Source organism: Vibrio sp. 10N.261.51.C6, assembly GCF_041471785.1.
Classification (GTDB): domain Bacteria; phylum Pseudomonadota; class Gammaproteobacteria; order Enterobacterales; family Vibrionaceae; genus Vibrio; species Vibrio crassostreae_C.
In genome coordinates this window covers 1-115,343 of sequence record NZ_JBFRPB010000055.1, presented here as the reverse complement: position 1 = coordinate 115,343, position 115,343 = coordinate 1, and the positions used below count along the sequence as shown (strand labels likewise).

The 115,343-nt window shown below is 44.8% G+C and carries 98 protein-coding genes, 5 tRNA genes and 1 other annotated feature (1 of these 104 running past the window's edge); of the genes, 41 read left to right on the top strand and 62 right to left on the bottom strand.

Annotated elements, in window-relative coordinates; translation table 11 throughout:
• From trxB to azu, 4 genes are all read left to right on the top strand, one after another.
• Positions 1 to 925, top strand: partial view of a thioredoxin-disulfide reductase gene (gene trxB, locus AB4375_RS15340; RefSeq protein WP_008223323.1) — the 3' portion only. The gene continues 35 nt to the left of window position 1, outside the view; only the last 925 of its 960 coding nucleotides appear in the window; the start codon falls outside the window, past its left edge; the stop codon is at positions 923 to 925.
• A 161-nt stretch (positions 926 to 1,086) separates the two neighbouring features.
• Positions 1,087 to 2,871 carry a heme ABC transporter permease/ATP-binding protein CydD gene (gene cydD / locus AB4375_RS15335; RefSeq protein ID WP_372051928.1) on the top strand — a complete coding sequence of 595 codons (1,785 nt, stop codon included), beginning with the start codon at positions 1,087 to 1,089 and terminating at the stop codon, positions 2,869 to 2,871.
• Positions 2,864 to 4,585, top strand: a complete 1,722-nt coding sequence (gene cydC / locus AB4375_RS15330; RefSeq protein ID WP_372051927.1) for a heme ABC transporter ATP-binding protein/permease CydC — start codon at positions 2,864 to 2,866, stop codon at positions 4,583 to 4,585. Before cydD ends, cydC begins: the two co-directional genes overlap by 8 nt.
• Positions 4,586 to 4,860: 275 nt before the next feature.
• Complete coding sequence (azu, locus tag AB4375_RS15325; RefSeq protein WP_017063577.1) at positions 4,861 to 5,313, top strand: azurin; 453 nt, start codon at positions 4,861 to 4,863, stop codon at positions 5,311 to 5,313.
• Between the two features lie 71 nt (positions 5,314 to 5,384).
• Here the strand turns inward: azu and AB4375_RS15320 are convergent, their stop codons facing one another.
• The 9 genes from AB4375_RS15320 to AB4375_RS15280 form a co-directional block, all read right to left on the bottom strand.
• Positions 5,385 to 7,268: a methyl-accepting chemotaxis protein gene (locus AB4375_RS15320; RefSeq protein ID WP_017070254.1), complete on the bottom strand. Its 1,884-nt coding sequence runs from the start codon at positions 7,266 to 7,268 to the stop codon at positions 5,385 to 5,387.
• 266 nt (positions 7,269 to 7,534) lie between these two features.
• A complete protein-coding gene (locus AB4375_RS15315; RefSeq protein WP_017060963.1) occupies positions 7,535 to 9,106 on the bottom strand; it encodes a BCCT family transporter in 1,572 nt (523 codons plus the stop codon).
• A gap of 271 nt (positions 9,107 to 9,377) precedes the next feature.
• Positions 9,378 to 10,976, bottom strand: a complete 1,599-nt coding sequence (locus AB4375_RS15310) for a BCCT family transporter (RefSeq protein ID WP_372051926.1) — start codon at positions 10,974 to 10,976, stop codon at positions 9,378 to 9,380.
• A 149-nt stretch (positions 10,977 to 11,125) separates the two neighbouring features.
• Entirely contained in the window at positions 11,126 to 11,764 is a 639-nt protein-coding gene (locus AB4375_RS15305) for a response regulator transcription factor (RefSeq protein ID WP_017060961.1), read from the bottom strand.
• Complete coding sequence (locus AB4375_RS15300; RefSeq protein WP_019821218.1) at positions 11,757 to 13,112, bottom strand: cache domain-containing protein; 1,356 nt, start codon at positions 13,110 to 13,112, stop codon at positions 11,757 to 11,759. Before AB4375_RS15300 ends, AB4375_RS15305 begins: the two co-directional genes overlap by 8 nt.
• 104 nt (positions 13,113 to 13,216) lie before the next feature.
• Complete coding sequence (locus AB4375_RS15295) at positions 13,217 to 14,500, bottom strand: TRAP transporter large permease subunit (protein ID WP_029235146.1); 1,284 nt, start codon at positions 14,498 to 14,500, stop codon at positions 13,217 to 13,219.
• 9 nt (positions 14,501 to 14,509) lie between these two features.
• Entirely contained in the window at positions 14,510 to 15,055 is a 546-nt protein-coding gene (locus AB4375_RS15290) for a TRAP transporter small permease subunit (protein WP_372051923.1), read from the bottom strand.
• A 197-nt stretch (positions 15,056 to 15,252) separates the two neighbouring features.
• Entirely contained in the window at positions 15,253 to 16,347 is a 1,095-nt protein-coding gene (locus AB4375_RS15285) for a TRAP transporter substrate-binding protein (RefSeq protein ID WP_017060957.1), read from the bottom strand.
• Positions 16,348 to 16,900: 553 nt separating this feature from the next.
• A complete protein-coding gene (locus AB4375_RS15280) occupies positions 16,901 to 17,293 on the bottom strand; it encodes a hypothetical protein (RefSeq protein WP_017060956.1) in 393 nt (130 codons plus the stop codon).
• A gap of 220 nt (positions 17,294 to 17,513) precedes the next feature.
• On the opposite strand from AB4375_RS15280, the gene AB4375_RS15275 reads away from it, so the two are divergent.
• Positions 17,514 to 18,314, top strand: a complete 801-nt coding sequence (locus AB4375_RS15275) for a DUF2982 domain-containing protein (RefSeq protein WP_017060955.1) — start codon at positions 17,514 to 17,516, stop codon at positions 18,312 to 18,314.
• A gap of 111 nt (positions 18,315 to 18,425) precedes the next feature.
• Here the strand turns inward: AB4375_RS15275 and AB4375_RS15270 are convergent, their stop codons facing one another.
• From AB4375_RS15270 to nrfB, 15 genes are all read right to left on the bottom strand, one after another.
• Positions 18,426 to 19,079 carry an MBL fold metallo-hydrolase gene (locus tag AB4375_RS15270; RefSeq protein WP_017060954.1) on the bottom strand — a complete coding sequence of 218 codons (654 nt, stop codon included), beginning with the start codon at positions 19,077 to 19,079 and terminating at the stop codon, positions 18,426 to 18,428.
• Positions 19,080 to 19,284: 205 nt separating this feature from the next.
• On the bottom strand, positions 19,285 to 19,833 hold the full coding sequence (locus AB4375_RS15265; protein ID WP_017060953.1) for a YcbK family protein: 549 nt from the start codon (positions 19,831 to 19,833) through the stop codon (positions 19,285 to 19,287).
• Positions 19,834 to 20,031: 198 nt separating this feature from the next.
• Positions 20,032 to 21,570 carry a murein L,D-transpeptidase gene (locus AB4375_RS15260; protein WP_017066831.1) on the bottom strand — a complete coding sequence of 513 codons (1,539 nt, stop codon included), beginning with the start codon at positions 21,568 to 21,570 and terminating at the stop codon, positions 20,032 to 20,034.
• Positions 21,571 to 21,650: 80 nt separating this feature from the next.
• Entirely contained in the window at positions 21,651 to 22,739 is a 1,089-nt protein-coding gene (locus AB4375_RS15255) for a DUF1513 domain-containing protein (RefSeq protein ID WP_372051922.1), read from the bottom strand.
• The gene (locus tag AB4375_RS15250) at positions 22,729 to 23,790 is read right to left on the bottom strand and encodes an imelysin family protein (protein ID WP_372051921.1); all 1,062 of its coding nucleotides are present in this window, start codon (positions 23,788 to 23,790) and stop codon (positions 22,729 to 22,731) included. Before AB4375_RS15250 ends, AB4375_RS15255 begins: the two co-directional genes overlap by 11 nt.
• A 158-nt stretch (positions 23,791 to 23,948) precedes the next feature.
• The gene (locus AB4375_RS15245; RefSeq protein ID WP_372051920.1) at positions 23,949 to 25,337 is read right to left on the bottom strand and encodes a di-heme oxidoredictase family protein; all 1,389 of its coding nucleotides are present in this window, start codon (positions 25,335 to 25,337) and stop codon (positions 23,949 to 23,951) included.
• Between the two features lie 111 nt (positions 25,338 to 25,448).
• Entirely contained in the window at positions 25,449 to 26,708 is a 1,260-nt protein-coding gene (locus AB4375_RS15240; RefSeq protein ID WP_372051919.1) for an imelysin family protein, read from the bottom strand.
• A gap of 175 nt (positions 26,709 to 26,883) precedes the next feature.
• Positions 26,884 to 27,480, bottom strand: a complete 597-nt coding sequence (gene ribA / locus AB4375_RS15235; protein WP_004733379.1) for a GTP cyclohydrolase II — start codon at positions 27,478 to 27,480, stop codon at positions 26,884 to 26,886.
• A 249-nt stretch (positions 27,481 to 27,729) separates the two neighbouring features.
• Positions 27,730 to 27,906, bottom strand: a complete 177-nt coding sequence (locus tag AB4375_RS15230) for a hypothetical protein (protein WP_017063565.1) — start codon at positions 27,904 to 27,906, stop codon at positions 27,730 to 27,732.
• Positions 27,907 to 27,995: 89 nt separating this feature from the next.
• Complete coding sequence (gene nrfF, locus AB4375_RS15225; RefSeq protein ID WP_017066836.1) at positions 27,996 to 28,436, bottom strand: heme lyase NrfEFG subunit NrfF; 441 nt, start codon at positions 28,434 to 28,436, stop codon at positions 27,996 to 27,998.
• Positions 28,433 to 28,987 (bottom strand): DsbE family thiol:disulfide interchange protein, encoded by a 555-nt coding sequence (locus AB4375_RS15220; RefSeq protein WP_017063563.1) that lies wholly within the window; start codon positions 28,985 to 28,987, stop codon positions 28,433 to 28,435. The genes nrfF and AB4375_RS15220 overlap by 4 nt, the downstream gene beginning before the upstream one ends.
• Complete coding sequence (locus AB4375_RS15215) at positions 28,968 to 30,884, bottom strand: heme lyase CcmF/NrfE family subunit (RefSeq protein ID WP_017066838.1); 1,917 nt, start codon at positions 30,882 to 30,884, stop codon at positions 28,968 to 28,970. Before AB4375_RS15215 ends, AB4375_RS15220 begins: the two co-directional genes overlap by 20 nt.
• Positions 30,885 to 31,051: 167 nt before the next feature.
• On the bottom strand, positions 31,052 to 32,026 hold the full coding sequence (nrfD, locus tag AB4375_RS15210) for a cytochrome c nitrite reductase subunit NrfD (RefSeq protein ID WP_017063561.1): 975 nt from the start codon (positions 32,024 to 32,026) through the stop codon (positions 31,052 to 31,054).
• A gap of 2 nt (positions 32,027 to 32,028) precedes the next feature.
• Positions 32,029 to 32,715, bottom strand: coding sequence for a cytochrome c nitrite reductase Fe-S protein (gene nrfC / locus AB4375_RS15205; RefSeq protein WP_017060985.1), 687 nt, complete (start codon positions 32,713 to 32,715; stop codon positions 32,029 to 32,031).
• A 3-nt stretch (positions 32,716 to 32,718) separates the two neighbouring features.
• Positions 32,719 to 33,303 carry a cytochrome c nitrite reductase pentaheme subunit gene (nrfB, locus tag AB4375_RS15200; protein WP_372051916.1) on the bottom strand — a complete coding sequence of 195 codons (585 nt, stop codon included), beginning with the start codon at positions 33,301 to 33,303 and terminating at the stop codon, positions 32,719 to 32,721.
• Between the two features lie 482 nt (positions 33,304 to 33,785).
• Between nrfB and nrfA the strand changes: the two genes are divergently transcribed.
• Positions 33,786 to 35,216, top strand: coding sequence for an ammonia-forming nitrite reductase cytochrome c552 subunit (gene nrfA / locus AB4375_RS15195; protein WP_372051914.1), 1,431 nt, complete (start codon positions 33,786 to 33,788; stop codon positions 35,214 to 35,216).
• Positions 35,217 to 35,341: 125 nt separating this feature from the next.
• Positions 35,342 to 35,686 carry a rhodanese-like domain-containing protein gene (locus AB4375_RS15190; protein WP_017063559.1) on the top strand — a complete coding sequence of 115 codons (345 nt, stop codon included), beginning with the start codon at positions 35,342 to 35,344 and terminating at the stop codon, positions 35,684 to 35,686.
• A 25-nt stretch (positions 35,687 to 35,711) separates the two neighbouring features.
• Here AB4375_RS15190 and AB4375_RS15185 read toward each other — a convergent pair whose 3' ends face one another.
• Positions 35,712 to 36,341, bottom strand: coding sequence for a tetratricopeptide repeat protein (locus tag AB4375_RS15185; RefSeq protein ID WP_017066842.1), 630 nt, complete (start codon positions 36,339 to 36,341; stop codon positions 35,712 to 35,714).
• Between the two features lie 169 nt (positions 36,342 to 36,510).
• Positions 36,511 to 39,153, bottom strand: a complete 2,643-nt coding sequence (gene gyrA / locus AB4375_RS15180) for a DNA topoisomerase (ATP-hydrolyzing) subunit A (RefSeq protein WP_017072500.1) — start codon at positions 39,151 to 39,153, stop codon at positions 36,511 to 36,513.
• 258 nt (positions 39,154 to 39,411) lie between these two features.
• Between gyrA and ubiG the strand changes: the two genes are divergently transcribed.
• From ubiG to yfaE, 4 genes are all read left to right on the top strand, one after another.
• On the top strand, positions 39,412 to 40,155 hold the full coding sequence (ubiG, locus tag AB4375_RS15175) for a bifunctional 2-polyprenyl-6-hydroxyphenol methylase/3-demethylubiquinol 3-O-methyltransferase UbiG (RefSeq protein WP_372051912.1): 744 nt from the start codon (positions 39,412 to 39,414) through the stop codon (positions 40,153 to 40,155).
• Between the two features lie 508 nt (positions 40,156 to 40,663).
• The gene (gene nrdA / locus AB4375_RS15170; protein WP_372051911.1) at positions 40,664 to 42,946 is read left to right on the top strand and encodes a class 1a ribonucleoside-diphosphate reductase subunit alpha; all 2,283 of its coding nucleotides are present in this window, start codon (positions 40,664 to 40,666) and stop codon (positions 42,944 to 42,946) included.
• Between the two features lie 101 nt (positions 42,947 to 43,047).
• The gene (gene nrdB / locus AB4375_RS15165) at positions 43,048 to 44,181 is read left to right on the top strand and encodes a class Ia ribonucleoside-diphosphate reductase subunit beta (protein WP_372051910.1); all 1,134 of its coding nucleotides are present in this window, start codon (positions 43,048 to 43,050) and stop codon (positions 44,179 to 44,181) included.
• On the top strand, positions 44,181 to 44,459 hold the full coding sequence (yfaE, locus tag AB4375_RS15160) for a class I ribonucleotide reductase maintenance protein YfaE (RefSeq protein WP_010438115.1): 279 nt from the start codon (positions 44,181 to 44,183) through the stop codon (positions 44,457 to 44,459). The genes nrdB and yfaE overlap by 1 nt, the downstream gene beginning before the upstream one ends.
• 172 nt (positions 44,460 to 44,631) lie before the next feature.
• Here yfaE and napF read toward each other — a convergent pair whose 3' ends face one another.
• Positions 44,632 to 45,147 carry a ferredoxin-type protein NapF gene (napF, locus tag AB4375_RS15155; RefSeq protein ID WP_017060994.1) on the bottom strand — a complete coding sequence of 172 codons (516 nt, stop codon included), beginning with the start codon at positions 45,145 to 45,147 and terminating at the stop codon, positions 44,632 to 44,634.
• A complete protein-coding gene (locus AB4375_RS15150; protein WP_017060995.1) occupies positions 45,147 to 45,713 on the bottom strand; it encodes a molecular chaperone in 567 nt (188 codons plus the stop codon). The genes napF and AB4375_RS15150 overlap by 1 nt, the downstream gene beginning before the upstream one ends.
• 198 nt (positions 45,714 to 45,911) lie before the next feature.
• On the opposite strand from AB4375_RS15150, the gene AB4375_RS15145 reads away from it, so the two are divergent.
• The 3 genes from AB4375_RS15145 to AB4375_RS15135 are packed head-to-tail and all read left to right on the top strand — an operon-like array spanning position 45,912 to position 49,829.
• On the top strand, positions 45,912 to 48,350 hold the full coding sequence (locus AB4375_RS15145; RefSeq protein ID WP_017069171.1) for a DmsA/YnfE/YnfF family dimethyl sulfoxide reductase: 2,439 nt from the start codon (positions 45,912 to 45,914) through the stop codon (positions 48,348 to 48,350).
• A gap of 11 nt (positions 48,351 to 48,361) precedes the next feature.
• Positions 48,362 to 48,982 carry a DMSO/selenate family reductase complex B subunit gene (locus AB4375_RS15140; RefSeq protein ID WP_004733360.1) on the top strand — a complete coding sequence of 207 codons (621 nt, stop codon included), beginning with the start codon at positions 48,362 to 48,364 and terminating at the stop codon, positions 48,980 to 48,982.
• A 1-nt stretch (position 48,983) separates the two neighbouring features.
• Positions 48,984 to 49,829: a DmsC/YnfH family molybdoenzyme membrane anchor subunit gene (locus AB4375_RS15135; RefSeq protein WP_017060997.1), complete on the top strand. Its 846-nt coding sequence runs from the start codon at positions 48,984 to 48,986 to the stop codon at positions 49,827 to 49,829.
• 174 nt (positions 49,830 to 50,003) lie between these two features.
• Here AB4375_RS15135 and AB4375_RS15130 read toward each other — a convergent pair whose 3' ends face one another.
• On the bottom strand, positions 50,004 to 51,242 hold the full coding sequence (locus AB4375_RS15130) for a CinA family nicotinamide mononucleotide deamidase-related protein (protein WP_372051908.1): 1,239 nt from the start codon (positions 51,240 to 51,242) through the stop codon (positions 50,004 to 50,006).
• Between the two features lie 210 nt (positions 51,243 to 51,452).
• Between AB4375_RS15130 and AB4375_RS15125 the strand changes: the two genes are divergently transcribed.
• Both AB4375_RS15125 and AB4375_RS15120 read left to right on the top strand, forming a co-directional pair.
• On the top strand, positions 51,453 to 52,361 hold the full coding sequence (locus AB4375_RS15125) for a DUF3943 domain-containing protein (RefSeq protein ID WP_017069173.1): 909 nt from the start codon (positions 51,453 to 51,455) through the stop codon (positions 52,359 to 52,361).
• Between the two features lie 267 nt (positions 52,362 to 52,628).
• Entirely contained in the window at positions 52,629 to 53,141 is a 513-nt protein-coding gene (locus AB4375_RS15120; RefSeq protein WP_372051906.1) for a glycine cleavage system protein R, read from the top strand.
• 73 nt (positions 53,142 to 53,214) lie between these two features.
• Here the strand turns inward: AB4375_RS15120 and nspC are convergent, their stop codons facing one another.
• From nspC to uvrY, 10 genes are all read right to left on the bottom strand, one after another.
• Positions 53,215 to 54,354: a carboxynorspermidine decarboxylase gene (gene nspC, locus AB4375_RS15115; protein WP_017063550.1), complete on the bottom strand. Its 1,140-nt coding sequence runs from the start codon at positions 54,352 to 54,354 to the stop codon at positions 53,215 to 53,217.
• A 199-nt stretch (positions 54,355 to 54,553) separates the two neighbouring features.
• Positions 54,554 to 55,807, bottom strand: coding sequence for a carboxynorspermidine synthase (locus tag AB4375_RS15110; protein ID WP_017061002.1), 1,254 nt, complete (start codon positions 55,805 to 55,807; stop codon positions 54,554 to 54,556).
• An 8-nt stretch (positions 55,808 to 55,815) separates the two neighbouring features.
• The gene (locus AB4375_RS15105) at positions 55,816 to 58,755 is read right to left on the bottom strand and encodes a pyridoxal phosphate-dependent class III aminotransferase (RefSeq protein WP_372051904.1); all 2,940 of its coding nucleotides are present in this window, start codon (positions 58,753 to 58,755) and stop codon (positions 55,816 to 55,818) included.
• An 859-nt stretch (positions 58,756 to 59,614) separates the two neighbouring features.
• Positions 59,615 to 59,690, bottom strand: a tRNA-Gly gene (locus AB4375_RS15100).
• 32 nt (positions 59,691 to 59,722) lie between these two features.
• Positions 59,723 to 59,809 (bottom strand) — tRNA-Leu (locus tag AB4375_RS15095).
• Positions 59,810 to 59,889: 80 nt separating this feature from the next.
• Positions 59,890 to 59,965, bottom strand: a tRNA-Gly gene (locus AB4375_RS15090).
• A gap of 36 nt (positions 59,966 to 60,001) precedes the next feature.
• Positions 60,002 to 60,075 (bottom strand) — tRNA-Cys (locus AB4375_RS15085).
• A gap of 266 nt (positions 60,076 to 60,341) precedes the next feature.
• Positions 60,342 to 60,899 carry a CDP-diacylglycerol--glycerol-3-phosphate 3-phosphatidyltransferase gene (gene pgsA, locus AB4375_RS15080; protein WP_017061490.1) on the bottom strand — a complete coding sequence of 186 codons (558 nt, stop codon included), beginning with the start codon at positions 60,897 to 60,899 and terminating at the stop codon, positions 60,342 to 60,344.
• Positions 60,900 to 60,945: 46 nt separating this feature from the next.
• The gene (gene uvrC, locus AB4375_RS15075) at positions 60,946 to 62,778 is read right to left on the bottom strand and encodes an excinuclease ABC subunit UvrC (RefSeq protein ID WP_029235668.1); all 1,833 of its coding nucleotides are present in this window, start codon (positions 62,776 to 62,778) and stop codon (positions 60,946 to 60,948) included.
• Positions 62,779 to 62,793: 15 nt separating this feature from the next.
• Positions 62,794 to 63,438, bottom strand: a complete 645-nt coding sequence (gene uvrY / locus AB4375_RS15070; protein WP_004729778.1) for a UvrY/SirA/GacA family response regulator transcription factor — start codon at positions 63,436 to 63,438, stop codon at positions 62,794 to 62,796.
• A gap of 426 nt (positions 63,439 to 63,864) precedes the next feature.
• Between uvrY and AB4375_RS15065 the strand changes: the two genes are divergently transcribed.
• Positions 63,865 to 66,228: a DNA polymerase II gene (locus AB4375_RS15065; protein WP_372051902.1), complete on the top strand. Its 2,364-nt coding sequence runs from the start codon at positions 63,865 to 63,867 to the stop codon at positions 66,226 to 66,228.
• A 93-nt stretch (positions 66,229 to 66,321) separates the two neighbouring features.
• On the opposite strand, the gene AB4375_RS15060 is transcribed toward AB4375_RS15065, so the two are convergent.
• Entirely contained in the window at positions 66,322 to 67,089 is a 768-nt protein-coding gene (locus AB4375_RS15060) for a nucleotidyltransferase domain-containing protein (RefSeq protein ID WP_372051901.1), read from the bottom strand.
• A gap of 137 nt (positions 67,090 to 67,226) precedes the next feature.
• On the opposite strand from AB4375_RS15060, the gene yeiP reads away from it, so the two are divergent.
• From yeiP to AB4375_RS15045, 3 genes are all read left to right on the top strand, one after another.
• On the top strand, positions 67,227 to 67,796 hold the full coding sequence (gene yeiP / locus AB4375_RS15055; RefSeq protein ID WP_017055115.1) for an elongation factor P-like protein YeiP: 570 nt from the start codon (positions 67,227 to 67,229) through the stop codon (positions 67,794 to 67,796).
• A gap of 10 nt (positions 67,797 to 67,806) precedes the next feature.
• Positions 67,807 to 68,136, top strand: coding sequence for an HI1450 family dsDNA-mimic protein (locus AB4375_RS15050; protein ID WP_004741258.1), 330 nt, complete (start codon positions 67,807 to 67,809; stop codon positions 68,134 to 68,136).
• Between the two features lie 147 nt (positions 68,137 to 68,283).
• Complete coding sequence (locus AB4375_RS15045) at positions 68,284 to 68,766, top strand: RNA methyltransferase (protein ID WP_017061495.1); 483 nt, start codon at positions 68,284 to 68,286, stop codon at positions 68,764 to 68,766.
• Positions 68,767 to 68,991: 225 nt separating this feature from the next.
• Here AB4375_RS15045 and rluB read toward each other — a convergent pair whose 3' ends face one another.
• The 3 genes from rluB to rnm all read right to left on the bottom strand — a co-directional run bounded on the left by rluB (position 68,992) and on the right by rnm (position 71,723).
• Positions 68,992 to 70,026 carry a 23S rRNA pseudouridine(2605) synthase RluB gene (gene rluB, locus AB4375_RS15040; RefSeq protein ID WP_136982007.1) on the bottom strand — a complete coding sequence of 345 codons (1,035 nt, stop codon included), beginning with the start codon at positions 70,024 to 70,026 and terminating at the stop codon, positions 68,992 to 68,994.
• A gap of 159 nt (positions 70,027 to 70,185) precedes the next feature.
• On the bottom strand, positions 70,186 to 70,806 hold the full coding sequence (locus AB4375_RS15035) for an L-threonylcarbamoyladenylate synthase (protein WP_009848751.1): 621 nt from the start codon (positions 70,804 to 70,806) through the stop codon (positions 70,186 to 70,188).
• Positions 70,807 to 70,868: 62 nt separating this feature from the next.
• Positions 70,869 to 71,723 carry an RNase RNM gene (gene rnm, locus AB4375_RS15030; RefSeq protein WP_017063546.1) on the bottom strand — a complete coding sequence of 285 codons (855 nt, stop codon included), beginning with the start codon at positions 71,721 to 71,723 and terminating at the stop codon, positions 70,869 to 70,871.
• Between the two features lie 120 nt (positions 71,724 to 71,843).
• On the opposite strand from rnm, the gene AB4375_RS15025 reads away from it, so the two are divergent.
• The 8 genes from AB4375_RS15025 (at position 71,844) to AB4375_RS14990 (ending at position 80,602) form a co-directional block, all read left to right on the top strand.
• Positions 71,844 to 71,969, top strand: a complete 126-nt coding sequence (locus AB4375_RS15025; RefSeq protein WP_009848753.1) for a trp operon leader peptide — start codon at positions 71,844 to 71,846, stop codon at positions 71,967 to 71,969.
• Positions 71,916 to 72,030: a sequence feature (Trp leader region), on the top strand. It overlaps the preceding gene by 54 nt.
• A 125-nt stretch (positions 72,031 to 72,155) precedes the next feature.
• A complete protein-coding gene (locus AB4375_RS15020; RefSeq protein ID WP_372051898.1) occupies positions 72,156 to 73,763 on the top strand; it encodes an anthranilate synthase component 1 in 1,608 nt (535 codons plus the stop codon).
• Positions 73,764 to 73,765: 2 nt separating this feature from the next.
• A complete protein-coding gene (locus AB4375_RS15015; RefSeq protein WP_017063544.1) occupies positions 73,766 to 74,374 on the top strand; it encodes an aminodeoxychorismate/anthranilate synthase component II in 609 nt (202 codons plus the stop codon).
• 9 nt (positions 74,375 to 74,383) lie between these two features.
• Entirely contained in the window at positions 74,384 to 75,379 is a 996-nt protein-coding gene (trpD, locus tag AB4375_RS15010) for an anthranilate phosphoribosyltransferase (protein WP_372051897.1), read from the top strand.
• A gap of 25 nt (positions 75,380 to 75,404) precedes the next feature.
• Complete coding sequence (gene trpCF, locus AB4375_RS15005) at positions 75,405 to 76,844, top strand: bifunctional indole-3-glycerol-phosphate synthase TrpC/phosphoribosylanthranilate isomerase TrpF (protein ID WP_017067403.1); 1,440 nt, start codon at positions 75,405 to 75,407, stop codon at positions 76,842 to 76,844.
• Positions 76,845 to 76,975: 131 nt separating this feature from the next.
• On the top strand, positions 76,976 to 78,166 hold the full coding sequence (gene trpB / locus AB4375_RS15000) for a tryptophan synthase subunit beta (RefSeq protein ID WP_017063541.1): 1,191 nt from the start codon (positions 76,976 to 76,978) through the stop codon (positions 78,164 to 78,166).
• On the top strand, positions 78,166 to 78,972 hold the full coding sequence (trpA, locus tag AB4375_RS14995; protein WP_372051894.1) for a tryptophan synthase subunit alpha: 807 nt from the start codon (positions 78,166 to 78,168) through the stop codon (positions 78,970 to 78,972). Before trpB ends, trpA begins: the two co-directional genes overlap by 1 nt.
• Before the next feature lie 310 nt (positions 78,973 to 79,282).
• Positions 79,283 to 80,602, top strand: coding sequence for a dicarboxylate/amino acid:cation symporter (locus AB4375_RS14990; RefSeq protein WP_321163247.1), 1,320 nt, complete (start codon positions 79,283 to 79,285; stop codon positions 80,600 to 80,602).
• Between the two features lie 102 nt (positions 80,603 to 80,704).
• Here the strand turns inward: AB4375_RS14990 and AB4375_RS14985 are convergent, their stop codons facing one another.
• The 5 genes from AB4375_RS14985 to hisC form a co-directional block, all read right to left on the bottom strand.
• Entirely contained in the window at positions 80,705 to 82,012 is a 1,308-nt protein-coding gene (locus AB4375_RS14985; protein WP_010438025.1) for a TRAP transporter large permease, read from the bottom strand.
• Between the two features lie 21 nt (positions 82,013 to 82,033).
• Complete coding sequence (locus tag AB4375_RS14980; RefSeq protein ID WP_017061503.1) at positions 82,034 to 82,513, bottom strand: TRAP transporter small permease; 480 nt, start codon at positions 82,511 to 82,513, stop codon at positions 82,034 to 82,036.
• 67 nt (positions 82,514 to 82,580) lie between these two features.
• A complete protein-coding gene (locus tag AB4375_RS14975) occupies positions 82,581 to 83,540 on the bottom strand; it encodes a TRAP transporter substrate-binding protein (protein WP_102320474.1) in 960 nt (319 codons plus the stop codon).
• 580 nt (positions 83,541 to 84,120) lie between these two features.
• The gene (locus tag AB4375_RS14970; RefSeq protein ID WP_102393430.1) at positions 84,121 to 84,894 is read right to left on the bottom strand and encodes an ABC transporter substrate-binding protein; all 774 of its coding nucleotides are present in this window, start codon (positions 84,892 to 84,894) and stop codon (positions 84,121 to 84,123) included.
• Positions 84,895 to 84,904: 10 nt separating this feature from the next.
• Positions 84,905 to 86,047 carry a histidinol-phosphate transaminase gene (hisC, locus tag AB4375_RS14965; protein ID WP_372051893.1) on the bottom strand — a complete coding sequence of 381 codons (1,143 nt, stop codon included), beginning with the start codon at positions 86,045 to 86,047 and terminating at the stop codon, positions 84,905 to 84,907.
• A gap of 181 nt (positions 86,048 to 86,228) precedes the next feature.
• Between hisC and AB4375_RS14960 the strand changes: the two genes are divergently transcribed.
• The 6 genes from AB4375_RS14960 (at position 86,229) to AB4375_RS14935 (ending at position 89,827) form a co-directional block, all read left to right on the top strand.
• Complete coding sequence (locus AB4375_RS14960) at positions 86,229 to 87,116, top strand: LysR substrate-binding domain-containing protein (protein ID WP_372051891.1); 888 nt, start codon at positions 86,229 to 86,231, stop codon at positions 87,114 to 87,116.
• 286 nt (positions 87,117 to 87,402) lie between these two features.
• Positions 87,403 to 87,651, top strand: coding sequence for a hypothetical protein (locus AB4375_RS14955; RefSeq protein WP_017069991.1), 249 nt, complete (start codon positions 87,403 to 87,405; stop codon positions 87,649 to 87,651).
• 133 nt (positions 87,652 to 87,784) lie between these two features.
• Complete coding sequence (locus tag AB4375_RS14950) at positions 87,785 to 88,351, top strand: septation protein A (protein WP_017061509.1); 567 nt, start codon at positions 87,785 to 87,787, stop codon at positions 88,349 to 88,351.
• Between the two features lie 188 nt (positions 88,352 to 88,539).
• Positions 88,540 to 88,938: an acyl-CoA thioester hydrolase YciA gene (gene yciA, locus AB4375_RS14945; protein WP_010438001.1), complete on the top strand. Its 399-nt coding sequence runs from the start codon at positions 88,540 to 88,542 to the stop codon at positions 88,936 to 88,938.
• A gap of 195 nt (positions 88,939 to 89,133) precedes the next feature.
• On the top strand, positions 89,134 to 89,430 hold the full coding sequence (locus tag AB4375_RS14940; RefSeq protein ID WP_010437999.1) for a YciI family protein: 297 nt from the start codon (positions 89,134 to 89,136) through the stop codon (positions 89,428 to 89,430).
• 1 nt (position 89,431) lies between these two features.
• Positions 89,432 to 89,827, top strand: a complete 396-nt coding sequence (locus AB4375_RS14935; RefSeq protein WP_017062026.1) for a GspS/AspS pilotin family protein — start codon at positions 89,432 to 89,434, stop codon at positions 89,825 to 89,827.
• A 92-nt stretch (positions 89,828 to 89,919) separates the two neighbouring features.
• Here the strand turns inward: AB4375_RS14935 and metE are convergent, their stop codons facing one another.
• Positions 89,920 to 92,283, bottom strand: a complete 2,364-nt coding sequence (metE, locus tag AB4375_RS14930; protein ID WP_372051890.1) for a 5-methyltetrahydropteroyltriglutamate--homocysteine S-methyltransferase — start codon at positions 92,281 to 92,283, stop codon at positions 89,920 to 89,922.
• A gap of 280 nt (positions 92,284 to 92,563) precedes the next feature.
• Between metE and AB4375_RS14925 the strand changes: the two genes are divergently transcribed.
• Positions 92,564 to 93,475, top strand: coding sequence for a LysR substrate-binding domain-containing protein (locus tag AB4375_RS14925; RefSeq protein ID WP_372051889.1), 912 nt, complete (start codon positions 92,564 to 92,566; stop codon positions 93,473 to 93,475).
• Positions 93,476 to 93,614: 139 nt separating this feature from the next.
• Here AB4375_RS14925 and AB4375_RS14920 read toward each other — a convergent pair whose 3' ends face one another.
• Positions 93,615 to 93,815, bottom strand: coding sequence for a DUF4250 domain-containing protein (locus tag AB4375_RS14920; RefSeq protein ID WP_004736508.1), 201 nt, complete (start codon positions 93,813 to 93,815; stop codon positions 93,615 to 93,617).
• Between the two features lie 132 nt (positions 93,816 to 93,947).
• A complete protein-coding gene (locus AB4375_RS14915; RefSeq protein WP_017069996.1) occupies positions 93,948 to 94,628 on the bottom strand; it encodes a hypothetical protein in 681 nt (226 codons plus the stop codon).
• Between the two features lie 330 nt (positions 94,629 to 94,958).
• Here AB4375_RS14915 and AB4375_RS14910 point away from each other — a divergent pair, with 330 nt between their 5' ends.
• Entirely contained in the window at positions 94,959 to 97,256 is a 2,298-nt protein-coding gene (locus AB4375_RS14910) for a YgiQ family radical SAM protein (protein ID WP_408063645.1), read from the top strand.
• An 85-nt stretch (positions 97,257 to 97,341) separates the two neighbouring features.
• On the opposite strand, the gene AB4375_RS14905 is transcribed toward AB4375_RS14910, so the two are convergent.
• From AB4375_RS14905 to AB4375_RS14895, 3 genes are read right to left on the bottom strand one after another with little or no spacing between them, the layout of a single operon-like run.
• On the bottom strand, positions 97,342 to 97,806 hold the full coding sequence (locus AB4375_RS14905) for a GtrA family protein (protein WP_017062031.1): 465 nt from the start codon (positions 97,804 to 97,806) through the stop codon (positions 97,342 to 97,344).
• Positions 97,793 to 99,280, bottom strand: coding sequence for an ArnT family glycosyltransferase (locus AB4375_RS14900; protein WP_372051886.1), 1,488 nt, complete (start codon positions 99,278 to 99,280; stop codon positions 97,793 to 97,795). Before AB4375_RS14900 ends, AB4375_RS14905 begins: the two co-directional genes overlap by 14 nt.
• Positions 99,277 to 100,296: a glycosyltransferase family 2 protein gene (locus tag AB4375_RS14895; RefSeq protein ID WP_017062033.1), complete on the bottom strand. Its 1,020-nt coding sequence runs from the start codon at positions 100,294 to 100,296 to the stop codon at positions 99,277 to 99,279. Before AB4375_RS14895 ends, AB4375_RS14900 begins: the two co-directional genes overlap by 4 nt.
• Before the next feature lie 125 nt (positions 100,297 to 100,421).
• On the opposite strand from AB4375_RS14895, the gene AB4375_RS14890 reads away from it, so the two are divergent.
• The 4 genes from AB4375_RS14890 (at position 100,422) to AB4375_RS14875 (ending at position 104,417) form a co-directional block, all read left to right on the top strand.
• The gene (locus tag AB4375_RS14890) at positions 100,422 to 101,099 is read left to right on the top strand and encodes a response regulator transcription factor (protein WP_017062034.1); all 678 of its coding nucleotides are present in this window, start codon (positions 100,422 to 100,424) and stop codon (positions 101,097 to 101,099) included.
• On the top strand, positions 101,096 to 102,394 hold the full coding sequence (locus tag AB4375_RS14885) for a sensor histidine kinase (RefSeq protein ID WP_372051885.1): 1,299 nt from the start codon (positions 101,096 to 101,098) through the stop codon (positions 102,392 to 102,394). The genes AB4375_RS14890 and AB4375_RS14885 overlap by 4 nt, the downstream gene beginning before the upstream one ends.
• A gap of 127 nt (positions 102,395 to 102,521) precedes the next feature.
• Complete coding sequence (locus AB4375_RS14880) at positions 102,522 to 103,457, top strand: pyridoxal-phosphate dependent enzyme (RefSeq protein ID WP_372051884.1); 936 nt, start codon at positions 102,522 to 102,524, stop codon at positions 103,455 to 103,457.
• A 222-nt stretch (positions 103,458 to 103,679) separates the two neighbouring features.
• Positions 103,680 to 104,417 (top strand): dienelactone hydrolase family protein, encoded by a 738-nt coding sequence (locus AB4375_RS14875; RefSeq protein WP_372051883.1) that lies wholly within the window; start codon positions 103,680 to 103,682, stop codon positions 104,415 to 104,417.
• A 75-nt stretch (positions 104,418 to 104,492) separates the two neighbouring features.
• Here the strand turns inward: AB4375_RS14875 and AB4375_RS14870 are convergent, their stop codons facing one another.
• The 6 genes from AB4375_RS14870 to AB4375_RS14845 all read right to left on the bottom strand — a co-directional run bounded on the left by AB4375_RS14870 (position 104,493) and on the right by AB4375_RS14845 (position 112,041).
• Positions 104,493 to 105,746, bottom strand: a complete 1,254-nt coding sequence (locus AB4375_RS14870; RefSeq protein WP_102332479.1) for a D-amino acid dehydrogenase — start codon at positions 105,744 to 105,746, stop codon at positions 104,493 to 104,495.
• Positions 105,747 to 105,971: 225 nt separating this feature from the next.
• Complete coding sequence (locus AB4375_RS14865; RefSeq protein WP_372051881.1) at positions 105,972 to 106,898, bottom strand: LysR family transcriptional regulator; 927 nt, start codon at positions 106,896 to 106,898, stop codon at positions 105,972 to 105,974.
• Between the two features lie 251 nt (positions 106,899 to 107,149).
• On the bottom strand, positions 107,150 to 108,364 hold the full coding sequence (gene gltS / locus AB4375_RS14860; protein WP_017070004.1) for a sodium/glutamate symporter: 1,215 nt from the start codon (positions 108,362 to 108,364) through the stop codon (positions 107,150 to 107,152).
• 254 nt (positions 108,365 to 108,618) lie between these two features.
• Positions 108,619 to 108,709, bottom strand: a tRNA-Ser gene (locus AB4375_RS14855).
• 180 nt (positions 108,710 to 108,889) lie between these two features.
• Positions 108,890 to 109,339 (bottom strand): L-alanine exporter AlaE, encoded by a 450-nt coding sequence (locus AB4375_RS14850; protein WP_017062062.1) that lies wholly within the window; start codon positions 109,337 to 109,339, stop codon positions 108,890 to 108,892.
• 248 nt (positions 109,340 to 109,587) lie between these two features.
• Positions 109,588 to 112,041 carry an ATP-binding protein gene (locus AB4375_RS14845; protein WP_372051880.1) on the bottom strand — a complete coding sequence of 818 codons (2,454 nt, stop codon included), beginning with the start codon at positions 112,039 to 112,041 and terminating at the stop codon, positions 109,588 to 109,590.
• Positions 112,042 to 112,212: 171 nt separating this feature from the next.
• On the opposite strand from AB4375_RS14845, the gene AB4375_RS14840 reads away from it, so the two are divergent.
• On the top strand, positions 112,213 to 112,782 hold the full coding sequence (locus AB4375_RS14840) for a UPF0149 family protein (RefSeq protein ID WP_017062064.1): 570 nt from the start codon (positions 112,213 to 112,215) through the stop codon (positions 112,780 to 112,782).
• Positions 112,783 to 112,857: 75 nt separating this feature from the next.
• Here AB4375_RS14840 and AB4375_RS14835 read toward each other — a convergent pair whose 3' ends face one another.
• Both AB4375_RS14835 and nadA read right to left on the bottom strand, forming a co-directional pair.
• Positions 112,858 to 113,889 carry a potassium channel family protein gene (locus AB4375_RS14835; RefSeq protein WP_017063519.1) on the bottom strand — a complete coding sequence of 344 codons (1,032 nt, stop codon included), beginning with the start codon at positions 113,887 to 113,889 and terminating at the stop codon, positions 112,858 to 112,860.
• A gap of 175 nt (positions 113,890 to 114,064) precedes the next feature.
• Positions 114,065 to 115,126 (bottom strand): quinolinate synthase NadA, encoded by a 1,062-nt coding sequence (gene nadA / locus AB4375_RS14830; RefSeq protein WP_017062067.1) that lies wholly within the window; start codon positions 115,124 to 115,126, stop codon positions 114,065 to 114,067.
• Positions 115,127 to 115,343: the final 217 nt, after the last annotated feature.

The following is a 115,343-nucleotide window of genomic DNA, read 5'->3' as shown; positions in this document are numbered from 1 at the left end:
TGGTTCTGGCCCTGCTGGCTATACAGCTGCAGTTTACGCTGCTCGTGCAAACCTAAACCCAGTACTTGTTACGGGTATGCAGCAAGGTGGTCAGCTTACAACCACGACAGAAGTGGAAAACTGGCCGGGTGATGCTGAAGGTTTAACGGGTCCAGCTCTAATGGATCGCATGAAAGAGCACGCAGAGCGCTTTGAAACAGAGATCCTGTTCGACCACATTAACGAAGTAGACCTTTCTAACCGCCCTTTCCGTCTTAAAGGCGATTCTGGCGAGTACACGTGTGATGCATTGATCATCTCAACAGGTGCATCAGCTAAGTACCTAGGTTTAGAGTCTGAAGAAGCATTCAAAGGCCGCGGCGTTTCTGCTTGTGCTACGTGTGATGGTTTCTTCTACCGCAACCAAAAAGTTGCAGTTGTTGGTGGTGGTAACACAGCGGTTGAAGAAGCACTTTACCTATCTAACATCGCGTCTGAAGTTCACCTGATTCACCGTCGTGACACGTTCCGCGCTGAAAAGATTCTTGTTAAGCGTTTAATGGACAAAGTAGAGAATGGCAACATTGTTCTTCACACAGACCGCACGCTAGACGAAGTTCTTGGCGACGATATGGGCGTAACTGGCGTTCGTATTAAAGATACTCAGTCTGACAAGACAGAAGACATCGACGTAATGGGCGCGTTCATCGCTATCGGTCACCAGCCGAACACTGAAATCTTCAAAGGCCAAGTAGATATGAAGGATGACTACATCATCGTTCAGTCTGGTCTGGAAGGTAACGCGACACAAACCAGCATCCCAGGCGTGTTCGCGGCAGGCGATGTTATGGACCACAACTACCGCCAAGCGATCACTTCTGCTGGTACAGGTTGTATGGCTGCACTGGATGCTGAACGCTTCCTAGATGGCCTTAACGATAAGTAAATCTGAGATTGCAGATTTGATTATCGGTGCTCTCGCCTCAGTAGATGCAGGGCGTCATCACATTTTGTTGTAAATCCCTAGAGCCCAGTGGTATATCCACTGGGCTTTCTTTTGTATACTAGCCGCCCTCAACAAATAATAATTATCATTAAGCCTTCATAATGGATAAGAAAAAACAACGCAGCTTGAACAAGTGGCTTAAGCAACAGAGTAAGTTAGCGAAACGCTGGCTTATGATTGCGATTAGCCTTGGCGTACTTTCAAGCGTGTTCTTAATTGCTCAAGCAGCGCTTCTCGCCTCTATTCTTCACCAGCTGATCATCGAAAATGTCGATAAATCTGAACTAGTTGGTCATTTCGCAGGCTTGGCATTATCGGTCGTTGGCCGTGCTGGCTGTACATGGGGACGTGAGATCGCAGGTTATCGCTGTGGTGAACAGATCCGTGTCTACATCAGGCAACTCATCCTTGATAAGTTACGTGAGTTGGGCCCTGCTTATATCAAAGGCAAGCCTGCCGGTGGGTGGGCAACGCTGTTGTTAGAGCAAGTAGAAGACATGCAAGACTTCTTCTCTCGTTACTTACCTCAGATGTCTTTATCGGTAATGATTCCGTTCATTATTTTGGTCGTGGTATTCCCAGTCAACTGGGCGGCTGGCCTTATCTTCTTGCTGACTGCGCCACTGGTGCCGATGTTCATGGCATTGGTTGGTATGAAAGCGGCCGATGCAAACCGTAAAAACTTCAAAGCGCTCCAGCGTCTTTCAGGTCACTTTTACGACCGTTTACAATCCATGACAACCATTCGTCTTTTTGACCGCACTAGCGCTGAAACCGAAGTATTGAAAGGTGCATCAGAGGTGTTCAGAACGCGCACTATGGATGTATTGAAGATCGCTTTCTTGTCTTCTGCTGTGCTTGAGTTCTTCACATCTATCTCGATTGCGATGACGGCGGTTTACTTCGGTTTCACTTACATCGGCGAGCTTAACTTCGGTCACTACGGCGTTGGCATTACTCTATTCGCTGGTTTGTTTATCCTTATCTTGGCTCCTGAGTTTTACCAACCTCTGCGCGACTTAGGTACGTTCTACCACGCGAAGCAACAAGCGGTGGGTGCTGCCGAGAGTATTGTTGAGTTCCTAGAAACCGACATCACTAAGGTTAAATCAGGTGACACTCAACTAGACCCAGCTCAAGGCATCAATATTGAAGCTCAAGATCTGAAAGTGTTGAGCCCTGAAGGTGTTCAACTGGTTGGCCCTATCTCGTTCGCACTGAATACTCGCCAATCGACTGCGTTAGTTGGCCCAAGTGGTGCAGGTAAAACAAGTTTGATCAACGCTATTCTTGGTTTCATGCCTTATGAAGGAAGCTTGAAAATCAATGGCATTGAACTGCGTGACCTAGACTTAGCCTCTTGGCGTAAAACCATTAGCTGGGTTGGTCAAAACCCGTTGCTACTGCACGGCACAATTCGTGACAACGTCACTCTAGGTAAGCACGATATCACTGACCAAGTTGTCGAGAATGCACTTGAGCAGTCTTTTGCTAACGAATTCGTAAATGAGCACGGCTTGGATTACATGATTTCTGATCGCTCTGGCGGTCTGTCTGTGGGTCAGTCTCAGCGTTTGGCTCTAGCTCGCGCAATGATTCAAGACGGTCAGTTCTGGTTGCTCGATGAACCCACTGCCAGCCTAGATACTCGTAGCGAACAGTTGGTAATGAAAGGCATCAATAGCAACATCGAAAGCCGCACTGCCCTACTTGTGACGCACCAACTTGCCCCGCTTCAATCGGTCGATAACATTCTGGTTATGCGCGATGGTGGTCTGGTTGAACAAGGTCATTACTCTCAGCTTTCGACTGCGGGTGGTTTATTCGAAGAGATGCTTAACGCGAACTTAGCTCAACAAGATAATAAGGGTAATTTAGATGCGTGATTTACTGCCTTACCTGAAACTCTATAAAAAGCATTGGTTTGGCCTATCGCTAGGCATGCTATTGGCTTTTGCTACTCTATCGGCTTCTATCGGCTTGTTAACGCTATCAGGCTGGTTTATTTCAGCTTCTGCGGTTGCTGGCCTTACGATTGCACGTGAAACCTTCAACTACATGCTACCAGGTGGTGGTGTACGTGGTTTAGCAATGAGCCGAACAGCGGGTCGTTGGGGTGAGCGTGTTGTGAGCCACAATGCGACATTCAAACTACTGACTGATCTGCGTATCTTCTTCTTTAAGAAGCTGGCTCCGCTGATCCCAGGTCGTATTTCAAACCTTCGTGATGCTGACCTACTGAACCGTTTGGTTGCTGATGTCGATGCAATGGACCACGTTTACTTGCGCTTAGTAAGCCCAGTGACGGTGGGTGTGTTTGGGATCTTCTTCCTGACTCTGTTCTTGATGTGGTTTGATAGCTCACTAGGTTTAATCTTAGGTTCTATCCTTCTTATCATGCTGTTGGTTTGGCCAATCTTGTTCTACAAGCTGGGTAAACGTAACGGTGGTGAGCTGACACAAAACAAAGCGGATCTTCGTGTAACGACGCTTGATTGGATTGAAGGCTACAGCGAGCTAACTCTGTTCGGTGCTGAGGAGCGTTACCGTAATGCGATTCTAGAAACGCAACGCAAGCTGATGGCGAATCAGTTTGTGAACGCTAACCTAACCGGTATGGCTTCAGCAGCGCTAATGCTGTTCAACGGTTTGACGCTGGTTCTTATGCTTTGGCTTGCGGCTGACGGCGTGGGTGGTAATGCACCAGACCCGTTCATCGCGCTAATGGCATTCGCAACCATGGCAAGCTTCGAGCTATTAATGCCAATTGCAGGTGCATTCCAGCATTTAGGTCAAACTCTGTCTTCAGCTCGTCGCTTGAACGAAGTGATTCTGTCAGAGCCTGAAGTTCAGTTTGCTGAAGAGAAGCTCGACATCAACAAGCCACTTGATATTACGTTCTCAAACGTGACGTTCAACTACCCTGACTCTGAGCGCAGTGTTCTGAACGCTGTCGACCTAACCATCCCTGCTACCAACAAGGTTGCGATTGTGGGTCAAACGGGTTCTGGTAAATCGACACTGATTCAGCTTCTAACTCGCTACTGGGACCCGAAAAAGGGTTATATCTCTATCGCGGGGATTGAGCTGACACAATGGAACGAGTCACAGCTTCGTGAATCAATCAGTGTGGTAAGCCAACGTGTCGACATTCTAAATGGTACTTTGCGTGACAACTTGTTGATTGCAAGACCAGAAGCGACCGATGATCACTTAGCGAATATCCTAAAAGATGTTGGTCTAGAAAAGCTGCTGGAGAATAACGCGCTTGATAGCTGGTTGGGTGACGGTGGTCGTCAACTGTCTGGTGGTGAGAAGCGCCGTATTGGTATCGCACGCGCGATTCTTCATGATGCCCCTATCCTGCTTCTTGATGAGCCAACAGAAGGCTTAGATAAGCAAACAGAGCAAAGCATCATGACGCTGTTCGAGAAGCACTTCGAAGGCAAGACGGTTATCTTCATTACACACCGTTTGATTGGTCTGGAATCGATGGATTCTATCGTTCTGATTGAACAAGGCGAGATTGTTGAAAACGGCTCTCACGAGAAGCTGTTAAACGAAGAAGGACGTTATTTCCAACTTCGTCAGGCAATCTAGCTTCCCCTTAAGCTATAAAGAAAACTATTCAAGGCCCGAGTTTATGCTCGGGCTTTTTGTTGTCTGCGATTCTAGTCTCGAGCAACCATCCCCCCCCTAAACGGTTGTTCATGCGCTGATTAGTTTTGCCCTTTCCTACAAAAACTTACCATTTACAAAGCAACGAGTTGCACACAATTCAAGTCGTAGCACATTACTATGATCATCTTTCTAGGATAATACGTATCAATCAACCTCATGGAATAACCTCCCCCTAAAATAATGGAGAACAGTGTATGTCTTTACGATTAATCGCAACAACGATAGCGCTTGTAGGTGCTAGCTTTACCGCTCAAGCGAGCTCGGAATGTGAAGTATCGATTGATGCTAGTGATCAAATGAAATTTTCAACTGACACATTAAGCGTTCCAGCGAGCTGTAAAGAAGTGAAGCTGACGCTAAACCATACTGGTTCTATGCCAGCCCAATCAATGGGTCACAACGTCGTTATAACAGACACTGCGTCGCTACAAGCAGTAGGCATCGATGGTATGTCGGCAGGTATCGACAATAACTACGTAAAACCTGACGACAGCCGCGTTTACGCCTTCACTCGTGTTATCGGTGGTGGCGAGTCAACCTCAATCACTTTCAGCACAGAGAAAATGACAGCCGGTGGCGACTACTCTTTCCTATGTTCATTCCCGGGCCACTGGGCAATCATGAAGGGCAAGTTTGAGTTTAAATAACTCGTTAGTCTAGATGGTACAGATACATCAAAGCCCCAACCTAAGTCGGGGCTTTGTTATATTGGCTTCGATTACAGCTTGAAGCGGCTGATTTCGCTTTCTAGCTCGTGAGACAGTTCAGAAAGTTGAGCGGCTTGCTCTGCAGCTTGGTGTGCTTCGTCTGCTAGCTCGTTAGATACGTCACGGATTCCTTCAGTGTTACGAGTAATCTCAGACGTTACTGACGCTTGCTCTTCTGCAGCAGAAGCAATCTGTGTTGCCATGTCACTGATGCGTTCAACAGCAGCATGGATTTGCGTTAGGCTTGCAGCTGCTGAGTTCGCGTCATCAACACTGGTTTCAGCAAGTGTACGGCTATCGTTCATGATGTTAACCGCTTTGCCTGTTGTACCTTGCAGCAACTCAATCGTTTGTTGAATTTCTTGCGTTGAACCGTGTGTACGTTGGCTCAGAACTCGAACTTCATCCGCTACTACTGCGAAACCACGACCTTGCTCACCGGCACGTGCTGCTTCAATAGCGGCGTTAAGTGCAAGTAGGTTCGTTTGTTCTGCAATACCTTGAATGTTAGACAAGATAGCGTTGATGCTGTTGCCGTGCTCTTCAAGCTCGAGAATCACGTTAGTTGCGATTTGAACTTCTTGAGCAAGGTTTTGGATAGAGCTTTGAGTCTGTGTCACTTGACCAGTACCGTGCTCACACGCGCCAACCGCTTCAGATGAGTTCTGTGCAGTGTGGTCTGCGTTACCTGCGATCTCTTGTGTTGCTGCAGCCATTTCGTTAACGGCTGTTGCTACCATGTTGATCTCGTCTTGTTGCATTTGGATACGAGCACTACGTTCTTCAGCTTGAGAAGCCGTTTGACGTGCTTGGTTGCCTAGCGCAGCAGATACTTCGCTTAGCTTGATCACCATGGTGTGCATGTTACCCACAAAGCGGTTGAAGTTTGCTGCAAGCTGACCAATTTCGTCGTCGCTCTTAGGCTCAAGGCGTTGAGTAAGATCGCCCTCACCTGAAGCAATTTCTTCAAGTGCTGCTGAAACGCGGTTTAGGTCGCGGAATAGGAAGCTTACTAACCAAGACACGAGTACGATTACGATGAGCGTAATAACGACAGCAGTGATGATCAGCTGAGTAAGTAGCGTTGAGTGGTTCGCTTCTTCTGTTGCTTTGTCCATCTGAACCGCGAAGATCCAGTTAGTGTTAGGCACCTTCGTGAAGTAAAGCAGCTTGTCTGCGCCGCGCTCTTTGATGATCTCGATGCTACCCGTACGCACTGCGTTTTCGATGATAGGCATAGAGATATCGTTTGAAAGCTGGCTTACCGGCTTCAAGCTTAGTGCTGAATCTGGGTGTGCTAGGAATGTGCCGTCAGAGGCATCAATTAGCATTGCGTAAGCGTTGTCACCAACATCAAGGCTGATTACATCGTTAACCAACTGGTCGATCAGTACGTCTGCACCAACAACACCAACAAGTTGGCCGTTGTGGCGAACAGGTTCTGCGATCGTTACTAGAAGTGCTTTGGTGATTGCATCTTGGTAAGCCGTAGTAATGATTTGCTTACCTGCAGCGTTTGCTTCTTGGTACCAAGGACGTTGACGAGGATCGTAATCTGCACGATTACGTTCAGGATGTGAACGGTACATTCCACCTTCTGGAGTACCTAAAAAGATATCGTCAAAGCCACCCGCTACACGAGCTTGTCTAAGGAAAGGAACAACATCATCCTCTCGTGAAAAGTCATTAAATGCTGATGCGATATCAGTACGGATATCAATCCAGTTTTTAATACCTTCAGATGCTGCTTCAGATACGCTTTCAGCTCGTAGGTATACGCCATTACGAGTCTGTTCAAATAATTGGTTTGCTGATAACCAAGTTAACGCTGTTGCCATAACGACAACAGCAGATAGGCTAGCACCTATTAACTTCTGCTTAAGTGTTAGTTTCATGTCAAAGTTTCACGAGTAGTGGGAAATCTCGCGCATACTACCCAATATCAGTATTAAATTCGAGCGATTTTATAATTTAATAACGTAATATAATTTTAAGCAAACCATAAGCTTAAGTAATGTCAAATCCTTGGCTTATCGCCAAATTTAAGGCGGCATTATCTCTACGGTTATTAGTATTTTTATCGCACTTCACATGTTAAAAAGAGACAAGAAAACACGGTAAAGAAGAAACAAAAAAGGCAGTAGATTTCAGCTTACAAAGCCTAGCGTTTTTCTGTACGCATACCCATTAGCAAGCTCACACACATCAGTAATAGAATGATGGTAAATGGTAATGCCGTCGAGATTGCACCCGCTTGTAGAGCTTGTACTGCTTCAGTACCACCAACCCACAATAGAGCCACAGCAATCGCACCTTCAAGGAACGCCCAGAACACACGTTGAGGCACAGGCGTATCAACTTTACCACCCGCGGTGATGCTGTCGATTACTAGAGAGCCTGAGTCAGACGATGTAATGAAGAATACTAGAACCAATACAACCGCAATGATTGAAAGCAGAGTCCCGAACGGCAGTGCATCAAACATTTGGAACATTGCTAGTGATACATCTGTTAGGCCGTCTTGACCAAGAATACCAACGTTATTCACGATTTGGTCAATCGCCATGCCACCGAATACTGACATCCAAATGATAGTCACTGTAGTCGGTACAATCAGTACTGCTGTGATGAACTCACGAACGGTACGACCTTTAGAAACACGTGCGATAAACATACCTACGAATGGAGACCATGAGATCCACCAAGCCCAGTAGAATACAGTCCAACCGTGCATCCACGTTTCATCTTCACGACCGTGAGGGTTACTCAACGGAATGATGTTTTCAATGTATGCCATCAATGTCGTTGGGATAGAACCTAAAGTCACCGCGTAGCCGATTAGAGCCACTAAGATAAGCAGTAGGAAAGCCACCAACATGTTGATGTTACTGATAACTTTAACGCCACCATCAATACCACGAAGTACTGATACTACCGCCAATAAAGTCACCGCTGTAATCACAATAACTTGCAGACCTAAGCCCGCTTCAATGCCGAATACATGCTGAATACCACTTGCCGCTTGTTGTGCACCAAGACCTAACGATGTCGCCAGACCAAATAGCGTTGCAAGTACAGCAAGAATATCAACAATGTGACCTGCCCAGCCCCAAGCTCTATCACCTAAAATTGGGTAAAAGATAGAACGGATAGAAAGAGGCAATCCCTTGTTGTAAGAGAAAAACGCAAGTGACAGTGCTACTACGCCATAAATCGCCCAAGGGTGTAGACCCCAGTGATACATGGTTGCGCCCAATGCCAGTTTTGCAGCTTCTGGTGTGTTTGGTTCAACACCTAACGGAGTTTCAAACCAACCCGTGAAGTAAGCCGCTGGCTCTGCCACACTCCAGAACATCAAGCCGATACCCATACCTGCGGCAAACAGCATCGATAGCCAAGAGAAGAATGAGTAATCTGCCGTCGCATCAACACCACCAAGGCGGATTTTGCCGTACGGAGAAACAATCAAACCTAAGCAGAAAATTACGAAAATATTACCCGACCAGATGAAAAGCCAATCAAACGAATTGATAATCTGGCCTTTAACGCCATCTAGCGCAGCCTTTGCTGAAGCGGTATCTGTAATAAGAACACCGATCAGGAACAAAGCGATAAGTCCCGCACTAATACCAAATACTGGGTTATGAACATCAAAACCCCATTTTTGGACGTTATCTTGACCGACAGTGTAATCCGTACTGTCGATACTGTATTTATCTATACCTTTAGTCATTATCCCTCTCTACGGAATTCTATTAGGGTCTATTGACCTGGTATTCCTTACTTACCTGCGACTTAATTACAAACTCGAACCTACGATCCAAGTAGTACAAGCTGTTGTCACAATAATTCAAATACTTGGACGTCTGAAGTTTAGCAGGTTAACTTGTTGTTTTCAGTAAACTAGAATCGGTTCGATGGAATTTCAAACAATATTCACGTAATCACTCAAGTTTATGACGAAAAAAAGGTCGACCCTGTCGACCTTTTTATCAAAAATACTTTTAACTCAAAGCATTTTGGTGCTTAACCAATTGATTTTCAGTTCGTAAACCTAGCAATAAGCTTAGGCACATAAGCAATAATATGAAGGCAAATGGTAGCGCCATCGATACCGTTCCAGCTTGCAGTGCTTGAATAGATTCCGTACCACCAACCCATAGTAGAACCGCTGCAATCGCGCCGCCCATCAACGCCCAAAATACACGTTGTGGAACCGGTGCATCCACTTTACCGCCAGAGGTAATGCTATCGATAACCAATGAGCCTGAATCAGAAGAGGTGATAAAGAACACCATAATCAAACCAATCGATACCACTGAAAGCACAGAGCTCATTGGCAGAGCATCGTAAGTATGGAAAAGAGAAAATGTAATATCTTGCAGACCATTCACACCAATCTCGCCCACCTTGTTCGCCACTTGATCAATCGCGATGCCACCGAAAATAGCCATCCAGATGATGATTACTGTCGTTGGGATGAACAATACAGCAACGATGAATTCACGAATCGTTCGACCTTTAGAGATACGAGCGATGAACATGCCTACGAATGGTGACCAAGACATCCACCACGCCCAGTAGAATACCGTCCAACCTTGCATCCACGTTTCGTCATCACGACCGTGAGGATTGCTTAAGGGAATGAAGTTTTCAATGTAGCCCATTAGCGCGGTTGGGATTGCTTTAATACCCGCCATGCCACCAGCGATGGTAACGAAGATAAGTAAGCCCAAAGCAACCAGCATGTTCACATTACTCAGAAGCTTTACACCACCGTTGATGCCACGAACCACGGACATTGTCGCTAAGAAAGTAACCACTGCGATAACAATCAGCTGCATGCCAATACCGCCATCGGTACCAAATACATGGTTAATACCACTGGTCGCTTGTTGAGCACCTAAGCCCAATGAAGTTGCAAGGCCAAATAGCGTTGCAAGCACAGCGACGATATCAACAATATAACCAAACCAACCCCAAGTTCTATCACCCAAGATAGGGTAGAAAATAGAGCGGATTGATAGAGGTAAACCTTTATTGAAGGTGAAGAAGGCAAGCGCTAGAGCAACAACCGCGTAAATCGCCCAACCGTGCAGACCCCAGTTGTAGATGGTTGCACCAAGAGCCAACTTCGCCGCTTCAGGAGAGTAAGCTTCAACACCTAGTGGTGTTTCATACCAGCCAGTGAAATAAGCTACTGGCTCAGCAACACCCCAGAACATTAAGCCAATACCCATTCCTGCGGCGAATAACATCGACATCCAAGATAGGTTTGAGTGCTCTGCTTTGGCATCATTGCCACCAATACGTATCTTGCCATACGGGGAGACAATGAGGGCAAAACAGAAAATTACGAAGATGTTTGCTGCCCACATGAAGAAACCATCGAAGTTACCAATGACTTTCCATTTGATTCCATCAAGCGCCGCTTTTGCGGTTTCAGGGTCTGCGACTAGAAGTGCCAACAGGAAGATAATGATCGCCCCTGCACTGATTCCAAATACTGGGTTATGAACATCAAAACCCCATTTCTGAACGTTATCTTGTCCTACTGTATAATCGGTATTTTCAATACTATACCTATCTTTTACAGGCTCCATGCTTCCTCTCTAATTTGCAGCGCACAGTTTGCAACATTGCATTCGGCGCTTAAATTTCGAAAAGAAGAATATCAACCTGTCGCAAAAATACTAAAAAAACCTCCATAAAGGAGGCGTAAATTACACATTTAACGTTATTTAGCGTAAGATCAGTCCACAAGCCCGGAGCTGACCGCATATTTAGCAAGCTCTGCCGTAGAGTGAATATCGAGCTTATGCTTAATATTTTGCCTATGGGTTTCTACCGTTCGATAGCTGATATTCAGCGCCTTTGCGACCTCTTTACTGCTCTCCCCTTTTGCGACTAATTTCAGCACAGCCTCTTCACGTCTGCTCAATGGATTCTTGACAGATGGCGTGGGAGTAATCGGCTGAGTAAACAAATTCTGCGTGACTTTTTCACAGAAATAGGTCGATCCTTGATTGACCGTTTTGATTGCCTGTACCATTTTTTCAGCCGAAATCTCTTTCAACATGTAACCGACAGCACCCGACTGCATCACCTTCATGATGTATTCACGGTTGTTATGCATGGTCAGCATCAGGACCTTGGCTTCTGGGTCTTCTTCTTTAATCAGATGGGTGGCATCAATGCCATTCATGATAGGCATGCTGATATCCATCAACACCACATCAGGGCGCAGAGACTTAACCACCTCTACCGCTTCTAGTCCATTGCTGGCGGTACCTATCACGCTAATATCTGGCTCGAGTTCCAATCTCGCCATAAAGCCATCCAGTACCACTTGGTGATCGTCAGCAATCACAACTCGAATAACTTCACTCATTCATTAATCCCTCTAGTGTCAGTAACACTGTAATTTCCGTTCCGAGGCCAATCTCACTCATCAATTCAAAGTCACCACCGATGAACTCCACTCGCTCTCTCATGTTACGCAGCCCGATCCCTCGTTTTTCCATCGCTTTATAGGTGTTGAAACCGACACCGTTATCTTGAATCAGTAGTTGCAACACATTACCAATTTGCTGAGCGATAACCGTTACTTTGGTCGCTTGCGCGTGTTTCTCGATATTATTCAGCGACTCTTGCACCACTCGATACAAGGTTGTCGCAGCCTCAGATTTCAACTTACCCTGTTGAGTGCTAAACAAGGTTTCTACTTCAATACCCGAATGCGCCTGAAAATCTAACAACAATGAAGACAATGCCGCCTCTAAACCAATATCATCCAACGAACTTGGACGAAGTTGATGCGAGATGTGCCTCACTTCTTCGATTGCTCGCATCAGTGAATGCTGCGACTTATTCAAATGTGCTTTAAGGTCTTCATTTTGTAGCTTATTACCGAGCAGTTCCAAATGGCAACGACTCGACACTAATAATTGGTTAATACCATCATGCAACTCACGCGCTAGATGCTTCTTCTCGTCTTCTTGGAACATCACCGTCTTATGCGCCAGCTCCTTTAAGTTGTTATCAGCAATCCGATGTTCATGCATGTTAATAGCCAAGGTCAGCACGATGATGACCGCGACCGTTACGCTCAAAATCACCACAATCGAAAAGAACGTGGTTTCAATATTCTTATTTATCGCAGCCTGCATCGAAGCCACTTCTTGGTGTACGTCTTCAATATACAAGCCGGTGCCAATCATCCAGTCCCAACGCTCTAACCAAGCGGCGTAGCTCAGCTTAGACACCACCTCACCCGTCGACGGTTTTTGCCACAAATACTGGTGAAACCCGCCTCCGGTTTGCGCTTCTCTTAACAGAGCCTCTATCAGAAAATCGCCATCTTCATCTTGCAGTTGGAGTAGGTTTTGGCCTATCAATTCTGGCTGAATTGGATGAACCAAGTTGGTCCCGTGGCGATCGTATGCGAAGAAGTACCCATCAGAGCCATATCTAAGTTTAGACAATATGGTTCGAACTTTTTTTTTGGCTTGGGCTTCTTGGATATTTGGATCGTTATAGACGTGTTCTATGGCGTCGAACGCGAGATCAACCGTGTCTTTGAGGGCGTTTTCACGCGACTTGATTAGGCTGTCTCTAAAGATCTCGACTTCTTTAGCGCCTAACGTCTTAGTCTGGTGCAGCGAGATCCAACTAATACTCGCCGTTACCAGCAGCAACGGGAGCAACGTCAGCAAAATCAGCTTGGCTTTTAGAGGCATTCCTTTCCCTCACAAAAAACGGCTTACTGAACATCAATAAGCCGTTTTACTTTAGCAATTTATAGATAGCCGTTGAAACATATCATTCACATTCTTGGCTTCACTCACATTCCATAGAAAGATGGGAAAGCGAGAAGTGATCCAAGTACGAGGATTTGAATCAGAATGAACGGCATCACACCTCGGTAGATGTCCTTAGTCGTCACGCCTTTCGGTGCTACGCCTTTTAAATAGAACAAACTAAAACCAAATGGCGGCGTTAAGAAGGAAGTTTGTAGGTTCATCGCAATAAGGATAGCGAACCATGTCATGTTGATGCCCATCAGTTCAGCAACTGGCGCAATGATCGGCACGATGATGAAACAGATCTCTACGAAGTCGATGAAGAAACCCAGAATCAGAATCACCAGCATGGTAATGATCAGGAAGCCCCATTTTTCACCTGGCAGTTGTAGCATCCACTCTTCAACCAGATAGTCGCCACCAGTGTAGGTAAACGCCATTGAGAATGCCGTTGCACCCAACAAGATAGCAAATACCATCGCCGTTACTTTCACCGTCTCTTTCGACGCCTCGTACACCATCGACCAACTAAATTGACCGTAAAGCAGTGCAAGTATCATCGCACCCGCGCCACCTAATGCGGCTGACTCTGTTGGCGTAGCAACACCTGCGAAGATAGAGCCCAGCACAACAATGATTAACGCTAGAGGCGGAAGAATCGCTTTCAGTGCATTAAACACTTCCTGCTTACGGCTGATGGAGTCATCACGTTCAATAGGTTGAGCCGCTTCAGGGTGTAGCTTTGCGTATATCAAGATATAAACGATGTACGCGCCGACCAGCATCACGCCCGGCCAAATCGCCGCTTGGAACAAGTCGCCTACAGGAACACCTAGAACATCACCCAATAGAATCAATACGATGGAGGGTGGAATGATCTGCCCTAGCGTACCAGACGCACAAATAGTGCCGCAGGCTAAGCCTTTGTCGTAATTGTACTTGAGCATTACAGGTAGGGAGATAAGTCCCATAGCAACAACAGAAGCACCAACCACGCCAGTAGAAGCCGCAAGTAGTGAACCTACTAATACGGTTGAAATCGCGATACCACCACGAACGCCGCCAAACAGTCGCCCCATAGACTCAAGCAACTGCTCAGCAAGCTTGGTCTTTTGTAGAACGAGCCCCATAAAAACAAACAATGGAACGGCCATCAGAACCGTGTTTTCCATAATGGATTGAATTCGATATGGCATGAAGGCAAACATTTCGATGCCCTCAGCCCAAACACCAAAGATTAACGCGATACCACCAAAGGTAAACGCCACTGGGAAGCCAAGTAAAAGCGCAAACAAGGCTACGAAAAACATTACTATTCCAATCATGTTCAGCCTCTACTTGTTTTTTTTATGAATATTGTTTGCATGGATAAGATGCGGATTAAAAATCTTATTCAGTGAATGCAGGATCAAACCTACGCCACTGAGTGCCATCAAAAAGAATGACAGCGGGATCATAGCTTTGATGATCCAGCGATACGGCAGGCCACCGGGATCGCCTGAGGTTTCACCCAGTTCATAACTCTCTTTGGCAACATCGATACCAAACCAAGCCACCAGCAGGCAAAACGGAAGTAGAAAGATAAGCGTGCCAAGCAGGTCAATAATCGCTTGTGCCTTGAAGCTCAGTTGCTCGTAGAACACATCCACTCGCACATGACCACCAGCCTTGATGGCATAAGGAACACCTAATAGGAAAACGGCTGAGAAGAGGTGCCACTCCATCTCTTGGAAAGCGATAGAGACATCGTTGAAGGCATATCTCATGACAACGTCATACACAACGTTGGCGATAAGTAGAATAAACAACATACTGGAAAGCCATCCCAGTGCGTCACCGATACGATTAAACAGGCGTTCAATATAAATTAGACTTCGCATTCCCGACTCCATGGAATTTGAAAAGACATCGCGCAGCTGAGGTAACGAGCTGTAGGACGTAGAAAAGGTTCTTGAGCGTAATACAGGATTTATCCTGCTTAGTTATTATGTTTTAAATGAACCCTCGGCTTATTCACTCTTAAATACTCAATAAGAAAAGCTTCGGGTTCATTTAGATTCAGTTCAACAACTGTCGATTATTTCGCTTGGCTATTTAGATAAGCTCTATGTGAAATATCCGTCCATGAACGTACTTGCTCTAGGTAGCTTGCTTGTGAAGCTTGAATCTCTTTTGCTAGCTCATCTTTCTCAGCATGTGCAGCCAGTAGGCGATCGTTCGCTTCTTTCAGAGCAGACATAACCTCTGGTGGGAAATCTTTCACTTGTACATCTGGGTATTCTGTCTTCATTGAAACCCAGTTCTTACCACTTTCGTGCGTTGCTTGTGTGTACATGTCGTAAGCCGCAGTACGCATTGCAACACGTAAGATTTCTTGTAGGTCTTCAGGCAGCTTGTTCCATGTACGCTTGTTCACTAGGAATTGAAGCTCTGAACCCGGCTCGTGCCAACCTGTGTAGTAGTAAGGCGCGATTTTGTGGAAGCCCATTCGTAAATCCAGCGATGGACCTACCCACTCTAGTGCATCAATCGTGCGACGCTCTAGAGACGTGTAAAGTTCACCTGGGGCAATGTTCGTCGGTTTAGCACCTAGCTCAGCAAGAATCTCGCCTGCAAAGCCCGGGATTCGCATTTTCAGACCTTGTAGATCTTCAACGCTGTTGATCTCTTTTTGAAACCAACCCCCCATCTGGATATCCGTGTTACCACCAGGGAAAGACATCAAGTTATGTGGAGAGTAAACCTGCTCCATTAACTCCATACCACCACCGTGATAGAACCACGCGTATTGTTCTGCTGGCGTCATACCGAAAGGCATAGAAGTGAAGTAAAGAGTGTTTGGAACTTTACCTTTCCAGTAGTAAGAGCCTGAGTGACCCATGTCGTATTGACCAGACTTAACCATGTCAAAAACACCAAGAGGTGCTTTGTGTTTGTTTGCTGAATCGATTCTGATTTGCAGTCGACCATTCGACATCTTCTCAGCCATCGCCGCCATGTTTTTGGTTGCATCACCGAAAACTGGGAAGTTTGGTCCCCAAGTTTCCGCAAGTTTTAAACGGTAAACCTTATCAGCGGCTGTAGCACCAGTAGCGACCAAAGCTAAACAAGCCGCAGCAGTTACTGCAACGTTTTTAAAAACTCGTGTGAGGGAGTTAGAAATGAGACTCATGTTCACGTCCTTTGTTGGGTTAACACTCTTTCTATGAGCATTTTTTATGATTCAACATAAGAGTGCACCGTGATGAGGCAACAAGATATCAGGGAGAGCACGCACGCATGGCGTTAACAAAGTTACGTATTAGACCAAAGGATTAAGTAGAACTACGTAGGAGATGATTGAATAGTGTCGATTTCAAAGGAGTTTGGATATTCACCAAGGCAATGCGTATTGATAAATACCTAAGTATTAATAATTAAATACTCTTAACAATTGATTGCCATTTCGTGATGAAGCTCTATTCATTGCTGTATTTTAGGGAAAAAAATCAAGGCTTTGCTCTCTTGATCTACCTAGCTAACGCCCTAATTTAGTGCTTGCTGATTCGAAGCTCTGACACGAGACAACACTAATCAGTTAAGCCGTATATCGAATTGGAATTGAGATTATAGAGCCTAGGTTTAGGCTTGGATTTGGGCTCGGACTTGGCATAATGTGCCAGATACAAAAAAGCCTCGAAAATCGAGGCTTAAAAACTTAACGAAGCGAATGTAATCCCACAGGATTAGATAGCTTTGTAGATAACCTTGTTACCTGCTAGCTGCTCTTTCGCTACTAGGTTTTCTTCAAGAAGTTTTTTCAATGCGCCTGTTGCCCATGAAGCTGCTTTCGCGTCTTCTTGACCAGCTTCTAGGCCGATACCTTTAGGGTTAATGCCTTCAGCATTGCTAACAACGATGTCTAGAACTTGTTGTTGCTTAGGAGTCAGTGCTACTGCAACTTCTTTAGTTGCTGCTACTGCTTTCTCTACCGCTGGTTTTGCTGCTACAGTTTTTTCTGCTACAACTTTCTCTGCGACAGGCTTCGCTTTTTTCGGCGTTGCCACTGCTTTAACTACAGCCGCTTTAGTGCGTTTCTGCAGTTTAGCCTGCACCTTACGCTTATGAGCAAGTCTCATTGAATATTTCTCCAGTTCACTGCTCTTTTCGCAGTGGTGAAAATTTGAAGCGCGATTTATACCAAAAAACAGGAGCTATTTGTAGAGTGAAGCATCGAAAGTCGACGAAAAATACCGATATTGTCTACTAGCGTCTATTATTTAAACATCGACTTATCAATTCAGGGTCATATACACTGGTTATCCATCCAGACAAAAATATGAAAACTTGGTGTTACCTATGGACACTCGTCACCTTAGTAATTTCTCTTTGCCTTCATTCACTCGCTCGTACCGTATCCTCGCCATTATTTTAGGCTTCATTTGCTTGATCGTTTCGCTCTACAGTGACAATCCAAAGTTACTGATCGTGGGTGCTTTTTGCAGTATTGCGCTTCTGGGAACTGGCTACTATTTGATGCTGCGCAGCCGAGTGATGTTCACACTTACCCCGACTCATTTTCAGCAGCACTTTTACAAAGGGGGTTGGGTTTTAAAATGGAGTAACATCCAAAAAATTGGTCTTTGCACTTATGAACAAGATGGTTGGCATCAACCTCTGCCCTGGGTCGGAATTAAAGTAAAAGATTACTCGCCCTACCTCGATTCGATTTGCCCTAAAATAACTTGTGAATTATTGCTCAGCCAACGAGCACTTTTGTACTTAGGAGCCAAACAAGCAGGCAAAGAGTCCAACTTTGAGGATATGGTTCTCGACTCATCGCATTACCATGCGCGTTGTACTGAAAGTGGCTGTGTCGAACTAAGCCAATACAAAGAGTCGCAGAATACCGACAACGTAAATTTCAACGATAACCAATCACAGGACAACCTTGATTCACCGAATGAGACAAACAGTCCAAACGCGGTGATTAAAAACTATTCTGGATTGCAGGCGATGCTTGCCAACAGAATGAAATATCAAAGGGGCTTCCACGGTTATGACATTTTCATATCAACCCATGATTTGAATATGAGTGGAGAAGAGTTTGTGGGGCTGGCTCGACGCTACTTGGCTGCCGCTGAACGTCTTTCTGATTAAGGTTTACCAGTAAGTTCACACACAATAAAAAAGCTTAGCTTTCAGGACAAAAGCTAAGCTTCATTTTCAATCAATCGACACAAATAATCGGTTGGAAAATCAAAGATTTAATTAGTACAGAGGCATTTCATCTGCGACGAACGGGTTTGATGCACGCTCGCGACCGAATGTCGATTCAGGACCATGGCCCGGAACGAATGTTACGTCACTGCCTAGTGGCCAAAGCTTAGTCTTGATTGAAGCGATAAGCGTATTGAAGTCACCTTGTGGGAAGTCAGTACGGCCAATTGCGCCGTTAAACAACACATCACCCACAAACGCTAAACGAGCTTGCTCACTGAACAGTACAACGTGACCTGGCGTGTGGCCCGGCGTGTGAATCACATCAATCACTTGATTACCAAAAGTGACTTTGTCGCCCTCTTCTAACCAAGTGTTTGGTTCAAAAGCTTTACACAGTGGGAAACCAAACATCTGACTTTGATTCTCTAGACCTTGTAGCCAGAAGTTGTCTGCCTTATGCGGGCCCACAATTTCAACCTTCAAGATCTCAGCAAGTGGTACCGTACCGCCAACATGATCTAAGTGACCGTGCGTCAGTACCAAGTTCACAACCTTAACACCGAGTTCTTCAATGATAGCCGCGAGTTGTTGAACATCACCGCCCGGATCGACAACGATGCCTTCCATGGTTTCATCACACCACACAATCGAGCAGTTCTGAGAAAAAGAGGTAACAGGTACAACTTGATACTTAAGAGACATATACAAACCTTAAAGAGCGAATCTGGTGAACAACTCGAATATCGCTATGTTATTGGCAACAAACCCAACAATAACAAACTAAACAGCAACAAACTGAGCAGCAATAAACCGAATTATTAGAACAAACTGAAATTTGGGCAAACTATGACATTGGATGTCTACTTTGACAAGTGCCTACCGTATCACTCAATAACTCAGCTTAGCTCTACCAGCTGCGAACTGGACCAGTATCAATGTGGATGAAGTTACTACGAGCGTAATAACCAACACCACCTGCTTGCAGACTTTTAGCTACGTCTCTCAGTTCCTTTAAATCAACACCATCGATACGAAAATCGATCGCTTTACCAAGCATGTGATAGCTCTTTTTAGCGACACCACTCGACTTAGAGCGCAACGCTTCGTTGGTTGCTGGAGAGCGGTAGCCAGAGATGATTTGAACTTCTTTTTGAATACCCAGTACATTTTGAATCTGAGTGATCTGATCAAACAGGTTCTTATCCATTGGATGAATCTCATTGCGGCGGAAGTCACGGCACAGTTTGCTAAGGCGTGCCATCTCGTCACCAACATAGTTAGTGCCATCGAAATAACAAGTCTCTAATCGTTCACCAGTGTGAAGATTGTTCATGCTAATCGTTCTTGGTTGATCCGGGTATGAAGCGAAAGCGATAGAAGGAGTAAGAGAGGCGACTACAGCAGTACCACCAGCGTAAGTCAGAAACTGACGGCGTGAAAATAAACTTTGAGACATACAGCAAAAAAACCAATTAGATCGAACGAAAAATGCACGATACATAATGGAATTTGCTGCGTCAACGTACAAAAACCGTGCAAAACGTTAGTATTTGTAACCTTTGCACGGTTAGTTATTGATACTCATTATAATTTTATCAATAGAAGCTTGGTTGTCATTTTTCAGTCAAGATCACCTTTCTTGACCATATTTCAATCAACCGCCCTCTTTATCATATTGGTAGATATCACCGCGGTATTGTATGCCTCCTTCTTCAAACAACACGGTTTGATAAATGATATGCACTGGAATTCGCTTCTTGAGACGAACCTTAGTATTGGGCGCAAGTTCATCATCCTGATTCGGCACTTTCTTTACCTTAGTCGCAAATAACAACTCCGCGAGTTCCTCGGCATGCTCAACACGAATACAACCAGAGCTATAGGCGCGGAAGTCATCGTTAAACAAGCTTTTACTTGGGGTGTCATGGAGATAGATGGCTCGCTTGTTGGGCGTATTGAACTTATACAAACCCAATGCGTTACTAGAGCCTGCTTGCTGGCGCATTCGATAAGGAAAAGAGTTAAAGTTAATCGTTTGCCAATCTATCTCGGTAGTATCGACAGTTTCCATCGAACGCCAACCATCGATCACTTGAAAATTGTGTGTTTCAAGATAACTCTCGTCGGCTTTTACTTTAGGTAAGATATCTTTAACCATGATTTTCCATGGCACGTTCCAAGTCGGATTTAAGATAACCGAATCAAGCTTTATCTCTAAGAGTGGTGTTTTTCTCGATTTTCTCCCAACCACAACTTTAGATTCAAAAACCTCTTCCCCATCTTCCCAATACTTCATATCAAAACTAGGTACATTCACCACAATCAGTGAGTCTCTATTTCTTGGCCATAAGCGGGCACGCTCGGCGTTCAATGCTAGGGAAGTAAGTCGATCATCAAAGCCCATATTGATCCATTTGATCGTGTCTGGCCCGATGATCCCATCATCCGTAAGACCGTGCATGCGTTGGAAAGATTTAATCGCCTTTTGCAGATCTCGATCGAACTTGGGAAAATCGACCGCGATCATCGAGGTATCAACACCAACCAAAGCAATGCGCTCAACAAGAACCGTCTTGTCTGAAAGCTCGTCACCCAAGCGCTTCAAACCTTTCTGTCTATATCGTTCAATATTGAGTTCAGAGGCGGTTTCTAACACCGAATAGGTTGCTTTGAATTGGTCAAAATCCCCAACAGGCGGCGCGTAAGACAACACCATCTCCAATAAGTAATCATTGGCAACGCTGCTTTTTAAGCTCATCAGAATATGCGGAGAAGGCGCAGGTAATTTGGAATGCAACTTGCCCGAGAAGTACCAATCTTTACCGGCAAGCGGCGCATTTTCAACGTAGCTCAGGTAGTAGATAAAAGTATCGGTAAGTAATATGTCCAACTCTTGCCATTGAGCATGGGATTGATAGTGACGGATTTGCTTGAGTTGTCGCTCGAAGAGTGGTGCCATTTGCGCTTGTTCAAGAAGCGACAATTGGAACTCAAACGCTTTAACCAGCTCAGGAGAATCCCAAAGGATAGGCAGAGAAGTGTCTTGATAGATACTCTGTGTGAGCTCTGGATATATAAGCATGAAAGAGAGTTCTGATTCCGCCGGAATGAAACGGCTCTCGTCAGAACTCGCATAGCTCCATGCATGCACGGAAACTAACACCAATAATCCACAGAAGTATTTTGCTAACATGCTTAACTCCGTCACCAACAATTCCATAAGTATGGCAAAGAAACGGGAGTAAGCATGTTATTTTTTAAGGGATTTATGAATCAAATTGCACTCCAGTGATTATCCCACTGGACCGATGATTGCTGAGTTGATTTCTCATAAGGCTTGCGCTGGCTAACCACACTGCCCGCCCCAGAGCTTAATCGAAACTCACCATCAAACAGCACAGCACCAGAAGCGTCAGATAATGCAGACAGTTCTACTAATTCTTTGGTCTCTTTCGACCAAATACCGTAGCAATTGCCTCTTGGCGAAGTCGCAATAATCCAATCGTCTGACGCCGCAATACTGGCGATATAGTGATTGAACCTTGCCCATTGCTCAGGCTCTGCGTTCAGTGATTCAAACTGGCCGCCTTTAGTATGCATCGCCAATAGCGAAGGATACTCATCTGGTTCACCACGATATTGCTGGCCACAAAGTACCGTTTCAGCACCATCATGGGCTAAATGTCGAATGCTCAGCTTCTTATCCAACAATTCAACCTGATCAAGTAACACACCTTCAGGAGAAACATAACTCAAGCTCGGCAGCATCGAATCGAGGTTTTTCGGTGTTCTACCATCAGTATGAACGCCACCAACGCCGATCGCGAGATTACCATCCGGCATGATGATCACTTCATGTGGGCCGATACCGAAACCAGTGAACTCTTCGACCTTACGATAGCCTTGCGCGACATCGTAAACGCCAATCACGCCTTGACTGGTGTCGATTTTCCCTTCAGTGGCATACAATAGTGTGCCATCTAATGAGTAAACGCCATGACCATAGAAGTGGCGGTTATTACCTTTCACCACCATTTTGATCTGCTGACCGTTTTTGTAGTCAAACACCATAAAATAGTCACCAGGACGACGGGCAAAAACCACCGCATGTGATGAGGTTGGGCAGATTGCGACGCCATGACCACGCTCAGGGATAGGTAGCTGGCTCAGTGGCATGCCAAATTCGTCAGCCACAACTGCAGAATATTGACCACGACCATTAAGCGTACAGCCAATCAGTTGGGGATCGTTCGACGCACTCACCCCATCCTTTCGAGTCGCACACCCAAACGGAAGCAATGGAACAGCTGCACAACCCAGTGCAGCCTTGAGTAACGATCTTCTCGTATTATCAGTCACCATCGGTAGCATTAAATCCTATTACCACGCCAAGCTCTATCGCTACTTCTTCATGAATCAGGTACTTCAAACGTTCTAGTTTGTTGTATTGAGTCAGCACCTCTCGGTAGCCCTCTTTGCTCTGTAATAGAGTAAACAAGCTAGAGTCTGTAGGCCAAGTATCTAAGGTTAGCGTGAACTGGGCAGCTACACGATCGGCAAGGTCATTTAAGCCCTTTTCTCTCAATAAACCATCAAGACCATTACCATCTGCTAAGTACAATTTCTCTAGCGCCGCTACGTTCGATTTCAGCTGAGTCATTGAGGTTTGAGCGCGCCATGATTCCGAGAAGTAAGGGCGTGGATGACCAATTTTAGCCATCGGACGACTCAGTTTTTTCATGCTGTAATCAAGTTGATTGGTCAACAAAGCGATGTACTCCGATTCCCAACGCATCTCGTCCAGTGCTAACCACGGGTTAACCTGCCAAGCTTCAGCAATAGAGGCCGATTTCATCGCCAGGTTTTGTGCGATAGCTTGTGAAGATAGACAACCTGAAGCTTTGTCTTGAAGCAATGGAGATTGCTCGTCGTACAGAGACCACTCCAACGCACCTAGCCCTTGAACCGTCACACTCTGCTGCGCGATTTCGTCTTGAGTCCAAGCTTTGTTCTGCTGAGTTAACTGACGCATCTTAAGACCCGTCGTGTTCTTTTTGTCTGGCCAGAATTGAACATTCCAGCTCTGTTCCAATGCCGATGTTGGGCCTCTTTCTTGTCCTTGCAGTGCCATCCAGCTGTTCATGGTGAGCTGCCACTGATTTTCCAACGCATCCAGCTCAATATTGTTGGTTTCACAGTAACCCTGCATCAAGACTTCCAGCTCACCGGCTTGCTTAGCGAATAGCACGGCTGAATCAAACTCTTGTTGATACACGCTACGGCTGATATGAGCAGTCGTGTCTGCTTGATAAGAGACACCGTTAACCTCAGATGAAGCCGTTTGCTCACCCGATGACTGGCAGCCTGCCATAATTAATGCCGACAAAGGCATTAACAAAAATTTATGTGTCATGCTGTTACCTTACTTCCTAATTTTTCTTTTAATTATATGAGTTCATTAAATGCGAAACGACCGCTGGCCTCGTATTGCTACAAGTTCAGCGGCGCTAAGTGGTTTAATAGCGGCTTTCTTAAGTCATTAGCCGTTAACTAAACTGAATTCAACTCAGCTTATAACGAGTTTAAAAACGCCAATAACGCTTCACGCTCGCTGCTACTAAGATCTAAAACGTTTTGTTTCGCCATTTCTGCTTCACCGCCATGCCAAAGTACCGCTTCCATAACATTTCTCGCACGACCGTCATGAAGTAAGAAGGTGTGACCATTCACTTCTTTGGTATAGCCTAATCCCCACAATGGCGTGGTGCGCCACTCTTGACCGTTTGCTAGATACTCTGGGCGATTGTCGGCCAAGCCTTCTCCCATATCGTGCAGTAACATATCGGTATATGGGCTGATTAGCTGTTTAGACAACGCAGGTAAGCCTTCACGTTCTGCTGTGCGAATTTCAGCTTGGTGGCAACTTTGGCAACCAATAGCTTTAAACAGTTTTTTACCTTGAACAACCGCAGGCTTATCAACGTTGCGACGAATTGGAACCGCCAAATGCTGCGAATAGAACTCAACAAAATCTAGGATATTATCGCTGACTTCAGGTTCACCACCATTTGGAAAATCATCACAGGTTGATTGAGCTGATGTGCAGTTTTCGTTCGGAAATAAGCTGCTTGTCAGGCCTAAGTCACCGTTAAATGCCGCCGCGTTTTGCTGCATTAAGTTTGGCTGCCCGGCTTTCCAACCGAAACGACCTAGCGCCATTTCATTGGTTTGAACATCAAGAACATAGTTGGCTTTACCCGACACGCCCTGTTTGTCTGCCAATTGCTGCTCTGCAAATCCAAGAATCGTTTCTTGTGGGATACTTTCAAGCAAACCAAGACCAATCATTGGCGGCGCCACTCGAGCTGAAAACTCGGTCTTAGGATGCATCTCGCCGAAAGCAAGTTCAGTAATATTTAAAGTGGGTTTACGCAGAGTAACGACGGTGCCGTCTTTGAATTCAACAGGAACATCCGTGTAGCTAATGTTCACTTTGCCCTCTGGTTTTACACCTTGAAGCGCAAAATCTTGTAGCTGACCGCCGTACGTCGGCTCTGGAATTCCACCATCTCGAATGAAGGCTTGTCGCTGCTCAGGCGTTTCAGCCGGAATGCTTAAACGAACCAACATGGATACTGCGTTCTCATCTCCTTCTTCTGGCGCGTGACCACGACCATCTTTGATGTGGCAGTTTTGACAGCCGTTAGTATTAAATAGTGGTCCTAACCCATCACGAGCATCGGTTGATGACGGTGCAGGAACCCAAGGGTTTCTAAAGAAGCTATTACCTACGCTGAAATCCAAGCGCTTACTCATTGGTAGATTGGCTGCGGGAAGAGAAAAAGCGTTCGCTCCTTCTTTCTTCACGGTCGTTTTGCCGCCAGAGTAGGTTTCATGAGCGTGTAATGGAGATACGAAAAACAGTGCGGTTAATAGTGAGGCTGAGAGATACGACTTCATACATTGCCTTGCTGTGTTTTTGATTTTAGTTTTTATGTGGGTGTGGCTTTCTTGAGGATCAAACAATTAAGGGCTCAATCAGAGCCCTTACATTTGTGTCGGCTCGGGTTCTTAGAACTCGTGATCCGCTGTGTCTGGGTTTAGGCTATCAATGCCAATCACACCCGCAGCACGCTCAATAGCCGCTGTTTGAGACACTAGCGCAACAATTGTTTTGTTTACTAGTGCATTACCCGCAGCGTTGTCAGCAGCGATTAGCTGATCGAAGTGCTGGTTGTTTTTCTCTGCAGACGTTACTAATTCGCCTACTTGTGCACGTGCTAGGTCAAACTGCTTTTGAATCTCTTTCGCAGCTTGCTCATCTTTTTGCTCTACTAGGTCGAACAGGCTTGGGCCGGAAAGCAGAGTACCGTCTTCACGCTTGTATAGACCCGTGTAAACGTTGTAGATGCCTTGCTCGTTGTAGTAGTGAGAGTTGTGCGTGTTATCAGAGAAACAATCGTGCTCGTCTTCAGTAGAGTTTGCTTCTAGTGCAACCTTCATACGCTCACCCGCTAGCTCACCTAGAGACAGTGAACCCATGCCAAACAGCATTTTACGAAGACCATTCTCGCTAGATTCTGAAAGAAGCTCTTGACGGTAGTTACCTTTCTCGCCTTCAGCCCACTGCTTTTCCATCCATTCTAGGTCTTGGATAAGTAGCTCAGCAGATGCTTTTAGGTATGCGCCACGACGGTCACAGTTGCCGTTAGTACACTCAGCGCCAACAACGAAATCAGTGTAAGCACGCTCACCTGCACCGCTGTTTGTACCGTTTAAATCTTGGCCCCAAAGTAGGAATTCAATTGCGTGGTAGCCAGACGCGACGTTCGCTTCAGAACCACCGATCTCGTTCAAGTCTGCGATTAGCTCAGGGGTGATGTTGGTTGCATCAACGGTAGTCTGACCAATTTGGAAAGTCTTGTTAGCCACGATGTTTGCGCTAGCGCCTTCGTTACCAAGTTCATATTGGTAATCAGTCGAAACATAATCAATCAGGCCTTCATCAAGTGGCCATGCGTTCAGTTGGCCTTCCCAATCATCAACAACAGCGTTGCCGAAGCGGAAAACTTCTGACTGTTGGTATGGTACGCGAGACTCAAGCCAAGCTTGTTTTACTTGTTCGAAGTTGCCAGCAGAAGGAGAAGCTAAGAAGGTATCAATAGAAGAGTTCAACGCTTTTGCTGTAATTACTGAATCTGCAAACACGGCATGAGCAATATCTGCGTAATGTTCTACAACTTGATCTTGAGTTACTGCTGCGAAAGAAGAAGCAGAGGCAAAAAGGAGTGACGAAGTTACGGCTTTTGTCACTAAAGATTTAATAGTCATGAAGCATCCTTGTTGAGCTTTAAATTATTATTCGTAGTAATAGTGCAAACCATTATCATTTGCACTACGGATTGGAATAATACAAACTTACAATTTTATTGCAAGATAAATACAAAAAACCTCACATATGTGAGGTCTTTAAACATTTTTATGTTAAGCGCAACAAAGAGGCTAATCAGATATCCAGATTATGCTTACCGTGTGAGACTTTTGCCTTCAGGTAGCTTTCATTACCCGACTTAACATGAGCAGAGGTGTTCACCACTTCTTCAATCTCAATACCAAAAGATTTCAGCTCATTGATTTTCTTTGGGTTGTTAGTGACTAGGCGAATTTTTGTGGTTCCTAAAGCACGAAGCATTTCTGCCGCTTCAGTAAAATCACGCAAATCGTCACCGAAACCTAGATGGTTATTGGCTTCGTAAGTGTTCATACCTTCACTTTGCAGGCGGTATGCATCGATTTTATTGTATAAACCAATACCACGACCTTCTTGGCGTAAGTAAAGGATCACCCCACCCGTCTCACCCATAATTCTAATGGTTTCGTCTAACTGCTCGCCACAGTCACAGCGAGAAGAATGGAAAACATCACCAGTCAGGCACTCAGAGTGCATACGAACAAGAGGTATGTCTTGTGTCTTGTCTGCTGATTTAAATATCACAGCAACATGCTCTTTATCTGTTTTCAATCCATGAAAAGACAGAAGTTCAGCATCTATACTGCTTGTTACCCCTACTTTGAAATCTATTCTGGCACGCACTTCCGCCATAGCTATACTCACTTGAAAATTCGATGTATTTAACAACACTACATTATATGTCTAGGCAATATTTTGTAGCTAACTATCTAATGATAGACACTATGAGGCTGTTAACAATTTTTTTCAAGGTCGACCTCGTACAAATTGTTATAATATAACAATTATTTTTCACATAAGAAAAAACCCCACATTGGGATGACCAACATGGGGTTATAAATTAATCAGTTGCGGCTAAGACTACGATTTTTTACAGAACGATCAACTTACTTGAGTTTGCTTCCAGATGACAAGCTGAACCCAAGCGTTCTCTAATTCGGTTAACTCTTCTTGAGTAAGCGTAGAAATGCTCGACTTTGCACTGTATTTTTCTGCCCATTTATCAGATCGGACATGAGTATGGAACTCTTTCTTTAAATTTGAGATTACGTTATCCACAGATACATCCTTATATAGCAGTGCTTAGCCTTTATAATCGGTCAATGTTACAAAATACAGGTCAATTGGTAAACAGTAATACACAATTTTTATGAGCTCTTCCTAACACTTTTTACTGATAAATATATAAATAAGAGAAATAATAGGCTCGGTAGCAACCAAAGTAATAGATTTGAAACCTTCATCGCCGGCTTATAAAGTACAAATTCACCAAATCTTTCCGTCATATATCGAGTAATCTCATTATTACTCTTCCCTGCTTTCACCATATTGAACACAACAAGGCGTAAGTCTTTTGCTATTGGTGAGTTGGATTCAATCAGATTTTGGTTTTGACATTGTGGGCAGCGTAACGTTTTCGCCAAGCTAATAGCACGTTGCTGTTGTTCTGGGTTTTCAAACTCAAACAGTTCAACTTGAATACTCGTCTCTTTATTACTGGCAGTAAACAGATCTTCAGCCATGGTTGAAAGGCTAATCACTAAAAGAGCTGACAGCATAAACAAGGTTTGTACTAGAGACTTCATCATCCATTCACACCATCAAAATACATCGCAAGCTCATCTTTCCATACCATTTCATTAATCACGCCCAATAGCTTTTTAATGATCTGGCCATTGGCATCAACCAAATACGTTTCAGGTGTGCCGATTACGCCCAACTCTAATGCTAACTTGCCTTGAGGGTCACTGATCACGGTTGAGTACGGGTTGCCATCGTTCGATAACACGTTAATCGCAGCCCCAGAGTTATCTCGATAATTAAGCCCAACGATGGGAATGCCTTTATCGTGAAGTTGAAGCAAAAATGAATGTTCGGTTTTACATATCCCGCACCAAGATGCCCATACATTAACCAGTTGATAAGGGTGCTGCGTGACATCAGTAAGCGTAATTTTCTGCTGACCATTGACGCCTTCACTATTCACTAACGCAGTCGATGTAAATTCTGGAAATGCCCTTTGTTGTTCAGACACAATGGTCGACTGCTGCTTATTATCAAGCGCAAAGACAAATCCCAGCACCACAATCAATGCTAAGGCAATTAGAGTAATTAGCTTGTTACGAACGCTGGTATGCATACTGTGACGCCTTAACGGTTTTCTTTTTACGATGAGTCAATGAGAGCAAAGCGCCGATAATGGAGAACAGCCCACCAAACCAGATCCAGCGCGCATACGCCTTATACTGAACACGAAATGCGTAAGCGGTGGAATCGACTTTCTCGCCCATGGTGATATAAACATCGCCATGCCAGAACCACTTCATTGCAGGCTCACTCATGTTCATAACACGAACTTGGTAGTGTCTTCTTTCTGGCGCGATGGAAAAGCTTTGCTCGCTAGCATCTAATTCGAGTATCGCTTTTTCTGCAGTAAAGTTGGAGGCGACATAGAGCTCGGTATCACGATGAGAGAGCGTCCAGCCCATAAACTCAACCTCTTCACCTGGGCTCAATTTGTAACTTCGCTCAAATGAATGGTAACTGTTCATCGCGGCACCTATCGCTAATACTGCGACACCCACATGCGCCAACGTCATCACCCATACTTTGCGTTGAAACTTAGAGTTGCGCGTTACCGCTAAGCCGTAAACATGAGTCAGGGCTACCCAAAACGCAAGTGACCATGTCATTAGCACCATCACTTGGATCGCTTCAACTTGCAAAACATAAGTTACAAAGCCAAGACAGAGAGACAATAAGGCAATAATTCCAATCACACCTTTCGACGCTTGAGGTTTGATACTGAGCAATGGCGCTAACCCTATCACTCCCATCGCAAGCAGAGCCAATGGCGCAATAAGAAGATTAAAGTAAGGTGCGCCCACAGAGATATTTCCAAGGCCAAGTAATTCAAAAACCATTGGGTAGAAGGTACCAAACACCACCACCGCCGTACCCAGTACAAATATAAGTACCGCCACTAAACTCAAAAAACTTTTACTCGCAAAGCTAGTGATTGGATTCGACTCGAAAGATTCACCACGAACAATAAGAAGAGAAAACGAACTCACTAACACCAAAACCAGTATCAGCAACAGCGCGATACCTTTGGTTGGGTCAACAGCAAAAGCATGAACGGAAGTGAGGACGCCAGATCGAACAATAAAAGTACCGAGGATACTTAAACAAAACGTAATGAAAGCAAGGCTAAGTGACCACTTCAGCAACTGTTGCTTGCCTTTAGCAACACCCAAACTGTGCAATAGAGCGGTTGATGTTAGCCAAGGTAATAGGCTGGCATTTTCTACCGGGTCCCAGAACCACCAACCACCCCATCCTAACTCGTAGTATGCCCACCAAGAACCAAGAATGATCCCTGCGGTTAAAAAGATCCAAGCGACCAAACAACAACTGCGACAATGAGCGACCCAATCGAACTCAATCGGATCCACCAGCAAAGCGGCCACAGCAAATGCCAAGACCACAGAGAAACCAACATAACCCAAATACAACAGAGGCGGATGGAATATCAAACCAACGTCTTGCAGCATTGGGTTAAGGTCACGCCCTTCAAGTGGCAAGGTCGAATTCAGTTCAAATGGGTTCGAAGCAAATAAGGTAAACCATGCAAATATCGCGAGTAACACATTCATCACCCACAATACGCGGCTCTGATACTCAGAAGAATATTGCTTTTGTAGGGCAATCACACCCGACCAACAGCTAATGGTTAAGACCCAAAATAGCAATGAGCCTTCATGTCCAGCCCACACAGCGGCCATTTTGAAGAAGGTGGGTAATTGAGTATTGGAGTGTTCTGCAACATAGAGGATGGAAAAGTCGTCACCTACAAAGGCATAGCCAAGTAAAACGATAGCGCCAATGGAAAACAAAGCGCTAGAGAGGGAGAAACTGCGAATTAAAGCCACATTTTGTGCTTGTTTAGTTAGCATTTGATACATCGAATACACAGCGATAATGCTGCTGAGAACAGCGACCAAAATTAAACTAAACAGCCCCAAAGAACCGACCATATCACCTCAATCAGGCTCTACCTAAGCAGAACCAAGTTAAACCATTATTGGCATTGATTGCTCAACTAGCTGATGTAACTCAACTAGCTATTGCTACTCAGCGAAAAGAAATTTAGTGAGCAGATGTTTAGTATCCAACATCCACTCACTTATAACCTTGAGCGAAATTAAGCTAACGTTAATTGTCCTGCATAAAGGACAAACGTTCTTAGCATTAATACGCCCATCAGACTCAATGAAGTAACAGAGAAAATATACACAGTACTATGGCGAACCGATGCTGGTGTCACGGCGTTAAGCAACAAGGGTAAAACCATACCCACACCAATTACGCCATACCAGAACCAACTTGCCCAGAAACCACCGCCAATCGCGTTCCATACTGCCTGCTCACTTTGACCACCAGCAAATATCAACCCAGTGAAGAAAGTAACAAGGACAAACAGTTCAAACATAACAACAGGACGTTCGAAGCCGTGGATCCAAGAAATACTCGCACTATGCGGAGACTCCTTAAAGACCAACACACCAAATAAAATACATGCCGCCGCTCCCGAGGATAAACTCGAGAATAAGAACAATATCGGCAACACTGGGTTATTCAGCATTGGGAAGGTATTTAGCGCAGAGAGTAAGAAGCCAGTGTAAGCCGCAAGTAATAGCGCAAGCACAGCTAAGAATATTTCAAAAACATTCTCAAAAGATTCTAATTTGCCAATCCAGTTACTGACAAAATCGAGTCGCCCTTTTAACCATGCTTGATCACTCAAGAATACGGCAATCTGATTTCGGAATATAATGCCGATCCAAACAAATAGGATCACCATATACACTTGGAATAAGATCACACCCATCGACATCACTGACGTCGGATTATAAAAGATCATGATCTTCCAAAATGATAGTGGTTTCGTCAGGTGGAAAACCAAGATCAATAAACCTGAGATGATCCCGAATGGTGCTAGAAAAGCCGTTGCCTTTAATACACCATTATTCGCTGGATCGTCCTCAATCACCTTTCTCTTAAGGTAAATCGAGATCATCACTGCACCCGCTGACATACCCGCCAAAAACAGATAGATAGCAATGATCCAGTCCCAAACCACGGTACCTGATTGAAACGCTGTATCCCATGCACTCATAATCAAATCTCCCCTTTTTGGTGTGGCACTTTATAGAGTTTTGGCTGAGTACCTAGATAAGCCTTATCTCTGTAAACCACTTCAGATTTAAGTACCTGGTTTATCTCGCTCTTAGGGTCATTTAAGTCGCCAAATATCAGCGCATTGGTAGGGCAAGATTCAACACAAGCAGGTAATTTACCTTGCGCAAGATTGGTATCGCGGCAGAAGTTACATTTGTCGGCCGACTTATTCTTAGGATGGAAGAAGCGCACTTGATATGGACAAGCTAGCAGGCAATAACCACAGCCGACACACTTCTCTTTATGTACATCAACAATTCCTGTCTTCTCATCTTTATAGGCGGCGCCTGTTGGGCAAACCATCACACAAGGTGCATTATCACAATGTTGACAAGAGTTACGAGTGAAACGGTAATCAACATTTGGATATTCACCTTGAGGTTCGCTCTTTATGATTTCTAAGCGCGATACGCCTTCAGGCACTTTGTTTACTTCACGACACGCCTCAGTACAAGCAGTACAGCCAATACAAGCGGTTTCGTCATGAACCATTCCGTAACGCTTGGTGCCATCTTCCTGAACATTAGCCAGCGTTTTGCGGCTTGTAACCGCTGCAGTACCTGCAACACCAGTTGTGAAAATAACGGCACCCGCGCCAGCTAAAAAGTTTCTTCTTGAGCAGCTCATAGATTACTCCCCTTCTTTCTTCTGGTTGAAGTCTGAATGGCAATCCACACACAGCTTGATGGTTTGCTTTTTATCTAAGCCAAGCACCTTCGCTTCACTCGCATGCACATCGTGACAGTTTGAACACGTTAAGTTTTGTGCGTGTACGTCATGAGTCCAACTCGCTTCGCGCAGATCATCAGACTTATGACAATCTATACATTGGCTGTTGGCATCTAGGATTAAGCTAGGATCGAGGAAAACCTTTTCGGTTCCGGGTTGTGATTGAGCCGCGCGATACTTCACCACCTCAGGTGCACCATCACGGTGATCGGGGCCAATAGAACTATGACAATCTGTGCAATTCACTTCACGGCCAAGCAAAGCGTGCGCACTCTCACCATGTGAACCAAATACCGTTTCTTTAGAATCTTTATGGCATTGGACACACTTGTAATCTTTGTCACGTATTAATTCGACTTCATGTCTTGTTGACTCTCCTACTGGCGTAACAGCAGGCTCTGCAACAGCATGAATGGAATAACCATAGAGGCAGAATGCTAGAAGGGATTTAAGCATTATGACTATGGCCAATTTAATATTGCCCATTTTATCCTTTCCTTATACCGGCATTATTTAACTCTCAACTAAATAATATTCCGGTTAAACAAAAGTACCCTTAAACGATATTATTACCGCTTAAATGATATCAATTCTTATTTTGGATAAGCCACAACGCTTTCTATATTTAGAATATGCCCCTAATTAGGTAAAGCGAAATATACAAAGGGTAATATGTGAACACAATCACCCTATTTATAGTGAGGGCATGTCGGGTAATTGTTTGTTATATATGATAATAATTCTCAATAAGACCAGTCTAACTTGATGTCCACATACCCCTTTAGGGCTATATAAACTTCAACGTGATTGAAGTCACTGTCATTAATTGATCTAAAACAAGCAAACATCCGACACGTAACAAAATGTGTTTATTTATGAATTAATATAAACAGCAATTCTCCAGTTCTTAATTTGAATAGCAAACTCACAACGCTTGGTATAAAAATCAGTATATTGGAGATATCACTGTGAAAAAGCATTGGATACGTAATTCCGTCACAGCATTATTAATGGTTAGCGCATCACTAGTAAGCGCGACCAGTTTTGCTGCGTCTGAACAAAAAGAAATTGGTGATCCTCGTAACGACCAGTTCGAGCAAAACCACCCAAATCAATACCATTCATGGAGACAAACGTCAGAGAGCGAAGCCATTGAAGACGCACTAAAAGAAGATCCAAACATGGTTATTCTATGGGCGGGCTACGGTTTCGCGAAAGACTACAACAAAGCCCGCGGCCACTTTTATGCGGTTGATGATGTAAGACAAACCCTGCGTACTGGCGGACCAACCGACGAAAATTCAGGCCCAATGCCAATGGCGTGCTGGAGCTGTAAAAGCCCAGACGTAGCACGCGTTATTGAAGAGCGTAGTGAAGACGGCTACTTTGAAGGTAAATGGGCTCGTCTTGGCAGCGAGATAGTCAATCCAATTGGTTGTGCCGACTGTCACGATACTCAAAGTGAAGGCTTTAAAAATGGCGAACCTGCACTAAAGATCACTCGTCCTTATGTTGAACGTGCGTTCGATGCGATTGGGAAGAACTTCGAAGAGCAAGGTCGCTTTGATCAGCAAGCCTCTGTGTGTGCTCAGTGTCACGTGGAATACTACTTCACGGGTCCAACAAAAGGTGTGAAATTCCCTTGGGATAAAGGGACGCGTGTTGAACAGATGGAAGAGTACTACGATCAGATTGGTTTTAAAGATTGGACACATAAAGTCTCTAAAGCACCAATGCTAAAGGCTCAGCACCCAGGTTACGAAACTTGGCGTGAAGGTATTCACGGTAAGAACAACGTCGCTTGTGTTGACTGCCACATGCCTAAAGTGACGAAAGAAGACGGTACCGTTTACACCGACCATAAAGTAGGTAACCCGTTTGACCGCTTCGAAGACACTTGTGCTAACTGCCATACTCAATCTAAAGAGACCATGCGTAACATCGTTTCAAGCCGCAAAGCTCAAGTACTAAACATGAAGCTGACCGCTGAGAAACAAATCGTAGCCGCTCACTTTGAAGCAGGCGCAGCATGGGAAGCAGGCGCAACAGAACAAGAGATGGCACCTATCTTACAAGATATTCGTCATGCGCAATGGCGTTGGGACTACGCTATCGCATCTCATGGTGTTCACATGCACGCGCCTGAAGTAGCCCTAGAGGTTCTTGGAACGGCGGTTGACCGCGCAGCAGACGCGCGAACTAAGATTGTTCGTCTACTTGCGAAGAAAGGCATTACCGATCCAATCGAGATTCCAGATATCTCAACCAAAGAAGCCGCTCAGAAAGCGCTAGGAATGGACATGGATAAGATGAATGCTGAGAAGCAACACTTCTTAGACACCGTGGTTCCTAAGTGGGAAGAGCAAGCTGAAAAGCGTGAAGCTAACTACGAATACTAGTTCCTTCAAATAGACCAATAAGATAAAACCAGTCACACTGTAAAGGTGTGGCTGGTTTTTTAGATTTGGGCGCACTCAACCGTCCCAATTTCACATTACCTTTTAGCTAATTCAAGGAACAAAGAATGAAGCACTTACTTTCGCTTTCGGCATTATGCATCGCATTAACAAGTTCAGGACTTCACGCCTCAGAACGAGCAGAAACAGGGTGGGAAATGATTGAGGAAGGTGCGCTGGTCGTTGATGTCAGGACACCAGGAGAGTTCAAGCAAGGTCATCTGGACAATGCGATTAACTACCCTCTTTCTGAAGTCGCTACGCACTTTGCCAGCATAGACAAAGCTCAACCTATCGTTTTGTATTGCCGCAGTGGTAACCGCTCAGGACAAGCTTACCAGTATTTGAAAGCTCAAGGGTTTACACAGATCCACAACGCTGGCGGTTTAATTGAGATGCAAGAAAGCAAATAATCTCGAAATTACAGATAGTGCCCGTTTAACGGATCATTTGCTTAGCTTGGTTGATCGAATGGATGATAGAGACACGATCAATGCCTTTCTGGTTAGAATCGAGAATTTGAGTCCAAGCATCGATCGCTTGTTGGTAGCGCATACTGATGAAGTGATCGGTCGCTATCAACATCAATGCCGTACGATCGTTGGGATCAAGCTCCATGGATTGATTTAAGAGCACTTTCACATCATCACTCATCGCCTGTGAACTTAGGTAATACAAGGCGCTCGCTTTAGCTGCATAAAGCCCTGAAGGCGCCTGTGGGTCTAAACGAATCGCATAGTCGTAACAGGTAAATGCAGCATCAAACTCCCCTTTCTGCATATAAACACCACCAAGCTTAAACCAAAGGTCTGATTGATTAGGGTCTTGCTCCAGGCTCTGCTGAAGTTCATTTTGGAAATCTGTTGCTGTATAGCTGCTGTCGTCACTTGAAGTAAGTTGAGGGGCTTCTTGTTTCATCTGAGACCAAACCAGAATGCTGGCTAATATCGCCACACATGAAATAAGGAGGTTGCCTTTAAGATGACTGGTTTTTCTGTTTGATGCGATCACGATTGCCACTAGAAATAGGCTCATTAGCAGCAAAGCAATCAGTAACCAGATATCCATTCCATTCTCCTTTCATTGACGCTTTACTGTACCTTTTTCTCACTAAAACAATATTGATCGAGGTTTAGCTATTGGCTTTTAAACAAGTCACAGCCAAATTCTAGGTAATAAAAAACCGAGCACAATGGCTCGGCTTTTTGTCTCAACTTCTATTTATAGAAGTGAAAGATTACTCAGTGTCTTGCTCGCTATCAGAAGCGTCTGATGCTTGCTCTTCACTTGATTCAGAAACGACTGCTGCTTCAGCGTTTGCTACTTCAGCTTCGCCTTCAACAACCTCAGCTTCTTCTACTTCGTCGATACGTTGTAGACCTACAACGTTCTCGTCGTCAGAAGTACGAATCAGTGTTACACCTTGAGTGTTACGACCAACTTGGCTCACTTCCGCAACGCGAGTACGTACTAGCGTACCTGCGTCGGTGATCATCATCATTTCGTCGCCTTCTTCAACTTGAACAGCGCCAACAACTGGGCCATTACGTTCAGAGACTTTGATAGAAACCACACCTTGCGTTGCACGGCCTTTCGTTGGGTATTCAGCTAGTTCAGTACGCTTACCGTAACCGTTTTGAGTCACAGTTAGGATATCGCCTTCGTTAGAAGGAACAATCAACGATACTACTTGATCGTCTTCTGGAAGCTTCATACCACGAACACCAGAGGCAGTACGGCCCATTGCACGTACTTTGTCCTCGTTAAAGCGAACAACTTTGCCCGATTTAGAGAACAGCATGATGTCGCTATCACCGTTAGTGATGTCAACGCCAATCAGTGAATCATCGTCACGTAGGTTAACTGCAATTAGGCCGTTAGCACGTACGTTTGCGAACTGATCCAGTGATGTCTTCTTAACAGTACCGTCACCCGTTGCCATGAAGATGAATTTCTCGTTAGAGAACTCAGAAACAGGCAGGATAGCCGTGATACGCTCACCTTCTTCTAGAGGAAGAATGTTAACGATAGGCTTACCACGAGCAGTACGACTTGCTAATGGCAGTTGGTAAACTTTCAGACGGTATGTCTTACCACGAGTAGAGAAACATAGGATGTTATCGTGAGTATTAGCAACAAGCAGACGCTCAATGTAATCCTCATCTTTCATCTTAGTTGCACTCTTACCTTTACCACCACGACGCTGAGCTTCGTAGTCGCTTAGGATTTGGTACTTAACGTAACCTGCGTTAGAAAGCGTTACTACAACGTCTTCTTGAGCAATCAGCTCTTCCATGTCGATGTCATGAACTGCCGCTGTGATTTCTGTACGACGCTCGTCGCCATAGATTTCACGTACTGCTTCAAGTTCTTCACGGATAACTTCCATCAAACGCTCAGTGCTTGCAAGAATGTGCATTAGCTCAGCGATCTCTTCTAGAAGTGCTTTGTATTCGTCTAGAATCTTCTCGTGCTCAAGGCCAGTTAGGCGGTGAAGACGAAGTTCTAGAATTGCTTGTGCTTGTGTTTCCGTTAGGAAGTATTGACCATCGCGGATGCCGTATTGGTCTTCTAACCAATCAGGACGAGCTGCGTCAGTACCTGCACGCTCAAGCATTGAAGCAACGTTACCAAGATCCCAACCACGAGACACTAAACCAACTTTAGCTTCTGCTGGTGTTGGCGCGCTCTTGATCAGTTCAATGATTTCATCAATGTTAGCAAGTGCTAGAGACAATGCTTCAAGGATGTGTGCACGGTCGCGTGCTTTCTTCAATTCGAAGATAGTACGACGAGTCACAACTTCGCGACGGTGGTCTACGAAGCACTTAAGCATGTCTTTGATGTTAAACAACTGTGGTTGACCGTTATTCAACGCAACCATGTTGATACCGAAAGTCGTTTGCAGTTGAGTTTGAGCGTATAGGTTGTTAAGAACCACTTCGCCTACTGCATCACGCTTACATTCAATAACAATACGCATACCGTCTTTATCAGACTCGTCACGCAGTGCACTGATGCCTTCTACTTTCTTATCTTTAACCAGTTCAGCAATCTTCTCGATCAAACGAGCTTTGTTTACTTGGTAAGGGATCTCAGTAACGATAATGGTTTCTTTACCATTCTTCTCTACTTCGATATCCGCTTTTGAACGCATGTAAACCTTACCGCGGCCAGTCTTGTAAGCATCTACGATGCCTTTACGACCACTGATAAGTGCTGCTGTTGGGAAGTCAGGACCAGGGATATAGTCCATTAGCTCATCAATAGTGATATCTTCATTATTGATAAATGCTAAACAGCCATCAACAACTTCACCAAGGTTATGTGGTGGGATGTTGGTAGCCATACCTACTGCGATACCAGAAGCACCGTTTACCAATAGGTTAGGAATTTTTGTAGGAAGTACTGCTGGAATTTGTTCTGTACCATCGTAGTTCGGTACGTAATCCACAGTTTCCTTATCAAGGTCAGCCAGGAGCTCGTGAGCAATTTTCGCCATACGAACTTCGGTATAACGCATTGCAGCCGCGGAGTCGCCATCGATAGAACCAAAATTACCTTGGCCATCAACTAGCATGTAACGCAGTGAGAACGGTTGCGCCATACGAACAATAGTATCGTATACAGCACTATCACCATGTGGGTGGTATTTACCGATTACATCACCTACTACACGAGCAGACTTTTTATATGGTTTGTTCCAATCATTACCTAGTACATTCATCGCGAACAAAACGCGGCGGTGTACAGGTTTTAGGCCATCACGCACATCTGGAAGGGCACGACCAACGATGACGGACATCGCGTAGTCTAGGTATGAACCTCTAAGCTCATCTTCAATATTTACGGGCGTGATCTCTTTCGCTAGATCGCTCATAGAGCCATTTTCCCTCTATAGTCAGATCGTATTTTTGAATACGTATAAGACCGAAAAATATAACACAAATTTACCTACGGAGGCATCACTTTCCCTCTCCTTTTACCATCTTGTGACCCTTGTAGCCAATCAATTGATGAGAAATTGCACCTCCGCATCATATCTTGCTGAAACATGGTCACTTTACATCCAATAAACTAGCAAAATTGTAGATCTTCTGGTCAGAGCGAAAAGGCAAGTTATAATGCCTGCAATTTCATGGATGCATTATTTAACTTGGAAATGCCGATTATGACTAAATCACAGAACGTAGACCCAGCAGAAATCAAAAAATTCGAAGACATGGCGTCGCGCTGGTGGGATCTGGAAGGCGAGTTTAAGCCTCTACATCAAATCAACCCACTGCGCCTAAATTACGTGCTAGAAAAGACCGAAGGTTTATTTGGTAAGAAAGTCCTCGATGTTGGCTGCGGTGGCGGCATTTTGGCTGAAAGCATGGCTGTTGAGGGCGCAGTAGTCACTGGCCTAGACATGGGTAAAGAACCGCTAGAAGTCGCGCGCCTTCACGCATTAGAAACGGGCACCAAGCTCGATTACATCCAGAGCACTATCGAAGACCACGCAGAACAGAACCCACAGACGTACGATGTGGTAACGTGCATGGAAATGCTTGAACACGTTCCTGACCCACAATCTGTTATCACTGCCTGTTCGAAATTGGTGAAACCGAGCGGCCACGTGTTCTTTTCTACATTAAACCGTAATTTCAAATCTTACTTGTTTGCGATTGTTGGTGCAGAGAAGCTATTGAGGATCGTTCCAGAAGGCACTCATGAACACGAGAAGTTCATTCGCCCTGCTGAACTTATCAAGATGGTCGATAACACTCCGCTGCAAGAACTAGGGATTACAGGGCTGCACTACAATCCTCTTACGGACACTTATCGTTTAGGCACAAATGTAGACGTAAACTACATCGTCCACACGCGAAACTTTGGCTAAAAAATATCGGTAGCCCTACCGTAAAACCTTTTGTAAAAAATACGAATGAAAAGAGTTGCAATTACCATAACTTTGCGACTTTTTTCAGTCTAAATTTCGTGCGCTAGCTTCCATTTTGACCACCTCGATTTAAATTTAATCGCCTAAAATCAATCGCCCATTTTGGCCAAAGATCAAGGAATTTTTTTTTATGGGCGTGCAAAAATAAAGCATCATTAAAAGCCGACTTTTATACAATCAAGTCACATATAACCTCATCAGTTAGTGGTCACTTACAGTTTTTTTTCAATCCACCACTTATCCACAAGCAACCCCATTTCTTTACCTTGAAAAATATCAGTTGTAGCACTATCTTGTAACCCAACAAACAAATGACCCCTATATGTTGTGTTTGAACTACAATATATGGGTAGACCAAGATCACAAAGCCGAAACGTAATTTACAAAAATTACACAGAAACACACAAAAACACGGCCTTGTTCAGTTTTGTTAGGGAAATTAAGCAGAATGAACCAACAACTTACTGTTACCAAGCGTAACGGGCGCAAAGAAACGATCGATCTAGAGAAGATCCATCGCGTGATTACATGGGCAGCTGAAGGCTTGCACAATGTTTCTGTATCACAAGTAGAATTGAAAGCTCACATTCAGTTTTACGATGGCATCACCACTACTGACATTCATGAAACTATCATCAAGTCAGCAGCGGATTTAATCTCTGAAGAGACTCCTGATTACCAATATCTAGCAGCACGTCTGTCTGTATTCCACCTACGTAAAAAAGCGTACGGCGAATACGAGCCGCCTGCACTGTATGACCACGTTGCAAAACTGGTTGATATGGGTAAATACGATAGCCACCTTATGGAAGATTACACGAAAGCTGAATTCGAAGAGCTTGACGAGTACATCGACCACAAACGTGACTTAGACTTCTCTTACGCAGCGGTTAAGCAGCTCGAAGGTAAATACTTCGTGCAAAACCGTGTAACGAAAGAAATCTACGAGAGTGCTCAGTTCCTTTACATTTTAGTTGCTGCGTGTCTATTCGCTAAATACCCGAAATCGACTCGTCTTGACTACATCAAACGTTTTTACGACGCATCGTCTACGTTTAAGATTTCTCTACCTACACCGATCATGTCTGGTGTACGTACGCCTACTCGTCAATTCAGTTCTTGTGTACTGATCGAGTGTGGTGACAGCCTTGATTCAATCAACGCGACAGCAAGCTCAATTGTTCGTTACGTATCTCAACGTGCTGGTATTGGTATCAACGCAGGTCGTATCCGTGCGCTTGGTTCTGAAATCCGTAATGGTGAAGCGTTCCACACAGGCTGTATCCCTTTCTACAAATACTTCCAAACAGCAGTAAAATGTTGTTCTCAAGGTGGTGTTCGTGGCGGTGCAGCAACGGTATTCTACCCACTATGGCACGGTGAAGTTCAGTCTCTATTAGTACTGAAAAACAACCGCGGCGTTGAAGAGAACCGAGTTCGTCACATGGATTACGGCGTACAGCTGAACAAGCTTATGTACTCTCGCCTAGTTCAGGGTGGCAACATCAGCCTGTTCTCACCTTCAGACGTACCTGGCCTTTACGATGCGTTCTTCGAAAACCAAGACCGTTTTGAAGAGCTATACGTTAAGTACGAAAACGATCCTTCAGTGAAGCGTGAAACGGTAAAAGCGGTTGAGCTTTTCTCTCTGCTAATGCAAGAGCGTGCTTCTACTGGTCGTATCTACATTCAGAACGTTGACCACTGTAATACACACAGCCCGTTTGATTCTGAAGTAGCACCTGTTCGTCAATCGAACCTATGTCTAGAAATCGCGCTTCCTACTAAGCCACTTTCTAACGTAGAAGATGACGAAGGCGAAATTGCACTATGTACGCTTTCAGCATTCAACCTTGGCGCAATCAATGAACTGGACGACCTAGCAGAGCTTTCTGAGCTGGTTGTTCGTGCTCTAGATGCACTGCTTGATTACCAAGACTACCCGCTTCCAGCTGCATACAAGTCGACAATGAACCGTCGTACTTTAGGTGTAGGTGTAATCAACTACGCATACTACCTAGCGAAGAATGGTGTTAAGTACTCTGATGGCAGCGCGAATGGCCTGACTCACCGTACTTTTGAAGCAATTCAATACCACTTGCTAAAAGCATCTGTTGAACTAGCGAAAGAGCAAGGCCGTTGCCCATCTTTCCACGAGACCAACTACGCGAAAGGCCTACTGCCAATCGATACTTACAAAAAAGATATCGACTTAGTATGTGAAGAGCCACTGCACTACGATTGGGATTCTCTACGTGAAGAGATCATGGAGCACGGTCTGCGTAACTCTACGCTAACAGCGCTTATGCCTTCTGAGACATCGTCTCAAATCTCGAACGCGACTAACGGTATCGAGCCACCACGTGGTTACGTATCAGTGAAAGCATCGAAAGACGGCATCCTTAAGCAAGTGGTTCCAGATTTCCTAAATCTTAAAGAGAACTACGAGCTACTTTGGAACATTGGTTCTAACGACGGTTACCTACACCTAGTGGGTATCATGCAAAAATTCGTTGACCAAGCTATCTCTGCAAACACTAACTATGACCCAAGTGTTTACGACAGCGGTAAAGTACCAATGAAGCAACTGCTTCAAGACCTACTAACAGCGTACAAGTACGGTGTTAAGACGCTTTACTACCATAACACTCGTGATGGTGCTAAAGACGACCAAGGCGACGCAGTTCAAGTGCCGGAAGAAGATTGTGAAGGCGGCGGTTGTAAGATCTAAACCGCAATAAACATTAAGACCCCAGAGAAGTTATCTTCTCTGGGTTTAAAGCATTAACAGGGTCCGTTTTATTGCGGGTCTTTAAAGGATTTGAGGCATTTATGGCTTACAGTACTTTTTCTCAACAAAAAAATGACCAGCTAAAAGAACCAATGTTCTTGGGTCAGTCGGTAAACGTTGCACGTTACGACCAACAGAAATTCGAAATCTTCGAAAAGCTTATCGAGAAGCAGCTTTCTTTCTTCTGGCGTCCAGAAGAAGTAGACGTGTCTAGCGACCGTATCGACTACAACAAGCTTCCTGAGCATGAAAAGCACATCTTCATCTCTAACTTGAAGTACCAAACGCTTCTAGATTCAATCCAAGGCCGCAGCCCTAACGTTGCCCTACTTCCATTGGTATCTCTACCAGAAGTTGAAACTTGGATTGAAACTTGGTCTTTCTCTGAAACGATTCACTCTCGTTCTTACACGCACATCATCCGTAACATCGTGAATGATCCAGGCGTAGTATTCGACGACATCGTTGAAAATGAAGAGATTCTGAAGCGTGCTAAAGACATCGCTTTCTACTACGACGACCTAATCAAGCTAACGGCTGACTACCACCGCTGCGGTGAAGGCAACCACAGCATCAACGGCGAAGACGTCAAGATTTCACTTCACGACCTGAAGAAGAAACTTTACCTATGTCTAATGTCTGTAAACGCACTAGAAGCGATTCGTTTCTACGTAAGTTTCGCATGTTCATTTGCATTCGCTGAGCGTGAGCTAATGGAAGGTAACGCGAAGATCATCAAGCTAATCGCTCGTGATGAAGCCCTTCACCTTACTGGTACACAGCACATGATCAACTTGCTACGCAATGGTCAAGATGATTTTGAATTCATGCAGATCGCTGAAGAGTGTAAGCAAGAGTGTTTCGACCTATTCAAAGAAGCGGCTGAGCAAGAGAAAGAGTGGGCAGAATACCTATTCAAAGATGGCTCTATGATTGGTCTGAACAAAGACATTCTTTGCCAATACGTTGAGTACATTACCAACATCCGTATGCAGGCTGTTGGCCTAGGTACGGCTTACCCAGCAGCAACGTCGAACCCAATTCCATGGATCAACGCTTGGTTGTCTTCAGATAACGTTCAAGTTGCTCCACAAGAAGCAGAAATCAGTTCTTACCTAGTTGGCCAAATCGACAACGAAGTAAAAGCTGACGACTTTGAAGGATTTGAGCTGTAATGCCAACAATCAAAATCAACAAACTGACTTCAATTGAATCTAACCCTTCAAACACTCTGTTGGAAACAATGGAACAAGCTGGGTTAGAGCCAGAATACAACTGCCGAGATGGTCACTGTGGCGCTTGCCGCTGCACGTTGGATTCTGGTGAGGTCGAGTACGTTGGTTTTGCTATGGCTTACACGCAAGGTAATGAGATATTGCCTTGTATCTGTAAAGCAAAGACTGAGCTATCGCTGAGTAACGTTATTCATAGAAACAAGCAAAAACGCGCATAAGCCAGCTGGCTTTAGGTCACTTTGTTCGAATATCGTCAATAAGAATCAAAAAAGGGTCCGCTTCCTTTAGGAATGCGGACCCTTTTCTATTTATGTCTTTAGGTATCTAAAGCGACTCGTCTATCACTCAACCAAATCTTCCTGTTGGCTTGTGTCATACAAAGCCAAACGTTTATTGCTGAGTCAGGTTAAGAGTCACAGAGCCAATATAACAAGCGCTTCGGCACTCTCCACAGCCGTTACACTTATCTTTGTCCACTGTAGGCAACTCTCCTACTTCGATGTGTATTGCACCAGCTGAACACGCCGTTTGGCATGCTGAACAGTCCATTTGCATGTAATTATTGCAGCTATCCGCAAAGCTCGGCTTGAGGTCGATATAAGGCGTGACCGTTGGATGAAGTGCGCCGGTCGGACACACTTCAGTGCATTTGTTACACATAGAACAACTGTTGTAATCCAAATTCAGCAGCGCACTGCCCTCTAGCATCTCAATAACGCTATTTGGACACGATTGTTCACACAATCCACAACCGTCGCAAAGACGCTCAAACAGCACCTCATCGACCGCTCTTGGCGGTCTTGCATGCAAGCGCTGTGATATCTCTTCATAATTCGCGGCTGCTTTAACCGGTTTAGAAAGTCGAGTTAAGAAACCGCGTCTATTTGAATTTATTTGTTCAGACATTAGTCGATATATAACTTTTTAGTAGCAACGTTTAAATTATATTCAGATATTAAGTACTTAAACCAATCTATTACATCAACCGATAGTTTTTTATAAAAAGATAACTCTGATGCTTTATTTAGTTTTTCTAAATAAACAGAAGACCAAGTTAATAAGTGACCCTCAAGTAATTCACCGGCTGAATTAATATTATTATTTTCTAACAAATACGCATGAGCGAATAACATTAAACCAAATTGATCTTCCGGCTCTCTTAACCCAGTGTCTAATTCAATCTGATTCAATTCTAAAAACTGGCGATACTCAACCGTAGAAGCACCAAACACAACGCGGTCTTTATCTAGGTACACAGAACCCCAAGGCGGAGCTGGCATGTCTCCAACGCCTTCAAACAGGCGGCTGAACTCTGCTGCGAGCGCATCTTCGTCTTCGCTTCTTAATGCCTGCAAGCATTCTTCAGAGAGTACTTCGCTCTCAACCAAAGCTTCGACAATGGTGATTAACTGTTCTTTACTTGTCGCTTGATAAAATAGCGAACCCAACAATTTATGCGTATCGATAATCATTATTATTTATACCGTTATAGGTTTAAAGATAATTATATTAATTAACTCATTTCATTCTTTGATCTATTTTATACATTCAATTCATAAACTTTAAATTCCACACTTATTTGATGCCAATCAATCAATAATTCGAAATAAATACATAAAGAACAAACTACCTATAAAGTGCTAGCTATCAATAGCAAAAGGCATCTTAGAATGACGAATAAGAAAGAATCTGGGGTAATGAATCTTACTCGAAGAGGCTTCATGAAAGCTTCCTCTGCAGTAGGTAGTGCAGCTGCACTTGCGGGCGGTATTGCATTACCTTTCAAATCCAAACCAGTAGCGGCTGCAGTTGCTGAAAATGTGGATGAGAAAATCGTATGGAGTGCATGTACAGTAAACTGTGGCTCTCGCTGCCCACTGCGTATGCATGTACAAAACGGTGAAATCAAATACGTAGAAACAGACAACACAGGCACTGACGAATACGGTCATCACCAAGTTCGTGCGTGTCTACGTGGTCGCTCGATGCGCCGCCGTGTTTATAACCCAGATCGCCTAAAGTACCCAATGAAACGTGTGGGTAAACGTGGTGAAGGTAAGTTTAAGCGTATTAGCTGGGAAGAGGCTTATGATGAAGTCGCTGGCACCATGCAACGCCTTATCAAAGACTACGGTAACGACACTATCTACCTAAACTACGGTACAGGTACGCTGGGCGGCACGGTTACTAAATCTTGGCCACCAGCTCAAACGCTGATTGCTCGTCTAATGAACCTAAGTGGTGGTTACTTAAACCATTACGGTGACTACTCAACAGCGCAAATCACGAAAGGCTTGAGCTACACCTACGGCGGTTGGGCAAACAACAACTCTTTCTCTGATTTAGAGAACACTAAACTTAACATTCAGTTTGGTAACAACCCTGCTGAGACACGTATGTCTGGTGGCGGCCAGATCCACCACTACGTTGAAAGCAAAAACAAATCAAACGCAAGAACGATCATCATCGACCCTCGCTACACCGATACTGCCGGTGGCCGTGAAGATCAATGGATCCCAATTCGTCCTTCTACAGATGCGGCATTGGTAGCGGGTCTTGCACACGTGATGATCACTGAAGACCTTGTCGACCAACCGTTCCTAGACAAATACTGTGTCGGTTACGATGAGAAGACCCTTCCTGCATCAGCGCCTAAAAACAGCGACTACAAATCTTACATCCTAGGTTTAGGTGAAGATGGCGTAGAGAAGACACCAGAATGGGCTTCTAAGATCACGGGTATTCCAGTTGACACCATCGTTAAGCTTGGCCGTGAAATGGGCACAGCGAAACCATGTGCGATTCACCAAGGTTGGGGCTTACAACGCACTGCGAACGGTGAACTAGCGTGTCGTGCAATCGCGATGCTGTCACTGCTCACTGGCTCTGTGGGCGTATCAGGCGGTTCAACAGGCGCTCGTGAAAGCGACATCAACATTCCATTTGTGCGCTTCCCTACTGTGCCAAACCCAGTTGAAACGTCTATTTCAATGTTCATGTGGACAGACGCGATTTACCGTCACCATGAAATGACCGACATCACTGATGGTGTTCGCGGTGCAGAGCGCCTTAAGAACCCAATCAAGATGATCTGGAACTACGCAGGTAACTGCATCATTAACCAACACTCAGACATCAACAAGACTCACGCGATTCTTCAAGATGAAAGTGCGTGTGAAATGATTGTCGTGGTTGATAACCATATGACGTCTTCAGCGAAGTACGCCGATATCATCCTGCCAGACTTAACAACGTCTGAGCAAGACGACTGGTGTATGGACGGTAAAGCGGCGAACATGCCTTACTTCATCTACGCGCAGAAAGCGATTGAGCCTCAGTTTGAAGCGAAATCTATCTACGAGATGTGTACTCAGCTTGCGAAACGAATGGGCGTAGAAAAAGAGTTCACCGAAGGCCGTACTCAAGAGCAATGGATTGAGCACCTTTACGCAGAAACTCGTAAGAACGATCCAACACTGCCAACCTTCGAAGAGATGAAAGAGCTGGGTATCTACAAACGTAGCTACGACCACCACTACATCGCTTATGAAGATTTCCGTAAAGATCCTGAAGCGAACCCACTGACCACACCAAGTGGCAAGATCGAGATCTACTCAGAGCAACTGGCTGATATCGCGAAGACTTGGAAGCTGAAAGAAGACGAAGTGATTCACCCACTTCCGATTTACGCGGACTCTTTCGAAGGTCATAACGACCCACTAGCAGAGAAGTACCCACTTCAGCTAACCGGTTTCCACTACAAGGCTCGTACTCACTCGACTTACGGCAACGTTGCAGAAATCAAAGCAGCAGCACCGCAAGAGTTGTGGATCAACCCAATCGATGCAAAAGAACGTGGTATTGATAGCGGCGACATGGTGAGTATTTTCAACGACCGTGGCGAAGTACATATTCCAGCGAAAGTGACACCTAGGATTCTTCCTCGAGTTGTCGCACTAGGCGAAGGTGCATGGTACGCACCAGATGGTCAGAAGATCGACCATGCAGGCTCTATCAACGTGCTGACGACTCAGCGCCCGAGCCCACTTGCTAAGGGTAACCCTCAGCATACAAACCTAGTTCAAATCAAAGCGCTAAAGAAAGCATAAGGTAGGTTGGAATGAAACAATACGGCTTTTACATTGATTCAAGTAAATGCACGGGTTGTAAAACCTGTCAGCTTGCTTGTAAAGATTATAACGATCTAGACATCAAAACGAACTACCGTCGCGTATACGAATATGCCGGTGGTGGTTTCACTCAAGATGGTGATACCTGGGTTCAGAAAGATGTCTTTTCTTACTACCTATCTATCGCTTGTAACCACTGTACTAACCCAGCGTGTGTGAAAGTGTGTCCTTCGGGCGCAATGCACAAACGTGATGAAGACGGTTTGGTTGTGGTTGATGAGAGCGTATGTATTGGTTGTCAGCACTGTAGCAATGCGTGTCCTTACGGCGCACCACAATACAATGCTAAGAAAGGTCATATGACGAAATGCGATGGTTGTTACCAACGTGTTTCTGAAGGCAAACAGCCTATCTGTGTTGAGTCTTGCCCACTTCGTGCATTGGAGTTTGGTGAAATCAATACACTTCGCGAGAAGTACGGCTCTGGTGCGGATGTGGCTCCACTGCCATCTTCAACAGAAACGCTACCAAACATCGTGATTAAGCTGAACAAAAACGCGAAGCCGACTGGCGATACCAGCGGTCACCTAGCAAACCCGAAGGAGGTGTAAGATGATTTTTCATGAGTGGTCTTTAATCTTCTTTACGGTGCTGGCGCAAACTGCGGTTGGTGGTTACTTACTGATTGGCGCACGTGCACTGGTACTTGGTCATGACGAAGAGAAGCTGAACAGCTACAAGGTTCCAATGTTTATCCTATGGGTACTGATGGGTCTTGGCTTCATGTTCTCGACAACGCACCTTGGCTCTCCACTGCGCGCGTTTAACGCTTTTAATCAGCTAGGTTCGGCTTGGTTGTCTAACGAAGTGTTCTTCGGTGCGGCATTCTTCGCTGTCGGTGGCCTGCAATGGTTACTGTCGGTAGTCAAGAAAGGTGGCGTTGCTATCCAGAAAGCACTGATGGTTGGCGCGATGGTACTGGGTGTTATCTTCATGTACGCGATGATCAACGTATACATGATCAACACAGTACCGACGTGGGACAACATCTACACACCACTGAGCTTCATCATGACGATGGTTGTGGGTGGCTTGCTGTTATCTCAGTTCGTAATTGTATTCGCAAACGACAGCCGCTTTACGGTTGACCGTAACATCACCATGTTGGCTGTTATCGCTGTTGCTATCAGCTTGCTTGTGACAGTAGGAAAACTGAACCTAATCGGAGACATCCAAACTTCAGCGGCAAAAGCGTCTGAGTTAGTCGATGGTTTAGGTAGCTATGTGATTCTTCAAGTGGCACTGCTAATGGCAAGCTTGTTGATTTGGATTCTACCTATGCTGAACAAAGCAAAAGTGAACCCAGTTAACCTTGGCTTAGCACTAGTATTGTTCTTGGCTTCAGAGTTAATCGGCCGTGGTTTGTTCTACAGCCTACATATGACAAGCGGTTTGTAATCGAGTTCTTACAGACATGAGTTGCGTGTAAACATCGCTGCTTGTTTGGTTATCTAGAAGGCTAGATAAACAAAAGGCCCAACACCTATTTAGATGTTGGGCCTTTTTATTTCGTTTTTTCTAGCGTTTTTAATACAGACTTAGCGAGTTCGCTTACATCGTTAGCTTACATAGCTACTTAATGATAGCCGCTGGAATAAACATGTCTTTTAATCGCTTAACCGAAGAATATGTACCAAACATCGGTTTGTTATCTAAATGCCTTCTCAGCATATCGGCGGCAACGGTCTTAATCACGTTGCGTTGGTCTTCACGCGAGTACTGACGATAAAACTCAAGTACCTGCCCCCACTCGCCTGCTTCAGTCGACAATGCAACGCTGAATGTGTTGCCTTCCAGCTTACCAGTCACCAAAGCCAATTCAGTTCCGCACTTATCTCTTGTTGCTCCAGCCAGCGCAAAGGTCGCGGCTAATGGATCGCTCTTTTCAAGTTCACGCTCTTTTGGCTCAGCCATCACCCATGAGTGTCCGAAGCAATCTTCTATCTGCTCATTCAATTGCAGCCACGCTGACAGTGAACCTTTGGTCGACACTTCAGACACAGATAACGTCTTCTTTTTTTCCGCCATGATGTGTCCAATATGGTCAATCATCGGCTCATCAACACTAACGACATTACTCTCTAGCAGCTTGTAAACCATCTGCAGAAGCTTAACGCGAGTTTCTAAGTCTGCCTTAGGCCCAAACAATTTCACCTCAATGAACGGCAGATAAGAGCGATAACCAAGTTCATAACCTTCAGGCAGCTTTAGTTGATCCAAAACATCAGAGATACCGGACTCAGACAAACCAAACGTAAACAGTCGACTGCATTCAGAGGCAACCACTTGAGGGTAGGTACACGACAAGTCAGGAAGAATCTCAAACGTCACCATGCGCTTGAATTCACTTGGTACACCCGGCGTGAAATAGAAAGTCGCATCGTTAATTTTCAGTTTGAAGCCACAAGCCGTCCCCACAGGGTTATCGACAATCTCTGAACTCGCAGGTAACAAAGCTTGTTTAAGGTTGCTGTCTGGCATTGGCATGCCACGTCCAGAGAACATCTCTTCCATACGAGCAAGCCATTCAGGGAACATGACGAGTTTCTGCTCGGAAGCAGCTGCAGCGGCGGCAGCACTCATATCATCGGTTGTCGGGCCTAAACCACCATTAACGATAACCACATCATAGTTAAAGCTCAGCATCAGCAGTTCTTCAACAAGAGCATTCATTTGATCACCCACAGTTGAGCGCTTAGCAAGCGCAAAACCATGCTGATAAAACTCAGCAGACATCCAAGCTGCGTTTGTATCTACAATGTCTCCATGAAGAACTTCTTCACCTGTGCTTAACATTGCGATTTTCGTCATATTTCTATCCCTTGTTGTCATAAAAAGACACTGCATTATTTACAAACTGGTCTATGGTTGAATTTGGAGCAATTCGCCTTTTCACTAATATTAATAATGTTAAACCTAAGGTTTTCTTAGGAAAAGCTATAAATTATTAGTTCCCTAAATCAGGCATTTAATAGATAATTGTGACCCTGATCAATTCCAAACTTTGTCATGGAGACCCTTGTGGCCAAATCACCGTTACTAGCAAAGGTTACTGCCGCATTTTCAATGCTAATGTCAGTTAACTCGGTTGCAAGCCAATACGACTTCGACCAGCCAATCAACCTTTCTTACTCGGATGAATGTGCTCAAGATTACTGTTTTAATGACAACTTGTACACCTACAAGCCTAGTACCAATTACGCACTGAGCGAGTCGAGTGATGAGTACGACTTCTCAATCCAACAACCAAAACACATGTTGGTGAGTCAGGAGAAAGATTGGGATTACCTAATGGGTCAAACCTACACCATTCTTGGCTTGAGTGTCGCGACAGTGGGTCTAATGACTCTGCTCCCTGAAAGTATTACTAAGTGGGATGATGACCAACGTGATATCAGCTCATTAGGTAAAAAGTGGAAAGATAACGTTTCTGCTGGTCCAACATGGGACCGTGACGAACACTTCCTAAACTACGTAATGCACCCATATTTCGGTGGTGTTTACTACACCGCAGCTCGACACGCAGGTTACGACGAGTTTGAGTCATTCTTATACTCTTGGACTATGTCGACGTTCTTCTGGGAATACGGCGTAGAAGCGTTTGCAGAAGTACCTTCATGGCAAGATCTCTTCATCACACCTTTCTTCGGTGCGGTTGTCGGTGAAATGATGCTAGAAGCAGAGCAGGATATCATTGCTTCAGGTGGCGAAGTGATGGGCTCTCAAACCATGGGTGATGTGTCGCTATTCTTCCTTAACCCTGTTGGACACATTCACTACTGGGTAAGTGACGCATGGGGCGGTGATGCAGAAGTTAACCTGAATACTAACCCTTGGTGGGATAACCAAGACGCTGCACGTTTTGCTTACGATGCTGGCGCACCATACGACTCTCAGTTTGTTGGTATGAACTTCAAAGTAACGTTCTAATTCGTCTCTAGTACTACTCAATATAAGTTATTGAATATAAGTTGCTGAATCATCAATCACAGTGACAACTCTTCTAAAAAGCGGCTCTCTAGCCGCTTTTTTTGTGCCCTACTCTTCATTCTCTTTTTTTGCATCGAAGCTTAGTTTCAAAAATTGACCTAGGTCAAACATTGTTCGATGTAACCTTCTACACTGAAATTAAAGAACTTTATCGCGTGATATCAAACATTTAATTAGCAAAGAATAATTGAAACCTTGGGGGCTGATATGAACAGTACATTTATCGTAAACTTTATCGGAAAAGCATCACCAGCAACAATCAAACAGCTTGCTGCGGTTACTCACGAAAACGACGGCAAATGGCTCATCAGTAAAGTGAACTTTATTGAAGACCAAGTCGCAGGCGTACTAAAGGTTCAACTTCCAGTCATCAACGAATCGATTGTAAAAGAAGCGTTCAGCGCCAATCCAGATCTCATCGTGCAGTTTGTCGATTCCGATCATACATACAATGTTCAAGACACGGTCCATCACTTGAGACTCGACTCTAACGACCGAGCAGGTATCGTCAACGAAGTGACTCATGTATTGGATAGACAAGGAATCAGTATTCTCGATATGGATTGTCACCGCGTCTTTATCGCTGGTGGCGGCGGTGTTAGCTCAAGTCTATTCACATCAAAAATCGCCGTTAAGCTGCCAATCGAAGTACAGATCGACGACGTAGTTAATGAACTCGAAACGCTCAGTGAAGATACTCGTGTGATGATTGAAAGCTAAATAAACAAAATTAAAGAACAAAAAAGAGCAGCTCATTAGCTGCTCTTTGTATTGCTCTGAACTTGTGATTCAGTTACTTAACTGACCATTGTGATAATGAGCGTTTGAAGTCTTCATAGCCGAATTCATTTAGCTTCTGAACTTCACCACTGCTACGTTCACAGTAGATTGAAGGCATTTTAAGGCCATTGAACCAGTTCAATTTCACCATTGTGTAACCCGCGCTGTCTAACAGATGCAGCTTTTGACCAATCTTAAGTGGCTCATCAAAGCTCGCTTCGCAGAACTGATCGCCCGCAAGACATGAACACGAACCAATCACGTAGTCATGGCTGCCTGTTTCTGATGCTTCCAATACTGATGCGGGCTCATTGTAGATAAGCGTGTCAAGGCGGTGCGCCTCAGTCGCTGAATCCACAATCGCTGTTTTCTTCACGTTCTCAACAATATCGACCACTGTCACAACTAGGTCGGTTGTTTTAGTGATGATCGCTTCACCCGGCTCAAGATACATCTGCACACCGTGCTTTTCAGAGAAGGCTTTCAGCGCAAGACCGAGTTTTTCGATGTCATAGCCAGGCCATGTGAAGAACACACCTCCGCCCATGCTCACCCAGTCCAACTTATCTAAGTGCTCACCAAACTGTTCTGAGATTGAATCAAGCAGGCCGATAAACGCATCGACGTCTTTGTTCTCACAGTTCATGTGGAACATCACACCATTAATCTCATCGAAAATTTCTGGTTTGATGTGGTCAGCTTGCACGCCCAAACGCGAGAATTGACGTGCTGGATTCGCCAAGTCTTGCCCTGCGTAGCTCACGCCCGGATTTAAACGTAAACCCAGTGAAGCTTTACCTTCAACAATATGACGGTAAGCAGCAAGTTGGCTTTGAGAGTTGAAGATCATCTTGTCGCAGATGTCAGCAACCTCTCTCACGTCATCTTCACTGTAGCCCACACTGTAAGCATGAGTTTCACCGCCAAAAGTTTCGTGACCTAATTTCACTTCATAAGGGCCAGAACTAGTAGTACCGTCTAGGTACGGTTTGATGATGTCAAACACGCCCCAAGTCGAGAAGCACTTAAGCGCAAGTACCAATTTCACACCTGAAATCTCTTTCAGTTGCTTGGCTTTTTCTAAGTTCGCAATCAACTTGTCTTCGTTGATCATGAAATATGGGGTTTTTAGTTCTTCTTTCTTAAACGTCATTTTTGTAAACACTCAAGCAGCATCTATAGATGGAAAGGTAAATTAACAATTTTGGTGTGATTTATTTTGATTTTGTCCTGTCCGAGCACAGTGAGTTACAAAATCAAAATAAATGATACCAAAGCTTCAAGGCTATCATCATCGAAAAGGGAACAATCCATGTCCCCTTTAATTAGCAATCAAAACAAGAAATCAGTTCTTATTTTTTCAGCTCATGAATCACTGGAAGACCTTGGCCTGCTTCAAGCTCTTGAACATGCCAATCTAGACCAATTTCCGGCATAGTTGCTAGGAACGGATCTGGATTTAACTGTTCCATGTTGAACACGCCTTTATCAGCCCATTCGCCACGGAAGAACTGAAGTGCAGCGGTAATCGCTGGAACACCAGTTGTGTAAGAGATCGCTTGGTGCTCTACGTCTTCGTAAGCCACTTCGTGGTCTGCGTTATTGTAGATGAATACGCTACGCTCTTTACCATCTTTCTTACCTTGAACCCAAGTACCGATACACGTTAAACCAGTGTAACCCGGAGCTAGAGATGTTGGATCCGGTAGTAGTGCTTTAAGAACATGCAGAGGCTGAACCACAGTACCATCGTGCAGTGTTAGCGGATCTGGGCTAAGAAGACCGATATCACGCATGCAGTTGAAGTAGTTCAAGTATGCATCACCAAAGCCCATCCAAAATTCGATACGCTTAGCTGGGATGAACTCTTTCATTGAACGAACTTCATCATGCGCCATTGAGTAAACTTTGTGAGAACCACAGTTCGGGAATTCAAACTCAAGCATACGAGAGTGACAAGGTACTTGTTTCCACTCTTCATTTTCCCAGTAGAAAGAATCGCCTTGGATCTCAAGCATGTTGGTTTCTGGGTCAAAGTTTGTCGCAAACTTCTTGCCGTGGTCACCAGCATTCACATCCATTACATCAATTGAGTCAATCTCATCGAACAAGTGCTTAACCGCGTATGCAGCAAAGATTGATACCACACCTGGATCGAAACCAGCACCAAGAATACCTGTGATGCCTGCTTCAGCGAACTTCTCACGGTAGCCCCACTGCCAATCGTAAGCTTGTGGTACTTGTTGGCCTTCAGAACATAGGTCAACCGCTACCGATGTATCTAAATAAGAAACTTTAGATTGGTAACATGCTTCCATGATTGCCATGTTTACCCAAGGAGGACCAGCGTTGATCACTAGATCCGGCTGAACTTCTTTAATCAAAGCAACAAGCGCATCAACATCATCAGCGTCTACTGAACGTGCTTCTAGTTTCTTAGTTGAATCTTTAAGGTTGTTTTTGCCCTTGATAGATTCGATGATTTTTTCACACTTCGCGATTGTGCGAGAAGCGATTGTGATATCACCCAGTACTTCGTTATTTTGTGCTGCTTTGTGTGCAACAACCCAACCAACGCCGCCTGCACCAATTTGTAGAATAGCCATAGTATTAATTACCCTTGTTGTTCTGCTAGCTCAGTGGCTAGAGTTTGAATTTTGTTAATTAGAGATTTGAAATCTGATGTCTTTAAGCACGGATTCAAGATAGTAAATTTCAACGCGCTTTTACCATCAACGACCGTTTCGCCAAGAACAGCAATGCCACGAGTCAGCGCTTCCAGTCTTAGCGTTTGATTCAGTTTGTCTAAATCTAGCTCGCCGTTTGCTGACGGCTTAGATCGGAACAGCACTGTTGATAATGACGGCTCTGCGAGTAGCTCTAAGTCAGCTTGGTTTTGAATCAGGTCTGCCACTTCTAGCGTTTGCTCAAGAAGATGGTCGTACATATCACCCAACTGCTTTGGTCCAACGCTTTGCATCGTCATGAAGACTTTCAATGCATCGAAACGCTTGGTGGTCGCAATAGACTTATCGACTAGATTTGGCAGTTCATCGTGTTCGCGGTTTAGGTAATCTGCGTGATGTAGAAGGTACTTAAAGTTCGCTTTGTCTTTCAACAATACCGCGCCGCAGCTGATTGTTTGATAGAACAATTTGTGGAAATCGACACTCACAGAGTCCGCTTTTTCGATGCCTTGTAAGCGAGCCTTGTGGCTACTCAAGATAAGCGCGCCACCGTATGCACTGTCGACATGGAACCAAAGATCTTGCTGACTTGCGATTTCTGCAATCGCATCAAGGTCATCGATAGCACCATGATCGGTTGTGCCCGCAGTACCAATCACAGCAAAAGGAATCAGACCTTGTGCTTTCAGTGCTTTCACTTCTGCGTCTAGCAAGTCAGGCTTGATAGTGCCGTTTGCATTGGTATCAACACAGCACACTGCCGCTTCGCCTAGCCCTAGTAGAGAGGCTGACTTTTGAACCGTGAAGTGAGATTTCTTTGAACATAAGATACGCAGTTTGCTCGCGTATTCTGGTAAGCCAAGCTTTTGGATAGAATGACCATTGTGCTTATCCGCAACCCAGTCTCTCGCAAGCAATAAACCCATTAGGTTACTTTGCGTGCCTCCGCTAGTGAAAACACCGTCAGCTTGTGCGCCAAGTTGGTATTTGTCACACATCCAATCCACAACGCGCTGCTCAACATAAGTCGCAGCCGATGCTTGGTCCCATGAATCCATTGATTGATTCAACGCCGCGATAATCGATTCCGCTGCTACCGAAGCCATAAGAGGAGGAGTGTGAAGGTGTGCAATGCAATCTGGGTGTTGCACGAAGATGGAGTTTGCAGCGACAAGGTCTGCAGTACTATCTACAACATCAACCAAAGCGTGTTGATTGTTATCAAGGTCGACAGCATTGATAGCTGCTTCTAGCACTTTTGGATCTAAACCCGAATAAGGGGTTTCAACCTGTTCAAAAACCGCTTTCATCGCTTGAGTGGTTTGGTTCATCACGTTAGCAAATTCGTCGCTACCGCCTAAACCTGTATGGATGAAATGCTTGTTCCATTCTTGGTTTGCTTGTTCGCTTGAAGCTGGGTCTTGTTGTAAGCCACCACCAGCTGCGATGATCGCTTCTTCCATTACGCGGAGTGCAAAGTCAATCTGCTCAAAAGAGATAATCATTGGCGGAAGGAAACGAATTACCGAGCCATCACGACCACCCTTTTCAACCATCAAGCCACGCTCTAACGCTGCTCGTTGAATAGCTAGGGTTAGTTCGCCGTCTGATTGTGGTTCGCCAAACTTGTTAAGCTCACCATTTGGTTGTTTGATCTCAGCACCGAGCATCAGGCCTTTACCACGAACTTCAGCAATACAGCTAACGCGTGATTGAATCTTCTCAAGCCCGTGACGTAAATATTGGCCTGCGATGTTCGCGTGCTCAACTAAGCCATCTCGTTCGATGATCTCCAACGCCTTAGCGCCAGAGACCATTGCTAATTGGTTACCACGGAATGTACCGGTGTGCTCACCCGCTTTCCATGTATCAATGCTCTTATCGAACACAAGCAGCGACATAGGCAGTCCGCCACCAATCGCTTTAGATAAACATAAGATATCTGGATTAACACCAGACTCTTCAAACGCAAATCGATGGCCAGTTTTGCCCACACCACACTGAATCTCATCAAAAATCAGTAGGATGCCGTGCTCATCACAGATGCGACGTAGGCCTTGTAACCAAGATGCTGGAGCAGGAATCACACCGCCCTCACCTTGCACAGGCTCAACGATCATCGCCGCCGGTTTCATGATGCCAGACTCGTCATCATTCAACATACGTTCGATGTAACGAATGCTCGCGTTAGCACCCGCTTCACCACCAATACCAAACGGGCAGCGTAGGTTGTATGGGAAAGGCATGAAGTGCACATCAGACATCAAGCCGCTACGACGCTCTTTAGTGCCGAGGTTACCCATCATACCCATGGTGCCGTTCGTCATACCATGGTAAGCACCACGGAAAGCAAACATGGTGTTGCGACCTGTGGTTTGCTTGGCGAGCTTGATCGCCGCTTCCACAGCGTCAGCGCCAGATGGGCCACAGAATTGAAGAACCGAGTTATTTGAAAAGTCTTGAGGAAGAAAAGCTTTAACCCGCTTGATAAACGTCTCTTTTGCTTGAGTCGTGATATCAAGTGTTTGGTATGGCAAACCAGAATCGAGTTGGTCTTTAAGTGCTTGGTTAATCTCAGGGTGGTTGTAACCCAGAGAAAGTGTACCTGCACCGGCTAAGCAATCGAGAAAGAGTTGGCCACGAGTATCTTCAACTAAAGCGCCACATGCTCGTTTAATAGCAATAGGCAGGCGTCTTGGGTAAGAGCGAACATCCGACTCATGCTGTTCTTGCTCTAGCAAAATAGCGTCAGGTGTTAGGTCGTACGTTCCCTCTAAGATAGGAACCATAGTTGAAAATGAATTTGCGATAGTATTGATATCGACTTCAAAGGCGGTAGTCATAAAAGTCCCCTTGAATGTGTTCATACTCACCTCCATCAGACGCAATTACCCACCAACTCTCGTTAAATTTGGAGAGAGTTCATAGTGAAGTACACGTATTGTCTAGAAATGAGATATAGCTGTACGCTCGCATAAGTCAAATGACGAATACGAAATTAAGCCGTCTTAAGACAGCGATAAATTGTTAGCGTGAGCTCAAGGTTCAGTAATGCTACTGTTTTGAAGAATTGGACATTTTTGCAGGATCGGGCAGCTATGAGGAGCTGGTCCCTTTGGAAATGCAGAGCTGATTAGCAATGTTGTAGTTAGTGTGTTCAATGTTGGGTTTCCCATTAACATGACGAACTGCGCCATAAGTATCCCGTCTATCAGCTAAAGGACTAGCCAATACCTACCCTACGTAATGTCCCAATCAGCAAGAATGGTCACTACGCGTATCCCCCAGAAGCAATCGTTGCTCTTCTTGAACATTTTCATTCCGAGATTGCGCGGGAAAGTAACATAAAGTGAAATGAACGATCAATAGTTTTTAGTAATAGCTTGATAAATAGCAGCGGTGGCTAAGCAATTGCTGTAAATATCGTCACACTATCGTTTGGGAAAGAGATCCCCGGTTCATTCGTTCCTCATACCCGAGGATGACGACGTGGGGTTATAAACGTTGCTAGAGAAGCTTTTAGGTCATGGCGTCTTTCCGTCATTCCCTAGCACGAGGAACGAGTTCATAGGGAATCTCGCTTTTAAAAACTAACTTGATTGCAAAATTTGAAACAGAGATAGAAATGAATGTTGAGTGCGGATTCGAACAAGAAGAGTTCTTAAACGTAAAAGCTAAACGTCAGAAACCAAAAAGCCCGAACATTTCTGTTCGGGCTTCTTAATTTGGAGCGATACATCGGGTTCGAACCGATGACCTCAACCTTGGCAAGGTTGCGCTCTACCAACTGAGCTAGTATCGCATTTGCTTTATCGAGATAAAGACTTTAATAGATGGTGCCCCGGGCCGGACTTGAACCGGCACAGCGCGAACGCCGAGGGATTTTAAATCCCTTGTGTCTACCAATTCCACCACCAGGGCACGCAATTCTTTATTGCGATGCCGATTACTGAAAAGTAAAACACCATCTTAATGCTGACGCCAATCAACATTACAAAATTTGGAGCGATACATCGGGTTCGAACCGATGACCTCAACCTTGGCAAGGTTGCGCTCTACCAACTGAGCTAGTATCGCATTTTCATTCAAATTCTTTCTAGAAGAAAGAGAGAATGGAGGCGCCTCCCGGAGTCGAACCGAGGTCCACGGATTTGCAATCCGCTGCATAGCCACTCTGCCAAGGCGCCTTAGTAACTCCAATCGAATCGCTCATTGCCATCCTCTTGGGTACGGGATGCATTCTACGGATTCAGACGATTGAGTCAATATTATTTTTGTATTTTTAATTCGTTTGAATAGATTTCATACGAAACAAGCCAAATGGCTGACTTTATGTTCAAAACACACTGTGAGCGGGTTATTCAAAGGAGATCTATATCACATTAGATATCCACTATTGATAACTTAACCTTAGGTTAAAGATCAAAAAAGCGAGCCTCAGCTCGCTTCTTCATCAATGATGTTTTTCGTCTAACAAATCGTCTTTGGCAGCCATCAAGTATTGTGCCATTGACCAATAAGTAAGAACGGTGGCGACATACAGTGCAATGTAACCTACCCACACCATCCAGTCGTCGTATCTCCAGATAAGTACCCAAAGAGCGAACATCTGAGAAACCGTTTTGACTTTACCAACCCAAGATACCGCAACACTTGCGCGTTTACCGATTTCAGCCATCCATTCACGAAGCGCTGAAATGATGATCTCACGAGCAATCATGGTCACGGCTGGAATAGTTATCCAAATAGAGTGGTAATGCTCTGTAATCAGGATAAGAGCCGTAGCGACCAACACTTTGTCAGCCACAGGGTCAATGAAGGCACCGAAGCGAGACGTTTGCCCTAACTTACGAGCTAGCATGCCATCTAGCCAATCAGTGAAACCGGCTACCCAAAACACCATCGCAGCAGCGAAAGGAGCCCATTGATAAGGTAGATAGAAAACGACAACGAATACTGGGATCAAAAATAGTCTCAGTAAGGACAAAATGTTAGGTATATTCAAACGCATATTATTGGGCTCTTATTAATTGCGCTTTAATGGTGCGGGATTTTTACTATTGTTTCAATGCTTGATAAATGTTTTCTGCCAAAGAATGACTAATGCCCGGCACTTTGGCTATTTCTTCGACAGTTGCACGCTTAAGTTCTTGTAAGCCACCCATATATTTCAGCAAAGCTTGACGACGTTTAGGTCCTACCCCTTCAATTCCTTCCAAAGCACTGGTTCTGCGCGTTTTACCACGTTTCGCCCTGTGCCCTGCAATCGCATGATTATGGCTCTCATCACGAATGTGCTGGATAAGATGCAGCGCTGGTGCATCGCTAGGTAAATTAAACTCTTCACCTTCAAGGGTTACCAAAGTTTCTAAACCCGGTTTACGCGTCACGCCTTTCGCAATACCCATCATTCTTGGTCTAAACGGCCAATCACCCCAATATTGAGAAATGATCTCATGAGCGCGGTTTAGCTGACCTTTACCACCATCGATAAAGATGATGTCTGGGATCTTGTCGACATCGAGTTGCTTCGAATAACGTCTCTCAAGCGCCTGAGCCATCGCTGCATAATCATCGCCACCTGTAATGCCGGTGATGTTGTAACGACGGTACTCTGGTTTAACCGGGCCTTCTTGATTGAACACCACACACGACGCAATCGTGCTTTCACCCATGGTATGACTGATATCAAAACATTCCATGCGCTTGATAGCATCCATCGACAGCACTTCTTGGAGCTCTTTGAAGCGCTGATTAATCGTCATCTTGTGATTAATCTTGGTGGTAATAGCCGTCAATGCATTGGTATTAGACAATTTAAGGTAACGACCTCGAGTACCTGAAGGGTTGGTATTGAAGTGAATCTTACGACCCGCTACTTCACACAAGGCTTCTTGAATCGGTGTGACATCTTCCATCAAATCGGCATTGAGAATCAAACGGGTTGGGATGGTTCTCGCTTCACTATGCGCAAGATAGTATTGGCTTAAAAAGCTCGAAAAGACCTCTTCTCGCACCGTATTGTTGGGAATTTTAGGGAAATGGCTTCTACTGCCTAAAACCTTGCCTTGGCGAATCATCAAGATATGAATACACGCTACGCCATTCTCTTGAGCAAATCCCAACACGTCCATATCTTCCATTGAATCGTCAGATACGTATTGTTGTTCTTGCACACGTCGAATCGCTTGGATTTGATCACGGAAAGCGGCAGCTTGTTCAAAACGAAGCTCACGGCTTGCCTTGTCCATTTTGTCGATGAGCGTCTCAAGGACTAATTTGTCTTTCCCTTGCAGGAACAGACGAACGTAGTCGATAAGTTCACTGTACTCTTCATCAGAGATGATTGAGCTAACACATGGCGCAGCACAACGACCAATCTGATACATCAAACACGGGCGCGTTCTATTGGCATAAACCGTATCTTCACACTGGCGGGCAGGGAAAATCTTTTGGATTAGGTGTAGCGTCTCACGCACAGCGCCGGAATCAGGATAAGGACCAAAGTATTCGCCCTTTTTCTTCTTAGCACCACGGTGCATCGACAAACGAGGATGCTTGTGACCGCTAATAAAAATATAAGGGTACGACTTATCATCACGCAAAAGTACGTTGTATTTAGGCAAGTACTGCTTGATGTAGTTGTGCTCAAGAATGAGCGCTTCTGTTTCCGTGTGCGTTACAGTGACATCGATCTTGTCAATATTACTAACTAGAGCGCGTGTTTTTTCACTGTCGACTTTTTTACGGAAATAACTGGAAAGGCGTTTTTTGAGGTTCTTAGCTTTACCGACGTAAATAACGGCAGCCTCGGCGTTATACATTCGATAAACGCCGGGCTGCTCTGTTACTGTCTTGAGGAATGAGACTGAGTCAAACAAGTTGGTCACTATACGATCTCAGTATTAAAGGGTCTCAGTGTCTAACATTCCATGTCTAATCGCTAAATGCGTCAGCTCTACATCGCCACTGATATCCAGCTTGCTGAACAAACGGTAGCGGTAACTGTTGACTGTTTTAGGACTTAGATTGAGTTGTTCTGAAATATCCGTCACTTTCTGACCTTTGGTAATCATCATCATGATTTGAAGTTCACGTTCAGATAAGTCTGCGAATGGATTTTCAGACGCAGGCGAGAATTGGCTCAAAGCCATCTGCTGCGCAATTTCTGGTGAAATGTATCGTTGGCCACTATTAACCACTCGAATTGCATTTACCATTTCATCCGGACCTGCCCCTTTAGTAAGGTAACCAGCAGCTCCAGCTTGCATCACTTTAGTTGGAAACGGATTTTCCGTATGAACAGTTAAAACGATGATTTTAACATCAGGGTTGAAACGCAAGATCTTCTTGGTTGCTTCTAAGCCACCAATACCAGGCATATTCATATCCATCAAAATAACGTCAGTATTGTTAGTACGACACCATTTTGCAGCATCTTCACCGCTTTCAGCTTCCCCTGCTACGTTCATTCCACGGACGTCTTCAATAATACGTCGTATCCCTGTGCGAACCAGCTCGTGATCATCTACAAGGAAAACATTTATCAAACTTGTATCTCCACACTATTAATTGGCTCTGCAACCACTGTGTCGTTTCATCTGTTTGAAACAATTGAACAAAGGAACAGTGGATCGCAGCATTGAGTACATCTTAACTTAATTACTAAAAAAAAGCTCTGTTGAATATGTGCTGAAACACGAACTTTAGCAAGTACTTATTAACAAATAAGCTAACTAAAACAACAAGCTTTTTCTAAAAATCAACCAGTTAAAACAACACCCAATAAAATTACACAAGATAAAGATATTTTCAATACCATTGAATAACCATTCGCGACAATTTCACTTATTTGCTTATAGAGTCCCGTTATTTGCCTCTGTTAACTAGAATTTAGTTAGTATTTTTGCTGCCTGTTGTGCGCTGAGGGTCGCTAAGTGGTAGTATTCGATTCCCAATTTCAATAGGTTACTACATTGGATATTCAGCAAGGCTTTGTACTTACAAGACAAGCGAGAGATTTTTCAGGGCGCACGCAAATCGACTTGTGGTTAAGCACCCCTCAAGGCCCTACTCTGCTGACCATTCCAAATGAAAAACCTGTATTTTTTGTCGCTCAATCTGATTTAGAAGCATGTCAGACAATCGCAGCCAAAGAGTCGATTGATTGCCAATTTAAGCCTCTAGAACTAGCCACATTCGAGCAAACACCTCTCGCCGCGTGTTATACCTCGCTGTCGAGAAGTAGCTTTGGTTTAGCGCAAGCCTTCCATAACGAAGAAATCCAAACCTTTGAAAGCGATATTCGACTCGCTGACCGATTCTTGATGGAACGCTTTATCAAAGGAAGTATTGAGTTCACGGGTACCGCGGTACAAAAGAACCAGCATCGCAGAGTCTCAAATGCGAAATGCCGAGCGGGCGACTACTTACCCAATCTATCTGTCGTCTCGCTTGATATTGAATGTTCAGAAAAAGGCGTGCTTTATTCGATTGGTCTAGACAGCTCGATGGATAGCCGAGTGATCATGGTCGGCGCCCCTCAAGAAGCCGGCACCAACATCCAATGGGTTGCCAACGAAAAAGCTCTTCTTGAAGCCATGATTATGTGGTTCTCTGAATTTGACCCTGACATCATCATTGGTTGGAATGTTATCGACTTCGACTTTAGGCTGCTGCACAAACGTTCAGAATGGAACGAAGTAAAGCTAAATATCGGTAGAGACAATCAACCAAGCTTTTTCCGTAGCTCTGCACAGAATCAGCAGGGGTTTATCACTATCCCAGGGCGCGTTGTCTTGGATGGTATCGATATGCTTAAAACGGCAACCTACCACTTCCGGTCTTGGTCACTGGAGTCGGTATCGCAAGAGTTACTTGGTGAAGGCAAAGACATCCACAACGTTCATGACCGCATGGATGAGATTAACCGGATGTTTAAGTTCGATAAGCCTTCACTCGCTAAGTACAACCTTCAAGACTGTGTGTTGGTAAACCGAATCTTCGAACATACCCACCTACTCGATTTTGCGATTGAGCGTTCGCGACTGACTGGTGTCGAGCTTGATCGTGTTGGCGGTTCTGTTGCTGCTTTTACTAATTTGTACCTACCACAGATACACAGAGCGGGTTATGTCGCGCCTAACTTAGAGCCTGAGAACTGGATTGCTAGCCCCGGTGGTTATGTGATGGATTCAATTCCCAACCTGTACGACTCTGTATTGGTGCTCGACTTCAAGAGCCTATACCCATCAATCATCCGCTCGTTCCTGATTGACCCTATGGGGTTAATCGAAGGATTGAAGCTGGAACTAGGCCCTGAAGAAAACCAAGCGGTCGAGGGTTTTAGAGGCGGTCAATTCCACCGTTCAAAGCACTTTCTGCCAGAGATGATCGAAAACCTATGGGCTGCACGTGATGTGGCGAAGAAGAACAACGAGAAGGCGTTCTCTCAAGCGATTAAGATCATCATGAACTCGTTTTATGGTGTGTTGGGTTCGTCTGGTTGTCGCTTCTTTGATACTCGCCTAGCCTCGTCGATCACCATGCGCGGTCATGAAATCATGAAGCAAACCAAGGTTCTGATCGAAAACAAAGGCTATCAGGTGATTTATGGCGATACCGATTCAACCTTCGTGTCTCTGAACGGCAGCTATGATCAGCTAAAAGCAGACGAGATCGGGAATGAACTTGTCACTTACATCAACGATTGGTGGACGAATCACTTAAAAGAAACCTACAACCTAACCTCTATACTCGAATTGGAATATGAGACTCACTATCGCAAGTTTCTTATGCCAACCATTCGAGGTTCAGAAACTGGCTCGAAGAAGCGCTATGCCGGTTTAATCAATCAAGGCGACCAAGAGAAAATCATCTTCAAAGGGCTTGAGAGTGCAAGAACAGACTGGACGCCGTTGGCACAACAGTTCCAACAAACCTTGTATGAGATGGTGTTTCACGATCAAGATCCAACCGACTACGTCAGACAGTTTGTTGATGAAACCTCTGCTGGCAAACATGACGATTTACTGGTTTACCAGAAGCGTCTGCGTCGTAAGCTACATGAATACCAAAAGAACATTCCACCGCAGGTTCGTGCAGCTCGTATGGCCGATGAAATCAATGCTCAGTTAGGGCGCCCTCTTCAATACCAAAACAAAGGACGTATTGAATATTTGATTACTCTGAGCGGCCCTGAGCCTAAAGAGTATTTAAAGAGTGGTATTGATTATCAGCATTACATCGACAAACAGATTAAACCCGTCGCTGAAGCTATCTTACCCTTCATCGGGTTAGATTTTGAGAGAGTCAGTGGACAGCAATTAGGTTTGTTCTAGCACTATATTCAATATGCTCTTAAAACGAAAAAAGCAGAGATATGTTCTTCAGCACACTCTGCTTTTTAGTATCAATGGATCGGTTATAAATCTCTATCCGATTCTGAACTCGGTTTTCTGATACTGCTTAATCAACCACTCACCAAAGCCATCAAGAATACCGATCACCGAACGTTTAGGGATTGGTCGACCAGAAAGTAAAATGCCCAACCTTTGGATTTCGACTTCTCGATCTCGGTGATACTTCAAGAACTGTTGGCCACATTCAACAGGATCATCGTACCAATATTTATCGCGGTACATCACCAGTGAGTAACTCGCCCGTAGAAGCTTCTTGGCAATAATCACCTGCGCAGCGACTTGTTGTTCTGGCGTTGTCGCTCGTGCGATCTTGTTGCGATACACCGCCAACCAGTTTTCCGCATCCATATTCCAGTGCTTAGCGATTTCCCAACTTGTTTCAAAATCACCATAGCAGTCTGATAAGTCTTCACCATGCACACACACGGCTAAATGCTTGAGCATAAAACCCCAAGTGAAGATATTGTCGAAATCGACTATCTCACTCACTAAGGTAGTTTTTATCGCCACTTGAGTTACCTGCGGGAAGCTCTTTTGGAAACGCCATTTGATGGTGTTCAACAAAGTGGTTCGTTGGTCAGGAAACGGTCGATGGGTCACCACAACCACATCTAGATTGGAGCGACCGAAGACGGCTTGCTTACGAGCCACACTGCCATAAATATAAATACTGTGCAGATTAGATCCTAACCCACCTTTTAGAAAGGTAATCAGATCGTTAACCACAGGTTGAAATTCAGGTTGAAAAGGCTGTGTTGGGTCAATAACGGGTAGCTGCATAGGTCGTTTCGGTAAATAAAATAATGATTTAACTATAACTCTATGATCGCCTAGGTGACTTTATGATTCAAGCTATTCCTATTTATAGCATCTCCGAGATATAATCAGCGGATAGACCCACTAAGGACAAACACAAAATGCCTAGAGCAAGTGAAATTAAAAAAGGTTTTGCTATCACAGTAGAAAGCAAAACAGTGATCGTTAAAGATATCGAAGTAACAACACCAGGCGGCCGTGGCGGCCAAAAGATTTACCGCTTCCGTGGTAACGATGTAGCAACTGGCGTTAAAACTGAAGTTCGCCACAAGGCTGACGAAATTGTTGAAACTATTGACGTAACTAAGCGTGCAGTAATGTTCTCTTACGTTGATGGCAACGAGTACATCTTCATGGACAACGAAGATTACACACAATTCATCTTCAACGGTGAGACTATCGAAGACGAACTACTGTTCATCAACGAAGAAACTCAAGGCATGTACGCGATCCTTATCGACGGCAACGCTGCAACGCTTGAGCTACCAACATCTGTTGAACTAGTTATCGAAGAGACTGATCCTTCAATCAAAGGTGCATCAGCGTCTGCTCGTACTAAGCCTGCTCGTCTTTCTACAGGTCTTACTATTCAAGTGCCTGAATACATCGCGACTGGCGACAAAGTAGTAGTAAACACTGCTGAACGTAAATACATGAACCGCGCAAGCTAAGATACTTATTATGACCGAAGCTAACGACCTAATGTCTTATGACGACGCAATTGACACTGCATACGACATCTTCCTAGAGATGGCACCTGACAACCTAGAGCCTGCAGACGTGATTCTTTTCACTGCTCAGTTTGAAGATCGTGGCGCAGCAGAGCTTGTTGAAACTGGCGATGATTGGGTTGAACATGTTGGCTTTGAAGTCGACAAAGAGATCTACGCTGAAGTGCGCATTGGTCTTGTGAATGAAGCTGATGACGTTCTAGACGACGTATTTGCTCGCATGTTAATCAGCCGTGATCCAGAACATAAGTTCTGCCACATGCTGTGGAAACGCGACTAATACCGCTGTTGACGCTCATCTGCATGAGTAAACAAGTATTCATGTAAGCGAGTTAAAAGTTAGCCGAGCCCATTGCTCGGCTATTTTTATCACGCTATTTTCCATCGTGATTCATCACTTTCATCATCAACGTTAGATTCACTGATTATGACCAAAGCAAAAACAGACACACAATCAAAAGGCTATGCCTGCATTGGCCTAGTTAACCCAAAGACGCCAGAAAACGTAGGCTCAGTGATGCGAGCAGCTGGCTGCTACGGCGCCAACTCTGTGTTTTACACTGGCACACGCTACGACCATGCGCGAAAATTCCATACCGATACCAAAGAAAAGCACTTAGCCCTGCCTTTGATTGGTGTTGAAGAGCTGAAAGATATTATTCCAGTAGGCTGCGTGCCGGTTGCTGTTGATCTGATTGAAGGCGCTAAGCCTCTACCTGATTACAAGCACCCACCACGTGCGTTTTACATTTTTGGCCCAGAAGATGGCACGCTAAAGAAAGAAATCACAGATTTCTGTCGTGAGACGATTTACGTTCCGACCAACGGCTGTATGAATCTAGCGGCATCAGTGAATGTTGTGCTTTACGACCGACTGGCGAAAGGCGATAACTTTTCGAATCATAAGTAAAAGAAACGAGATACGAGATACGAGCAGATTATAGATGCGCCTACACGAGATAAGAGATGCGAAAAGCTCGCTTACTGTCACTTATGGCAGCATGTTTTCGATACTCGGTTACTCGCATCCCGCATCTGCTATTTCTCCAGACGTAAAAAAACCTGCTAAATGAGCAGGTTTTTTAGTATTCAGTGCTTTCAGCTAATGAAGCTTTACGCGTAAGAAATTACGTAATTACTGACGTGTTCTTGGCTTAGCTGGTTTAGCCGGACGACCGTTGTTCTGTTTAGGCTTACTTTTGTTAGCCTGAGGTTTGCCTTTGTTTGCAGCTGGAGCGCTACGACCTGAATCAGGTGTTGTAGTACCGCGAGTTGCAGGCTTCTTACGCTTAGTTTGGTTGCTACGGCCTTTTGGTGCGTTTGCACGCTCTTCGTGACGTTTAACAGCACGACGAATTTTTTGGCTACGAGAACGCTCACGCTTACGAGAAGTGTTTGAAGGATCAAGATCCAACAGTGTCTCTTTCTCAGGCTTAAGCTCAACAAGCTCACGCAGGTAGTTAACTTCTTGAAGATCTAGCTCTTTCCAACCGCCACGAGGCAGTTTCTTATCAAGGTAGATATCACCGTAACGTACACGTTTCAGGCGGCTTACTGTCGTTTCTTGAGATTCCCAAAGACGACGAACTTCACGGTTACGACCTTCGTTAATCGCTACGTAGAAAGTATGGTTCATACCTTCACCACCAGCGTAAACAACATCTTCAAAACGAGCCATGCCGTCTTCTAGTTGTACACCACGAGTAACGTTTTTAACTTTTTGCTCAGTCACTTCACCGAATACACGTACTAGGTACTCACGCTCAACCTGACGGCTTGGGTGCATTAGACGGTTTGCAAGCTCACCATCAGTAGTGAAAAGCAAAAGGCCTGATGTGTTTGCATCAAGACGACCAACTGAAATCCAACGAGAACCACGGATCTTAGGTAGACGATCGAAAACAGTACGGCGGCCTTCAGGGTCGTGACGAGTACAAAGCTCACCTTCAGGTTTGTAGTAAGCAAGTACACGACAAACCACTTCTTCAGAAGCCTTGCCTGAAACAGTATGGCCATCGATACGGATCACTGAGTTCTCGTCTTCAAGACGCTCGCCCAGTTTCGCAACTTGACCGTTAACACTTACACGACCAGATTTGATTAAACCTTCTAGTTCACGACGAGAACCGTGACCAGCTCGCGCTAAAACCTTCTGTAATTTTTCGCTCATTTACTCTTTTCTACCTAATTGTCGTCTTCACAGACGTCGAATGAATTTTTCGCGACCAAATCGCGGTCGCGTATTATCGCAAATAACCTGCCAAAAAGCACTTGTTATTTACTGTGGCAGGTTTGCTGTATCGTTACAGACTGTTAATCAGTAAAGCGATTATTCAAACGGCGCAGGATCGCCAGCACCACGACGTAGAACCACGGCATCATCGTCACTGAAGTCAATAACCGTCGTCGGTTGCTCACCTAAGTAACCGCCATTCAAAATGACATCAACCGCATGTTCTAGGCTGTCACGAATTTCTTCTGGATCCGACTCCGTAGTCTCGTTACCCGGCAGAATCAGAGACGTCGACATTAATGGTTCACCCATCGCTTCCAAAAGGTCGAGTGCAATCTTGTTGTCTGGGACACGAATACCAATCGTTTTACGCTTGGCGTTCATCAAACGCTTTGGCACTTCTTTGGTTGCTTTAAAGATAAACGTGTAAGCACCTGGTGTATGTGCTTTCAGTAGACGGAAAGCCACGTTATCGACGCGTGCATACAGTGATAATTCAGAAAGATCACGACATAACAAGGTGAAATTGTGCTTGTCATCGATGCGACGAATTTTACAGATACGTTCAAGTGCTTGTTTGTTTTCAAGCTGACAGCCCAGCGCATAACCGGAATCTGTTGGATAAACCACAACGCCGCCATTGCGAATAATCGCAACCGCTTGAGTAATTAAGCGTGCTTGTGGGTTATCTGGGTGTACATAAAAAAACTGGCTCATTATTGATCCTCGTTATCGAATCTCTCGACTCTATCATCAGAAGGAGCTGGCTCACCTAAAGACTATTCAGATGGTGAAACCGTTTGAAACTCCCAATCTTTCCATACTTCTTCGACCCCAGAAGGTAGCCAGAGATTGCGTCCAAGTTCCATCCACGGAGATGGGTAATGGAAATCACTGCCTTGGGAGGCTAATAGTTTGTATTGTATAGCATAATCCGCGAGTGTGCGTCTTTCTTGTTGCGCTTGCTGAGGTTGAGCTACTTCCATCGCATCCCCTTTCGCTTCAACAAATGCCGCTAGCAGGCGCTTAACCCACTTGGCTGTAAGGCCATATCGCCCAGGGTGAGCGAGCACGGCTTGTCCACCAGCAGCATGAATAGCCGTGACAGCATCACTCATTGAACACCACGTTGGCGGCACATAACCTGGGTTATTGCGAGTAAGAAACTTTTTAAACACCTGCTGCATGGTTTTCGCATAGCCATTGTCGACTAGCCACTTAGCAAAGTGAGCGCGAGTGATTGGTGCATCACCCGCAATCAATTTAACTTCTTCTAACACCCCTTCACGAGTCGCTTTCTCAAGACGGTGAGCGATCATCTCAGCACGCCCAATACGGTGTTGCTTCTGTTGTTCAATGAGCGCTTTGAGTTCTGGTGACTCAGGATCAACGTTTAACCCAACAATATGGATATCTTTGTTTTGCCAAACAGTCGAAATCTCAATGCCGTTGATCAGCTGAATAGGAAGATTGTTATCAGCAATATAGTTGCGTGCTTCAGCAAGCCCATCAGTCGTGTCATGATCTGTAATCGCTAGCGCTTCGATGTTAAAGCCAAGCGCTCGGTCAATTAGCTCAGGTGGAGTAAGTCGGCCATCTGAGGCTGTTGTATGACTATGTAGATCAATTCTCATATATTCTTTTTCATTGTTTTCAATTTTTATCGTTATATTTGTGTCAACACACTTGACCCGCAAGCAGAAAACTAGTTAACTAGTACACAAATACGAAGTATCACATTTGATAGGTTCACCATGTTACAAGAATTTAACCAAAACCATAAAGATAAAGTTTTAGAACTTTCTTCAGTAGAAGCAAGTTCAGAGCTTAATTGGTGGCGCACTTGGACAAGTTCTTGGTGGGCTAACGTGTACTTCTAGTTAAACAGTTTGTTTATAAAAAAGTTATCACTAAGCCCGCTTTAATAGCGGGCTTTTTAATTTGTCGAACATCTCACATTCAACTGACTAACAAATCATCGAATTGACCATATTCTAGATTGGGTGAAAGGTATCTTTATGCGACTATGTACGGCAGGAAATTTAAAGAATCATAAAGGAGGTCTTGTGAACAAGGCCATTGAAATCAAAAAGCTGGGAACCATTGAGGTCATCAATTCCTCAGTTCCTTACTCGCAAGATCCAACCAGCGTTTTTCATACTTTGTGTGAAAACAAAACTGATAGTCTTTTGTTGGAATCTGCCGAGATTGAATCTAAACAGAACCTGACAAGTCTACTCCTTATCGACTCTGCTGTTCGCATCGTATGTCGCGGACATGAAGTAACCTTTCAAGCATTGACTGAAAACGGTCAAGCGCTTATCGAACATCTCACTCAAAACGTGAAAGCAGAAATTAAATCTGACCTTACTGATAACGTTTTGACGCTGACTTTTATCGAACCAAGCAACGAATTAGACGAAGACTCACGTTTAAGAGAAGCGTCTTCATTCGATGCACTGCGTTTGGTTCAGCACAGCTTTGAGCAAGACGCGGATAACAAACACGCATTATTCATGGCGGGCTTATTCGCTTACGACATCGTGGCAAACTTTGAGCCACTAGGTGATGCTGAAGCAACCAACAATTGTCCTGACTTTGTCTTCTACGTAGCTGAAACACTATTGCGTTTCGACCACCAAGAGAACGAAGGCCTACTTCATGCGAGCTTATTTGCTCAAGATGACAGCATCAAAGCGCAATTGACTGACCGTCTAACCGACATTCAAACTCAGTGTCAGTCACTGAAAGCCATCACGGAAGTTACGCCGTTAGACAACGTTGAAGCAGTACCAAGCGTTTCAGATGAAGACTTCTGCCAAACGGTTCGTGATTTAAAAGAGTACGTAGTTAAAGGCGATGTATTCCAAGTGGTACCTTCACGCCGCTTTACTCTACCTTGCCCAGCTCCACTGGCGGCTTATAAAGAACTCAAACAAAGTAACCCAAGCCCTTACATGTTCTACATGCAAGACGAGCTGTTTACTCTGTTCGGAGCTTCTCCAGAAAGTGCTCTGAAATACGAGACAGAAACCAACCAAATCGAGATCTACCCGATTGCTGGTACTCGTCGTCGTGGTAAGCGCCCAGACGGTCAAATCGATTTCGACCTAGACAGCCGTATCGAGCTTGAACTGCGTACCGACAAGAAAGAAAACGCCGAGCACATGATGCTAGTTGACCTAGCGCGTAACGATGTGGCACGTATTGCCGAAGCTGGCACTCGCCACGTAGCAGACTTGCTAAAAGTTGACCGCTACAGCCATGTAATGCACTTGGTTTCTCGTGTTGTTGGTCAGCTCCGTGAAGACTTAGATGCTCTGCACGCTTACCAAGCTTGTATGAACATGGGCACGCTAACGGGCGCACCAAAAATCCGCGCAATGCAGCTTATTCGAGACGTAGAAAAAACGCGTCGTGGTAGCTACGGTGGTGCAGTCGGTTATCTAACTGGTGAAGGGACTCTAGATACTTGTATCGTAATTCGCTCTGCTTACGTTGAAGATGGCGTGGCACAAGTACAAGCAGGCGCTGGGGTCGTATTTGACTCAGACCCACAAGCAGAAGCCGATGAAACTCGCGGCAAGGCACAAGCGGTTATCTCAGCGATTCAAGCTGCACACACTAAAAGCGCTGCAGTAAATCAGAACACATCAAACAAGAAGGAGTCGTAATCATGGCTGATATTGTATTCATCGATAACTTCGACTCATTCACTTACAACCTTGTAGACCAGTTTCGTTCATTAGGTCACAGCGTAAAGATTTACCGTAACAACATTCCGGCAAAGGTTGTTGAAGCTGCGATCAACGAACTAGACAACCCTGTTGCACTGCTTTCGCCAGGCCCTGGCGCTCCAGCAGATGCGGGCTGTATGCCAGAGCTAATTCAGCTTCTAAAAGGTAAAGTACCAATGATTGGTATTTGCTTAGGCCACCAAGCAATCGTTGAAGCCTATGGCGGCACCGTTGCAGGCGCTGGCGAAATCATTCATGGTAAGGTGTCGATGATGGAACACCAAAACCATGCGACTTACCAAGGCTTACCTTCGCCACTGGCTATCGCTCGCTATCACTCTTTAGTGGCAACGCATGTATCTGATAGCCTAACGGTGACAGCTGAAGTCGATGATTTGGTGATGTCTGTGGTTCAAGAACAAGACAAGGTGTGTGGATTCCAATTCCACCCTGAATCAATTATGACGACCTACGGTGCAACGCTTCTAGCAAACGCTATCGAATGGGCTCTTGAGAAACCTCTTCGCCTTGAAAAGACTGGAAAATAGGAAACGATCATGGAACAGATTAATAAACTTTACGAACAGCAGTCTCTTACTCAAGAAGAAAGCCAACAATTGTTTGATGTGATCATCAAGGGGGAACTTGACCCAATCTTGATGGCTTCTGCGCTGACTGCACTAAAAATCAAAGGCGAAACGCCCGATGAGATCGCTGGTGCGGCGAAAGCACTGCTTGCGAATGCAAACCCGTTCCCGCGCCCTGATTACGATTTCGCAGACATCGTAGGTACAGGTGGCGACGGTCACAACACCATTAATATTTCGACGACTTCTGCATTTGTTGCCGCAGCGTGTGGCTTAAAAGTCGCGAAGCACGGTAACCGCAGCGTATCGAGCAAATCAGGCTCTTCTGACTTACTGGATTCGTTCGGTATCAACCTAGCGATGACAACTGAAGACACACGTACGGCTGTTGATGAACTTGGCGTAGCATTCCTATTTGCTCCGCAATATCACGTTGGTGTACGTCACGCGATGCCGGTTCGTCAAACAATGAAAACGCGCACTATCTTCAATATTCTTGGCCCACTGATTAACCCTGCTCGCCCTAACATCGAGCTAATGGGTGTTTACAGCAAAGAGCTGGTACGCCCTATCGCGGAAACCATGCTGCAAATGGGCATGAAGCGCGCGGCGGTTGTTCACGGTAGCGGCCTTGATGAAGTAGCGATTCACGGCGAAACCATGGTTGCTGAAATCAAAGATGGCACAATTCACGAATACACAGTGACACCAGCAGACTTTGGTTTGAACACTCACCCTCTTGAAGCAATCAAGGGCGGCGAGCCAGAAGAGAACAAAGCCATCACAACCGATATCCTGACGGGTAAAGGCACTGATGCTCAAGTTGGCGCAGTGGCAGTCAACGTTGCTCTGCTGATGCGTCTATTTGGTCACGAAGACCTAAAAGCCAACGCTCAGCAAGCGATTGACGCGATGAACTCTGGCAAAGCGTACGAGCTTGTACATAAGCTTGCTGCACACGCCTAACGAACGACGAATTGAGACAAAGAACATGACACAGACTACCGATAAACTGTCGACCCACGTTTCAGTCAAAGAAGCTGAAATGGCGGAAGTATTAGCAAAAATCGTTCGTGATAAATACCAATGGGTTGAAGCGCGTAAGCAGACTCAACCATTAGACGAGTTTAAAGCGTCACTAACTGCAACAGACCGCAGCTTTTATGACGCTCTGAGCGGAGAACAAACGGTTTTCATCACTGAATGTAAAAAGGCCTCTCCGTCAAAAGGTTTAATCCGTGACGAGTTTGACCTCGACTACATTGCTTCTGTTTACAACAACCACGCAAACGCGATTTCTGTGCTGACAGACGAGAAGTACTTCCAAGGTGACTTTGAGTTTTTACCTAAAGTTCGCAGCATTGCTAAGCAGCCTATCCTGTGTAAAGACTTCATGGTTGATACCTACCAAGTGTATCTAGCTCGTCATTACTCAGCTGATGCTATCTTGCTAATGCTATCGGTATTAGATGACGAAGAGTACAAAGCGCTGGCGGAAGTCGCTCACTCACTCAACATGGGTGTATTGACCGAAGTCAGCAACGAAGAAGAGCTTCACCGTGCAGTCGCTCTAAACGCTAAGGTGATCGGCATTAACAACCGTAATCTTCGTGACCTTTCGACTGATTTGAACCGTACTAAAGAGTTGGCGCCGCTGATTCGCGAACTGGCTCCAAACGCAGTTGTGATTTCAGAGTCTGGCATCTACACACATCAACAAGTTCGTGACCTTTCAACGTTTGCAGATGGCTTCCTAATCGGTAGCTCTCTAATGGCAGAGAAGAACCTCGAGCTTGCGGTACGCAAAGTAACACTGGGTGAAAACAAGGTGTGTGGTTTAACTCACTCTGACGATGCAGCAAAGGCTTATCAAGCTGGTGCGGTATTCGGTGGTCTGATATTCGTTGAAGCATCTAAGCGTCATGTGGATATCGAAGCGGCTCGTTTGACTATGAGCGGCGCACCTTTGAACTACGTGGGTGTGTTCCAAAACCACAGCGTTACTGACGTTGCGAAAACGGTTTCTGAGCTAGGCCTGTTCGCTGTGCAATTGCACGGTGATGAGTCTCAAGCGTTTGTCGATGAGCTAAAACAGTCACTACCTGAAAGCGTTGAGATTTGGAAAGCTTACGGTGTTTCTCCCGATGCTGAGAGCTCGCTACCAGAATTACTGGAAAGCAACGTGACTCGTCACCTGCTAGATACTAAAGTGGGTTCTCAAACTGGTGGCACAGGCCAAGTGTTCGATTGGAACCTAATCAACAACCAAAGCGCAATCATGTTGGCGGGTGGCCTAAACCCAGAAAATGCTAACCAAGCCGCTAAGTTGGGTTGCTTAGGATTAGACCTAAACTCTGGCGTTGAATCCGCTCCAGGAAAAAAAGACGCAGACAAACTGCAACGTGCTTTTGCAGCGATTCGCAATTACTAGTCCAAACTCGGCGCTAGAAATTAGAAAGCAGAAACTAAAAACATATTTGTGAGCTTTGCCTTTTGCGAAGCTCAAACAAGATTAAATGACTTGGTGTGAATACACATCAGTAGAATTGAAGGAATAACACAATGGCTAAACTCGATGCCTACTTTGGTGAATACGGTGGTCAATACGTACCGCAGATCCTAGTGCCAGCACTAGACCAACTTGAACAAGCATTTATCGATGCACAAGCCGATCCTGAGTTCCGCAGCGAATTCATGACGCTTCTTCAAGAGTACGCTGGTCGTCCAACGGCGCTAACGCTAGCACGCAACCTAACAAAAGGTACAAAAACCAAACTGTACCTAAAGCGTGAAGATCTACTTCACGGCGGTGCTCACAAGACAAACCAAGTTCTTGGTCAGGCATTGCTAGCAAAACGTATGGGTAAGCAGGAAATCATCGCTGAAACTGGGGCAGGCCAACACGGTGTGGCAACGGCTCTAGCGTGTGCTCTACTAGGTCTTAAGTGTCGTGTATACATGGGTGCAAAAGACGTTGAACGTCAAAGCCCGAACGTGTTCCGTATGAAGCTAATGGGCGCAGAGGTTATCCCTGTTCATTCTGGCTCTTCAACGCTAAAAGATGCGTGTAACGAAGCACTACGTGACTGGTCTGCAACTTATGAAGACGCGCATTACCTATTGGGTACTGCAGCGGGTCCTCACCCATTCCCAACGATTGTTCGTGATTTCCAACGCATGATTGGTGAAGAAACGAAGAACCAAATTCTAGCTCGTGAAGGTCGCCTTCCTGATGCGGTTATCGCTTGTGTCGGCGGTGGTTCGAACGCTATCGGTATGTTTGCGGATTTCATTGAAGAAGAAACTGTTCGCCTAATCGGTGTAGAGCCGGCTGGTAAAGGTATTGATACCGACCAACACGGCGCGCCGCTTAAGCACGGTAAAACCGGTATCTTCTTCGGCATGAAAGCGCCACTGATGCAAGATGAGAACGGCCAAGTAGAAGAGTCTTACTCTGTATCTGCGGGTCTAGACTTCCCATCAGTTGGTCCTCAACACGCGCACCTAAATGCTATTGGCCGTGCTGAATACGACAACGTGACCGACGACGAAGCGCTAGAAGCGTTCCAATTGATTGCACGTAAAGAAGGTATTATCGCAGCGCTAGAGTCATCTCATGCTTTGGCTCATGCTGTTAAAATGGCTCACGATGACCCAGAGAAAGAACAACTATTGGTAGTTAACTTATCTGGCCGTGGTGACAAAGACATTTTCTCTGTACACGACATTCTTAAAGAGAAAGGAGCATTATAATGGATCGCTATCAATCACTCTTCACTCGCTTAGCTGAAAAGAATCAGGGCGCATTCGTACCATTCGTAACAGTTGGCGATCCTAACCCTGAGCAATCGCTTAAGATCATGGAAACTTTGGTTGAAGCGGGGGCTGATGCGCTTGAACTTGGTATTCCATTCTCCGATCCGCTTGCAGATGGCCCGACAATCCAAGGCGCAAATATTCGCGCGTTAGATTCAAAAGTAACGCCAGATGTGTGTTTTGATCTTATTGGTCAAATTCGTGCTAAATACCCAGATCTGCCAATCGGCCTACTGATGTACGCAAACTTGGTGTACGCACGTGGTATCGAGAACTTCTACGAGCGTTGTGCGAATGCAGGTATCGATTCAGTATTGATTGCTGATGTACCAACCAACGAGAGTGGCGAGTTTGTTGCTGCAGCTAAGAAGTTTGGTATTCACCCAATCTTTATTGCTCCACCAACAGCAAGTGATGAGACGCTTCAATCGGTTTCTGAGCTAGGTGGTGGTTACACTTACCTACTTTCTCGTGCTGGCGTAACGGGTGCAGAAACCAAAGCAAACATGCCTGTGACAGCCCTACTTGACCGTTTGAACAAGTTTGATGCGCCACCAGCACTGCTTGGTTTCGGTATCTCGGCTCCTGAACAAGTGAAAGAAGCAATTGTAGCTGGCGCTGCTGGTGCTATCTCTGGCTCTGCGGTTGTGAAAATCATTGAAAACAACGTTGAACAACCAGAAGCAATGCTTAAAGCACTTGCTGAGTTTGTTGCGCCAATGAAAGCGGCAACGCAAAAATAATAAATAGGCTCCCACTAGTGCGATAATTTGCGCTGTGGGAGTTTTTCTCCGAGAACACGTCCAAACCCTCTCAATTGTTAAATTTCTGATAAAAACAACACCTCATACAAACCTGTAGCACACCTATAACACCCCACCAAAACATCACCACCATTTATAAAAATAATGACAAATCAAAAAGCAAACGTTTGCTTTAGTGTGAAAAATCATCAAATGACATTTGATTACTGCTTTTTGGTGTTCTTTCATCTCTGCTCATATTGATAAATGTAAAAGATACGTGTAAAACTTCTCGCGAAATATTAATCCAATGGTACATCGTACATTGGTGAGTAGTTCTGGGATTTTTATATTTAGTAGCACAGAGGTTATGGAAGTGTTAAAAGAAAAGAGTTTACTAAGCAACATCGGCGTTCAAGTCGTTATTGCAATGATCATCGGTACCCTAGTCGGTGCGATGATGGGTGACAGCGCAACTATGTTCGCTCCACTGGGTGCTATCTTCATCAATTTGATCAAGATGCTGGTTATCCCTCTAGTCGCGGTTGCCCTAATTTCAGGTGCTGCTGGTCTAGGCAACAGCTCATCAGCAGGTAAAGTGGGCGTGACCACTCTAGGTTACTTTGCACTAACGTCTGCACTTGCTGTAGCACTAGCGCTAGTAATGGGTGAAATATTCGAACCAGGTCGTGGTATCGATGTTTCTGGCGTTGAAGGCATGTTCTCTTCTGAATACGCTGCGAAAGGTGAACTTCCAACGTTCTGGGCAACCATCACAGGCATGATCCCGACCAACGTTTTCCAATCACTGAATGAAGCAAACATTCTGCAAATTCTAGTTTTCTGCTTATTCTTCGGTATTGCGATTTCTAAACAAGCGAAAGAGAAACGTGACCCTATCATCAATGGCGTAAACGCGATTGTTGACGCTATGGTTTGGATGATCAACAAGGTTATGATCATTGCACCACTTGGCGTATTCGGCCTAATGGCAGAAGCTGTGGGTACATTCGGCTTTGGCGCACTTATGGTTGTGTTCAAACTGTTCGTTGTCTACATCGCTGCGATTCTGATCTTCGGCTTTGTTGCTTACCCGCTAATGATTCAAATCTTCACTAAGACTTCTGCTAAGAAGTTCCTAGTGGCAATGAAGAAGCCTCAAGCGGTTGCACTATCAACAGCCTCTTCAATGGCGACACTGCCAGTAACAATGGAAACGGTAGAGAAAGAACTTGGCGTTCGTAACTCTACGGCTTCATTCGTTCTGCCTCTTGGTGCGACGATCAACATGTCTGGTAACGCAATTTACTACGGCCTAGTTGCTATCTTCTTCGCACAGCTGTTCAACATCGACCTATCTATGGGTGCTTACGTTGCTATCATCGTAACGTCTACGCTAGGCGCCGTTGGCCAAGCAGGTGTTCCTGGTCCTTCTTTCCTAGTGGTTGCAGTTCTTCTAGCGGCTGGTATCCCTATCGAAGGTCTACCTCTGTTGTTCGCTCTAGACCGTATCTTCGACATGATCCGTACTGCTCTGAACATCACTGGTGATGCAGCATGTGCAGTTATCGTTGACTCTCTAATCGAAGACGAAGCGAAAGAAGCTGAGCTACAAAAACAGCAAGCATAATATTAAGCTTCAGTTTTGATTGATAAAAAAACCGCCTTCATACAGGCGGTTTTTTATTAGGTAATGATCGATATTGATTCGGTAAACCTTACCCTTGTTAGGCTAATTGATTAATCCAAACGCACGAGGCAGAGCCAAACTAATTTCTGGAATAAAAGTAATAGCCAACAGTGTGACGATCAGTACGGCACAAAACGGCATGATACTTCTTATAACATTCTCAATCTTAGAGCCACTGACACTACAACCCACAAATAGCGCCGTGCCAACGGGTGGCGTTGCAATACCAATACATAAGTTGAAGATAATCATCATCGCAAAGTGAATTGGATGCATGCCTAAGTGCTCAGCAATCGGCATAAAGATAGGGGTAAAGATCAATACGGCTGGCGTAAGGTCCATAAACATACCCACAATCAGTAGAATCAGGTTCATCAGAATAAAGATGATAATTGGATTGTCTGAAATAGAGAGCATCCAATCACTGATCATGGTTGGTAGACCGGTAAACGCCATTGCCCATGACATAATGGTAGAAGCACCAATCAAGAACAGCATAATGCCAGTAACCTGAACCGTTTCTCTACAAATTATCGGAAAGTGTGCCCATTTGAGGGTTCGGTAACAGAGTGACAGTATAAAAGAGTATAGAACCGCTATACATGCCCCTTCAGTTGCAGTGAATATACCACCAATAATACCGCCAATAACAACAACAATAAGCCCTAAGCTTGGTGTTGCTTGCCAAACAATATTCAGCACATCTTTCGTTGTGAAGCCGTCATTCGCACTTGTTTTGTAGCCCTTCTTTTTAGCGATGAAATAGGCGACGACCATACAACTTAAGCCCATTAGAATACCTGGGACATACCCTGCGATAAACAACGCCGCAACGGATGTTCCACCCGATACCACTGAAAATACGATCAGTGAATTACTCGGCGGTATTAATAAGCCTGCTGGGCAGGATGCAACGTTTACTGCTGTTGCTAAGTTTTTATCATAACCATCTTTTTCTAATTCTGGGCCTAAGGTTTTACCAACCGCAGCCGCTGCTGCAACGGCTGATCCTGAAACGGCGCCAAACATCATATTGGCGAAGATGTTGACGTGAAAAAGTGAGCCCGGGATCCAGCCAACCAAGAGCTTTGCAAGGTTGATGAGTCGACTCGCGATGCCACCTACATTCATTATATTCCCCGCGAGGATAAAGAAAGGGATGGCTAATAAACTGAAACTATCAATACCGGTAATGATTTTTTGACCGGCAGTAATACTGGCGACTTCAAACGGTAAGATGAAATACATGATGGTTAAAGATGACATGGCAATTGCAATCGCAATCGGCATGCTTATCGCGATCATGAATAAGAATAGGCCTAGCAGCCAAACACCAATGGACAAATCCATAATATAGAATCCTTTTAAAACTTACTTTTTGTTGGGTTCACAAAAAAGATCAAACGTATTCATGACCAAATAGATGAGGATAATAACGGCTGAAATCGGCAAGATTGAATACACTGTCGACATCGGTAATTGCAGTGCTGGAGAGAGTTGTTGTGTGGTTCTTCCCATTAAGGCGATGCCACCTTGAAGCATTGCCAGAAATACAAATGCGCCAGAAATGATATTGATGAGTAGATGTAATGCTATGTGCGCTTTACCCTTAAGATAACCATCCAATAACGTTATAGCTAAATGCCCTTTGATACCGAATAAGTAGCTTGCTCCTAATAATCCAAGCCATACCATCGCATAACGAGCAAGTTCATCAGTCCAGTTACTTGGGTCATTCAAAACATAGCGACTAAAAACCTGCCAAGTGACAGTAACGACAAGTAACATTAATGCAAAAGAAGAGACAAAAAGAATCAACCTATCAAGTAGGTTTCTGAAAGTTGCTAACATGGTGTGATACCTCAAAAAATTTTGCCTTAGCAAAGCCAAGGCAAAATTATATTTTCACTAAGACTGATTACAGAACTTCAATTTTTTCAATGAATGAAGCTAATTTAGGGTCTTTTTTGGCTTCATCAATCATAGGTTTAACAGCGGCACGGAACGGGGCTTTATCAACATCAACAAACGTTACGCCTGCTTTCATTCCTTTCTCTTTGTTCATTTCATCTGTTGCGTCCCAGATTTTGATCTGCTCTTCAAGAGACTCAGCTGCAGCTTCTTTTAAGATTTTTTGCTCTTCTGCCGTTAATGAACCCCATTTGTATTCTGAAATGATGATCACGTCAGGTGTCATCATGTGCTGGTCCATAGAGTAAAATTTGGCAACTTCGCTGTGTTTCATTTCAACTAAGCTAGAAATATTATTTTCAGCACCGTCAATTACACCTTGTTGCAGAGCCGTGTATACCTCATTGAAAGGTACAGGCGTTGCTTTACCACCAAGTAAGTTAACCATTTCCATCATGGTTGGAGAACCAGGAACTCGAACTTTCATGCCAGCTAGATCTGCTGGTGAGTTGATGGCTTTCTTAGCGTAGAAGCTACGTGTGCCTGAATCATAGAATGTAAGACCGATGAAACCTTTACCTTCGCTTGAAAGCAGCATCTCTTGTGCAGCTTCACTTCGCATGAAGGTTCTCATATGTGGAACGTCACGGAATAAGAAAGGCAGTGCATTAACCTTAAACGTTGGTTCAAAAGATTCGGCTAACCCACCATTGATTTTGGCCATATCAATCGCGCCAGTAACAACTTGCTCCGCTTGGTCACGTTCAGAGCCTAATTGACCGTTTGGAAAGATCTTAATCGTAAGTTCACCATTCGATTTTTCTTTAACTTTATCAGCCATGATCACCATGCCTTGGTGAGCTGCGCTTTCTAATGACATTGCATGCCCTAACGTCAAAGTTTTTGCTTGAGCGCCAAATGCCATAAGAATTGAAGCCGCTGCAATCGTCAGTAGGTGTTTTTTCATGTTCTTCTCCAGAATCCATTTTGTAAGAGGTACAGTTTTTATATGCAACGCTATAGCTAAGTTTGAAATCTAACGTTCAATTGTACATCGCTCATAGCAGTAACGTTTCATTACAATATTCTTACCCTATGAATTTTGTATTACAATACTATATGTATATTTTGTGAACTAAGGTTTATCTATTGGCCTGAGAACCTAATTGATTGTGATACCAATCATATTTGGGACTAATTAGACCATTAATCAGTTCTACTTTGGATTTTTTTGTAATTTCGATTACTTTCAACTGCTTTAAGAACAATCTCTTAGTAAAAGAGTATCGATCTATTTATGTTATTTTAAGACATTAAATTCAGTTATGGAGCACGACAAAGAAGGTCTCCTCGATCGAAAACGCGAGTCGTGAACAGTGCTTTGTGAGGTGATGAAGGCAAGGTTTTCGGTTGGATTTAGGTAACAAGAATAGATAAAGGCAATATAGAGAAGCTTGAGAGGATGAATTGTTTGTAACAAAAATCCGAGAGCCTTACAGCCCTCGGATTTTTGTTTTTGGTGTTCTAATTTTTAGGCGTTAAACGAATTACAAATCAGCGCCATAGATATCAAACGTGAAGTACTTAGCGGCGATCTTGTCGTAAGTACCGTTTGCTCTGATCTCTTCAATCGCAGCATTGAATTGTTTCGCCAATTTTGAATCCTGCTTTCTTAATGCTAACGCCGTACCCTCACCGATGTAGGCTTTGTCGGTAACGGCTTTGCCTTTGAACTCAAAACCCTCGCCTTCTTTCTTATCTAAGAAAGCCAATGACAGTTGATCTGAGTTGCCGAAGGTTAGATCTAAGCGACCGTTTTGCAGATCCAGATACACTTCATCTTGCCCTGTGTAACGCTTAATGTTGGCAACACTACCAAACTTGTCGGTTACGTAGCGATCGTGAATCGTACCTTGCTGAACACCGATGGTTTTACCCGCTAAGCCTGCCTCATCAACGCTGAATTCTGCGCTTTTAGCAGCAACAAATACGGCTGGTGTTTGGTAGTACTTGTCAGTAAATAAGATTTTACGCTTACGCTCTTCGGTAATGCGCATCGAAGCCATGATCACATCCGACTTTCTTGCCAACAAACTTGGAATTAGCGAATCCCAGCTTTGTGAAACCCAAGTACAATCGAGTTTAGCTTGCTCACACAAAGCATCAGCTATCTCAATATCAAACCCGACAGGCACACCGTCGCTGTTTTTATAGTTGAATGGCGGATACGTAAAGTCCGACGCCAAACGGATTTCTTTCGCCTGTACCGTTGTACCAAGTAAAGCGACCGCACAAGCGAGTCCTAGTATTATCTTTTTCATCATTGCCATCCTAGATATGATCTTTATCGAGTTGAGATTGAGTCTCTTTATGTTGAGCTTGTTGAATGTGTTTGCCTTGTTGACTCTGTTCTAATTCGGTTTGGTAACGTGTTAGTGACGTTATCACTTCTAGCATGCTCTCTTGGCTACCAATACTGATTCGAACACAGTTACGCAAAGCCGGTTCATGGTTTTGGTTCCTTGTCACAATGCCGTCCTTCGCCAAGACACTGAACACTTGATGCCCGGCTTTTTGACGCAGCAAAATGAAGTTTGTCGATGAAGGGTAAACAGACTCGATGAAATCAAACTGCGTTAACTCACAAGCAAACCAGTTACGCAGCTCAACCAGATTCTGCGTCGCATCTTGCATCACTGAGACTCGTTCATCAGACAACGCGTCTAATACAATTTGAGATGAGCAATCTGGCATCGGATAAGGTGGAATCAGCTTCGCGACATACTGCATCACATTTTGACTCGCTAAGATAAAACCACAACGAACTGCAGCCAGTCCAAATGCCTTAGACAAAGTGCGAATCACAACCAAGTGCGGATAACGCTCAATAAGGCTAACGGCTGACGTTTGTGGTTCAAATTCGATATACGCTTCATCGACGACCACTAGAGATTTTCCAGTCGTGCCTTCCAGTACCTGAATCAAATCCGATTTAGGAATCACATTGCCCGTTGGATTGTTTGGTGAGCAAAGAAACACGATATTCGCCAGTTTTGCCTTATTCACAATATCAGCGACGTTCAGGCTGAAATCTTCCTGCAATCGAGAGTCCAAGGTATTGATCGCCAATGCATCAGCGCAAAACTCATACATCGCATACGTTGGAGAGCAGATAAGTATGTTGTCGCACGCCGGTTTACAGAATGTTCTGATCAGCAAATCAATCGCTTCATCTGCACCACGAACAGCCACAGTCGCGGCATCGGTACTACAGTAATCTTGATAAGCCTTAGCAATATCTTGTGGTAAGAAGTCTGGGTATCGGTTGTGACTTGCTTCTCCTTGAAACAGCGAGCTTTCCAATTCATTGGCGTTTAGCCAGACACGTCCATCACCACCAATTCTTCTTGCCGATTGATAAGGTATTAATTTTTTTACAGCCTGAGGCACTAAGCTATCAATAAAAGATGTCAAGAAGCTATCCCTTTCACAAAATCACAATGTCTTCATCATTGCCTTCATATTCAAAAAATGTGACTTATACACATATTGAATCACAAATGATGATTAAGTATTTACATTCAAACAAAACACTATTGATAAATGAATCGAAATAATCACATAATAGCCATGATAAAAAGTCATAGGTAAAGATATGAATCGCACACTTCCTTCAACCAAAACCTTGCTCGCGTTTTTGTCTACGGCAAGGCACCTCAACTTTACACGCGCGGCACATGAGCTCAATGTTACGCAAGGTGCAGTGAGTCGTCAGGTATTGTCGTTTGAAGAAAGCCTTTGCTGTGATCTCTTCTATCGCCATGCTCGCGGATTGTCTTTAACGCCGAAAGGAGAAGAACTGGTTCCCCTGATACAAGGAACTATTCATCAGCTGCAATCGGCTCTAAATCAAGTGGCTAGCTCTCCGTCTAAGATCAAACTCAACGCACCGAGCTGTATTACCTCTTGGCTACTACCTAAGTTGATGTCTTTTCAGCAAGCCTATCCTGAAATTGATGTCGAACTAACGTCGACCATCAAGCACGTCTTCGAACCAAGCTTTGATCCGTTTGACGCCGTAATTACCTATGGTAAGAAGCCAAACCAACAATCGATTATCAGCCAATTATTGTTTAACGAGCAGCTAGCGCCCGTTTGCCAAGCACAAAGCATTACACAGAGCCATCTTGTCGACGACGCATCGACCATCATCAAGCCACACAAGCTCGCTCAATACACTTGGTTACACGCTAACAATGAGCAAAGTGATTGGCGACTTTGGTTAGAGCACATAGGCAGTCATGACCTTTCAAGTAAGAACAACCAACAATTCGCGACACTTGATCAAGCGATGAACGCAGCCATTCAAGGGTTTGGCATTGCTATAGGCGACATCACGCTAGCAAAACAAGATATTGATTTGGGCAGGTTGGTGAAAGTGAGTGAAGGCAGTGTCTTTTCTGGAAATGGTTACTTTTTGCTGCAGCCTAAGAATCGACAAAATCCATCTTTATCTACGCTGGTTGATTGGCTTGTCGATTAGCGGCAATCACCGTAGATAGAAGCACACTATAAACGGCAGTAGAGCGTCATAATGAGAATTTCATCGTTCTCAAAATGAAACTATTTTATGTCTGTTACGTATTGGTTGTCAGAGAATAGAACGTACCTCGCCTTAACTATTTGAAAAGAAGTTCAATTCTATCTGGTAGGGAAAATGTTCCGTTCAACTAGAGAAAATGGCATTCGAATTGCTTTGTCATAGATAACCCAACCAATATACAGCAGGTTGCAACAGTTTCACTGCAGCTTGTCACGGAGGATAGGCTATGACCTTACAAAGACATACGTATTACGGCTTGATTCACCATGGAATTAAAACCTTATTAATGGACAGAATTGGCCACTTCACAGAGCGTGAATATCACGAGTATCTCGACCTAACGACCGGTAAATCGACATGTTTTGCCATGAGTGAGCAAGAGCTCGAAAACACCTTAGACAGCTTAAAGAGCGAAGGTTACCTTGAAGATATCAAAAAGCTGATACCTCGCTATCAAACCTCGTCAATGCGATAACCTGCTTCAACTCTTTAAACACGATGAGTGGTTAGATTGAATTAATTGGCACCCAATTGTCTCGAGCTATTTAGCATCGAGACAGTTTTCGTTAGACTGTAAGCAACTCAACTAACTGGATAGTCAGTGTCTCATGAAACAAATTCTTGATTTCATTCCTCTCATTATTTTCTTTGCGCTTTATAAGATGTACGACATCTATACCGCGACCGGCGCTTTGATCGTTGCCTCTGCAGTTCAAATTATTTTGACTTATTTCATCTACAAGAAAGTCGAAAAAATGCAGGTCATCACCTTTCTAATGGTTGCCGTATTTGGTGGCATGACCATCTTCTTGCACGACGACAACTTCATTAAATGGAAAGTCACCATCGTTTACGCACTGTTTGCGATTGGCCTGACGGTCAGTCACATCATGGGCAAATCAGCGATTAAAGGTATGTTAGGCAAAGAGATCACACTGCCTGATTCGGTATGGGGCAAGATCAACTGGGCATGGACGCTGTTCTTTACCCTATGTGCCGTTCTCAACGTTTACGTTGCTTTCAGCCTACCGTTGGATGTTTGGGTCAACTTCAAAGTGTTTGGTCTACTCATCGCGACCTTGCTCTTCACCTTGCTCACTGGTGTTTATATCTATAAGCATCTACCAAAAGACCAGCAGAAAGAGTTAACGGATAAAAATACCGACGAGAAATAGCCCTTAGGGATGAGTCCTCATACCCTATTTGATACAATTATTATCAATATGCGATTGGCCAATGATACTCGTGATCATTGGCCGCTGATTATTTGTGTTCGGTGAAGACGTTAAAAATTAGACCACCACGAGTCTCGTAAACACATCTATTTTTATATAAAACAATCAATACCATTAAGAGTACGACAATGACTATTCAATCAACTTTGAACCCGATTGGTTCTTTACTTCTTCGCACATTAGCGATGCCTTCTGATACAAATGCAGCAGGCCAGATTTTCGGTGGTTGGATAATGTCTCAGCTTGACCTTGCTGGCGGCATACTGGCGAAGGAGATCTCTAACGGCAAGATTGTCACTGTTTCAGTATCGAGTATTGAGTTCAAACAGCCGGTTTCAGTGGGTGATGTTGTGTGTGTTTATGGTGACTGCACCAAGATTGGCCGTAGCTCGATGAATATCGACCTAGAAGTATGGGTTAAGCCTGTACTTGATCACGGCATCGGCGACCGATATAAGGTTTGTGGAGCAACGTTCAACTACGTTGCTGTCGATGAGGGTGGTAAGCCTCGCCCGATCAATAAATAGTACTTTTCACCAAGCTGCTAATGTAGACGGTCTTTAGTTTCAACGAATGAAATCGCTAAAGACCATACTTCTCTCTCGCACCATTTCACAATTTCTTATCATTAGCTCTTCCAATACCAATTAGTTCGCGTAAATTAGCAAGATAGCGAATTTAAACGCCCCCAATTCAGTGAAGTAAAATAAGGATATACCAATATGTGGTACGTGATTTTTTCTCAAGACGTCGAAAATTCATTAGAAAAGCGCCTAAGTGTTCGCCCACAACATCTAGAACGCCTGCAAACACTTCACGATGAAGGCCGACTTTTGACTGCTGGCCCAATGCCTGCGATTGATTCAGACAACCCTGGTGAAGCCGGCTTCACTGGCTCTACTGTAATTGCTGAGTTTAATTCTTTAGAGGACGCACAGGTATGGGCAGACGCAGATCCGTACATTGAGGCAGGTGTCTACCAAAATGTCATTGTAAAACCATTCAAGAAAGTATTTTAACGTGAAAAAATGGATTATTGGCTCACTGGCTTTAGCTCTGCTTGCAGGCTGTGCTTCAAGTGAGCAAGACGAACAAAGACAGCTAGAGATGATGGCGCAGCACCGAGCTGGCGTTTTATCTGCAGGCCTGCCGATTGAGTATGGTCCACTGTCGGTCATGCGCGTGCTAGCAAAAAACACGGTTATCGAAATCATGATGATCTACAACCAAGATGCAAAAGGTGCTAAGCCTTTAAACCAAGTTGTAGACATGAGTGTGAATAGCTACTGCACCAACTCTGAAGTGAGAGCAAACCTTGATATGGGCTTGGCTTACAACATCAAGATTCGCAACACTCGCGGACAACTGATGGTTGAGAAGTTGATCAGCAAAGAGACGTGTCAGAGCAGCAGCTAGATTCTAGCTCGAGATTCGAACAAGTATAAAACCAGAAGGCCTCGCAAATGCGAGGCCTTTGTTTTATGAAGCAATCAAAATCCTAAGCTGAATTATGCCTCGGTTGATCCCCACTCTTTACGCAGTGCTTTAGTTGCCGACACAAGGTTTGTCAGTGCGGCTTCTGTTTCTGCCCAGTTACGAGTCTTTAATCCACAATCTGGGTTCGCCCACAAACGTTCTGCTGGGATTCTTTCTGCCGCTTTCTTAAGTAAATCCACAATCCACTCCTCTGAAGGAATGTTTGGCGAGTGAATATCGTAAACACCCGGGCCTATCGCATTCGGATAGTTAAACTCTTCAAACGCTTTCAATAGTTCCATATTTGAACGAGAGGTTTCAATGGTAATCACATCGGCGTCTAATGCGGCCACTGAATCAATGATTTCGTTGAACTCGCTGTAGCACATGTGAGTATGAATTTGCGTCTCTGGTTTAGCACTCGCGGCCGAGATCTTAAAGGCATCGACCGCCCACTCTAGGTATTCTGCGTGGTCGCGCTTTTTCAATGGCAGACCTTCACGAATCGCTGGTTCATCGATTTGGATAATGTTGATGCCCGCGTCTTGCAAATCAGACACTTCATCTCGCAGCGCAAATGCCAATTGATTAGTGATCTCTTTGCGTGAAATGTCTTCACGTGGGAATGTCCAACATAAGATAGTGACTGGGCCTGTCAGCATCCCTTTCATCTGCTTCGAGGTCAGAGATTGGGCATAGGTCGACCATTCTACGGTCATCGGCTTCTCACGCTCTATATCCGCGACCACAATCGCCGGCTTCACGCAGCGTGAGCCATAGCTTTGTACCCAACCAAACTTAGTGGTTTGAAAGCCTGCTAGGTTTTCTACAAAGTACTCCACCATGTCGTTACGTTCAGCTTCGCCATGAACAAGCACATCCAAATCCAGTGCTTCTTGACGTTTAACGGCATCCGCAATATGGCCTTTCAATGCAGTGTTATATTCAGCTTCACTCAGTTTGCCAGTGCGGTAAGCGCTACGTTGAACACGGATCTCGCCTGTCTGTGGGAATGAACCAATGGTTGTGGTTGGTAACAGCGGTAAGCCTAACACCTCAGACTGGTGCGCGGCACGTTCTGCGTATGGAGCAGTGCGCTCTGCTAGCGCTTTAGTTATCGTGTTAATACGAGCTTGAACTTGCGGCTTATTCACATGAGTTGCACTCTTGCGTGCAACAATCGGGTGGCTATACGTCTCACACGCTAAAATGGCATTTTGGTCTCCGTCTAACGCCGCACCCAATAAGCTCACCTCAGTGACTTTCTGTTTTGCAAAGGCAAACCAACTCTTCACTTCTTCGCTAAGCGTCTCTTCTAACTCAAGGTCAACCGGGCTATGCAGCAGTGAACATGAACTTGCGACCCATAGTTTATCGCCTAGCTTGTCTTTCACAGGTTGCAGCAACTCAAGCTGCGCGGCTAAGTCAGCTCGCCAAACATTGCGTCCGTTGATCACACCAGCAGACAACACCCACTCCGCCGGTAATTGACTAACGACTTCATCAAGCTGCTGTGGCGCTGCAGCTAGATCGATATGCAGCCCGTTAACCGGTAGTTTGACGATTTTGTCTAAGGTATCTGTCACCGAATCGAAGTACGTGGTTAATAGCAGTTTCACTTCCCCTTGAATAACTTGGTATGCCAATTTAAATGAATCAGCCCATTGTTTTTCAAGCTCGAGGGCAAGAATTGGCTCATCAATTTGAACCCACTCAACCCCCAACTTGGCCAGTTTTGCCAGAATCGCTTGGTAAGCGGTAAGCAAGCGTGGAAGCAAAGTTAAACGGTCAAAGCCCTCTTCTACTTCCTTGCCGAGATATAAATAAGATAATGGACCTAGAAGAACTGGCTTCACCTTATGCCCCGCTTTAATCGCTTCACTCACTTCGTCAAACAGTTGTGGCCAACTCACTTCAAAGGTGTCGTCTTTACTGAACTCAGGAACAATGTAGTGATAGTTAGTGTTGAACCACTTCGTCATATCTGATGCTGCTGCACCATCTTTAGCGCTTTCAGAGCCGTGCTTAGCGCCACAACAAGTTGGCTGCCTTTGAGATTGTATTTGAGTTTGAGATTGACCGCGACCAACGCGGAACAAGGTATCTAAATCTGGGAAGGCTTTTTCACCTTCTGATCCACCAGCGTGACGCTCAGGTACATGACCTAGAAGTAACGTCGTTGTTAGAACATGGTCGTACCATGCGAAGTCACCCGCAGTTGCAAAGCTTAGATTCGCCTTAGCTTGTACATTCCAGTTACGATTTCTTAGTTCGCTACCGAGTTGCTTTAAATCTGATTGGTTAATCTCACCGCGCCAGTATTTTTCTAAAGTGAATTTGAGTTCGCGTTTTTCGCCGATACGAGGGTAGCCTAAAATATGCGTTGTCGTAGTCATGAACCTGTTCCTTATTCAATAATTTTTAGTGTTCGATCAAACTGCCTAGCTTATGGTTTAAGTTCTTTACAAGGCGTCTAGATGGCTAAACTATCTCCCTAATCTGAACGATGAACAACGTCCAAATATTCATCTTGTTTATTAAAAATATTCATCTTGAATAATCTAAAGCTGAAAAATTAAATCCATCTGGACATCTAGACGTTTACAAATGAAAGAAAACCCCGTAGGGTGATTATTAAGAAATATTGAATTGGCTTAGGGAATATGAGGAATACTCATGATAGAGCTTAAACACCTTCGAACATTAACCACCTTAAGAGACAGCGGCTCACTAACCGCGACTGCAACCTCTCTTCACCTGACTCAGTCGGCACTTTCACACCAATTGAAAGACCTAGAGGCACGTATTGGTGGTCAGCTTTTCCTACGTAAAACTAGACCAGTTAAGTTCACCTCTGAAGGTGAGATTTTGCTTAGGCTTGCCGATGAGATACAGCCAAGAATAGCTAAAGCGGAGAACGAACTCGCGAGCCTGAAAGAGGATGTGAATGGTCGTTTGCACATGGCGATTGAATGTCACTCATGCTTCCAATGGTTAATGCCTGCTTTGAAGGAATATCAAGTGGCTTGGCCAAGCGTAACGCTAGATTTCTCGTCAGGCTTTGGGTTTGAGCCGCTACCCGCGCTAATGGCAGGCGAGCTAGATTTGGTGATCACATCAGATATACAGCCTCGTTCTGAAGTTCATTACGAGCCACTTTTCGATTTTGAGATGCGTCTTATCACCGCGATCAACTCGCCTTTGGCCGATAAAGCGAGCATTAATCCGCAAGATCTTAGCGATCTCACCATGCTCTCCTACCCAGTTCAAAAGCAGCGTTTAGACGTCGTGAAACACTTTTTGCAGCCTGCAGGCGTAGAACCTAAGAAGTGGAAACAAGCAGACAACACCTTGATGTTGGTGCAAATGGTATCGGCGGGTTTAGGTGTGGCGGCATTGCCAAACTGGGCGATCAGTGAGTTCTCAAGACAAGGTTTGATAGCCAGCAAGCCGTTAGGTAAAGGGCTTTCAAGAAGACTGTTTGCCGCAGTAAGAAACTCAGAAAAAGACAAACGTTACCTGCAGGCTTTCTTTAGCACAGCAAGACAGCAAAGTAAGAGTCACTTAGATGGCATTGAGGTCGTTTAAGAGGTTCATTATTGGGCTCGCTTAAGCCTTTGTTAAATCGGATAGACAAACGCCAGAAACAAAAAAAGTCACAGATAATCTGTGACTTTTTAGTTTCAGTACCGATGATTTTCGATATCTGTTGATTCGCGAAAATAGACTATCTTGGATAAGACTTAAACTGGTTAGTCAATGGGTCGTATTGATAGCCAAGCATATCCAGCTTACCCACAACACTTTCTATATCCATTTCATACATACTGATCAGCTCTTCAAAGCTATCGCACTCTAGGCGAAGTTTTTCATTCACGATTCCCAGCAAGATAATGCTATCGAAACCTTTGACGTTGCTTAAATCCATCTCGTACTCCTTACGAACACACCGACTAGAATTAAGTTTAGAACGCTTACCAACGCCATGCTAAAAAACTGATCACACTTCTTAAAGAGAATGCGTGATTAATGAGCGTACGTAATTAATGAAAGTGCGCGATTAAAGTGCCCAAACAGGCGTTAAACCCACAGCCGCCGCCAATAACATCAGTAACGAAATCGTCAGTTGCAGTTTTTCCGGGGTTTTAACGAACAGTAAATGCCAACACCAAACCACGATAGCGGAGATTAACAAAGCAAAGCTGAACAGTAGCGTTGAAATCACAGGCTCTAGTTGAGCTTCAGACAGAGAATAAACACTCACGACTGTCGCCAAAACCACTAACATCCCCGTCAGCACACCAACAACGGGCAGAACACGGTGAAATGCCTGTAAGCGTGTTCTTGCAATCGTCAGCAGTAAATGGCCAAACGCTGAGCCTAACAGTGCCACTAGCAATACAGTAGTGATGATACCAACGGTAGTTGCTTGTTCCGTCGCTTGGATAGCAACGTAAGACAATGCCAAACCACAAGCTAAGTACATCACCCAAATAGGGCCAGAATCGCGTGTCTTCTTAGTTTGAACTTGAGAATAGAAATAAAAGATCGCAAACACGACCAGAAAGGCTTCAATTTTTACTGAGGCAACGGCAAGCCACAGCACGCCAATCGCAGGTAACATCTTGTGGATACGACCACGCTGCCCCGGACAAATATCCCCTTTCACCAAGATGAGGGTTAAGATCAGTTGGGCTCCTAAAAGCATCGGAGCAAATTGTACTAATAACGTTTCGACCATTGTGGATCTACTTCTTCAGACTTATTTTCGCGAATAATATCAAAAACTGCTGCGAACACTAATCAAAATCACAAATTAGCGACGTTATTCAAGGCTTCAACTATGCTGTTGTATGGTTCTTTTGTCGCCATTTACCGTAAAAAGACGAAAGACACCAGAACTAACAGGGGCATGTTCTACTGGCTAGTCTAGGCTCATGCCGCTATAATTCCCGCCTCAAAAATCAGAGGTTGAAATATGTACAGCGATATCACTCCTATTCACGAACACAAAAAATACTGGGCCGAGTGCTACGGAACTGCACCCTTTTTGCCTACCAGTAGAAAGGAGATGGATGCTCTTGGATGGGATAGCTGTGACATTATTATTGTAACTGGTGACGCTTATGTCGATCACCCGAGCTTTGGTATGGCTATCATCGGCCGTCTGCTTGAAGCTCAAGGTTTCCGCGTGGGCATTATTGCTCAACCAAAGTGGGACAATAAAGATGCCTTCATGAAGCTAGGTAAACCTAACCTATTCTTCGGCATCACAGCGGGTAACATGGACTCCATGATCAACCGCTACACCTCTGATCGCAAATTACGTCACGATGATGCTTATACTCCGAACAATGAAGGTGGCAAGCGTCCTGATCGTGCAACTCTGGTTTATTCTCAACGTTGTCGTGAAGCTTACAAAGGCACGCCAATCGTGCTTGGTGGTATTGAAGCGAGCTTACGTCGTGTAGCTCACTACGACTACTGGTCAGATAAAGTTCGCCGCTCTGTATTGTTTGATGCAAAAGCTGACATTCTTCTTTTTGGTAACGCTGAGCGTGCACTGGTTGAAGTAGCACACCGCATTGCCGATGGTGAAGACATGTCTACGCTGACCAATATCCGCGGTACTGCTATCAATCTTCCTGCGGCCCCTGAAGGCTTCAAGATCATTGACTCTTCTCGTATCGAAAAGCCGAACAAAGCGTATGTTCCGGTTAACCCGTACGAAGTTGAAACTCAGTGTGATACCAAGAAAGACGAAAAAGAAGAAGTAAAAGCGCAACCTATTACTATTCGCCCTTCTCGTCACGATGCAAAAACTACAGCGGTTCGTATCCCAGGTTACGAAAAGCTAAACAATGACCGTATTCTTTACGCTCACGCTAGTCGTATTCTGCACCTTGAGACAAACCCGTACTCAGGTCGTGCTCTGATTCAACGTCACGGTGATCGCGAGCTTTGGATTAACCAAGCGCCTATTCCATTGACCACAGAAGAGATGGACTACGTGTTTGGCCTTGCGTACAAGCGTGTTCCGCACCCGATGTACGGCAAAGCGAAAATCCCAGCATACGACATGATCAAAACCTCGGTTAACATCATGCGTGGTTGTTTTGGTGGTTGTTCTTTCTGTTCAATCACAGAGCACGAAGGTCGCATCATTCAGAACCGTTCGAAAGAATCTATCTTGGATGAGATCGAAGACATTAAAGATAAAGTACCGGGCTTCACAGGTACTATTTCTGACTTGGGCGGCCCAACGGCGAACATGTACCGTTTAGGTTGTTCAGATCCAAAAGCTGAAATTAACTGTCGTCGTCCATCATGTGTGTTCCCGAAAATCTGTGAAAAGCTAAACACAGACCATCAACACACTATCGACCTGTACCGCTCTGCGAGAAAAGTACCGGGTGTTAAGAAGATCATGATCGCTTCTGGTGTACGTTACGACTTAGCGATTGAATCTCCAGAATACGTTCGTGAGCTTGTGACTCACCACGTTGGTGGTTACTTGAAGATTGCTCCAGAGCATACTGAAAAAGGCCCACTGGATCTGATGATGAAGCCGGGCATGGGCACTTACGATCGTTTCAAAGAGATGTTCGAGAAGTACAGCGCTGAAGCCGGTAAGAAACAGTACTTAATTCCTTACTTTATCTCTGCTCACCCGGGCACAGAAGATGAAGACATGCTTAACCTTGCAATGTGGCTGAAAAAGAACAACTACGAGTGTGACCAAGTACAGAACTTCTACCCATCGCCAATGTGTAATGCAACGTCGATGTACTACTCAGAGACTAACCCTCTGAAACGCGTGAAATATAAGAAGCGTGAAGATGTTCCTGTGCCGAAAGGTGATCGTCAACGTCGTCTGCATAAAGCACTGCTTCGTTACCACGATCCTGAAAACTGGAAAATCATCCGTGAAGCACTGATCAGCATGGGTAAACAGCACCTAATTGGTGACAAAGCAAACTGCCTAGTACCAGCAGAAGACTTTGATGCACAAACACCGGCACAACGTCGTAAGTCTGGTCGTCACGGTTCACAACGCTTTGCGACTAAGCACAGTAAATCTCAGCCAGGTCTTGGTGGCGAAAGCCCACGTAACCACTCTGGTAAGAAACCGGGTGGCAAGAAGCCGAATGGTAACGGCAACGGTAGCCAAGGTAATGCTAACCAAGGTGGCGGTAATGGCAATGCTCGTAAACCAGCGACTGGCTTCATTAAGAAAGGTCCTGGTGGTCAGCAATCACAAGGTAATGGCGGCGGAAATGGCAAACCAAACCGTAACAAAGCGGGCAATGGTCAAGGTGGCAAACCTGCAAGTAACGGCAAGAACCGCCAGCGCGCAGCACAACGCTAATATCGCGAACCGATTGACTTCGCTATCGTAAAAACACAAAGCGCAGCTATTTAGCTGCGCTTTTTTGTGTCTGTTACAAGATAGCCTAACGAGCAAACACCCAATACTGACTAAGCAAATAGTTACTGACCATGCCCACCAAGATGCCAACCGCCATTGCGATAAACACTGCCCCTGTAAATGCAGGCAGCAATTCAGTCATCAACTTAAAGCACAGCAAATTAGGTATCGCCGATATTGATGCAGAGAACATGAACTTTTGCCATTGAATCAGCTTTTCGGACCAATTCCCCTGCCCTTTGAATTCAAAGGTCAACACTCGATTTCCAAACCAAGTTGTCGTTGCTGCAACGATGAAAGAGCCAATTCGAGCACTCATTAACGGCAGCCCAATAACGTAATGCAGCAACGCAAACACGGCACAATCGACAACAAAGCCACCCGACCCCACCATAGCGAATTTAATCATCTTATGATGAGGTTGTAGTTTTTGGTTTAGCACGTCGAACTTGTGGCTAAACAGTCTCGATGACGAGTTAAAATTGAACATCGCCATCACTTCGAATATGGCTCAACGATAGATTTGGTTTGATGTTTTGGCTATGACAACTAAATAGAGCGCGCTTGATCTTCACCGTCGGCTCTAAAATACAGGTCAACGCATTGTCTTTAATCTTGGTTTCCACTTCCGCTCTTTTACCAATCAGATAGAACTTGTCGATACCATCTAACTGCTTAACATCAAGTAGCTTTTTCGCTTGTCCATGACTGTAAAATTGCCCAGAGAACGGTCGTTTACCGATGTAAAAGCTCGGCGCTTCATCCGTGATCTGCTCGAAGATAATACGGTCACTTTTCTCGTTCGCTTTGCCTAGGTTGAGGTAGACCATCGCAATCATTAACAGCACAGGTAGCACCAAAGCCACACTCGAGAACCACTTCTTATCTTTTTCTACCACAAGCGTTGCCACCAGCAAGCCAAGGGCTGGAATACCCGGTAGGACGTAAGCTGGAAGAATATTACCCGCCATAGTGAAAAGAATTAGAGGAGAGACCAACCAACACACAAGGAATGAAAACAACCCACTATGTTCAGCGTTAACTTCTGCGATTTTCTTACGACGGGCGAAAGTCAAAATAGGCAACACAATCGACCACGGCGCAGCTGCTTGAATCCAGAAAACCCAAATCATTCCTCTTGTTTCATCATGGGCTGAACCATAAAGATCCCCTTCCCAACCACTCACAACAAAACGCTTAAAGTGTTCGCCAACAATAAAGTAGTCGATGAAGCCCGGCGTTGCCATTTCAGCCATGATGTACCAAGGTAGAGCAATCGCTAACATCACACCTAAACCAGACAACAATGGGAAACGTTGCCAAAGCGCTTTGAAAGCACCAAAGAAGCCGTGTTGTAATACCAACCAAGGGAAAACTGCGATACCCATGATGACAATCGCTACCGGCCCTTTTGCCAGCAAGCCTAATGCTAAACCAATGAAACCAACATAACCCCAAGACCGATTAGTCTTCGCACTCCCTTCACCCTTCCCCGCTTCTCCTCCTAGCCAACATAGGTAGAAACCCAGCATGGCAATAGTCATCGCTAAGGTTAACGCGATGTCTGTCATCACAGCACCTGCCGCAATAGAGAAAATACCACATGTCGCCAACACTACCGCGGCAACCAACGCACTTTGCCCTGTTCGTTTCGCCATGTAAGCGGTCAACAAAATCGTTGCTACACCCGCTAACCAATGTGGTGCGCGAACGGCAAACTCACTCAAACCAAACAGCTCAATGCCAATCGCGCTCATCCAGGTAAACATCGGAGGCTTACCCCAGAAAGGGATGCCGTAATCAAATTGAGGGGTTAACCAATTGCCGGTTTCTACCATCAAGCGAGCCATCTCACCGTAGCGCGCTTCCGTAGTGTCCATTAAAGGGTATGTCGCCAGAGATAAGAGCCTTAGAACCAATGCAAAAGCCAACAAATACCATAGGTGCGTTCGGTTCAGGCTCATGCTGACTCCTCTAATTTAAAATGCGTTTTTAATGCAGGGGTATCGACCACCGATTGGATCAGATACAAAGGACGGTTCTTGGTTTCGATGAAAATACGACCTATGTATTCCCCCATTAAACCAATACTCAGAAGTTGAATGCCGCCAAGGGCAAGTTGAACCACCATCATTGACGGGTAGCCCGTAATAGGCTCACCAAACATCATGGTTTTGAACACGATGAAGACGCCATACACAAAAGCGGTAAGCGCCACTAATCCACCAACGGCCGTCGCAATACGCAGTGGGCGGATAGAAAATGATGTGATGCCATCCATCGCCAATCCGATGAGTTTCAGGTAGTTCCATTTCGTCTCGCCACAGAAGCGAGCATCGCGCTTAAACTGAATCGTTGCTTGCCTAAAACCCGGCCATGAGAAAATACCTTTCATGTAGCGATTACGTTCAGGAAGTTGATTGATATGGTCGACGACTTCACGGCTTAACAGTCGGAAATCACCGACATTTTCTGGAACATCGATCTTCGCTGCCACGTTCATGACTTTGTAAAAGCTTGCTGCTGAAAACTTCTTAAACCACGTTTCACCATCACGCTGGCTGCGCTGCATATTCACAACGTCATAGCCTTCGCGCCACTTGGCAACCATTTGTGGGATCAGCTCCGGCGGATCTTGCAGGTCTGCGTCTAACAAGATCACCGCTTGTCCTCGGCAATGCTCAAGACCAGCACTCATGGCTGACTCTTTACCAAAGTTACGGCTTAAACCAATCACAGAAATTGAGCTATTGATTGAAGTGAATGAACTCACCAAGTCCAAGCTGTTGTCTTTGCTGCCATCGTCGACATAAACAATCTCACTCGTGATCGGTAAGCTATCAAGCACCTTGGTAAGGCGAGAGTGGAACTCTTCCAATACCTCTTGTTCATCGTAAAAAGGCACAATGATAGACAAAGAGACCGCAGGATTGATCTGCGATGTAGATATCTTAGGGCGGCTAATATGAAGTTCAGACATAATACGTTCTTCTATTTTTTAATCTGAAGCCAATCTACCCTCCCATAAGTGAAAGTTATGTTATTGACATATTTTTCACGCTCACTCAGGATAATGTTACTGTCTATTTCTGTATGAGAATCAAAATGAAACGAGTTCTATTAGTCGAAGATAACCGTGAAATTGCAGGTGTCTTGTTTGATTATTTTGAGTGTATTGGCATGGAACTCGATTACGCAGACAACGGTGAACTTGGCCTACAACTCGCGTTGGAAAACTCATTTGATATCATCATATTGGATCTAATGTTACCGAGAATGGACGGCCTAACGGTTTGTAATAAACTGCGAGACCAAGGTAACGCGACACCTATTTTGATGCTGACCGCCTTAGATAGCCGAGAAGATATGCTGAAAGGCTTTGAACACGGTGCCGATGATTACCTCACCAAGCCATTTGATTTGGATATTCTAGAAGCAAGAATGAACGCGTTAGTCCGTCGTTACCGCGGAAAAGTCGCCTCTTCAAAACTTCAGTTCGATGAACTCACCATCGACCAAAAAACCCGTAAAGCTTACCGCCAAGATAAACTACTAGCGCTCAACCCAACCACTTACACCATACTTGAGATGCTGTGCCAAAGCGCACCTGAAGTAGTCACTCGTGAAGCTATTTCCTACAAGTTATGGGAAGAAAACGAACCCAACAATGATGTGTTGCGCAGTCACATTTATCAGTTACGTAATCAACTCGACAAGCCTTTCGACACTCAGATGTTAATTACGGTGCCTAAAGTTGGCTTCCGATTGGAGCCATCGAATTGATTTCAAATGTTCTTACAAGCACAAAAACCCTAACGGGCCGCTTAGCGGTTTTCTTTGGGTTAATGGCCGTAATTGTGTCGGCATTTGTCTATGTGGTATTTATCACAGCCCTGTACTTGTCGGAAGACCGCGTGGGTGAAAGACGCATCCTAATTGACCGCAACTATGCAGTCGGGTTATTCCAGTCAGGTGAAAGTGGAGAGCTTCGTATTGATGACCTGACTATCGCTTACAACGATCTTTCCTATCTACCGAAAAAGTATTTAAAGTATATTGAAGGCAAAGAAAATTTCATTGGTGAGGTCGGTGAAGATCCAGAATCTCGCATGGTCTATGTAGGCGAGTATACTCATGAAGGTAGAACTCACCCTATTGTTCTGCTTTCTGAAATAGACCGTGTCGAGCTTAGTGTCTTTGAGCTCGTTTATGCCACCACATTTGTATTAGCCCTTCTCTCTATTCTAATATTCAGCTTCGGAGCTCTGCTCTATCGGTTGTCTAAACGGCTGATTGAGCCCTTCAACTCCCTGTCTGAACAGCTTGAATCCAATAAGCTCAATCTAAACGAAGAATTTGGAGTGAATGACGATGCGGCGGTGGAGTTTCGTCAGTTGACGGATCAACTCAATCAATACAGAAGAGAAATCAATTCTCTAGTAAAACGCGAGCAAGCTTTCGCACGCTACTCAAGTCATGAACTAAGAACTCCGTTGACTGTTGCTCGTGGTGCCAACAAACTGTTACTGAGAAGCGAAACAACCGAATTTCAATCTCGTCAGGTTGAACGTATTGATGAAGCCATTGTTCAAATGTCTGAAATGGTCGATGCACTGCTTGGTTTGGTTCGTTATGAAAGAAACAGTGACGATGCACCGCTGCGCTTGTTTAGTCAGCAAGAGTTAGAAGCTATCGTTTCCAAGAATTCATTACAGGCGGATGAGAAGCAAGTCGAGATATCCTTACACATTCAATCAGAGCCGACCATTCAAGCCACCAGCGCGATCATGAATATGTTGGTCGGCAATTTATTGAGGAATGCCATTGCAGCGACCAATAGTGGCACTGTCACGGTTACCCTGTCCGAACAGAGTATTGTGATTGAAGACCAAGGTGAAGGCCTTCAGGAACAATACAATCCGAATGGTCATGGATTAGGTTTATTGATTGTCGAGGACTTGTGTCAACGCTTCCAGTGGGGCTTTGAATTGGTCAATCGCAGCTGTGGTGGATGTACCGCTAAAATCACCTTTCAAACCGATCTATCCTCATCAATCCCAGAGCAAATGAATTCGTAGTTCACGGCTCAATATCGAACGAAAACTTGATTTAGTTGGTTTACAGCGGTCCCTAGCTACTAGATACTCGCTAGTCCTATTTGAACTATAAATGCTGGCTCTTGAGTCAGCATTTTGTCTAAGTGCGATGAAACTAAATAATAGCCCTGTAACTCAACATCAATACAACGACCACACCTTTTTCTTAAAGCGTGACGATCAGCTTCATTCCCACTTTTGCGGCAACAAAGCCAGAAAGTTCATGAAGCTACTGGAAGACGAGCACCCAAGCACTACCACCCTAATAAGCTATGGTTCCGCTCAAGCCAACTCATTGTTCTCGCTAGCCGCACTTGCAAAAATCAAAGGTTGGACGCTTGAGTTCTACGTCGACCACCTGCCTCAATGGCTACAAGAACGCCCACTCGGCAACTACCGTGGCGCTATCGACCTTGGGGCTGAGGTTATTTCAGTCAAAGAAACAGGCTCTGAACTTCATCCACAGACGTATATTGAGCAAGTCAGACAGCCTGACTCACAATGCATTGTGTTACCAGAAGGTGGACGCTCTCAGCTTTCTGAATATGGCGTAAAACAACTGGCGATGGAAATACTGAGCTGGACTCGCTTTGAAAACCAATACGATTTTGTTGTGGCACTGCCAGCAGGCACAGGCGCCACGGCTCTGTATCTACATAAGCATTTAAAACTACACAACATCCCGGTATTAACCTGTGCATGTGTTGGCGGCAGTGATTACCTAACGCAACAGTTCAACGAGCTTGGCGAAACCGATCACCCGCAGATATTACCGCTTAAAGCCAAACACCACTTTGGTAAGTTGTACCAGCAGGACTATCAAACTTGGTTGGATCTACAAGAACAAACTGATATTGAATTCGACCTGCTCTACGACCCATTAATGTGGCAATGCTTAGAGCAATGGCAAGAAGAGAACCCAACCAAAACCGTCATCTATATCCATCAAGGTGGCATCTTAGGTAATGAGTCGATGTTGCCGCGCTATCAACGTAAGTACCCAGAACTTCGAAGTAGCCACACCGCTGATAACGCTACTTGGTAGTAATCCGTTCTTTTCTACTCTAATGCCCCGCGTTTCTGCGAACTGAGAATTTCTCAGCGCATCATGAACAGCCATCGCACTCCCTTTCGATGGCTGTTTATCAGTAATAGCCACCTGCTATCCCTGCCAGAAATTTCAAGTTAGAGACAGAAATCTGGCGAGAATCATCGCGTTATCTATACTTTCGATTGGAACGTCAATTGTCATCGAAAGGAATTACGCATGCGAAAACTCACTACACTCGGCCTGTTTTCAGTTTTACTGCCCTTCTCTGCGATATCAGGAGAAAACGTCACTTACCAAGTCGATGGGATGGATTACGAAGGTTATTGGAGTGAGGCCAGTGACCAAGCACCTTTAGTACTGCTAATACACGATTGGGATGGCTTAACCGATTACGAAAAGAAACGTTCTGAGATGCTCAACGAACTCGGTTACAACGTGTTCGCCATCGACCTATTTGGTAAAGGCATTCGCCCGACCGAAGTGAAAGATAAAAAGCAACACACAGGCGAACTGTATAAAGACAGAGAAAAAATGCGTAAGTTGCTCAACGCTGGTGCCATGGAAGCGAAAAGACTTGGCGGCAACTTAGATAACAACGTAATGATGGGATACTGTTTCGGCGGAGCCGCTGTATTGGAAGCCGCTCGTGCGGGCATTCCTTCGAAGGCTTATGTCACCTTCCATGGCGGTTTATCAACACCAAAAGGTCAAGACTACTCGCAGACAAAGGCTCCGGTTGTCGTGTTCCACGGTACGGCTGATGCCATGATTTCAATGCACGACTTTGGCAACCTTGCCGCTGAACTTGAAACAACCAAAGTTCCGCATGAAATGATCACCTACAGTGGGGCGCCGCATGCCTTTACCGTGTTCGGCTCTAATAATTACCAAAATGAAGCTGACCAAAAATCGTGGGAACGATTCACTCATGTGTTAGAAACCACCACCCGATAAGCCGCGACACTCAAACCAAATTAGCCCATGCTTAATAAACATGGGCTAATTCGTATGACCAAGGATTTGGATGAACTACATGTAACGATGGATGCTCAAGTCGTCTGCTTTTATATCGCAATCAGAGCCACTGACCACGCTTGCCAAGATCTTTCCTGAGCCACATGCCATTGTCCAACCTAATGTCCCATGTCCAGTATTTGTAAATAGGTTCTTGATAGGCGTCTTACCGATAATAGGCGTACCATCCGGCGTCATTGGTCTTAACCCAGTCCAGTATTCAGCCTTAGAAAAGTCACCCGCTTGTGGGAAAAGATCTTTAATCACCATATCAATCGTGGCTTTGCGTTTTTCAGGGATAAGGTAATTAAACCCCGCAAGTTCTGCCGTCCCTGCAATGCGAATACGATCATCAAATCGCGTCATCGCTACCTTGTAAGTTTCATCCATCACAGTCGAGGTTGGTGACTTATCTACATTCACGATCGGCAGTGTTAGCGAATAGCCTTTCACTGGATAAACCGGGATCGACAAATCGACTTGCTTCAACAGTTCTCGAGAATAGCTTCCTGAAGCGACCACGTAAGCATCCGCTTTGAACTCGCCTTGAGTCGTTGTAATACTCTCAATGGTTTGATTCTGATGATTGAGCCTAACCACTTCGGTATTAAACACGAACTGAACGCCGAGTTGCTTGGCTTTTTCGGTCAAGGTTAAACAGAACTGATGACAATCACCGGTTTCATCGTGTGGTAAATACAGGCCGCCCACCAGCTTGTCTTTAACGTCTGCTAAACCAGACTCCACTGACAGACACTGTTCAACATCAAACAGCGAGTGTTCGATTCCACTCTCTGTTAATAGCTTCATATCCTGCTGAATAGCGTCCAATTGTTTTTCGCTTCTGAATACTTGCAAGGTGCCTTTCTGCCGGCCCTCATAAGCCAAATCTTCACTGATTCTTAGATGAGTCAGGCAATCTCGGCTGTAGTTAGCGACTCGTAACATCCGCGATTTATTCTGTGCGTACTTGGCTTCATTACAGTTGGCGAGCATCTTAGTCGCCCAAGACATTAACTCTGGAGAAAGAGAAGGCTTCACTTTAAGTGGCGCATGTTCTTGGGTAAGCCATTTCATCGCTTTCAAAGGGATGCCCGGTGCCGCCCATGGTGATGAATAACCGTAAGAAATTTGCCCGGCATTCGCAAAACTGGTTTCTTTGCCACTGCTATCTTGACGATCAATAACCGTGACCGAGTGACCTTCTTTTGCCAAGTACCATGCGCTGGTCAATCCAATAACACCACTGCCAATTACAATAACTTCCATTCTCTTCCCCTAATGCCTGACAAAGCCAAATCTGTCGAACACAGCTGTCAGTCTAAAACTCGTTTCGTTAATAATTTGTAACTTATTCCGCATGTGTTGACTTAACAATAGAGGTGGCATTGACAAAACATCAATTCGACTCGAAAACAAATCCAGCAGTTTGGAAGTGTGATATTGGCGGTATTTGAAAGCTTAGGTAGGAGTCGCTAAGTAAACTGATTAAGCCTAGATATTGTAAGCGTCATGACTCAAGAAAGTGGCGTTCTCGAGTAAGAAATCTAACAAGGTTTCCGCTTGTAGCGTTAGTGCACGGCCTTTCAAAGATTGAACCTTAACCGTCGCCTTCGATAACATCTCCAACTCGGTCGCAACCACTTCAATCTGCCCTGATTTTATCTCATCGATCACGGTGAGCTTGGGCATAAAGGTGACGCCCAACCCTGCTGAAACAAAGTTTGTCAGTGCAGTGACCGAATTGGTTTGTAGCTTTGGCTGCAAGGTAAGATGGGAAATTTGTTCAGCCTGCTTTACCAGCCTCCCCATGCCGGTCGAGTTATCGATCAAGGCGAGAGAAGCGTCTTGAATATCTTGCATTACCACTGGTGCTTCTTTCATCGTAAGGAAGTGCCCCTTCGGAGCAATCAATTCGAGCGGATGACTACGCTCGACGTGTGAATGCAGTTTAGGATGAGGTGCAGACGCATAGGTTATCGCAAAGTCTATCTGTTGATCTTCCAACATCTTGACTGCATCCAATGCCCCTGCGATCTCAATAGAAAGATTGATATCAGGGTATCGAGCCATGAAGGTTTGCATCGGTTTAGAGACCAAGTTAGTAATAAATCCTTCTCCAATCGCGATGCTAACATTACCGCCCTTGAGGTTTTTAAGCTTGGTTAGTCGAGCAAGCACTGCCGCCTCTCCACGAACAATGGAGCGATAGTAGTTCAACAGTTCGTTCCCCGCCTCAGTCAGCAGAGATTGGCGGTTGTTGCGCTCCCATACTTTCATTTCCGCTTGCGCTTCTAACTGTGTCAGCATTCGACTCATCGCGGCAGGGTCAACGTTCATCATCTTAGATGCCTTACGTAACGACCTGTATTTTGATAACGCGTTTAAGTACTCGAGAGCACGGATATTAAAGTGGTGCATTCAACTTCCTTGTAATTCAACTGACACTTAATCAAGCGTCTCACAAATTTGCTGCGAACATATATCCCAATTTATCAAGATCGTAATTGCTCTTACTAACTTGTGCACCGAGTCACTTCAAGACATCACATCAAAGGCTGATATACGTGTTTTAGCTTGCTGTCGATAAAACAAAGGCGACAACTTTCGTCATCGCCTTTGTGGTCATTATCCCGATGTAAACCTCAAGCAGTCAATAACCGGTCACTTCACTACAGACCAACAAAGAAACTGATCACCAATGCGTTGATCAAATCAACAAAGAAACCACATACTAATGGCACCACAATGAATGCTTGTGGGCTTGCGCCATAGCGGTGAGTTACTGCGGTCATGTTCACAATTGCTGTTGCGGTCGAGCCTAGAGTGATACCACCAAAGCCGGAACATATCACCACAGAGTCGTAGTTTCTTCCCATCAAGTAATAAACGACAAACACAGTAAACAGCAGCGAAAGTAAGATCTGGATACTCATGACAACAGAGATATAGCCAAACAGTCCATCGAGGTCCCAGATACGTAACCCCATCAATGCCATGGTTAAGAACATGCCTAAGCAGATATCAGAGATCATCGCTAAGCCTTTTCGGCCTTGAGCGATTTTCTCTTGTGTACGACGCTTCTTAAACAATGCACGACCGACGTTTCCGATTAAGATACCAGCGATTAAACAGCTAACGAATAACGGCAGTTTTAGGCCCATAGAGTCGATAACTTCACTCAAGCTGTAACCCAGCATTAGTGTTAAGTTAAGAATCAACCACGCCCATAGAACGCCGTAGTGACTAAGCTCCGTTTTTGTTTCACTCTCTTGGAATGCACCAACCGTAACCTCTTCTTCATTAGAAGGGCTTACTTTGTGTTTATTGAGCAGGTAGTTGGCAATCGGGCCACCAATCACACACGCTGCAATTAAACCAACCGTGTTTGAAGCGACACCAAGTTCGAGCGCGTTAGCAATACCAAACTCTTCCACAAACATTGGCGCCCAAGCTAACGTTGTGCCTACGCCGCCTATCAAGCTAACAGACCCAGATAGCAAGCCTGCTTTCGCATCCATTCCAAAGCCAGAAGCGACTGCCATTCCGACTACGTTTTGCAACACGATAAAAATGGCAGCAAGACACAGTAGGATGAACAACGGTCGCCCGCCTTTAATCAGTGTTTTAATATCCGCTTGGAGCCCGATGCCAGCAAAAAAGTAGACAAGCAAAAAGTCTCTGACATCTAGGCTAAAAGTGATTTGGATTTCAAAAATATAGTAAAGCGCCGCTACGGTCGCTGCGCAGACAAAGCCACCAATCACAGGCTCTGGCAGTGAATACTTTCTTAATACTTCAGATCGCTCGATCAAACCTTTACCGATAAACAGTAATGAAATCGCGATCGTAAAAGAGAGCATTGGAGAAACTAGGGTTTCTGTCATGAGGTTATGGATTCCTAATAGTTAGATTATTCATAATATTGCGTACTATTAATAATCTAGGTTCACGCCAAAAAATCAAGCGATTATCTATGATAAAAACACCTAATATGGTTAATTCTGCGACGGTATTAATAGAGATTATAACTATAAAGCAATGATTAAAGGAACGGATATTAGGGAGGTATACAGATGAGGTGGGATATAGAGGCTCTAAAACGAGAAAACCCCAGCATTTCTGCTAGGGTTTTGAATAGTGGTGGAAGGATGGGGATTTGAACCCCAGATACGCTATAAACGTATACTCGCTTTCCAGGCGAGCGCCTTAAGCCACTCAGCCATCCTTCCACAAATTGTGTGTTGAGCATGTCACTCAACGAGGCGCTACTTTATTGATTCTGCTTGCTTTGGTCAAGGGGCATTCTCAAAAAAAGTGCCTTTTTCGGTTTGTTCGATTACAAATTAACTCATTAGATCAAAAACAAACCAAATTTCATTCTTTCGCTGCACTTACGCTTGTTGCTTTTCTTAAGCTTGTTGATAGTAGCCAGGAACTCGAAACCATTTACGACACATATCGAGGAAGTAGCCGTAAAGTACGCCCATACCGCACGAGATAACTGCATTACTGGTGACAGCCGTAACGATCTGGTCGCCTGAAGCACCCACTGCCAACAAAATACCCGCATACACTGGAGACTGGAATAACACGTATGCCATCAAATCAGACAAGTTTTTCATCAATGAGCTTTCTGAAAGTTTTGCACCATTGCGTAAGAACCAATCACGAAAAACGCCATAAGGCCAAGCGATAGCAATGTTTACAGGAATAGATAACGTTCGAGAAGCAAGAGATTGCTCAAACGTCATACCAGAAATAAACACTTCTACGATCATGCCAGAAATAAAACAGAAAACGACCATAGCAAATGTATCCGCAGCTGCGTTTCGAATACAAAATGGACCACGAGACTTCATTGACGACAAACCTAAAATATATCACTGCTTAATTAGTGATTTAGTAACATATAAACAAGGCACATTTGCACCTCACCAGATAATGTCGCTATTAAATCACAAGATTAGTAGTCATACACTCCAAATTAAAAATCAAGTTGTAAATTAACAACCAAAAACCACTTTAAAAGCAGTCACTTTCACCAAAAAATCCAACCAAGGTCAAATATTGGACAGTTCGTCATTTACTTACCGTAATTAAACAACATTTAAGCCATAGGTAGATTTACAGTAATGATATTAATGACATCTTGTGTAGGTGGTGATCCTAAAGCAACCTGCTCTAACGCTTTATCGACTTGTTCAGTAAGTTCCGCGTTGTTCATAGCTTCAACGTGGACACGTAGGCTCTCTAGTGCAAATTGAATCAGTTCTAGGTTGTTGTCTTCTAGCGCCACATACAACGTCACTAACAGCTCTTCAGTGTTATCTTTGTTGCGAAGATCAGGTTTAGGCAGTGACTCGCTTTTACTTTTCGAATCGTGTGGTTTTACGTCTTGGCTTTCGAGCTCATCCGCTTTTACTTCATGGTATTGATAAAGCTTATTTGAATAGCGGAACAAGGCATCATCCAGTTCACGCTCGTCAATCGGCTTAGCAATAATATAATCCACACCTGCCCCCAACATACGCTCACGAGTCTCTTTAAAGACATCAGCCGTACAACCAAACACCAATACCGATGACACATCGCCTATCAAAGCACGAATAGCAGTGGTTGATTCAACGCCATCCATCACAGGCATATGGTTATCCATGAGCACCAAATCAAAGCGCTCAGCAACCACGGCTTGTATCGCAAGTTCACCGTTTTCGACGCTCTTACAGGTAAAGCCTTTACTGCTCATGAAGGCTTCAATGATCACCGTGTTAGTTCGGTTGTCCTCGACGATCAGTACCTTTAAGCCAGAGTAGTCCAACTTCTTATGTGGCAAACTCTCGATTTCTCCTGGCTGACATGGCTGAATCTTCAAGCGAACATCAAAACTCGTGCCTATCCCTTCTTCACTGGTGACGGTAATACTGCCATCCATCAACTGGGCAATTTTCTTCACAATCGCGAGGCCAAGGCCAGTACCGCCAAAACGCCTTGTGGTCGAAGACTCCGCTTGTTCAAACGGTTTAAAAATACGCTTCTGAGCTTCTTTAGAAATACCAATTCCGGTATCACGAACTCGAATGCTCAGATAGGTGTCACTCCCCTCTACAACTTCTTTCAGGTACACCTCAACAAAGCCTCTGGAGGTGAACTTCACCGCGTTGTTCAATAGATTAAACAAAATTTGGCGAAGGCGAGCTTTATCTGAGAAGTACCAACGACCCGAAGTCACCTCAGAGTACACTTTGAATTGAAGCCCTTTCTCGGAAGACAATGTGTAGTAAACACTGTTAATACTGCCGATGATCGAATCAAGCGGGAAACGCGTTTCATCAAGATCCAACCTGCCCTGCTCGATCTTCGAGAAGTCTAAGATCTCGTTGAGTAGAGTCATCATATGATCGCCGGACTCATACAAGCTCTTAAGATGCTTCTCTTGTTCAGAATTTAGAGGCGTTTTTAATAGGATTTGAGCGGTACCCAATACCCCATTCATCGGAGTGCGAATTTCATGTGACAAGGTCGCAAGGAAAGCGGTTTTTGCATTGGTGGATGCCTGAGCTTTAACCTTTTCCGCTTCGAGATAAATGGTCTTTTCGTTGAAGGTTTTAATCAAATGGCCGATTTCGTCATCACTCGGGTAATCCACATCAATGATTTCGCCGGCTTTCGAACTATCAACCTGTGCTGCAATCCTTGTGATTGGACTAATCAAATAACGGTTCAATAAGTAATACCCCGCCATGACACAAAGTAGCAATAGCGGAACAATACCGCCTTCAATGCTCATCACCTGACGAAACACTTCGTCTTCTACTCGTGATTTGGAGTTCACCACATCCACTTGCCAGCCGAAATCACCAAATTGATTGCTACTGATGTAAATGCCTTCAACGAGATTAAAGTTATGCGAAACCAACACTTGGTTAAGCTTATCTCTGAGCGTAATGCCAAGGTTGTATTCTTCGGCGTGGTTCTTGATAAAACCAAGCAGCTCTTCGAGCGAGAGATCCACCGTGGCAACACCGGCAAAAGTACCGTCGTAATAATAAGGGGAAGACGCCGTAATCATTCGAACGTGTGTGTATGGATCGATATACACATCGCTCCAAGAGATCGTGCCTTGTTTTTGGTTGACGACAGAGGTGTACCAATACTCTTCTTGATAAGGGGCATTTTGGGGGTTGTTGTAAGAATATATCTGGTCGATTATTCCATCGTCGGCTTTATTAAAAAAGTAACTGTTGAGAAGCTTTTTAGAATCAAGCGCATAAGGTTCGGGCCAAATACCGGCACTGACAATCGTATCGTCGCTCGCCGCCAACATGGACTTAAAGAGCGGAATAACATCATCACCGTTACGATGCGCTTGAGCAAACCCAACGAGACTGTCTACGAAGCCTCGAGAACTACTGAGTGGCTCTGTAATCAATGCGGATAACAGTTGCGTACGCAAGTCGAGGTTTTGTTGTAATTTGGCGCGCACAGGGGATTCTACGACGTAATACGTCACACTACCGACAATGGCAATAAACATCGCAAGGTATAATCCAAGCGCTACCATGCTTTTTTTCTTTAAAGACGACCGTATCTGCATAATTCTTTTATTGTTTTCTTTTCTGTTAAACCTAGTGTTTATCATCCATGACATCAAGCCTTTTTAGATTGAAGCTTGATTGGCACAAGTTCATTGGTACTATAAGCGCAAATATGTTCCCTTTTACGGTACCTCACTTTGACTTTACAAGATATTCTTGCGCTTCCAGAGTTGGAAGGAAAGCTAATCACAGAACACAAAACAATGGGCTTTGTCACTGCAATGGCAGCGGCACCGAATGTGTTAACCCCGCATGAGTGGCTACCGTTCTTATGGGGTGGCGAAGAAGTCGCACCTTTTACGGATGGTGAACAGCTAGAAAGCTACATTGAAGTTATCATCGAGCTTTGGAATAAAACCCGCCCAGAACTGATTGAAGGGACTTGGGTTTGGCCTGAAGCTTGTCAATTAGACGACGAAGAAGTGGTGAACACTGCCGCTCGTGATTTTTGTGAAGGCTTGCTTCAAGGCTGGCAGATTGCTCGCGACGATTGGGAAACACTAATGCCTGAAGAGAGCGAAGATAACGCACTCGTTGGCGGTGTCCTGCTGTCACTGAGCATGCTTTACGATCCAGAAACGTCAATTGCTACGCTTGCAGAGCAAGGCATCGAAGGCCTAGAGCAGTTCGAAGAGATCTTTAACGCTGTTCCTGTGATGCTTTGCGGACTAACGCAGCGTGGCATTGCACTGGCTGAAGCTCAATAACAGTTAGCTTTATACAAGCCAAAAGGCCTCATTATGAGGCCTTTTTTAGTTTTCAGACGAAATAAAATAGTCGCTTTAGAAGCCTTTCCAATCGAAGTCATCAATTCGCTCATCAGCAATATAAAACAGCTTAGTGCCACTGCTGACCACTTGATCTAACTCTGGGTTGAGTTCAATACCGCTCCCCGTATCAATGGCGATCAGAGTTGCTTGATACTTCTCTTTAAACACTGAGAAAATAGGCGCGACGGTGACAGACTCAGCGTCTTCAGGGAAATACGTTGAATACTGTGTCATGCCTCTTGTTGAGCTCAATAATTCTTGGTGAAGCGCACTGGAACCTGGGTCTACCGCAGCCTTTGCTAGCATCTCAGCACCCACCGCTGGAATACATTCTGAGTTAGGGCAATGCTTGTGTAACAAATCGCTCAGCGCTTCATCTTTAAAGTAAACAAGAAGGTGCGCTTTAGGGTTTCGGTTGGCACAGTAAAGCGCCGCAGATAACGTAATGTCGTCTTCTGGGTTATCAATCAGGATGCAACTTGCAGACTCAATGCCCGTTTTCTCCATCTCTTTGCCATCGGTGTAGCTGTTTACTTTGACGAAATTGATTTCACCGGGTAACGGGTTCTCGATATCTGAACGCGTACATAGCACGATTGGTCGTTTACCCGTTTCTTCGTGTTGTAGCATGCGGATGAGATGAATGGTTCTTTGCTCATTCCACCCCAACATCAAAATGTGGTTGTCCACTCTAACTCTCCTTTTTCCTAGCAAGCCCGCTCGCCAATATTCAACACCTTCTGTCGCCACTTTACCGAGCAACGCGGCAAAAAGGCTCAACCCGCCTGGAATCACAAATAGAATAACGATCCACTGCCCCGCTACCGTGGTCGGTGATAAATCACCATAACCAACCGTAGAAGCCGTCACCACCAAGTAGTAAGCGAATACGGTAACCGAACTGGTTAAATCTGTTTCACCCGCCAAATACAGCATCGACCACGATAAAGCGATGTAGCCAAGAAAAGTGAACAGTAAGTTTTTGCCATTCAAAACAAAGATGTTTGCTTTGATCCAGCGTTTGAGTTGTAACCAGATTATCATTCGAGCCTCTAATCTTTTCCTCTTACTTACATGCTAGAAAAAATACGCGATATCAACAAGATGTATCATCAGAAAAAGATACATGACCACAAGATTGATATTGGCGGCCTATACGCAGATACAAAAAAACCAGCACTATTGGCTGGTTTTTTTATTGGTTAGATAAAAGAACGACTTACGCGTTACCTTTTACCTGCACATTTAACTGCTCTGCAAAATCTAGCATGCGGTTCAATGGAATAAGAGACTTCACGCGTAATTCGTCAGAAACGAAGATTTCGTGTTGCTCACCACCATTCTCAAGCGCGTTTTCAATCGCTTCAAGGCCGTTCATTGCCATCCAAGGACAGTGTGCGCAGCTACGACACGTTGCACCAGCACCCGCTGTCGGCGCTTCAATCAGCTCTTTTTCAGGAACCAATTGCTGCATCTTGAAGAAGATGCCTTTGTCTGTCGCAACAATCATCTGTGGATGAGGCAGCTCTTTTGCTTTCTTGATCAGTTGGCTTGTTGAGCCTACAGCATCAGCCAGTTCAACCACGCTTGCTGGTGATTCTGGGTGAACCAAGATAGCCGCTTCTGGGTATACCGATTTCATTTTCTTCAAAGCATCAGCTGAGAACTCATCATGAACGATACACTCACCTTGCCAAAGCAACATGTCAGCGCCAGTTTGATTTGCGATGTAAGAACCTAGGTGACGGTCTGGCCCCCAAATAATGGGTTTGCCTTCAGCGTCTAGACTTTCAACGATTTCTAAAGCGATGCTCGACGTAACTACCCAGTCTGCACGAGCTTTAACAGCTGCAGAGGTGTTCGCGTATACAACCACAGTGTGGTCAGGGTGAGCATCACAAAATTCTGTAAATTTGTCAGCTGGGCAGCCAAGATCAAGCGAACATTCAGCTTCAAGTGTTGGCATTAAAATGCGTTTTTCAGGAGTAAGAATCTTTGCAGACTCACCCATGAAACGAACACCAGCGATGATCAAAGTGCTTGCTGAGTGACGGTTACCGAACTTAGCCATCTCTAATGAATCGCCAACGAAACCACCAGTTTCTTCTGCCAGAGCCTGAATTTCAGGATCGGTGTAGTAGTGTGCAATTAGAACTGCATCTTTTTCTTGAAGTAGTTTTTTGATGTTTGCGATGTGGGCCTGTTTCTGAGCGTCGCTCAATGGAACTGGCTTAGGCGGAAACGGGTAAACTGTATCGATTTTATCTAGTATATGACTCATTGCTCTTGCTCTACGCAACTTCTTCCGAGAATCCGAGTATTCTACACAGGACAGCGATTGGGATCAAAAAGGATTGGTTGCAAGCGGTGACTAGCTAATGCTTAAAACGCATAAACAAGGCGATGTGTTGTCATCACTAGCAAGAGAAGTAAACACTAAACGGAAGTGAACAGGTATAAAAAAGAGGCGCCTAAGCACTAATGCCGTTCACTTAAGA

Bases quoted from the DNA above. Each gene is read 5' to 3' on its own strand.
- cydD (WP_372051928.1), top strand. From the start codon at position 1,087: ATGGATAAGAAAAAACAACGCAGCTTGAACAAGTGGCTTAAGCAACAG.
- cydC (WP_372051927.1), top strand. From the start codon at position 2,864: ATGCGTGATTTACTGCCTTACCTGAAACTCTATAAAAAGCATTGGTTT.
- azu (WP_017063577.1), top strand. From the start codon at position 4,861: ATGTCTTTACGATTAATCGCAACAACGATAGCGCTTGTAGGTGCTAGC.
- AB4375_RS15320 (WP_017070254.1), bottom strand. From the start codon at position 7,268: ATGAAACTAACACTTAAGCAGAAGTTAATAGGTGCTAGCCTATCTGCT.
- AB4375_RS15315 (WP_017060963.1), bottom strand. From the start codon at position 9,106: ATGACTAAAGGTATAGATAAATACAGTATCGACAGTACGGATTACACT.
- AB4375_RS15310 (WP_372051926.1), bottom strand. From the start codon at position 10,976: ATGGAGCCTGTAAAAGATAGGTATAGTATTGAAAATACCGATTATACA.
- AB4375_RS15305 (WP_017060961.1), bottom strand. From the start codon at position 11,764: ATGAGTGAAGTTATTCGAGTTGTGATTGCTGACGATCACCAAGTGGTA.
- AB4375_RS15300 (WP_019821218.1), bottom strand. From the start codon at position 13,112: ATGCCTCTAAAAGCCAAGCTGATTTTGCTGACGTTGCTCCCGTTGCTG.
- AB4375_RS15295 (WP_029235146.1), bottom strand. From the start codon at position 14,500: ATGATTGGAATAGTAATGTTTTTCGTAGCCTTGTTTGCGCTTTTACTT.
- AB4375_RS15290 (WP_372051923.1), bottom strand. From the start codon at position 15,055: ATGCGAAGTCTAATTTATATTGAACGCCTGTTTAATCGTATCGGTGAC.
- AB4375_RS15285 (WP_017060957.1), bottom strand. From the start codon at position 16,347: ATGAGTCTCATTTCTAACTCCCTCACACGAGTTTTTAAAAACGTTGCA.
- AB4375_RS15280 (WP_017060956.1), bottom strand. From the start codon at position 17,293: ATGAGACTTGCTCATAAGCGTAAGGTGCAGGCTAAACTGCAGAAACGC.
- AB4375_RS15275 (WP_017060955.1), top strand. From the start codon at position 17,514: ATGGACACTCGTCACCTTAGTAATTTCTCTTTGCCTTCATTCACTCGC.
- AB4375_RS15270 (WP_017060954.1), bottom strand. From the start codon at position 19,079: ATGTCTCTTAAGTATCAAGTTGTACCTGTTACCTCTTTTTCTCAGAAC.
- AB4375_RS15265 (WP_017060953.1), bottom strand. From the start codon at position 19,833: ATGTCTCAAAGTTTATTTTCACGCCGTCAGTTTCTGACTTACGCTGGT.
- AB4375_RS15260 (WP_017066831.1), bottom strand. From the start codon at position 21,570: ATGTTAGCAAAATACTTCTGTGGATTATTGGTGTTAGTTTCCGTGCAT.
- AB4375_RS15255 (WP_372051922.1), bottom strand. From the start codon at position 22,739: ATGGTGACTGATAATACGAGAAGATCGTTACTCAAGGCTGCACTGGGT.
- AB4375_RS15250 (WP_372051921.1), bottom strand. From the start codon at position 23,790: ATGACACATAAATTTTTGTTAATGCCTTTGTCGGCATTAATTATGGCA.
- AB4375_RS15245 (WP_372051920.1), bottom strand. From the start codon at position 25,337: ATGAAGTCGTATCTCTCAGCCTCACTATTAACCGCACTGTTTTTCGTA.
- AB4375_RS15240 (WP_372051919.1), bottom strand. From the start codon at position 26,708: ATGACTATTAAATCTTTAGTGACAAAAGCCGTAACTTCGTCACTCCTT.
- ribA (WP_004733379.1), bottom strand. From the start codon at position 27,480: ATGGCGGAAGTGCGTGCCAGAATAGATTTCAAAGTAGGGGTAACAAGC.
- nrfF (WP_017066836.1), bottom strand. From the start codon at position 28,436: ATGATGAAGTCTCTAGTACAAACCTTGTTTATGCTGTCAGCTCTTTTA.
- AB4375_RS15220 (WP_017063563.1), bottom strand. From the start codon at position 28,987: ATGCATACCAGCGTTCGTAACAAGCTAATTACTCTAATTGCCTTAGCA.
- AB4375_RS15215 (WP_017066838.1), bottom strand. From the start codon at position 30,884: ATGGTCGGTTCTTTGGGGCTGTTTAGTTTAATTTTGGTCGCTGTTCTC.
- nrfD (WP_017063561.1), bottom strand. From the start codon at position 32,026: ATGAGTGCATGGGATACAGCGTTTCAATCAGGTACCGTGGTTTGGGAC.
- nrfC (WP_017060985.1), bottom strand. From the start codon at position 32,715: ATGAGCTGCTCAAGAAGAAACTTTTTAGCTGGCGCGGGTGCCGTTATT.
- nrfB (WP_372051916.1), bottom strand. From the start codon at position 33,303: ATGGGCAATATTAAATTGGCCATAGTCATAATGCTTAAATCCCTTCTA.
- AB4375_RS15190 (WP_017063559.1), top strand. From the start codon at position 35,342: ATGAAGCACTTACTTTCGCTTTCGGCATTATGCATCGCATTAACAAGT.
- AB4375_RS15185 (WP_017066842.1), bottom strand. From the start codon at position 36,341: ATGGATATCTGGTTACTGATTGCTTTGCTGCTAATGAGCCTATTTCTA.
- gyrA (WP_017072500.1), bottom strand. From the start codon at position 39,153: ATGAGCGATCTAGCGAAAGAGATCACGCCCGTAAATATTGAAGATGAG.
- ubiG (WP_372051912.1), top strand. From the start codon at position 39,412: ATGGATGCATTATTTAACTTGGAAATGCCGATTATGACTAAATCACAG.
- nrdA (WP_372051911.1), top strand. From the start codon at position 40,664: ATGAACCAACAACTTACTGTTACCAAGCGTAACGGGCGCAAAGAAACG.
- nrdB (WP_372051910.1), top strand. From the start codon at position 43,048: ATGGCTTACAGTACTTTTTCTCAACAAAAAAATGACCAGCTAAAAGAA.
- yfaE (WP_010438115.1), top strand. From the start codon at position 44,181: ATGCCAACAATCAAAATCAACAAACTGACTTCAATTGAATCTAACCCT.
- napF (WP_017060994.1), bottom strand. From the start codon at position 45,147: ATGTCTGAACAAATAAATTCAAATAGACGCGGTTTCTTAACTCGACTT.
- AB4375_RS15150 (WP_017060995.1), bottom strand. From the start codon at position 45,713: ATGATTATCGATACGCATAAATTGTTGGGTTCGCTATTTTATCAAGCG.
- AB4375_RS15145 (WP_017069171.1), top strand. From the start codon at position 45,912: ATGACGAATAAGAAAGAATCTGGGGTAATGAATCTTACTCGAAGAGGC.
- AB4375_RS15140 (WP_004733360.1), top strand. From the start codon at position 48,362: ATGAAACAATACGGCTTTTACATTGATTCAAGTAAATGCACGGGTTGT.
- AB4375_RS15135 (WP_017060997.1), top strand. From the start codon at position 48,984: ATGATTTTTCATGAGTGGTCTTTAATCTTCTTTACGGTGCTGGCGCAA.
- AB4375_RS15130 (WP_372051908.1), bottom strand. From the start codon at position 51,242: ATGACGAAAATCGCAATGTTAAGCACAGGTGAAGAAGTTCTTCATGGA.
- AB4375_RS15120 (WP_372051906.1), top strand. From the start codon at position 52,629: ATGAACAGTACATTTATCGTAAACTTTATCGGAAAAGCATCACCAGCA.
- nspC (WP_017063550.1), bottom strand. From the start codon at position 54,354: ATGACGTTTAAGAAAGAAGAACTAAAAACCCCATATTTCATGATCAAC.
- AB4375_RS15110 (WP_017061002.1), bottom strand. From the start codon at position 55,807: ATGGCTATTCTACAAATTGGTGCAGGCGGCGTTGGTTGGGTTGTTGCA.
- AB4375_RS15105 (WP_372051904.1), bottom strand. From the start codon at position 58,755: ATGAACACATTCAAGGGGACTTTTATGACTACCGCCTTTGAAGTCGAT.
- pgsA (WP_017061490.1), bottom strand. From the start codon at position 60,899: ATGCGTTTGAATATACCTAACATTTTGTCCTTACTGAGACTATTTTTG.
- AB4375_RS15060 (WP_372051901.1), bottom strand. From the start codon at position 67,089: ATGCAGCTACCCGTTATTGACCCAACACAGCCTTTTCAACCTGAATTT.
- yeiP (WP_017055115.1), top strand. From the start codon at position 67,227: ATGCCTAGAGCAAGTGAAATTAAAAAAGGTTTTGCTATCACAGTAGAA.
- AB4375_RS15050 (WP_004741258.1), top strand. From the start codon at position 67,807: ATGACCGAAGCTAACGACCTAATGTCTTATGACGACGCAATTGACACT.
- AB4375_RS15045 (WP_017061495.1), top strand. From the start codon at position 68,284: ATGACCAAAGCAAAAACAGACACACAATCAAAAGGCTATGCCTGCATT.
- rluB (WP_136982007.1), bottom strand. From the start codon at position 70,026: ATGAGCGAAAAATTACAGAAGGTTTTAGCGCGAGCTGGTCACGGTTCT.
- AB4375_RS15035 (WP_009848751.1), bottom strand. From the start codon at position 70,806: ATGAGCCAGTTTTTTTATGTACACCCAGATAACCCACAAGCACGCTTA.
- rnm (WP_017063546.1), bottom strand. From the start codon at position 71,723: ATGAGAATTGATCTACATAGTCATACAACAGCCTCAGATGGCCGACTT.
- AB4375_RS15025 (WP_009848753.1), top strand. From the start codon at position 71,844: ATGTTACAAGAATTTAACCAAAACCATAAAGATAAAGTTTTAGAACTT.
- AB4375_RS15015 (WP_017063544.1), top strand. From the start codon at position 73,766: ATGGCTGATATTGTATTCATCGATAACTTCGACTCATTCACTTACAAC.
- trpD (WP_372051897.1), top strand. From the start codon at position 74,384: ATGGAACAGATTAATAAACTTTACGAACAGCAGTCTCTTACTCAAGAA.
- trpCF (WP_017067403.1), top strand. From the start codon at position 75,405: ATGACACAGACTACCGATAAACTGTCGACCCACGTTTCAGTCAAAGAA.
- trpB (WP_017063541.1), top strand. From the start codon at position 76,976: ATGGCTAAACTCGATGCCTACTTTGGTGAATACGGTGGTCAATACGTA.
- trpA (WP_372051894.1), top strand. From the start codon at position 78,166: ATGGATCGCTATCAATCACTCTTCACTCGCTTAGCTGAAAAGAATCAG.
- AB4375_RS14990 (WP_321163247.1), top strand. From the start codon at position 79,283: ATGGTACATCGTACATTGGTGAGTAGTTCTGGGATTTTTATATTTAGT.
- AB4375_RS14985 (WP_010438025.1), bottom strand. From the start codon at position 82,012: ATGGATTTGTCCATTGGTGTTTGGCTGCTAGGCCTATTCTTATTCATG.
- AB4375_RS14980 (WP_017061503.1), bottom strand. From the start codon at position 82,513: ATGTTAGCAACTTTCAGAAACCTACTTGATAGGTTGATTCTTTTTGTC.
- AB4375_RS14975 (WP_102320474.1), bottom strand. From the start codon at position 83,540: ATGAAAAAACACCTACTGACGATTGCAGCGGCTTCAATTCTTATGGCA.
- AB4375_RS14970 (WP_102393430.1), bottom strand. From the start codon at position 84,894: ATGAAAAAGATAATACTAGGACTCGCTTGTGCGGTCGCTTTACTTGGT.
- AB4375_RS14960 (WP_372051891.1), top strand. From the start codon at position 86,229: ATGAATCGCACACTTCCTTCAACCAAAACCTTGCTCGCGTTTTTGTCT.
- AB4375_RS14955 (WP_017069991.1), top strand. From the start codon at position 87,403: ATGACCTTACAAAGACATACGTATTACGGCTTGATTCACCATGGAATT.
- AB4375_RS14950 (WP_017061509.1), top strand. From the start codon at position 87,785: ATGAAACAAATTCTTGATTTCATTCCTCTCATTATTTTCTTTGCGCTT.
- yciA (WP_010438001.1), top strand. From the start codon at position 88,540: ATGACTATTCAATCAACTTTGAACCCGATTGGTTCTTTACTTCTTCGC.
- AB4375_RS14940 (WP_010437999.1), top strand. From the start codon at position 89,134: ATGTGGTACGTGATTTTTTCTCAAGACGTCGAAAATTCATTAGAAAAG.
- metE (WP_372051890.1), bottom strand. From the start codon at position 92,283: ATGACTACGACAACGCATATTTTAGGCTACCCTCGTATCGGCGAAAAA.
- AB4375_RS14925 (WP_372051889.1), top strand. From the start codon at position 92,564: ATGATAGAGCTTAAACACCTTCGAACATTAACCACCTTAAGAGACAGC.
- AB4375_RS14920 (WP_004736508.1), bottom strand. From the start codon at position 93,815: ATGGATTTAAGCAACGTCAAAGGTTTCGATAGCATTATCTTGCTGGGA.
- AB4375_RS14915 (WP_017069996.1), bottom strand. From the start codon at position 94,628: ATGGTCGAAACGTTATTAGTACAATTTGCTCCGATGCTTTTAGGAGCC.
- AB4375_RS14910 (WP_408063645.1), top strand. From the start codon at position 94,959: ATGGATGCTCTTGGATGGGATAGCTGTGACATTATTATTGTAACTGGT.
- AB4375_RS14905 (WP_017062031.1), bottom strand. From the start codon at position 97,806: ATGTTCAATTTTAACTCGTCATCGAGACTGTTTAGCCACAAGTTCGAC.
- AB4375_RS14900 (WP_372051886.1), bottom strand. From the start codon at position 99,280: ATGAGCCTGAACCGAACGCACCTATGGTATTTGTTGGCTTTTGCATTG.
- AB4375_RS14895 (WP_017062033.1), bottom strand. From the start codon at position 100,296: ATGTCTGAACTTCATATTAGCCGCCCTAAGATATCTACATCGCAGATC.
- AB4375_RS14890 (WP_017062034.1), top strand. From the start codon at position 100,422: ATGAAACGAGTTCTATTAGTCGAAGATAACCGTGAAATTGCAGGTGTC.
- AB4375_RS14880 (WP_372051884.1), top strand. From the start codon at position 102,522: ATGAAACTAAATAATAGCCCTGTAACTCAACATCAATACAACGACCAC.
- AB4375_RS14875 (WP_372051883.1), top strand. From the start codon at position 103,680: ATGCGAAAACTCACTACACTCGGCCTGTTTTCAGTTTTACTGCCCTTC.
- AB4375_RS14870 (WP_102332479.1), bottom strand. From the start codon at position 105,746: ATGGAAGTTATTGTAATTGGCAGTGGTGTTATTGGATTGACCAGCGCA.
- AB4375_RS14865 (WP_372051881.1), bottom strand. From the start codon at position 106,898: ATGCACCACTTTAATATCCGTGCTCTCGAGTACTTAAACGCGTTATCA.
- gltS (WP_017070004.1), bottom strand. From the start codon at position 108,364: ATGACAGAAACCCTAGTTTCTCCAATGCTCTCTTTTACGATCGCGATT.
- AB4375_RS14850 (WP_017062062.1), bottom strand. From the start codon at position 109,339: ATGAAGTCTCGTGGTCCATTTTGTATTCGAAACGCAGCTGCGGATACA.
- AB4375_RS14845 (WP_372051880.1), bottom strand. From the start codon at position 112,041: ATGGTAGCGCTTGGATTATACCTTGCGATGTTTATTGCCATTGTCGGT.
- AB4375_RS14835 (WP_017063519.1), bottom strand. From the start codon at position 113,889: ATGATAATCTGGTTACAACTCAAACGCTGGATCAAAGCAAACATCTTT.
- nadA (WP_017062067.1), bottom strand. From the start codon at position 115,126: ATGAGTCATATACTAGATAAAATCGATACAGTTTACCCGTTTCCGCCT.